General features: G+C 74.6%; 109 protein-coding genes and 5 pseudogenes (2 of these 114 only partly in view). 53 read left to right on the top strand and 61 right to left on the bottom strand.

Annotation, left to right across the window (positions count from 1 at the left end; all coding sequences use genetic code 11):
- The 7 genes from ACZ34W_RS20880 to ACZ34W_RS20850 form a co-directional block, all read right to left on the bottom strand.
- On the bottom strand, position 1 holds a 1-nt sliver of the coding sequence (locus ACZ34W_RS20880; RefSeq protein WP_465606077.1) for a hypothetical protein. 668 nt of this gene lie to the left of the window's left edge; only 1 of the gene's 669 nt is visible here; its start codon straddles the left edge of the window (only 1 of its three bases is visible, at position 1); its stop codon lies beyond the left edge, outside the window.
- 199 nt (positions 2-200) lie between these two features.
- Positions 201-962, bottom strand: a complete 762-nt coding sequence (locus ACZ34W_RS20875; RefSeq protein WP_465606075.1) for a dienelactone hydrolase family protein — start codon at positions 960-962, stop codon at positions 201-203.
- Between the two features lie 283 nt (positions 963-1,245).
- Positions 1,246-1,617, bottom strand: coding sequence for a VOC family protein (locus ACZ34W_RS20870; RefSeq protein ID WP_465606073.1), 372 nt, complete (start codon positions 1,615-1,617; stop codon positions 1,246-1,248).
- Positions 1,618-1,738: 121 nt separating this feature from the next.
- Positions 1,739-2,149 carry a VOC family protein gene (locus ACZ34W_RS20865; RefSeq protein ID WP_329485766.1) on the bottom strand — a complete coding sequence of 137 codons (411 nt, stop codon included), beginning with the start codon at positions 2,147-2,149 and terminating at the stop codon, positions 1,739-1,741.
- Positions 2,150-2,302: 153 nt separating this feature from the next.
- Positions 2,303-2,530 carry a DUF6296 family protein gene (locus tag ACZ34W_RS20860; protein WP_329485765.1) on the bottom strand — a complete coding sequence of 76 codons (228 nt, stop codon included), beginning with the start codon at positions 2,528-2,530 and terminating at the stop codon, positions 2,303-2,305.
- A complete protein-coding gene (locus ACZ34W_RS20855) occupies positions 2,527-2,661 on the bottom strand; it encodes a hypothetical protein (RefSeq protein WP_465606070.1) in 135 nt (44 codons plus the stop codon). Before ACZ34W_RS20855 ends, ACZ34W_RS20860 begins: the two co-directional genes overlap by 4 nt.
- Positions 2,658-3,194: an STAS domain-containing protein gene (locus ACZ34W_RS20850; RefSeq protein ID WP_465606068.1), complete on the bottom strand. Its 537-nt coding sequence runs from the start codon at positions 3,192-3,194 to the stop codon at positions 2,658-2,660. The genes ACZ34W_RS20855 and ACZ34W_RS20850 overlap by 4 nt, the downstream gene beginning before the upstream one ends.
- 135 nt (positions 3,195-3,329) lie before the next feature.
- Here ACZ34W_RS20850 and ACZ34W_RS20845 point away from each other — a divergent pair, with 135 nt between their 5' ends.
- The gene (locus tag ACZ34W_RS20845; protein ID WP_329485762.1) at positions 3,330-3,713 is read left to right on the top strand and encodes a helix-turn-helix domain-containing protein; all 384 of its coding nucleotides are present in this window, start codon (positions 3,330-3,332) and stop codon (positions 3,711-3,713) included.
- Between the two features lie 95 nt (positions 3,714-3,808).
- Here ACZ34W_RS20845 and ACZ34W_RS20840 read toward each other — a convergent pair whose 3' ends face one another.
- The 4 genes from ACZ34W_RS20840 to ACZ34W_RS20825 all read right to left on the bottom strand — a co-directional run bounded on the left by ACZ34W_RS20840 (position 3,809) and on the right by ACZ34W_RS20825 (position 6,434).
- Positions 3,809-4,381, bottom strand: a complete 573-nt coding sequence (locus ACZ34W_RS20840; protein ID WP_329485761.1) for a dihydrofolate reductase family protein — start codon at positions 4,379-4,381, stop codon at positions 3,809-3,811.
- Positions 4,369-4,941 (bottom strand): GNAT family N-acetyltransferase, encoded by a 573-nt coding sequence (locus ACZ34W_RS20835; protein ID WP_465606065.1) that lies wholly within the window; start codon positions 4,939-4,941, stop codon positions 4,369-4,371. Before ACZ34W_RS20835 ends, ACZ34W_RS20840 begins: the two co-directional genes overlap by 13 nt.
- 101 nt (positions 4,942-5,042) lie before the next feature.
- Positions 5,043-5,888 carry an NAD(P)H-binding protein gene (locus tag ACZ34W_RS20830; protein ID WP_465606063.1) on the bottom strand — a complete coding sequence of 282 codons (846 nt, stop codon included), beginning with the start codon at positions 5,886-5,888 and terminating at the stop codon, positions 5,043-5,045.
- A 90-nt stretch (positions 5,889-5,978) separates the two neighbouring features.
- Positions 5,979-6,434 (bottom strand): hypothetical protein, encoded by a 456-nt coding sequence (locus ACZ34W_RS20825; RefSeq protein ID WP_465606061.1) that lies wholly within the window; start codon positions 6,432-6,434, stop codon positions 5,979-5,981.
- A 423-nt stretch (positions 6,435-6,857) separates the two neighbouring features.
- Between ACZ34W_RS20825 and ACZ34W_RS20820 the strand changes: the two genes are divergently transcribed.
- From ACZ34W_RS20820 to ACZ34W_RS20810, 3 genes are all read left to right on the top strand, one after another.
- Positions 6,858-7,337 carry a hypothetical protein gene (locus tag ACZ34W_RS20820; RefSeq protein WP_329485756.1) on the top strand — a complete coding sequence of 160 codons (480 nt, stop codon included), beginning with the start codon at positions 6,858-6,860 and terminating at the stop codon, positions 7,335-7,337.
- A gap of 351 nt (positions 7,338-7,688) precedes the next feature.
- A complete protein-coding gene (locus tag ACZ34W_RS20815) occupies positions 7,689-8,282 on the top strand; it encodes a DUF4291 domain-containing protein (protein ID WP_465606059.1) in 594 nt (197 codons plus the stop codon).
- A 600-nt stretch (positions 8,283-8,882) separates the two neighbouring features.
- Positions 8,883-9,203, top strand: a complete 321-nt coding sequence (locus tag ACZ34W_RS20810; RefSeq protein WP_329485754.1) for a hypothetical protein — start codon at positions 8,883-8,885, stop codon at positions 9,201-9,203.
- 82 nt (positions 9,204-9,285) lie between these two features.
- Here the strand turns inward: ACZ34W_RS20810 and ACZ34W_RS20805 are convergent, their stop codons facing one another.
- On the bottom strand, positions 9,286-9,594 hold the full coding sequence (locus ACZ34W_RS20805; protein ID WP_329485753.1) for a hypothetical protein: 309 nt from the start codon (positions 9,592-9,594) through the stop codon (positions 9,286-9,288).
- Between the two features lie 13 nt (positions 9,595-9,607).
- Positions 9,608-11,302 (bottom strand): sodium:solute symporter family protein, encoded by a 1,695-nt coding sequence (locus tag ACZ34W_RS20800; RefSeq protein WP_465606056.1) that lies wholly within the window; start codon positions 11,300-11,302, stop codon positions 9,608-9,610.
- Positions 11,303-11,504: 202 nt separating this feature from the next.
- Between ACZ34W_RS20800 and ACZ34W_RS20795 the strand changes: the two genes are divergently transcribed.
- Positions 11,505-12,020 carry a DinB family protein gene (locus ACZ34W_RS20795; protein ID WP_329485751.1) on the top strand — a complete coding sequence of 172 codons (516 nt, stop codon included), beginning with the start codon at positions 11,505-11,507 and terminating at the stop codon, positions 12,018-12,020.
- 182 nt (positions 12,021-12,202) lie between these two features.
- Here ACZ34W_RS20795 and ACZ34W_RS20790 read toward each other — a convergent pair whose 3' ends face one another.
- Positions 12,203-13,651, bottom strand: coding sequence for a condensation domain-containing protein (locus ACZ34W_RS20790; protein WP_465606054.1), 1,449 nt, complete (start codon positions 13,649-13,651; stop codon positions 12,203-12,205).
- Positions 13,652-13,942: 291 nt separating this feature from the next.
- Here ACZ34W_RS20790 and ACZ34W_RS20785 point away from each other — a divergent pair, with 291 nt between their 5' ends.
- Both ACZ34W_RS20785 and ACZ34W_RS20780 read left to right on the top strand, forming a co-directional pair.
- Entirely contained in the window at positions 13,943-14,611 is a 669-nt protein-coding gene (locus ACZ34W_RS20785; RefSeq protein WP_465606052.1) for a class I SAM-dependent methyltransferase, read from the top strand.
- Positions 14,612-14,984: 373 nt separating this feature from the next.
- Entirely contained in the window at positions 14,985-15,977 is a 993-nt protein-coding gene (locus ACZ34W_RS20780) for an ArsR/SmtB family transcription factor (protein ID WP_465606049.1), read from the top strand.
- 47 nt (positions 15,978-16,024) lie between these two features.
- On the opposite strand, the gene ACZ34W_RS20775 is transcribed toward ACZ34W_RS20780, so the two are convergent.
- Positions 16,025-16,663 carry a DUF1345 domain-containing protein gene (locus ACZ34W_RS20775; protein ID WP_359807514.1) on the bottom strand — a complete coding sequence of 213 codons (639 nt, stop codon included), beginning with the start codon at positions 16,661-16,663 and terminating at the stop codon, positions 16,025-16,027.
- A gap of 188 nt (positions 16,664-16,851) precedes the next feature.
- On the opposite strand from ACZ34W_RS20775, the gene ACZ34W_RS20770 reads away from it, so the two are divergent.
- Together ACZ34W_RS20770 and ACZ34W_RS20765 are read left to right on the top strand one after the other, a co-directional pair.
- The gene (locus tag ACZ34W_RS20770) at positions 16,852-17,694 is read left to right on the top strand and encodes a hypothetical protein (RefSeq protein WP_465606047.1); all 843 of its coding nucleotides are present in this window, start codon (positions 16,852-16,854) and stop codon (positions 17,692-17,694) included.
- Positions 17,695-17,798: 104 nt separating this feature from the next.
- The gene (locus ACZ34W_RS20765) at positions 17,799-18,488 is read left to right on the top strand and encodes a GNAT family N-acetyltransferase (protein WP_465606045.1); all 690 of its coding nucleotides are present in this window, start codon (positions 17,799-17,801) and stop codon (positions 18,486-18,488) included.
- Between the two features lie 257 nt (positions 18,489-18,745).
- Here ACZ34W_RS20765 and ACZ34W_RS20760 read toward each other — a convergent pair whose 3' ends face one another.
- Entirely contained in the window at positions 18,746-19,045 is a 300-nt protein-coding gene (locus tag ACZ34W_RS20760) for a WhiB family transcriptional regulator (RefSeq protein WP_329485741.1), read from the bottom strand.
- Positions 19,046-19,438: 393 nt separating this feature from the next.
- Positions 19,439-20,248, bottom strand: coding sequence for an SDR family NAD(P)-dependent oxidoreductase (locus ACZ34W_RS20755; protein ID WP_329485740.1), 810 nt, complete (start codon positions 20,246-20,248; stop codon positions 19,439-19,441).
- A gap of 375 nt (positions 20,249-20,623) precedes the next feature.
- Between ACZ34W_RS20755 and ACZ34W_RS20750 the strand changes: the two genes are divergently transcribed.
- The 4 genes from ACZ34W_RS20750 (at position 20,624) to ACZ34W_RS20735 (ending at position 24,576) form a co-directional block, all read left to right on the top strand.
- Complete coding sequence (locus tag ACZ34W_RS20750; RefSeq protein ID WP_329485739.1) at positions 20,624-23,023, top strand: excinuclease ABC subunit UvrA; 2,400 nt, start codon at positions 20,624-20,626, stop codon at positions 23,021-23,023.
- A 151-nt stretch (positions 23,024-23,174) separates the two neighbouring features.
- Positions 23,175-23,549: a helix-turn-helix transcriptional regulator gene (locus ACZ34W_RS20745; protein WP_329491999.1), complete on the top strand. Its 375-nt coding sequence runs from the start codon at positions 23,175-23,177 to the stop codon at positions 23,547-23,549.
- A gap of 10 nt (positions 23,550-23,559) precedes the next feature.
- Positions 23,560-23,976: a VOC family protein gene (locus ACZ34W_RS20740; protein WP_329485738.1), complete on the top strand. Its 417-nt coding sequence runs from the start codon at positions 23,560-23,562 to the stop codon at positions 23,974-23,976.
- Between the two features lie 114 nt (positions 23,977-24,090).
- Entirely contained in the window at positions 24,091-24,576 is a 486-nt protein-coding gene (locus ACZ34W_RS20735) for a hypothetical protein (protein ID WP_465606041.1), read from the top strand.
- A gap of 73 nt (positions 24,577-24,649) precedes the next feature.
- On the opposite strand, the gene ACZ34W_RS20730 is transcribed toward ACZ34W_RS20735, so the two are convergent.
- The 7 genes from ACZ34W_RS20730 to ACZ34W_RS20700 form a co-directional block, all read right to left on the bottom strand.
- Positions 24,650-26,176, bottom strand: coding sequence for a cytochrome P450 (locus ACZ34W_RS20730; protein ID WP_465606039.1), 1,527 nt, complete (start codon positions 26,174-26,176; stop codon positions 24,650-24,652).
- Positions 26,177-26,301: 125 nt separating this feature from the next.
- Positions 26,302-26,910, bottom strand: a complete 609-nt coding sequence (locus ACZ34W_RS20725; protein WP_329485733.1) for a GTP-binding protein — start codon at positions 26,908-26,910, stop codon at positions 26,302-26,304.
- Positions 26,891-27,250, bottom strand: coding sequence for a DUF742 domain-containing protein (locus ACZ34W_RS20720; protein ID WP_329485732.1), 360 nt, complete (start codon positions 27,248-27,250; stop codon positions 26,891-26,893). Before ACZ34W_RS20720 ends, ACZ34W_RS20725 begins: the two co-directional genes overlap by 20 nt.
- Positions 27,247-27,654 (bottom strand): roadblock/LC7 domain-containing protein, encoded by a 408-nt coding sequence (locus ACZ34W_RS20715; protein WP_329485730.1) that lies wholly within the window; start codon positions 27,652-27,654, stop codon positions 27,247-27,249. Before ACZ34W_RS20715 ends, ACZ34W_RS20720 begins: the two co-directional genes overlap by 4 nt.
- A complete protein-coding gene (locus ACZ34W_RS20710) occupies positions 27,651-29,219 on the bottom strand; it encodes a sensor histidine kinase (RefSeq protein WP_329485728.1) in 1,569 nt (522 codons plus the stop codon). Before ACZ34W_RS20710 ends, ACZ34W_RS20715 begins: the two co-directional genes overlap by 4 nt.
- 663 nt (positions 29,220-29,882) lie before the next feature.
- Positions 29,883-31,208 carry a diacylglycerol/lipid kinase family protein gene (locus ACZ34W_RS20705; RefSeq protein WP_465606036.1) on the bottom strand — a complete coding sequence of 442 codons (1,326 nt, stop codon included), beginning with the start codon at positions 31,206-31,208 and terminating at the stop codon, positions 29,883-29,885.
- A 173-nt stretch (positions 31,209-31,381) separates the two neighbouring features.
- On the bottom strand, positions 31,382-31,708 hold the full coding sequence (locus tag ACZ34W_RS20700; protein ID WP_329485725.1) for a carboxymuconolactone decarboxylase family protein: 327 nt from the start codon (positions 31,706-31,708) through the stop codon (positions 31,382-31,384).
- 573 nt (positions 31,709-32,281) lie between these two features.
- Here ACZ34W_RS20700 and ACZ34W_RS20695 point away from each other — a divergent pair.
- The 3 genes from ACZ34W_RS20695 (at position 32,282) to ACZ34W_RS20685 (ending at position 35,700) form a co-directional block, all read left to right on the top strand.
- Complete coding sequence (locus ACZ34W_RS20695; protein ID WP_329485724.1) at positions 32,282-33,388, top strand: hypothetical protein; 1,107 nt, start codon at positions 32,282-32,284, stop codon at positions 33,386-33,388.
- 366 nt (positions 33,389-33,754) lie between these two features.
- On the top strand, positions 33,755-33,832 hold the full coding sequence (locus ACZ34W_RS20690) for a 50S ribosomal protein bL37 (protein ID WP_465606175.1): 78 nt from the start codon (positions 33,755-33,757) through the stop codon (positions 33,830-33,832).
- Positions 33,833-34,086: 254 nt separating this feature from the next.
- On the top strand, positions 34,087-35,700 hold the full coding sequence (locus tag ACZ34W_RS20685; protein WP_465606033.1) for an MFS transporter: 1,614 nt from the start codon (positions 34,087-34,089) through the stop codon (positions 35,698-35,700).
- 35 nt (positions 35,701-35,735) lie between these two features.
- On the opposite strand, the gene ACZ34W_RS20680 is transcribed toward ACZ34W_RS20685, so the two are convergent.
- The gene (locus ACZ34W_RS20680) at positions 35,736-36,329 is read right to left on the bottom strand and encodes a hypothetical protein (RefSeq protein ID WP_465606031.1); all 594 of its coding nucleotides are present in this window, start codon (positions 36,327-36,329) and stop codon (positions 35,736-35,738) included.
- Positions 36,330-36,348: 19 nt separating this feature from the next.
- The gene (locus ACZ34W_RS20675) at positions 36,349-37,338 is read right to left on the bottom strand and encodes an ArsR/SmtB family transcription factor (protein WP_465606029.1); all 990 of its coding nucleotides are present in this window, start codon (positions 37,336-37,338) and stop codon (positions 36,349-36,351) included.
- A 71-nt stretch (positions 37,339-37,409) separates the two neighbouring features.
- Between ACZ34W_RS20675 and ACZ34W_RS20670 the strand changes: the two genes are divergently transcribed.
- On the top strand, positions 37,410-38,282 hold the full coding sequence (locus ACZ34W_RS20670; protein ID WP_465606027.1) for an oxidoreductase: 873 nt from the start codon (positions 37,410-37,412) through the stop codon (positions 38,280-38,282).
- Positions 38,283-38,306: 24 nt separating this feature from the next.
- On the opposite strand, the gene ACZ34W_RS20665 is transcribed toward ACZ34W_RS20670, so the two are convergent.
- The gene (locus ACZ34W_RS20665; protein ID WP_329485719.1) at positions 38,307-38,561 is read right to left on the bottom strand and encodes a hypothetical protein; all 255 of its coding nucleotides are present in this window, start codon (positions 38,559-38,561) and stop codon (positions 38,307-38,309) included.
- A 157-nt stretch (positions 38,562-38,718) separates the two neighbouring features.
- Here ACZ34W_RS20665 and ACZ34W_RS20660 point away from each other — a divergent pair, with 157 nt between their 5' ends.
- The gene (locus ACZ34W_RS20660; protein ID WP_329485718.1) at positions 38,719-38,919 is read left to right on the top strand and encodes a hypothetical protein; all 201 of its coding nucleotides are present in this window, start codon (positions 38,719-38,721) and stop codon (positions 38,917-38,919) included.
- 107 nt (positions 38,920-39,026) lie between these two features.
- On the opposite strand, the gene ACZ34W_RS20655 is transcribed toward ACZ34W_RS20660, so the two are convergent.
- Positions 39,027-39,659 carry a hypothetical protein gene (locus ACZ34W_RS20655; RefSeq protein WP_465606024.1) on the bottom strand — a complete coding sequence of 211 codons (633 nt, stop codon included), beginning with the start codon at positions 39,657-39,659 and terminating at the stop codon, positions 39,027-39,029.
- A 101-nt stretch (positions 39,660-39,760) separates the two neighbouring features.
- Complete coding sequence (locus ACZ34W_RS20650) at positions 39,761-40,654, bottom strand: helix-turn-helix domain-containing protein (protein ID WP_465606022.1); 894 nt, start codon at positions 40,652-40,654, stop codon at positions 39,761-39,763.
- Positions 40,655-40,731: 77 nt separating this feature from the next.
- Here ACZ34W_RS20650 and ACZ34W_RS20645 point away from each other — a divergent pair, with 77 nt between their 5' ends.
- The 4 genes from ACZ34W_RS20645 to ACZ34W_RS20630 all read left to right on the top strand — a co-directional run bounded on the left by ACZ34W_RS20645 (position 40,732) and on the right by ACZ34W_RS20630 (position 43,369).
- Complete coding sequence (locus ACZ34W_RS20645) at positions 40,732-41,160, top strand: VOC family protein (RefSeq protein WP_359837849.1); 429 nt, start codon at positions 40,732-40,734, stop codon at positions 41,158-41,160.
- Positions 41,161-41,311: 151 nt separating this feature from the next.
- Entirely contained in the window at positions 41,312-41,794 is a 483-nt protein-coding gene (locus tag ACZ34W_RS20640; RefSeq protein ID WP_329485714.1) for a GreA/GreB family elongation factor, read from the top strand.
- 95 nt (positions 41,795-41,889) lie between these two features.
- Entirely contained in the window at positions 41,890-42,831 is a 942-nt protein-coding gene (locus tag ACZ34W_RS20635; RefSeq protein ID WP_465606018.1) for an NAD-dependent epimerase/dehydratase family protein, read from the top strand.
- Between the two features lie 187 nt (positions 42,832-43,018).
- Positions 43,019-43,369 (top strand): hypothetical protein, encoded by a 351-nt coding sequence (locus ACZ34W_RS20630; RefSeq protein WP_329485712.1) that lies wholly within the window; start codon positions 43,019-43,021, stop codon positions 43,367-43,369.
- Positions 43,370-43,388: 19 nt separating this feature from the next.
- Here ACZ34W_RS20630 and ACZ34W_RS20625 read toward each other — a convergent pair whose 3' ends face one another.
- Genes ACZ34W_RS20625 through ACZ34W_RS20615 form a run of 3 tightly spaced genes read right to left on the bottom strand, consistent with a single transcriptional unit; the run spans position 43,389 to position 46,785 of the window.
- Positions 43,389-44,387 carry a hypothetical protein gene (locus ACZ34W_RS20625; protein ID WP_465606016.1) on the bottom strand — a complete coding sequence of 333 codons (999 nt, stop codon included), beginning with the start codon at positions 44,385-44,387 and terminating at the stop codon, positions 43,389-43,391.
- On the bottom strand, positions 44,387-46,516 hold the full coding sequence (locus ACZ34W_RS20620) for a hypothetical protein (protein ID WP_465606014.1): 2,130 nt from the start codon (positions 46,514-46,516) through the stop codon (positions 44,387-44,389). The genes ACZ34W_RS20625 and ACZ34W_RS20620 overlap by 1 nt, the downstream gene beginning before the upstream one ends.
- 2 nt (positions 46,517-46,518) lie before the next feature.
- Positions 46,519-46,785: a hypothetical protein gene (locus ACZ34W_RS20615; protein WP_329485709.1), complete on the bottom strand. Its 267-nt coding sequence runs from the start codon at positions 46,783-46,785 to the stop codon at positions 46,519-46,521.
- A gap of 542 nt (positions 46,786-47,327) precedes the next feature.
- On the opposite strand from ACZ34W_RS20615, the pseudogene ACZ34W_RS20610 reads away from it, so the two are divergent.
- Positions 47,328-48,535, top strand: a pseudogene (locus ACZ34W_RS20610) (serine hydrolase domain-containing protein).
- 162 nt (positions 48,536-48,697) lie between these two features.
- Here ACZ34W_RS20610 and ACZ34W_RS20605 read toward each other — a convergent pair.
- Complete coding sequence (locus ACZ34W_RS20605) at positions 48,698-49,114, bottom strand: helix-turn-helix transcriptional regulator (protein WP_329485707.1); 417 nt, start codon at positions 49,112-49,114, stop codon at positions 48,698-48,700.
- A gap of 142 nt (positions 49,115-49,256) precedes the next feature.
- On the opposite strand from ACZ34W_RS20605, the gene ACZ34W_RS20600 reads away from it, so the two are divergent.
- From ACZ34W_RS20600 to ACZ34W_RS20585, 4 genes are all read left to right on the top strand, one after another.
- Positions 49,257-49,718, top strand: a complete 462-nt coding sequence (locus ACZ34W_RS20600; RefSeq protein ID WP_465606011.1) for an STAS domain-containing protein — start codon at positions 49,257-49,259, stop codon at positions 49,716-49,718.
- A 170-nt stretch (positions 49,719-49,888) separates the two neighbouring features.
- Positions 49,889-50,440, top strand: coding sequence for a (2Fe-2S)-binding protein (locus ACZ34W_RS20595; RefSeq protein ID WP_465606009.1), 552 nt, complete (start codon positions 49,889-49,891; stop codon positions 50,438-50,440).
- Positions 50,437-51,432 (top strand): FAD binding domain-containing protein, encoded by a 996-nt coding sequence (locus ACZ34W_RS20590; RefSeq protein ID WP_465606007.1) that lies wholly within the window; start codon positions 50,437-50,439, stop codon positions 51,430-51,432. Before ACZ34W_RS20595 ends, ACZ34W_RS20590 begins: the two co-directional genes overlap by 4 nt.
- The gene (locus tag ACZ34W_RS20585) at positions 51,429-53,513 is read left to right on the top strand and encodes a xanthine dehydrogenase family protein molybdopterin-binding subunit (protein ID WP_465606005.1); all 2,085 of its coding nucleotides are present in this window, start codon (positions 51,429-51,431) and stop codon (positions 53,511-53,513) included. The genes ACZ34W_RS20590 and ACZ34W_RS20585 overlap by 4 nt, the downstream gene beginning before the upstream one ends.
- A gap of 72 nt (positions 53,514-53,585) precedes the next feature.
- On the opposite strand, the gene ACZ34W_RS20580 is transcribed toward ACZ34W_RS20585, so the two are convergent.
- From ACZ34W_RS20580 to ACZ34W_RS20570, 3 genes are all read right to left on the bottom strand, one after another.
- Positions 53,586-55,088 (bottom strand): SulP family inorganic anion transporter, encoded by a 1,503-nt coding sequence (locus ACZ34W_RS20580; RefSeq protein WP_465606003.1) that lies wholly within the window; start codon positions 55,086-55,088, stop codon positions 53,586-53,588.
- A gap of 396 nt (positions 55,089-55,484) precedes the next feature.
- Positions 55,485-55,787, bottom strand: a complete 303-nt coding sequence (locus tag ACZ34W_RS20575; protein ID WP_352287878.1) for a hypothetical protein — start codon at positions 55,785-55,787, stop codon at positions 55,485-55,487.
- 33 nt (positions 55,788-55,820) lie between these two features.
- Complete coding sequence (locus tag ACZ34W_RS20570) at positions 55,821-58,064, bottom strand: FUSC family protein (RefSeq protein WP_465606001.1); 2,244 nt, start codon at positions 58,062-58,064, stop codon at positions 55,821-55,823.
- 404 nt (positions 58,065-58,468) lie between these two features.
- Between ACZ34W_RS20570 and ACZ34W_RS20565 the strand changes: the two genes are divergently transcribed.
- From ACZ34W_RS20565 to pip, 4 genes and pseudogenes are all read left to right on the top strand, one after another.
- A complete protein-coding gene (locus ACZ34W_RS20565; protein ID WP_465606173.1) occupies positions 58,469-62,707 on the top strand; it encodes a molybdopterin-dependent oxidoreductase in 4,239 nt (1,412 codons plus the stop codon).
- Between the two features lie 120 nt (positions 62,708-62,827).
- A pseudogene (locus ACZ34W_RS20560) lies at positions 62,828-62,982 on the top strand (FAD binding domain-containing protein); the annotation flags it as partial.
- A 544-nt stretch (positions 62,983-63,526) separates the two neighbouring features.
- Positions 63,527-65,410: a phosphatase PAP2 family protein gene (locus tag ACZ34W_RS20555; protein WP_465605999.1), complete on the top strand. Its 1,884-nt coding sequence runs from the start codon at positions 63,527-63,529 to the stop codon at positions 65,408-65,410.
- Between the two features lie 116 nt (positions 65,411-65,526).
- Positions 65,527-66,486, top strand: coding sequence for a prolyl aminopeptidase (pip, locus tag ACZ34W_RS20550; RefSeq protein WP_329485697.1), 960 nt, complete (start codon positions 65,527-65,529; stop codon positions 66,484-66,486).
- A 96-nt stretch (positions 66,487-66,582) separates the two neighbouring features.
- Here pip and ACZ34W_RS20545 read toward each other — a convergent pair whose 3' ends face one another.
- Complete coding sequence (locus tag ACZ34W_RS20545; RefSeq protein ID WP_465606171.1) at positions 66,583-67,230, bottom strand: NADPH-dependent F420 reductase; 648 nt, start codon at positions 67,228-67,230, stop codon at positions 66,583-66,585.
- A gap of 78 nt (positions 67,231-67,308) precedes the next feature.
- Between ACZ34W_RS20545 and ACZ34W_RS20540 the strand changes: the two genes are divergently transcribed.
- Positions 67,309-67,680 carry a winged helix-turn-helix transcriptional regulator gene (locus ACZ34W_RS20540; RefSeq protein ID WP_329485696.1) on the top strand — a complete coding sequence of 124 codons (372 nt, stop codon included), beginning with the start codon at positions 67,309-67,311 and terminating at the stop codon, positions 67,678-67,680.
- 23 nt (positions 67,681-67,703) lie between these two features.
- Here ACZ34W_RS20540 and ACZ34W_RS20535 read toward each other — a convergent pair whose 3' ends face one another.
- Positions 67,704-68,846: an FAD-dependent oxidoreductase gene (locus tag ACZ34W_RS20535; RefSeq protein WP_465605996.1), complete on the bottom strand. Its 1,143-nt coding sequence runs from the start codon at positions 68,844-68,846 to the stop codon at positions 67,704-67,706.
- Positions 68,847-69,305: 459 nt separating this feature from the next.
- On the opposite strand from ACZ34W_RS20535, the gene ACZ34W_RS20530 reads away from it, so the two are divergent.
- Complete coding sequence (locus ACZ34W_RS20530; protein WP_465605994.1) at positions 69,306-71,117, top strand: RICIN domain-containing protein; 1,812 nt, start codon at positions 69,306-69,308, stop codon at positions 71,115-71,117.
- Between the two features lie 55 nt (positions 71,118-71,172).
- Here ACZ34W_RS20530 and ACZ34W_RS20525 read toward each other — a convergent pair whose 3' ends face one another.
- The 3 genes from ACZ34W_RS20525 to ACZ34W_RS20515 are packed head-to-tail and all read right to left on the bottom strand — an operon-like array spanning position 71,173 to position 72,928.
- Positions 71,173-71,562, bottom strand: coding sequence for a roadblock/LC7 domain-containing protein (locus ACZ34W_RS20525; RefSeq protein WP_359807602.1), 390 nt, complete (start codon positions 71,560-71,562; stop codon positions 71,173-71,175).
- Positions 71,559-72,572 (bottom strand): hypothetical protein, encoded by a 1,014-nt coding sequence (locus ACZ34W_RS20520; RefSeq protein ID WP_465605992.1) that lies wholly within the window; start codon positions 72,570-72,572, stop codon positions 71,559-71,561. Before ACZ34W_RS20520 ends, ACZ34W_RS20525 begins: the two co-directional genes overlap by 4 nt.
- The gene (locus tag ACZ34W_RS20515) at positions 72,569-72,928 is read right to left on the bottom strand and encodes a hypothetical protein (RefSeq protein WP_465605990.1); all 360 of its coding nucleotides are present in this window, start codon (positions 72,926-72,928) and stop codon (positions 72,569-72,571) included. The genes ACZ34W_RS20520 and ACZ34W_RS20515 overlap by 4 nt, the downstream gene beginning before the upstream one ends.
- Positions 72,929-73,072: 144 nt before the next feature.
- On the opposite strand from ACZ34W_RS20515, the gene ACZ34W_RS20510 reads away from it, so the two are divergent.
- Positions 73,073-73,438, top strand: a complete 366-nt coding sequence (locus ACZ34W_RS20510; RefSeq protein ID WP_329485690.1) for a hypothetical protein — start codon at positions 73,073-73,075, stop codon at positions 73,436-73,438.
- A gap of 320 nt (positions 73,439-73,758) precedes the next feature.
- Here the strand turns inward: ACZ34W_RS20510 and ACZ34W_RS20505 are convergent, their stop codons facing one another.
- The gene (locus tag ACZ34W_RS20505; protein WP_465605988.1) at positions 73,759-74,340 is read right to left on the bottom strand and encodes a hypothetical protein; all 582 of its coding nucleotides are present in this window, start codon (positions 74,338-74,340) and stop codon (positions 73,759-73,761) included.
- Between the two features lie 63 nt (positions 74,341-74,403).
- Complete coding sequence (locus tag ACZ34W_RS20500; protein ID WP_465605986.1) at positions 74,404-75,174, bottom strand: TetR/AcrR family transcriptional regulator; 771 nt, start codon at positions 75,172-75,174, stop codon at positions 74,404-74,406.
- A 149-nt stretch (positions 75,175-75,323) separates the two neighbouring features.
- On the opposite strand from ACZ34W_RS20500, the gene ACZ34W_RS20495 reads away from it, so the two are divergent.
- Entirely contained in the window at positions 75,324-76,025 is a 702-nt protein-coding gene (locus tag ACZ34W_RS20495) for an NAD(P)-dependent oxidoreductase (protein WP_465605984.1), read from the top strand.
- A 78-nt stretch (positions 76,026-76,103) separates the two neighbouring features.
- On the opposite strand, the gene ACZ34W_RS20490 is transcribed toward ACZ34W_RS20495, so the two are convergent.
- Positions 76,104-76,694, bottom strand: coding sequence for a TetR/AcrR family transcriptional regulator (locus tag ACZ34W_RS20490; protein WP_465605982.1), 591 nt, complete (start codon positions 76,692-76,694; stop codon positions 76,104-76,106).
- A gap of 377 nt (positions 76,695-77,071) precedes the next feature.
- On the opposite strand from ACZ34W_RS20490, the gene ACZ34W_RS20485 reads away from it, so the two are divergent.
- Complete coding sequence (locus ACZ34W_RS20485) at positions 77,072-77,995, top strand: alpha/beta hydrolase family protein (RefSeq protein ID WP_465605980.1); 924 nt, start codon at positions 77,072-77,074, stop codon at positions 77,993-77,995.
- 21 nt (positions 77,996-78,016) lie between these two features.
- On the opposite strand, the gene ACZ34W_RS20480 is transcribed toward ACZ34W_RS20485, so the two are convergent.
- The 3 genes from ACZ34W_RS20480 to ACZ34W_RS20470 form a co-directional block, all read right to left on the bottom strand.
- Complete coding sequence (locus ACZ34W_RS20480) at positions 78,017-79,387, bottom strand: erythromycin esterase family protein (protein WP_465605978.1); 1,371 nt, start codon at positions 79,385-79,387, stop codon at positions 78,017-78,019.
- A 171-nt stretch (positions 79,388-79,558) separates the two neighbouring features.
- A complete protein-coding gene (locus ACZ34W_RS20475; protein WP_465605976.1) occupies positions 79,559-79,855 on the bottom strand; it encodes a hypothetical protein in 297 nt (98 codons plus the stop codon).
- 116 nt (positions 79,856-79,971) lie between these two features.
- Positions 79,972-80,532, bottom strand: a complete 561-nt coding sequence (locus ACZ34W_RS20470; RefSeq protein ID WP_359807616.1) for a DinB family protein — start codon at positions 80,530-80,532, stop codon at positions 79,972-79,974.
- Positions 80,533-81,042: 510 nt separating this feature from the next.
- Between ACZ34W_RS20470 and ACZ34W_RS20465 the strand changes: the two genes are divergently transcribed.
- The 3 genes from ACZ34W_RS20465 (at position 81,043) to ACZ34W_RS20455 (ending at position 84,407) form a co-directional block, all read left to right on the top strand.
- Complete coding sequence (locus ACZ34W_RS20465) at positions 81,043-82,389, top strand: threonine/serine exporter family protein (protein ID WP_465605974.1); 1,347 nt, start codon at positions 81,043-81,045, stop codon at positions 82,387-82,389.
- 179 nt (positions 82,390-82,568) lie between these two features.
- Positions 82,569-83,048: a flavin reductase family protein gene (locus ACZ34W_RS20460; protein ID WP_329485681.1), complete on the top strand. Its 480-nt coding sequence runs from the start codon at positions 82,569-82,571 to the stop codon at positions 83,046-83,048.
- 141 nt (positions 83,049-83,189) lie between these two features.
- Complete coding sequence (locus ACZ34W_RS20455; protein ID WP_352287928.1) at positions 83,190-84,407, top strand: PP2C family protein-serine/threonine phosphatase; 1,218 nt, start codon at positions 83,190-83,192, stop codon at positions 84,405-84,407.
- Between the two features lie 111 nt (positions 84,408-84,518).
- On the opposite strand, the gene ACZ34W_RS20450 is transcribed toward ACZ34W_RS20455, so the two are convergent.
- Positions 84,519-86,612, bottom strand: a complete 2,094-nt coding sequence (locus ACZ34W_RS20450) for an NPCBM/NEW2 domain-containing protein (protein WP_465605971.1) — start codon at positions 86,610-86,612, stop codon at positions 84,519-84,521.
- 164 nt (positions 86,613-86,776) lie between these two features.
- Positions 86,777-88,882, bottom strand: a complete 2,106-nt coding sequence (locus ACZ34W_RS20445) for an alpha-galactosidase (protein WP_465605969.1) — start codon at positions 88,880-88,882, stop codon at positions 86,777-86,779.
- A gap of 581 nt (positions 88,883-89,463) precedes the next feature.
- On the opposite strand from ACZ34W_RS20445, the gene ACZ34W_RS20440 reads away from it, so the two are divergent.
- A complete protein-coding gene (locus ACZ34W_RS20440) occupies positions 89,464-90,315 on the top strand; it encodes an SAM-dependent methyltransferase (RefSeq protein ID WP_329485677.1) in 852 nt (283 codons plus the stop codon).
- 79 nt (positions 90,316-90,394) lie between these two features.
- On the opposite strand, the gene ACZ34W_RS20435 is transcribed toward ACZ34W_RS20440, so the two are convergent.
- Positions 90,395-90,958 (bottom strand): DinB family protein, encoded by a 564-nt coding sequence (locus ACZ34W_RS20435; RefSeq protein WP_329485676.1) that lies wholly within the window; start codon positions 90,956-90,958, stop codon positions 90,395-90,397.
- A 241-nt stretch (positions 90,959-91,199) separates the two neighbouring features.
- Between ACZ34W_RS20435 and ACZ34W_RS20430 the strand changes: the two genes are divergently transcribed.
- Positions 91,200-92,363, top strand: a complete 1,164-nt coding sequence (locus ACZ34W_RS20430; RefSeq protein WP_465605966.1) for a trypsin-like serine peptidase — start codon at positions 91,200-91,202, stop codon at positions 92,361-92,363.
- A gap of 183 nt (positions 92,364-92,546) precedes the next feature.
- Positions 92,547-93,710, top strand: coding sequence for an FAD-dependent oxidoreductase (locus ACZ34W_RS20425; protein WP_465606169.1), 1,164 nt, complete (start codon positions 92,547-92,549; stop codon positions 93,708-93,710).
- A 20-nt stretch (positions 93,711-93,730) separates the two neighbouring features.
- Here the strand turns inward: ACZ34W_RS20425 and ACZ34W_RS20420 are convergent, their stop codons facing one another.
- The 3 genes from ACZ34W_RS20420 to ACZ34W_RS20410 all read right to left on the bottom strand — a co-directional run bounded on the left by ACZ34W_RS20420 (position 93,731) and on the right by ACZ34W_RS20410 (position 95,349).
- Positions 93,731-94,366, bottom strand: coding sequence for a TetR/AcrR family transcriptional regulator (locus ACZ34W_RS20420; RefSeq protein WP_465605964.1), 636 nt, complete (start codon positions 94,364-94,366; stop codon positions 93,731-93,733).
- 163 nt (positions 94,367-94,529) lie between these two features.
- Positions 94,530-94,733: a cold-shock protein gene (locus ACZ34W_RS20415; RefSeq protein ID WP_329485672.1), complete on the bottom strand. Its 204-nt coding sequence runs from the start codon at positions 94,731-94,733 to the stop codon at positions 94,530-94,532.
- 118 nt (positions 94,734-94,851) lie between these two features.
- Positions 94,852-95,349 carry a pyridoxamine 5'-phosphate oxidase family protein gene (locus ACZ34W_RS20410; RefSeq protein WP_465605962.1) on the bottom strand — a complete coding sequence of 166 codons (498 nt, stop codon included), beginning with the start codon at positions 95,347-95,349 and terminating at the stop codon, positions 94,852-94,854.
- Positions 95,350-95,495: 146 nt separating this feature from the next.
- Between ACZ34W_RS20410 and ACZ34W_RS20405 the strand changes: the two genes are divergently transcribed.
- From ACZ34W_RS20405 to ACZ34W_RS20395, 3 genes are all read left to right on the top strand, one after another.
- The gene (locus ACZ34W_RS20405) at positions 95,496-96,092 is read left to right on the top strand and encodes a TetR/AcrR family transcriptional regulator (protein WP_465605960.1); all 597 of its coding nucleotides are present in this window, start codon (positions 95,496-95,498) and stop codon (positions 96,090-96,092) included.
- The gene (locus ACZ34W_RS20400) at positions 96,089-96,949 is read left to right on the top strand and encodes an SDR family NAD(P)-dependent oxidoreductase (protein WP_359807639.1); all 861 of its coding nucleotides are present in this window, start codon (positions 96,089-96,091) and stop codon (positions 96,947-96,949) included. Before ACZ34W_RS20405 ends, ACZ34W_RS20400 begins: the two co-directional genes overlap by 4 nt.
- A gap of 61 nt (positions 96,950-97,010) precedes the next feature.
- Positions 97,011-98,054: a hypothetical protein gene (locus ACZ34W_RS20395; protein WP_465605958.1), complete on the top strand. Its 1,044-nt coding sequence runs from the start codon at positions 97,011-97,013 to the stop codon at positions 98,052-98,054.
- A gap of 54 nt (positions 98,055-98,108) precedes the next feature.
- Here ACZ34W_RS20395 and ACZ34W_RS20390 read toward each other — a convergent pair whose 3' ends face one another.
- Together ACZ34W_RS20390 and ACZ34W_RS20385 are read right to left on the bottom strand one after the other, a co-directional pair.
- A complete protein-coding gene (locus tag ACZ34W_RS20390) occupies positions 98,109-98,708 on the bottom strand; it encodes a DUF4230 domain-containing protein (protein WP_465606167.1) in 600 nt (199 codons plus the stop codon).
- A 446-nt stretch (positions 98,709-99,154) separates the two neighbouring features.
- The gene (locus tag ACZ34W_RS20385) at positions 99,155-99,922 is read right to left on the bottom strand and encodes an SDR family NAD(P)-dependent oxidoreductase (RefSeq protein ID WP_465605956.1); all 768 of its coding nucleotides are present in this window, start codon (positions 99,920-99,922) and stop codon (positions 99,155-99,157) included.
- Positions 99,923-100,146: 224 nt separating this feature from the next.
- Between ACZ34W_RS20385 and ACZ34W_RS20380 the strand changes: the two are divergent.
- A pseudogene (locus tag ACZ34W_RS20380) lies at positions 100,147-100,858 on the top strand (DsbA family oxidoreductase).
- A 75-nt stretch (positions 100,859-100,933) separates the two neighbouring features.
- Here ACZ34W_RS20380 and ACZ34W_RS20375 read toward each other — a convergent pair.
- A pseudogene (locus tag ACZ34W_RS20375) lies at positions 100,934-101,482 on the bottom strand (TIGR03086 family metal-binding protein); the annotation flags it as partial.
- A 146-nt stretch (positions 101,483-101,628) separates the two neighbouring features.
- Between ACZ34W_RS20375 and ACZ34W_RS20370 the strand changes: the two are divergent.
- Both ACZ34W_RS20370 and ACZ34W_RS20365 read left to right on the top strand, forming a co-directional pair.
- On the top strand, positions 101,629-101,790 hold the full coding sequence (locus ACZ34W_RS20370) for a hypothetical protein (protein ID WP_465605954.1): 162 nt from the start codon (positions 101,629-101,631) through the stop codon (positions 101,788-101,790).
- A gap of 71 nt (positions 101,791-101,861) precedes the next feature.
- Positions 101,862-102,404: an ATP-binding protein gene (locus tag ACZ34W_RS20365; RefSeq protein ID WP_329485662.1), complete on the top strand. Its 543-nt coding sequence runs from the start codon at positions 101,862-101,864 to the stop codon at positions 102,402-102,404.
- An 18-nt stretch (positions 102,405-102,422) separates the two neighbouring features.
- On the opposite strand, the gene ACZ34W_RS20360 is transcribed toward ACZ34W_RS20365, so the two are convergent.
- Together ACZ34W_RS20360 and ACZ34W_RS20355 are read right to left on the bottom strand one after the other, a co-directional pair.
- Positions 102,423-103,061 (bottom strand): endonuclease, encoded by a 639-nt coding sequence (locus ACZ34W_RS20360; protein ID WP_465605952.1) that lies wholly within the window; start codon positions 103,059-103,061, stop codon positions 102,423-102,425.
- 150 nt (positions 103,062-103,211) lie between these two features.
- Complete coding sequence (locus tag ACZ34W_RS20355; protein WP_465605950.1) at positions 103,212-104,315, bottom strand: carboxylate-amine ligase; 1,104 nt, start codon at positions 104,313-104,315, stop codon at positions 103,212-103,214.
- 249 nt (positions 104,316-104,564) lie between these two features.
- Here ACZ34W_RS20355 and ACZ34W_RS20350 point away from each other — a divergent pair, with 249 nt between their 5' ends.
- The gene (locus ACZ34W_RS20350) at positions 104,565-105,038 is read left to right on the top strand and encodes a hypothetical protein (RefSeq protein ID WP_465605948.1); all 474 of its coding nucleotides are present in this window, start codon (positions 104,565-104,567) and stop codon (positions 105,036-105,038) included.
- Positions 105,039-105,147: 109 nt separating this feature from the next.
- Here ACZ34W_RS20350 and ACZ34W_RS20345 read toward each other — a convergent pair whose 3' ends face one another.
- Positions 105,148-105,546, bottom strand: coding sequence for a hypothetical protein (locus ACZ34W_RS20345; RefSeq protein WP_465605946.1), 399 nt, complete (start codon positions 105,544-105,546; stop codon positions 105,148-105,150).
- Between the two features lie 335 nt (positions 105,547-105,881).
- Between ACZ34W_RS20345 and ACZ34W_RS20340 the strand changes: the two genes are divergently transcribed.
- On the top strand, positions 105,882-106,418 hold the full coding sequence (locus ACZ34W_RS20340) for a hypothetical protein (protein ID WP_465605944.1): 537 nt from the start codon (positions 105,882-105,884) through the stop codon (positions 106,416-106,418).
- Between the two features lie 46 nt (positions 106,419-106,464).
- Here ACZ34W_RS20340 and ACZ34W_RS20335 read toward each other — a convergent pair whose 3' ends face one another.
- Both ACZ34W_RS20335 and ACZ34W_RS20330 read right to left on the bottom strand, forming a co-directional pair.
- Positions 106,465-106,827 (bottom strand): DoxX family protein, encoded by a 363-nt coding sequence (locus ACZ34W_RS20335; protein WP_465605942.1) that lies wholly within the window; start codon positions 106,825-106,827, stop codon positions 106,465-106,467.
- Between the two features lie 72 nt (positions 106,828-106,899).
- Positions 106,900-107,394, bottom strand: a complete 495-nt coding sequence (locus ACZ34W_RS20330) for a cupin domain-containing protein (protein WP_465605940.1) — start codon at positions 107,392-107,394, stop codon at positions 106,900-106,902.
- Between the two features lie 80 nt (positions 107,395-107,474).
- Between ACZ34W_RS20330 and ACZ34W_RS20325 the strand changes: the two genes are divergently transcribed.
- The 3 genes and pseudogenes from ACZ34W_RS20325 to ACZ34W_RS20315 form a co-directional block, all read left to right on the top strand.
- Positions 107,475-108,326 carry a LysR family transcriptional regulator gene (locus ACZ34W_RS20325; RefSeq protein WP_465605938.1) on the top strand — a complete coding sequence of 284 codons (852 nt, stop codon included), beginning with the start codon at positions 107,475-107,477 and terminating at the stop codon, positions 108,324-108,326.
- A 139-nt stretch (positions 108,327-108,465) separates the two neighbouring features.
- Positions 108,466-109,356, top strand: a complete 891-nt coding sequence (locus ACZ34W_RS20320) for a S41 family peptidase (RefSeq protein WP_329485650.1) — start codon at positions 108,466-108,468, stop codon at positions 109,354-109,356.
- Positions 109,357-109,609: 253 nt separating this feature from the next.
- A pseudogene (locus tag ACZ34W_RS20315) lies at positions 109,610-109,647 on the top strand (MmyB family transcriptional regulator); its annotated part runs 187 nt beyond the window's last position; the annotation flags it as partial.

The raw sequence follows: 109,647 nt of genomic DNA, 5'->3' as shown, positions 1-109,647 counted from the left end.
TGATGCTGCTCCTCCTCAGATGGGTCGGGCCCAGCCTGGCACACGCCGCCGACAACGCGAGGAGCGGGCTCGCGCTCCTGCCGGAGGCGCCGCGCGGCGAGGTCATGGTGCGGGAGACGTCTGCGGCACCGGCCGGTTCCGGTCCGGCGGCCGCAGACGCCCCCGCCTGCCGGCGTCCGCGCGCGGAGGCCGGCAGGCGGTCACACACCCTTCAGGAACGCCCCCGCCCTGCGCCACGAGTCCTCGGCGGACTCCTTGTCGTACGGCGGGTGGCCCGGGAAGAAGAAGGCGTGCTGCGCCTCGGGGTAGACGACCACCTCGTGCGGGACGCCCGCCGAGGCGAGACCCGCGACGACCTCCTCGCGCTCGGCGGCGCCGATCACATGGTCCCGGCCGGCGAAGAACAGCAGCACGCGCGTGCCCACCCGGGCGATGGCCGGGGTGTCCTCGGCGAGCGGGGCCGGGCGGCTCAGCGCCGTGCCCGAGGTCGTCAGCCAGCCGGGGAAGTAGGCCACCACGGCGTCCAGTTCGAGGCGGGTCGCCGCGAAGTACGCGATGTGCCCGCCGAGGCTGAAGCCGATCATGGCGGTACGCGTCGAAGCCCCCGCGTACTGCCGGGCGTGCGCGACGGCGGCCCGCAGATCCGCCTCCACCTCGTCCCGGGCGAACCCGTCGAGCAGTGCGAAGGCCCGGGTACGGTTCTCGGGGCTCTGCGCCATGCCGGCGGCCGTCCCCTCCTCGCCCGCGCGGTGGTAGAGGTCGGGCGCGACAGCGACGAAGCCGAGCGCGGCGACGTCCCGCACCGTCTTCCGGACGTCCTCCGTCACCCCCCACAGCTCGGCCCCGACGAGCACGACGGGGTGGTCCCCCGGCTCGGCGGGCCGTGCGAGGTAGGCCCCCATCGGCGGCGCCCCCGCGGCCGCCTCGATCCGGATCTGCTCAGCAACGATCTCGTACGCCATCGTCCGTCCCTCGCTCCACGTCGCACCGCGCGTCCTGAACTCCATTCGGGCTCTGCCCTGTTGACGATCATGGGTGAGCTTGCCGGAGAGGCATGCTAGCCCAGTCGATCGCCTCGCGAACGCAGCGGTGCGGCTCGACCGCCGCCTCCCGGTCACCGCATCCCGGACCGGGCGGCCCCTCGGACGTCGGGGTCCGCTCCCGTCCCCCCGGTCAGTGGGTGGCCTGGACGGCGATGCCGACGAGCGGCCTCACCCTCACCTCGGCTCAGGGACCGACCTCGGCTCAGGGGCCGACGTATTCGTACACGCCCCCGTGCGGGTGCCGCAGTACCGCGCGGTGACCGTTGGGGGTGGGTTGCGGCGGCATCACCACGGTGGCACCGGCCGCGCGTCCCTCCTCGACGGCTGCCGCCAGATCCGGGACGGCCAGGGTGGCACTCACTCCGGCGAACGTCCGTACCGCGTCGTCCGGACCGCAGAACAGCAGGAAGGGTCCGACGCTCGCCAGCCGCACACCTGCGAAGGTGAAGCGGCTCGCGGTCCGGCCGGTCAGCCGTTCGTAGAAGGGGATGGCCGCTTCCAGGTCGTCGACGCGCTGTCGTGCGATCACTGAGTCGATCTTCGAGTTGATGTTTGAGTCGATCTGCATCGGCATGCTGGAACACCTCGTCAGGTCGGGGCCCGCGGTCAATGCCCTGGCCATGACCGCCGGCATCGGTTCGGGCCCGGTGGGGCCGGCGCCGGACCGCGCCGGCCCCACCGGGCCTTACGAAGGATCAGGCATCGCCCTTGCTCTGCCAGGTCGCCCGCTGGCGCAGCGAGATCCGGTTCCCGTCGGGATCCACGGCCTCGATCCGGATCCCGTACCCGTAGTCCTCCGGTTCGGGCTGGTCGAAGGTCACACCGCGCTCGCGGAGCACCTTGAAGTCCGCCCGCAGGTCGTCCGATTCGAGGAAGACCGGACCAGGCGTCGTGCCCGGCCGCAGCGCGGCCGGCTGCCCCGAGGCCGCGGCGTGCGGCCAGAGGATGATCTCCAACGGGCCGCCGGAGACACCTACGGTGAGGAAGCGCCCGTCAGGACCGGGGTAGTCGACGCGCTTCTCCAGGCCGAGCTGCTCCGTGTAGAACCTCAGCGCGCGGTCCTGGTCGGTGACATAGAGCGTTACGTACATGATGTTCGTCAGCACCGTGTGGTCCTTCCATCGGTCGGTCAGGCGGTCCGCCTCACTTCATCGACGGACCTCGCCGAGGGAACGTGACCGATGGACGGAGAAATCTTGACGGCCTGAGCGGGCCGGGCATCCGCGACGGCCCGGAGCGGGCCCCGCCGGTGGGGCGGATCAGGGCATCGGGACGGCTTCCAGGCAGGGGTGGGCAGTGCCGTAGCCGGTGGGCAGGACGAGGACTTCGGCGGTCGAGCCGTTGATCTGGAAGCGGAATCCGCCGGTGGTGTCCTCGTAGACGGGTTCGTGGGCCGGCCCGAGGCGGTCGGTGCGGTGCACGATGACGGTGCGTGTCGTGCCGTTCGGGCCGCGGACGGCGATGGCGTAGCGCGTGGCGTCCCTCACGGCGCACTGCCTCGCTGGTCGAAGCTGTCGTGCTGGTCGGCGAGGCCGGCGAGGCCGGGCCGTTCGGCGACGGCCGGGAGCCGGCGGACCGCGCCGCGGGCGCGGCCGGTGGCCGGGGCGGGGGTGGTCATGGCAGGTGCTTCCCCTCGAGGATGGAGCCGGGGGGCTCGGCCGGGGTGTCGTTGAGGAGGCCGGTGGTGCGGACGGGTTTGGTGTGGAGGCCGGTTTTGGCGTCGGCGGGGCGGGTGCCGCCGGGCGGTGTGGCCCCGTCGGGGTGGCCGTCGAGGGTGAACAGGGCGGTGGTCTCGGTGAGGGCCAGGAGCCGCTCCAGGCGGGGGCCCGGGTCGGTGATCGTGAGGCGGCGTTTGGCGCGCAGGGCGGTCAGTCGCAGGCGCAGGAGCATGTTGAGGCCGTAGCTGTCGCAGAACGTGACGGCGGAGGTGTCGAGGTCGAGGCCGGTGCCGCTCTGGTGGAGCAGTCGTTCCAGGGTCTCGCGCAGGCCGTCCGCGCTGTCCATGTCGATCTCCCCGGCCACCTGGACCAGGGTGCGGTGTGCTCCGGCGGTGACCGTGAGGTCCGGGCCGCCGGTCAGGCGCCGCGGTACGGACGGCGGCTGCACGGCGGAGCACCCTGCGGCGCCGGTAGCGGACGGATCTTCGGTCATGGCCGGGTCCTTGGGGAGGGAAGGGGCGGGCTGAGACCCTTCCAGCGTGGCCCGCAGCCACATTCACGTCAAGAGATACCCGAAATTCGATTCATGTGTAGCGAAATCTGAATCTTTCGTCTTACGGTAGAGGGCATGGCACTCGAGGAACCCACGGCGAGAACAAGCTGGACGTTCGTGACCAACCACGCCCGCGTGCTGGCCGCGATCGCCCGCGACCCCGGCATCCGGCTGCGGGACATCGCCGTGGAGGTCCAGCTGACCGAGCGCGCCGTCCAGGCGATCGTGACCGACCTCGACCAGGGCGGCTACCTCACCCGCGACCGCGCCGGGCGGCGCACCCACTACAGCATCGCCTCCGGCACCCTGCTCAGACACCCCGCCGAGGCCGGGCTCAGCATCAGCGCACTGCTCGACCTGCTCGCCCCCAACCGCAAGGACCGCGACCACGACGCCCCCACCGGCGACGGCGGTGCCCGCCGGGTGAACGGCACGTCGGCCAGCCGGCCCCACCCCTGACCGCGCCACGCTTCGTCCACGGGATCGGGTGGTCGCCACCCGGCCCGAACGGGGGCCGCGCGCCTCGGCCCGCGAGCCCCGGTACCTCCTGCTGCTCAACGCCTCGTCTCGTACCTGGTCATGACCACGCCGCCGGGGAACGTCCGCGTCTCCACCAGGTTCAGGTCCACCCAGCTGTCCAGCGCGGTGAAGAACGGTGTCCCGCCGCCCACCAGGACCGGATAGGTGGCGATCGCGTACTCGTCGATCAGCCCGGCGCGCATGGCCGCCCCGGCGAGCGTCGCGCCGCCGATGGTCATCGGGCCGCCGTCCTCGGCCTTGAGCCGGGTGATCTCGGCGATCGCGTCGCCGGTGACCAGGCGGGTGTTCCAGTCGACCTCCTCGGCCGTCATCGTCGAGGAGAACACCACCTTCGGTGTGTCCCGCCAGTTCCGCGCGAACGCGATCTCCCCCGGGGTGGCATCGGGCTGCTCGTCGCCGGTCGGCCAGTAGGAGCTCATCGTCTCCCACAGCTTGCGCCCGTACAGGGTCAGGCCACTCGCCCGCTCCTGGTCGAGCCACCACTGGAACAGCTCGTCGCTCGGCGGTCCGCTCCAGCCGATGTCGTCCCCGGCGGCGGTGACGTAGCCGTCCAGGGTCAGGTTCATGCCGTAGATCAGCTTCCGCATGGCCAGCCTTCCGTCGTGGGTGTCCGGCGTGGAGACCAGCGTGACGCGGGAAGCTCACCGGTGCGCGGTCCGACCCGCCGGTGTGGGCCGAGTCCGATCCAGCGTGGCCGGAGTCGCTCGGGCGGGCAGAGGCAGAACAGTTCGGGGTCCGCCTCGTCGAGGCCGTGGACCAGGCCGGCCGGGTGCCAGCCGAGCTGCTGCAACAGCAGCTGCATGGGATGGTTCGAGACGTTCGTCGAGGTGAACGGCTTCGGGGTGGAGCAGCGTGCTTCGACGGCCTGGAGAAGGCGGGCGCCGACGCCCCGTCGGCGTGCGCCCGGCGAGACCGTCACCATGGTCACGAAGCCCTGTTCGAAGAACGTGTACTCCAGAACGCCGTAGCCCAGGATGCCTGACGGATCTTCGGCCACGCTGACGGATCCCTGGTCCAACCACCGACGAATGCTCCGGGCCCGCGCTTCGTCGCCGGCGGCCGCGATCGCGTCGATGGCGACGAGGGCCGGCAAGTCCGTGGCGTCCGCGGCTCGCACCCGGATCCGGCAGGACATCTCGATGTTCACGCGGACCATCCAGGCAGTGCGACGAGGCCCCGGCGGCCGAGGATCGCCGGGACCTGGTGCTGGGTGAGGGGCGGCCGGTGTCCTGGACCCGGACGGCGAACCTAGCGGAACTCCTCCGCGTGCTCCTCCGCCCAGGTGCGGAACGTGCGCGCGGGAACTCCGGTGATCTCTTCCACGGTGGAGGTGATCACGTTCGATGCGGGCCGGGTCTCGGCGCTGGCCAACAGCGCCTCGACGAGTGCGGGTGGCCTGCCGTCAGCGAGCATCTGCCGTCGCGCGACCTCTACGGGGACTTCCTCGAACGCCACCGGGCGACCGATGGCCTCCCCGATCGCACGGACCTGCTCGGCCCTGCTCAGTACCTGCGGACCCGTCAGGACAAGCCTCGCGCCCACGTGCCCGTCACCGGTCAGGACAGGAACCGCCACAGCCGCGATGTCGCCCTCGTGGATCACCGCGGTAGCGGCGATACCGGGACCGCGAACGGTGCGCGTGGCGCGGACCTGCTCGCCCCACCCCCGCGCGTTGGACGCGATGGTGTTCGACCGCAGGAAAGTCCACTCCAGGCCGGATTCCTCGATCATGCGCTCCATGTCGGCGTGGAGCTGGTTGATCGGATCGGTCTGCCGCTCGGCCGCCTCGTCGACGCCCGACGACGAGAGATAGACGATGCGCCCGGTACGTCGTGCAAGCGCCTCCAGTACGGCGGGCGCGCCCTCGGTCGTCAGGAAGGGCCAGACCAGGAACACTGCGCTGGTCCCCTCCAGCGCCACATCGAGCGTGGCCGGCGCGGACAGGTCCCCGCTGACGACCTTCACTCCCTCCGGCAGCCCGGCCGTTTCGGGATCACGCGCCAGCGCCCGCACCCCGGCGCCCGCGGCCAGGAGCCGAGCAACGACGTGTCGGCCGACGTTGCCGGTCGCGCCCGTCACAAGAATCTCACTCATGATCAGCCCAGCCTCGGCCCTGCTCGGACTATTCCGTCTGCCGGGCCCCGGCGCTCGGGACTCTCCTCGCCGCTGTACGTCTTCCTCGCTTCAGCCGCAGTGCTTGGAGCTGTAGCCGGATGCCCCTTGACCTGCGAACTCGTTGTACATCAGCCCGCCGACGAAGTCGATGCAGGCCCCCTTGGCGTACGTGTAGACCGGGCCCGCGTAGCTGGAGTAGTTGCTCCCGGCGCCGTCCTGGATCCAGTCGCTCGTTCCGGAGCGTCGTATCGCGACCCGGATGTCGTGGTGACCGGTGACGGCCCCGTCCTTCCCGCGGGCGATCGCACAGTTGATCCCGTTTCCGCTGTTGTAGTAGATGTCGATGAAGCCGACCACCACGCTCGTTTGGGCGTTGTCCGTGATGTCCCAGCTCTGCTTGAAGTCGTACGCGCTCCCGCACTTGTTGACCCGGGGGTAGGCGTGGGCCGCGCCGCCGGAGAGGCCCACGAAGCCTCCGGCGAGGACCGTGGCCGCGAGGACCGTCGCGAGGTGCTTCTTGAGCATGGCGAGCTCCTTCGAGTGCGGTGGGTGTCCAGGGCCGGGACGGGACTGCCGGGGGACCGTCTCCGTGCCGGAAGCCCCGGGGTGTCCCGTCGCGGGCCTCGACACGTTGGCCGATGGCCTGGTGAAGCCCACAGTGCAGGAATGTCCGATTGTCCATCCACCGGGCTCGGCTGCGGCCCAGGTGACCAGCGGACAACCCGGGTTGGCCGCTGACACGGCACGGCTCGGCACAAGGTAGGCCGTCCACCCAGGGCATCGTCGTCCCCGGCCGCTGAAGTACCGCGCGCACCCCACCAGGACGGCCCCGGGGCCGTCCCGGATCCGGTCCCTCCCGTCGCGCGGAAGGCTCCCGTGTGGCCGGCCCCGGACGTTCGCAGCGAAAGCCACTGGTGCCGGCCCAGCGGTTTGGACAAGCTGGGGCGCATGGACTGGACGCCTCTGCTCTCCACACTGACCGGTGCCGTCATCGGCATCGCCGCCACGCTGATCGCCGACCGCAACCGGTGGCGGCGGGAGGAGGCCAGGCATGCGCTGGACGTGCGGCGCGAGGTCTACACGGAGTACGTCTCCGCGCTCAAGGCCGCGGGTGAGGAGATCCGGGCCGTCGCCCTGGGCGACCACATGTCAGATTCGGCCCGCGACGCGGCGGTGCGGGAGGCGGTGCGGCGCACCGGCATCTACACGGCGAGCGAACGCCTGTGGCTCGTGGGCCCGTCGCCGGTCGTGGAGGCCGGGAACGAGGCGTTCCACTGCCTGCGGGCGATCCGCGACGCCTACGCCCGGGGAGCGGCGGTCGGCTCGGCCGACGACGCGCCCCTGATAGCGCGGCGACGCGAGGCCATGGCGCGGATGCGTCGCCTCATGCGTGAGGACCTGGGCGTCGGCCCCCTTGGAATCGAGTGATATCGAGTGACATCGAGTGAGGTGGCAGAGCCCCGCGGGTCGACCCGGGCCGACCCGTACCGGCCTGCGAGTGCCACCGGTCAGTGGCGCCAGGCCCGGCGTTCTGCGGCGCGGGGGTCGGCTTCGTCGCCCGCGAGGTCTACCGCGCACTGACCAGCACTCCAACCTCACGAATCACCCAACCCGACCTTGCTCCTGCGGCTTGACGTCTATAGGAGCATCCGGAGGAGCGGGGGGACGGCACCGCCCGAGCCCGGCCCGAGAGGCCTGGTCGCGCTCAGCGCTCAACCAGCGCCGTTCGACGGGGTAATTCGATGGCGCCGAGCGCGTCTACCGTCGACTCTGGTCACCGTGTCAGAACCCAAGCACCAGATCCGCGCCAGCTACACGGACACGACAGTGACGGTCTACCAGGCGTACGCGCCGGAGATCGGCCTGCCCGCCGCACTGGACGGTCGCTTTCCCGCAGCCTGGCGGCGGGACCGGATGACGTGGATCAAGCCTTCGTTCCTCTGGATGATGTATCGCTGCGGATGGGCGGGCAAGGAGGGCCAGGAGACCGTGCTGGCGGTCGAGATCACCCGCGAGGGCTTCGAATGGGCCCTGGAGAACGCCTGCCTGGCCCACTACCAACCCGGACTGCATCCCGACCGCGGCGACTGGAAGCGCCGGCTGAAGCGAGCCCCGGCCCGGGTGCAGTGGGACCCCGAACGCGATCTGCACCTGCGGCCGCTCGCTCACCGGTCCCTGCAACTCGGCCTCACGGGCGAGGCCGCTGAGCGCTACGCGGAGGAGTGGATCGTTTCGATCCGCGACGTCACCGCGCTCGCGCAGGCGATCCACGCCCACGTGAGGGACGGAGCACTGGACGCCGCCCGGCAGTCGCTCCCCGCGGAACGCCCCTACCCGGCGGGCGACGTGCTCACGGCCCATCTGCGCGACTGAGCCGACCCGACCACCCGGGCCGCAGGCTGCTCGCCCCGGCACGGCGTCTACTGTCGGCGAGGTGTCCCGGCCTGCCGACCGGATCCCCCGATGGCAGTGGCGCCCCTCGGCCAGAGGGCGGATTCAAGCCGCCGACGCCGGGGGTCGGTCGGTCCGCTCGGACAGGTGGAGGGCTGAGCGCGGCGATGTTCCGACCCCCGCGTGGAGCCCGCACTGGGTGAGGCCGGTGAGCTCCCTGCGGAACTCGCTGAGCGTGGACCGGGTGGGCCGCACCAGGATCCGATGGCGGGCGAAGCGCTCCCCGGCGGGTTCCGAGCCGGTGAACGGACCACTGCGGCGAGCCGCCCCGCACGCGAACATTTCCGTCCGGTAGGTCTTGACGCCCTTCCGCAATCGGCGTTTCATGTTGTTCATAAGTGTTTGAACCTGTTGAAACATGATGGAGCACACCCCGCTCTCCTCCCGGTACCGAACACGGCACCGCCCCCACCCGCATCGCCCCCACAGCGCCGCCGGTCCGAAACGCCGCTCGGCGACGGAATCCGCCACCCGGAAGAAGACAGCACGGCTTCCGCAGGCGCGTCACACCCGGAGAGAGCCATGTTCGCATCCGTCTTCGCCCCGCCATCGGAGTCCGCCCCGGTGCCGGCGGCGTCCTGCACCGCCCGGGGCGCGGGTCAGGTCGCCGCCTGGAGCGGGCGCAGCAGCAGCCCCTGGTGCGTCACCGTCCCGGTGACCTTCCCCGACGGCCGGGCCGGCACCCAGACCTTCGTCGAGTGGGCCGACAGCAGCGGCCAGGCGCGGGAGGCGGCACTCCTCAGGGCCGACACCCCGGACGCCCTGCGGCGCCGTCGCAACGCCGTGATCCTCCCGGTCGGCCGGGTGACCGTGGAACCCTGGCAGCGCCCGGCCTGGTGGTGACACCGCCGCCCGGTGGTGGCACCGCCGCCGGAGGACGGGCGTCCGCCCCGGCCGGCCGCTCCACCCCGTACCCGCGGCGGCCCTACTGCTCCGGCCCCGTGGTGCCCGTCGTGGAGCCCGTCGGCTCCGCCGCTCCCGGCGGCAGCCGGACCGGCCGCAGCCTCGCCCAGCCGGCGAAGAGCGCCGCCCCGACCAGCATGCCGACGCCCACCCAGAGGTTCACGTTCGCGCCGCCCGCCCGGTCGAGGTCGGCCTGCGAGGTGGCGGTGGCGCCCAGCACGGTCAGCACCGTGCCGTAGACGCAGAAGAGCAGCGCGAGGATCAGGCGCAGGTCGAAGATCCCGGCCTTCACGGCCGCCGGCCCGGCCGCCCCCGTCGTCGGATCCGTCATGTCCTCGCTCCTCTCACCAGAAGATCACGTTGAGTACGGTGGCGAGCAGCAGGGCCCCGGCCCCGAGCAGCGCGGGGCTGCGGTACCAGCCCGCGTCCTCGGCGGTGTCGCCCTCCTTGATCCGGTCCCTGGGCGTCAGCGACCAGACCAGGCCGACCAGTTCGCTGTCGGGCTTGGGCCGGGTGGCCAGCGAGACCGCGACGCTGACCGCGATGTCCAGGACGAAGGCGGCGCTCGCCGCGACGAAGCTTGGCCCCTGACCCGCCAGGTGCAGCACGTCGTGGCGGACGAGCTGGTCCACCGTCACGGCGGCCGCCGTTCCGACGATCAGCCCGATCCCGCCCGCGAGCGGCGTCGTCCGCTTCCAGAACATCCCCAGGATGAACGTGGCGAACAGCGGGGCGTTGAAGAACGAGAACAGCGTCTGGAGGTAGTCCATGATGTTGTTGTAGCCACTGGCGATGAACGCGGTGCCGACCGCGATCGCGCAGCCGAGCACGGTGACCGTCCGGCCCACCCGCAGGTAGTACGCGTCCGACCGGCCCCTGACCACGTACGCCTGCCAGAGGTCGTAGGTGAACACCGTGTTGAACGAGCTCACGTTGGCCGCCATGCCCGCCATGAAGGCCGCCAGCAGCCCGGTGATCGCCACCCCCAGCATGCCGTTGGGCAGCAGGTCGCGGATGAGCAGTTCGATCGCGTTGTTGTACGTGACGCCCTCGGTCGACGTGCCGCCCGCCGCCTTGTACCGCGCCAGCTCCGGCGAGAGGACCGCGGCCAGCATCCCCGGGATCACGATGACCAGCGCGATCAGCGCCTTCGGGTACGCGCCGATCAGCGGCGTGCGCCGGGCCGCCGACATGTTCCTCGCCGCCAGCGCGCGCTGCACCTCCGCGAAGTTCGTCGTCCAGTAGCCGAACGACAGCACGAACCCGAGGCCGAACACGATGCCCAGCACGGACAGCGTGGCGTTGGCGATCCCGGTCAGGTTGCTGGCCGGCCAGGCGTTCAACTGCTCCGCCGCGTCGGCGTTCACCGCCCGGATCCGGTCGCTCAGCCCGTCCCAGCCGCCCACCCGGTGCAGCCCTACCAGGGTGATCGGCACCAGCATGGCGACGATCAGGAAGAACTGCATCACCTCGTTGTACACCGCGGCCGAGAGCCCGCCCAGGGTCGTGTACGCCAGCACGATCAGCGCCGCCACCAGGACGGAGGACCACAGCGGCCAGCCCAGCAGGGCGTTGACCACCGTGCTGAGCGCGTACAGGTTGACCCCGGCGATCAGCACCTGGGCGAGCGCGAAGCTGAGCGCGTTCACCAGGTGCGCGAAGCGGCCGAACCGCAACCGCAGGAACTCCGGGACGCTGCGCACCTTGGACCCGTAGTAGAACGGCATCATGACCAGGCCGAGGAAGACCATGGCCGGGATCGCGCCGATCCAGTAGTAGTGCACGGTCGGGATGCCGAACTGCGCGCCGTTGGCGGTCATCCCGAAGATCTCCACCGCCCCGAGGTTGGCCGAGATGAACGCCAGGCCGGTGATCCAGGCGGGCAGCGACCGGCCGGCCAGGAAGAAGTCCAGACTGGAGGAGACCGACCTGCGGGCGAGCGAGCCGATACCCAGCACCAGGGCGAAGTAGACGGCGAGCAGGACGTAGTCGACCGGCTCGGCATCCAGCCGGAGGCTTGCCTCGGCAAGGGAGTTCACTGCTGCCTCGATCCGTTACGGGAGCTTCTCCGCTTCCGGACTTCTAGCATCGGCGCGCCCGCCCGCCACCCCGCGTCACCCGCCCGTGGGCGAGTCGCTCGACCGACCGGCCGACACCGACCGGCCGGCGCCGGCCGTTCGACGCCGGCCGTCCGGAAAACCAGGTGCCAGGGCCCCGGGCAGGCCGGTAGCCTGCGCCGATATGACACCCGAACTGGAACGCCCCCCACTTCAGGCCGACGAACGTACCGCGCTCATCGGCTGGTTGGACCTGCAGCGGCAGATCCTTCGCTGGAAGTGCGAGGGGCTGACGGAGGAGGACGCTCGTCGCTCCGTCCTCCCGAGCTCACCGGCCATGACGATGGCCGGCCTCATCACCCATATGCGCTGGACCGAGCACACCTGGCTGGAGGTCCTGTTCCTCGGCGGCGACGAGAAGCAGAACCCGTCGTTCGCCGAGTCGGGCGAGGACGCCGACTGGCAGCCCGGCGACCGCTCCCTGGCCGAGCTGCTCGCGGAGTACGAGGCCCAGTGCGCCCGGAGCAACGAGATCGTCGCCGCGGCCTCCCTGGACGACGTCGGCCGTCACTCCGGCTTCCGCTCCGGTGGCGCCAACCTCCGCTGGATGCTGATCCACCTCGTCGAGGAGACCGGGCGCCACGCCGGCCACGCCGACATCGTCCGGGAGCTCCTCGACGGCACCAAGGGCTATTACTGACCCGGGCGATGCCCCGCGATGGACCAGCCGTCCAACCGTCCGATCCGGCCGATCTCGTCCACCGGAATCGGGTGAACGCGAGGACCGCCGGTCGGGGCCGGCCCCCAACGCGGCCGCCGCCTCGTCACTCAGGCCGCCCCCATCACTCAGGCCGCTCAGGCAACTCGGGCAACTCGGGCCACTCAGGCCGGCAGGGGAGCGAGGGCGTCCACCACTGCGTGCTTCCTCCCCGGCACGAGGTCGCCGCCGTCCTCGGCGACCCGTACGACGGTGTCGCGCAGCGCGTCCGCGTAGGCGCGCAGGGACTGGGCGGCGACGGTGGTGTCGGGGTGGCGGCAGGCGAGGTGCAGACCCTCGTGGAGTCGGGTGATCCAGACGCAGGCCTGGTCGCCGTGGGAGACCCGGACCGTCGCGCAGGCGTTCTGCTCGGTCCAGCGCTCGGCTCCGGGGACGGCCCTGGCGTCGACGAACGACATGAGCGAGTGCAGGTCGGGCGAGGTCGGACGGAAGTCCGAGCCGAGCAGGTGCAGGATCCGGGCCAGCGGGGTGCGGGCGAGCCGGCGGTTCGCGTGCAGCTCGGAGCGTGCCATCGCCAGCGCGCTCCGGAAGTCGGGGGCGTCGGCCGCGGGGATCTCGATGGGTACGACGCCGACGTACCAGCCCAGCGAGTCCTGCCACTGGGAGGCCGCCCTGGTGTGGAACGGCACCACCGTCCGGTACACGTCGTGCCCGCCGAGGTCCCGGGCGATCAGCGCGCTGGCGGCCAGGATGCCGGCCAGCGTGCCCCCGAAGGGGCGGCAGTACCGTTCGAACCCGGCGGCGTGCTCCTCGCCCACCAGCATCTCGGTCATCAGCCGTTGGGCGGGCATCGGCTCCTCCGGCTCCAGGCCGAGGTCGAGCGGGAACCTCGGCAGCCGGTCGTCGCAGCCGGCGATGAACTCCCGCCAGCGGGCGACCGCCGAGTGGATCTCGTCGACCTGCTCCGCGTGCGCGCATTCGAGTTCGCAGAAGTCGAGGTAGCTTCCTACCTCGACCGCTCGCGGTTCGCCGCCGCCCCGGCGGGTGTCGTAGAGCTCGTGGACCTCGGCGGGGATGCGGAACAGCGAGTACGCGTCCACGTTGCTGTGGTCGAAGGCGAGGTAGACGTCCGTGCCGTCCTCGCGCAGGACGGCCGCGTAGATGTAGTTCGGCCATTCGAGCGCGTTCGTCGCGGCGTCGAAACGGTTCTGCAGGTAGGTGACCAGCTCCTCCGCCCGGTCGAACACCCCTGCCTCGTGCCGGTGCAGGGCCACCGAACCGGCGCCGATCGTGAACCGGCGGACGCCCTCGGTGCGGCGGCGGAATCCGCTGCGCAGCGTCTCGTGGCGCAGGGTCCAGTCGAGCAGGGTGGCCTCCAGCACGGCCGGGTCCGCCGGGCCGGGCAGGCTGAACCGGGTGCCGATCCAGGTCGGCATGGTCAGGCCGTTGTCGCGTACGGTCCGCGCGGTGCGCAGGTGCGACTGCTGGAGGTGGGAGAGCGGGCGGAGGTCGTCCGCCAGGTCCGTGGCGGCGTCGATGGTGGACGGGTGGAGGGTCCATTCCATGACACGCCCCGGACGGGCCTCGCAGCGGGCCAGGTCGGTGATACGCACAGGTGCTCCCTCTCTCGACTCGCGGTGCGCCGGCGGTCCCGGCGCACCGCCGCCACCCGTCGGCCCGTCCTCGCCACGGGCGTTCCGGCGTCACGTCCCGTACGCGTCTCGGCCGACGGGGTGTTGGTGACGGACCAATCAAGCAACGATCAACAGGCCGTCAGGGCACGCCCTGATGCCCGCCGGACCGGGTCACCGCGGCCGAGCCGGCAGGCTCGGTTCCCCGGGCAAGCGGCGACCACGGCCACAAGACCCCGGCGGCAGACCGTCGCACAGGCCTATCGTTGGCTGATGCGCGCTCACCCCATCGACCGACCGTCCGATCTCGACGTGGTCCGCGAGTCCTATGACCGCGTGGCCGACAACTACGCCCACATGGTGACGACCACCGGGATCGGCGACATCCGGACCCACCCGTGGCTCAAGGCGTCGATCGACGCCTTCGCCGACACCGTGAGCGGCCTCGGGCCCGTGCTCGACGTCGGCTGCGGGCCCGGAACGGTGACCGCCTACCTCGCCGAGCGCGGCCTCGACGTGTCCGGCGTCGATCTCTCCCCCCGCATGATCGAGAACGCGCGCCGCCTTCACCCGCAGTGCCGGTTCGGCGTCAGCTCTGCCACCGACCTGGACCTCGCCGACGCCTCCCACGGCGGCCTGCTCGGCTGGTGGTCACTGTTCAACCTCCCGCGTGACGTCCTTCCCCAGGTCCTCGCCATGTTCGCGCGCGCCCTGGTGCCGGGCGGACACTTCATCACCGCGACCCATGTCGGCGACGAGGACGCGCTGCGCACCGAGGCCTACGGAGGCGTCCCCGTCCGCTGGACGACCCACAAGTGGCGGCCCGAGCAGCTCACGCACCTGATCGAGCAGGCCGGACTGCGCCCGGTCGCCGAACTCCGGCTCCCCGCGGACGAGCACGTCGGACCGGGCGTGGTCATCATGGCCAAGCGGCCGGGCTGAGGATCGGGCACCGGACCAGGGCGTACCTGCCACCGGTCGACGCGGTGCGGCCCGGAGGCGTGGCGGTACGGGCCGGGGCCGTGGTGACGGAAGGGGCGACCGCCGCCCGAGTCCCCGGCCCGACGCCCCCGCCCACCTGGTCGCATCCAGGTCCACCCTGCCCGGCCGGACCTGGTCAGACCATGGTCATGTCCCGCGCCCCGCTGCCCGGCCGGACGATGTAGATGCCCGACCCGGGCGGCGTCTCCCGCGAGTCCTCCCGCAGGCGGTCGACGCTGGGAGGGCAGCGAGGGGGTCGGTTCGAGGGCGAGTTCGTCGATGCCCCGGGCCCCGTCGATTAGGCTCGGGCGGAGGGCGAGGGAGGGTGGGGCGGATGCAGTCGGGGCTGAGTTTCTCCGCGGCGGACCTGGCGCAGACGCGCTTCGCGGTGTCGCCGATGTGGGAGGTCGTCACCAGCTTCCGGCTGCTGCGGCGGGCGGACGAGCAGCCGTTGTACCGGCGGTGGGCCGAGCAGGTCCGGCCGCGGCTGGTGCGGGCGGGGCTCGACCGGGGGTGGCTGGCGGAGCTCGTGCCCGTCGACGGCTACCTCGCGGACTTCCTCAATCCGACTCCGGCCGGTCCGTTCCCCACGCTCGCCACCGAGCTGGAGGCGATCCGGCGGACCGCGCCCGAGCGGGTGCGGGTCGAGCTCGGGATGCTGGCCGCCGAGCGCGACGACGGGGCGCCTGCCCGGTTCGGGATCCTGTCCGAGGCTCCGGAGGAGGCGTTGGCGAAGGTCGCCGCGGAGGTCGAGGCCTACTGGGAGCTCGCCCTCGCGCCCTACTGGGAGCGGATCCGGCGGTTGCTCGAAGCCGATGTGTTCCACCGGGCGCGGCAGGTGGCGGAGCACGGCTCGGCCCACGTGCTCAACGAGCTGCACGACTCCGTCCGGTGGGACGACGGCACCCTGCGGCTGGTCCGCCGGCACTGCGCGCTGACCCGTGACCAGGTCGGTTCCGGGCTGCTCCTGGTGCCCTCCGCGTTCGCCTGGCCGAAGGTGCTGACCCGGTCGGTGGCGCCGGAGCCGCCGCAGCTCGCCTATCCGGCGCGCGGGATCGGCAACCTCTGGGAGCCCCGGGCCACCACCTCCCCGGACGCGGTGGCCGCCGTGCTGGGCCGCTCCCGCACGATGCTGCTGACCGAGCTCGACACGCCCGCGTCGACCACCCGGCTCGCCCAGCGGTCCGGCCTGTCCGCGGCCGGCGTCTCCCAGCACCTGACGGCCCTGCGCAACGCCGGCCTGGTGACCGCGCACCGCAGCGGCCGCTCCGTCCTCTACGCCCGCACCGCGCTCGCGGACGCCCTGCTGGCCCCGGCCGGGCACTGACCCGGCGGCCGTCCGAAGGGGTCCGGAGCGCCGGGCCGGGCGGCGGTTCAGCGGCCGGTGGCGATGTCGGCGACGAGGTTGATGGTGGTGGCCAGGATGCTGGCGCCGAAGACGTAGGACAGCAGGCAGTGCCGCAGCACGACCGCCCGCAGCCCGGTACTGGAGACGCTGGTGTCGGAGACCTGGTACGTCATGCCGAGGTTGTAGCTGAAGTACAGGAAGTCGCTGTACCGGGGCGGGACCTCGGTGTTGAAGTCGATCCCGCCGCCGGGGCTCCCGTAGTAGATGTACGCGTAGCGGGTGGCGTACATCAGGTGGAGCGCCGCCCAGGCCGTGAACACGCCGCAGAGCGCCGTCGCGGCCGCGGCCCGGCTCAGGTCGGAGCGGCTGGCCAGGAACAGCAGCACGATGCCGACCAGTCCGCACAGCGCGGCGGTGACGACGGCGAACTCCTCCAGGGCGGGCCGGAACTCCTCGCGCCGGACGTTGCGGCGGGTGGCGGCGGCGTCCATCGGCCACAGGACGATCCACCCCGCCACGACGAAGGCCGTCTCCGCTCCGGCGATGCCGGCGAGGACGCCCAGCGGCACGCCCGTCAGGACGGCGACGACCGTTCCGAGGGCCGCTCCGAGGATGGCCGAGCCGGCGAGCCGCGGGACGGCGGAGAGGACCAGCGAGTGGTTCATGGGGGCCTCAGGCGCTGACGGCGGGGGTCGGCGTCAGCGTATCCGCGGCCGGGCCCGGGCGCAGCCGGGCGCGGGAGCCCGGAGAACGGGCCCCGACCGGCGAAGGGGGAGGGGCGGGACGGAGCCGGGGAGGTCGGGGCTATGGTTCCTTGGCGGTCCACGGACACCGGGGTACGAGGGAGAGTGCTGTGAAGTTGGTCGGTCGCACGATGACGGTGGCTACGGCCGGGGTGCTGCTGGGGGTCCTGACGGCCTGCGGCTCCAGCGGTTCGAAGGCCTCGGGCGCCGGCGCCGCGGCGGCCGGCCGGGGCACGGCGACGGCCGGTGCCGGTGCGAGCGCGGAGGCGAGCGCGGGTGCGGGCACCGCGTCGCCGCAGGCCTCCACCGGCGGCGCGGGCGCCTCGCCCGGTGCGGCCGCCGGCGGCGCCCCGGCGCCCGGCGCGGCGCCGTCCGGCGGTACGGCCGCGCCCGGTGGCGGCCCGGCGGCCGGCGCCGTCCCGATGCCCGTCTGGAGCGACGCCGCGACGCCGCTGCTCGACTACCGGGCCGTCCTGCAGCTGATGCCGGACCAGGCCGCGATGACCGGCTGGGAGCAGGAGAAGCGGCGGGTCGACCTCACCGACCACTCCGCGGACTGCCAGAACCCCGCGGCCTGCAACGGCAAGCCGCTCAGCGGCGAGGCGAGGTTCAGCTCCGGCGACGTGGTCGCGCGCTTCCTCGTCGACACCCTGCCGACCAAGGCGGCCGCCCAGGACAAGCTCAAGGCGGCGTACGCGGCGTACGGCGACGCCACCCGCTACCACGCCGTGGAACTGCCCGCCATCGGCACCGAGAGCCGGGCCTGGCAGGGCGAGCCCGGCGGCCGGGACGGCATCGCCGTCGTGATGCGGGCCGGCACCGTGGTCGCCACCGTGACCACCGAGGACGGCCCGGTGGACACCGCGACGGCGCAGCGCCTCGCCGTCCTGCTGGCCAAGCGCATCGAGCAGGCCCAGGCGGGCCAGGCCGCGGACGCGGTGCTCGGCCGCTGACCGCACCGGCGGGGCGGGTGCCCGAGGTCCGTCGCCCCGCCCCGGGCGGCCCCGGTGACGCGGATCACGGGAACCGGCCCGGGAGCCTCGAAGATCCACTCGGGGTGTCCACTCCTTCGCCGCCCGCCTCCGGGGACGGGGACCTGCTGCTCGTCGCCGAGCTGCCGGCCTTCGTCCCGCCGTTCGGGCGGGCGGCTCCCCCCGCTGCGGGGCCGGCCGGTGGCGGTGGGATGATCATGCGCATGAAGCACATCATCAGGGCGGTGGACGCCGAGGACTGGCCGAAGATCAAGCAGCTCCGGCTGGACGCGCTGCTCGATCCGGCGGCGCCCATCGCCTTCCACGACAGCTACGAGAAGGCGGCCGCCCAGCCGGACGAGTTCTGGCAGGAGCGCGCCGCCGGTGCGGCCGAGGGCGTCGCCGCGCGGCAGTTCGTCGCGGAGGCGGCCGACGGGCGCTGGCTCGGCACCGTCTCGGTGCTGGTCGAGCACGCCGGTACGGCGACCTTCTTCGGTGATGTCCCGGAGCAGGCGCAGACCCATGTCGTCGGCGTCTTCGTGCGGTCCGAGGCGCGCGGCAGCGGTGTCGCGCAGGGGCTCTTCGAGGCCGCCCTGGACTGGTCCTGGTCGCTCGCCGAGCCGCGCGTCGAGCGGGTGCGGCTCTTCGTCCACGAGGCCAACGGCCGGGCCGGGGCGATGTACCGGAAGACCGGCTTCGAGCCCACCGGCCACCACCTCCCCGCGCCGGGGGACGGGACCGCCCGCGAGATCGAGCTGGCCGTCCGGCGCGGCTGACCGCCACCACGGCGGCACGGTGTGCGCCGTGCCGTCCGCGACGGTGGCGCGGCGCGGGCGAGGAGCCCCGCCGCGCCACCGCCGCCCGCGTGTGCGGGGCTGCCGGTGCCCGGCCGGCCGCGGCATGGCCTCGGCCGGCCGGGCTCGGGGATCGGTCCCGGCTCCAGGGCTGCGGAGCCGTCCGGCGGTGCGACCGACCCCGGGAGGTCAGGAAGCCCCGGACGTCAGGCGTCCGGGAACGCAGGAAGCCCGGGACGTCAGGCGGCCGGGCGGACGACGGTCCGGTCGTGGACGAAGAGGGCGTGGCGCTCCTCCGCGCCCAGCCCGCCCCAGACGCCGAACGGCTCACGCGCGGCGAGGGCGTGGCGGCGGCACTCGATCCGCACCGGGCAGTCACCGCAGAGGGCCTTGGCCGCTTCCTCGGCCTCGCCGTGGCCCGCGTCGGCGGCGCCCACGCGCTGGAAGAGGCGCCTGCCGTCGGTGCTCCGGCACGCGGCGTGCTGCGGCCGGTTCCAACGGTGCTCCGGTGTGCCGGGCAGGTGGGAGATGTCGCTCACGCTACGGCTCCTTGTCGACGACGAACGGGCGCGGTGCGTGCCTCGTCTGACCCGGATCGGTCGTTTCATGCCTGCCGTCCCGGGCCGGGTTCGCCGCCGGGGCCCCGTCGCACCGCGAACCGGACCGGCCGGAGCGGCCCGGGCGGCCACCGCCGCCCGCACCGGACGGAGCAGGCCGGCGCCCGGCTGCGGCGCGGCGAGGTCGCCGAGCCCCGTCCGGATCGTGTCGTCCGGGTCCGGGGCCCCGGGAGGGCGAGCAGAGCGGGAGGGTGGCGTCCCGCAGCCGCAGCAGGGCGGGCAGCGGCCCCCGTGCCCGGACGGCGGGTTCGACAGGGCGTGCGGAGCGCCGACCAGCCGGGCGACCGGCTCGCGGTCGGACGAGCCCGGGCGGTGTCACGCGCCGTGCCGCGGCTCCAGCCGGAAGTCGAAGGCCGTGGTGCCCGGGTCGAGGGCGGTGACCCCGCCGTCCACGGTGAGGACCGCGCCGTTGACGTAGCTCGCCGCCGGGGACAGCAGCCAGCCGATCGCCGCGGCCACCTCCTCGGGCTCGCCCGGCCGGCCGGTCGGCGTCAGCCGGGTCGCCTCCCGGTACGCCGCGTCGGTGTCGGCCAGTCCCTCCTCGTCCGCGAAGCGGGCCATCCGGCGGTCGGCCATCTCCGTGCGCACCCAGCTGGGGCAGACGGTGTTGGCCCGCAGCCCGCGGTGGCCGTAGTCGACGGCGAGCGAGCGGCAGAGCTGCAGCAGCGCGGCCTTCGAGGTGGCGTAGGCCGCGTTCCCCACCCCGTTGCGCAGGGCGGAGACCGAGGAGACCGCCACCACGGATCCCCGCGACCGCAGCAGGTGGGGCAGGGCGGCCCGCAGTACGAGGAAGGGACCGGTGAGGTTGGTGCGCATCACCAGCTCCCAGTCGTCCAGGGTGACGTCGCCGACCGAACCGCCCCGGCCGACACCGGCGTTGAGCACCACCCCGTCCAGCCGGCCGAAGGCGGAGACGGTCTCCTCCACCAGGGCGTGCACGTCGTCCGGGTCGGTGGTGTCCGACACCCGGGCGAGCGCGCCGGTCTCCCGGGCCACCCGCTCCAGCGGCTCGGACCGCCGCCCGGAGACCACCACCCGGCAGCCCTCCGCCCGTAGCAGCCGGGCGGTGGCCGCCCCGATGCCGGTACCGCCGCCGGTCACGATGACAACGCGCTGATCGGACATGGGTGGGCGCCTCCGCCGGTATCGATGCTCCGTGAACCATCGGATCCTATGCTCACGCCGTGTCAGGTCCCTTCGTGCCGGAGGCCGTGACCCAGGACCGCGATCGAAGGCCGCGACCGGCGACCGGGGACCGCGACCGGAGACGACCGCGCGGCCGCCGGGCGGGCACCCGGACCGATCAGGATCCGAGAAGCCGCGACCGCCCGCTCGTGCCTAGCCTGGTTCCGCGACCCCGCGGGCGACACGGCCGGATCGGCGAGGTCCGCCGGCCCGGCCGGGGACACGAGAGTGTCGGTGGGACCTGGTTGGATCGAGCCGGTGCCGCCGAGACAGCCCGCGAGGGCGGCCCGCACGACGGATGGAGAGACGACAGCCATGGCCAAGAGGACGGACGCGCAGCCGACTGCGCCGCACGCTGCCGACAGCCACGACGTGATCCGCGTGCACGGCGCGCGGGTGAACAACCTCAAGGACGTCAGCGTCGAGATCCCGAAGCGCCGGCTGACGGTGCTCACCGGTGTCTCCGGCTCGGGCAAGAGCTCCCTGGTGTTCGGCACGATCGCGGCGGAGTCGCAGCGGCTGATCAACGAGACCTACAGCGCCTTCGTCCAGGGCTTCATGCCGACGCTGGCGCGGCCCGAGGTCGACGTCCTCGAAGGGCTGACCACCGCGATCATCGTCGACCAGCAGCGGATGGGCAGCGACCCCCGCTCCACGGTCGGCACCGCCACCGACGCCAACGCGATGCTGCGCATCCTCTTCAGCCGGCTGGGCGAGCCGCACATCGGCCCGCCGAGCGCCTACGCCTTCAACGTGCCCTCCGTCCGGGCCAGCGGGGCCATCACCGTCGAGCGCGGCGACAAGAAGACGGTGAAGGCGACCTTCCAGCGCACCGGCGGCATGTGCCCGCGCTGCGAGGGCCGGGGCAGCGTCTCCGACATCGACCTCACCCAGCTCTACGACGACTCCAAGTCGCTCGCCGAGGGCGCGTTCACCATCCCCGGGTGGAAGTCGGACAGCTTCTGGACGGTGCGGGTCTACGCCGAGTCCGGTTTCCTCGACCCGAACAAGCCGATCCGGAAGTTCACCAAGAAGGAGATGCAGGACTTCCTCTACCGGGAGCCGACCAAGGTGAAGGTCGAGGGGGTGAACCTCACCTACGAGGGCCTGATCCCCAAGATCCAGAAGTCCTTCCTGTCCAAGGACAAGGAATCGCTGCAGCCGCACATCCGGGCGTTCGTGGAGCGGGCGGTCACCTTCACCACCTGCCCCGAGTGCGAGGGCACCCGGCTCAGCGAGGGCGCCCGGTCGTCGAAGATCGGGCGGATCGGCATCGCCGAGGCCTGCGCGATGCAGATCAGCGACCTGGCCGTCTGGGTCGGCGGCCTCACGGAGCCGTCGGTGGCGCCCCTGCTCACCGCGCTGAAGCAGACCCTCGACTCGTTCGTGGAGATCGGTCTGGGTTACCTCGCGCTGGACCGGGCGTCCGGCACGCTGTCCGGCGGCGAGGCCCAGCGGGTCAAGATGATCCGTCACCTCGGCTCCTCGCTCACCGACACCACCTACGTCTTCGACGAGCCCACCGCGGGTCTGCACCCGCACGACATCCAGCGGATGAACGACCTGCTGCTGCGGCTGCGGGACAAGGGCAACACGGTGCTCGTGGTGGAGCACAAGCCGGAGACGATCGTGATCGCCGACCACATCGTCGACCTCGGCCCGGGCGCCGGCACGGCGGGCGGCACCGTCTGCTTCGAGGGCACCGTCGAGGGGCTGCGGGCCAGCGGCACCGTCACCGGCCGCCACTTCGACGACCGGGCCGCCGTCAAGGAGGAGGTGCGCAAGCCCACCGGCGTGCTGGAGGTCCGGGGCGCGACGGCCAACAACCTGCGGGACGTCGACGTCGACATCCCGCTCGGGGTGCTGGCCGTGGTCACCGGTGTCGCCGGCTCCGGCAAGAGCTCGCTCGTGCACGGCTCGCTGGTCAAGGGCCCGCTGGGCGCCGAGCAGGGCGTGGTCTCGGTCGACCAGAGCCCGATCCGCGGCTCGCGGCGCAGCAACCCCGCGACGTACACCGGGCTGCTCGACCCGATCCGCAAGGCGTTCGCCAAGGCCAACGGGGTGAAGCCGGCCCTGTTCAGCGCCAACTCCGAGGGAGCCTGCCCGACCTGCAACGGCGCCGGGGTCGTCTTCACCGACCTCGCGATGATGGCCGGCGTCGCCAGCACCTGCGAGGAGTGCGAGGGCAAGCGGTTCCAGGCGGCGGTGCTGGAGTACCGGCTCGGCGGCCGCGACATCAGCGAGGTGCTCGCGATGTCGGTGACGGAGGCGGAGGAGTTCTTCGGCGCCGGTGAGGCGCGCACCCCGGCGGCGCACGCCGTCCTCGGCCGGCTGGCCGACGTCGGGCTCGGCTACCTCAGCCTCGGCCAGCCGCTCACCACCCTCTCCGGCGGCGAGCGGCAGCGGCTCAAGCTGGCCACCCACATGGCGGACAAGGGCGGCGTCTACGTCCTCGACGAGCCGACCGCCGGTCTCCACCTCGCCGACGTCGAACAGCTGCTCGGCCTGCTCGACCGGCTCGTCGACGCCGGCAAGTCGGTCATCGTCGTCGAGCACCACCAGGCGGTCATGGCCCACGCCGACTGGATCATCGACCTCGGCCCCGGCGCCGGCCACAACGGCGGCCGGATCGTCTTCGAGGGCACCCCGGCCGAGCTGGTGGCCGCCCGCTCGACGCTGACCGGCGAGCACCTCGCCGCCTACGTCGGAGCCTGACCCCCACCGCCCGCCCGCGCGGACCCCGGCGTCCGCGCGGGCGGGCGGTGGGGTCCGCGCCCGCCCCCGGTCCGGGGCGCTGTGGGAGACTGGCCGGGTGAAGCGGCAAGAGCTCGACGACCTCGTCCGGCTGCGGCGGGCCCGGGACCGGATGGACCGCGACTACGCCGAGCCACTGGACGTCGCCGCCCTGGCCCGGGATGCCCTGATGTCCTCGGGCCACTTCTCCCGCAGCTTCCGCGCCGCCTTCGGCGAGACGCCCTACAGCTACCTGATGACCCGCCGCATCGAGCGGGCCAAGGCGCTGCTGCGCCGCGGCGACCTCACGGTGACCGAGGTGTGCTTCGCGGTCGGCTGTACGTCGCTCGGCTCGTTCAGCACCCGCTTCACCGAGCTGGTCGGCGAGAACCCGAGCAGCTACCGGGCCCGTGACCACGAGGACGGCGCCGCCGTCCCGGCCTGCATCGCCAAGATCCACACGCGGCCGGTCAGGAACGGAGAAGCGGGCGCCGCCCCCCGGTCGTAGCCTGGGCGGCATGGACATCAGGCTCTCGCAGTGCTTCATCGCCGTCGACGACCACGACAAGGCGATCGCCTTCTACCGCGACGTGCTCGGCCTGGAGGTGCGCAACGACGTCGGGTTCGAGGGGATGCGCTGGGTGACCGTCGGCGCGCCCTCACAGCCGGACGTGAACATCGTGCTCGAACCGCCGCTCGCCGACCCGAACGCCTCCTCGGCGGACCGGCAGGCCATGGCGGAGCTGATGGCCAAGGGGCTGCTGCGCGGTGTCATCTTCGCGACGGACGACTGCGACGCCGCCTTCGAGCGGGTCAGCGCGGCCGGCGGGGAGGTGTTGCAGGAGCCGATGGACCAGCCCTACGGCGTCCGCGACTGCGGGTTCCGCGATCCGGCCGGCAACCTGGTGCGGTTCACCCAGGCCCTCGCGAGGTGACTCCCGGCGAACGTGCCCGGTGGGCGCCGGCCCCGTCCCGGACGGGAGGTCACCGGCCGCACCCGGCCGGTCCGTTCGGCTCGGAGCGCCGCGTGCGGGCGGGCGGTGGGCCGGGTGTCCGATGAGGCCGGCACGGGCCCGCAGCGGGCACCGATGGTGTGGGCGCTGGCGATCCGGGAGACGGTCGACGGGCCGCCGCTCGCCGAGGTGATCGTGGAGGTCGGCGCCGCGCTGCACGGCGAACTCGTCGAGAACCTGGTGGACAGCGGGTTCACGCTGGCGGCGGGGGACCCGCCGGACACCACCGGGGTGCTGGAGGTGCGCGGCCCGCTGCTGGCCAGGCTGGTCCTGGTCGGCGGGCGGCAGGTGTGGGAGCCCGCCTCCCCGGTCGAGGTCTCGCCCGGCTGGGAGTCGGCGGCCGAGGGGCGCGGCCGGGCCGTCGTCCTCGTGGTGCCGCCGGGAACGTGGCCGCCCGGACTGATGTCCCTGGAGCCGCGGGAGCGCATGGAGGTCTTCACCCGGAGTCTGGAGGAGGCACGGGTGGCCGGGCGGGTGCTGCACGGCACGGCCGCCGTCGACCTGGACGAGGCCGAGGCCTGAGCCGGACCGGGGAGCGGGGCCCGGCTCAGAGCCGGAAGCCCGGAGCCGGGCCCCGCTCAGGGACCGGAGCGGCTCAGGGCCGGAACCACCGGGTCAGCGCGTCCCACCAGGAGCGCCGCGGCCGGGGCACGGTGACGGCGGCTGCGAGCGCGTCCTCGGCGACGGCCGGACCGGCCGGCTCGACCCCGACGGCCTGCGACGCGGTGGCCTGTGCCCCGACGGCCTGCGGCGTGGCGGGCGGCGGTGTGGAGGGAACGCTGCGCGGCGGCGGCAGCGTGCCGGTCGGGGCCCGCCGCTCGCCCTCGGGCGTCCTCGGGGTGAACTCGACGGGCAGGGCGGACAGGTGGCGCGAGATCCAGGCCGACGTCCAGCTCAGCTCCTCCTCCTCGACCGCGAGGCGGAGGTCCGGCAGGCGGGTGAGCAGGATGTCGATCCCCGTCTCGGCGATGGCCCGGCCGATGTCCTGGCCGGGGCACTCGTGCGGACCGGCGCCGAAGGCCAGGTGGGAGCGGTTCCCGTGGAGGGGCGTGGCCAGGTCGGGGCGGATGGCAGGGTCGGAGTTGCCGGCCGCGAGGCCGAGCAGGAGCATGTCGCCGGCCTTGATCTGCTGCCCGCCGAGTTCGGTGTCGCCGGTCGCCCAGCGGCCCGCGACCAGCGACATCGGCGCCGCGTCCCAGAGCACCTGGTCCAGGGCGTCGGCCAGGGTCATGTGGCCGCCGGACAGGTGGGTGCGGAACCGCTGGTCGGTGAGGACCATCTTGAGGGTGTCCGCGATCAGGTTGACGGTCGTCTCGTTCGCGGCGAGCAGGACGACCCGCAGGTGTTCGAGGACCTCGTCGTCGGTGAGCCCGGCCTCGTGCTGCATCAGCCGGGACACCAGGTCGGGGCCGGGGGAGACCCGCTTGCGCTCCATCATCCGGCGCAGCGTCGCGACGACGTAGTCGTTGCTCGCGATGGCCGTCTCGGTGCCCTTCATCAGGTCGCGGGCGGCGGAGACCAGGTGCGGGCCGTACTCCTCCGGCATGCCGACCAGTTGGGTCATCACGAGCATCGGCAGGTGCTCGGCGAACTGGGTGACCAGCTCGGCCCGGCCGGTGGGGCCGAACTCCTGGACGAGCTGGTCGGTGAAGCGGGTGACGTGGCGCCGCACCCCGCGCCGGTCGAAGCTGTTCAGCCCGTCGGTGACGGCGCCGCGCAGGCGCTTGTGCTCCTCGCCGTCGGCGAACACGCAGAGCGGCTGCCAGGCGATCACCGGCATCAGCGGCGAGTCCGGGGAGACCAGCCCGTCCTGGAAGGCCGACCAGCGGCGGGAGTCCCGGGAGAACCGGGAGGGCGTGCGCATCGCGATGAGGTTCGCGGAGTGGCCGACGATCAGCCAGGCCGGGAGGTCGCCGTGCAGCAGGACCGGTGCCACCTCGCCGTGTTCGGCGCGCAGCTTCTCGTACAGGCCCGCCGGGTCGGCCTCGGCCTCGGGCCCGTAGAGCCGCCGGAGGCCGCCGGCGCCCAGGCCGCCGGTACCGGAACCGCCGGTGGCGAGGCCGTGCGCGGGGCAGCCGGGCGGCGGGGTGGGCAGGGCGTCCTCAGGGAACGGGGAGGTCACGGTGGCTCCGGGGTCGGGGCGGGGCGGCCACTCGGAGGCGGCCGTCGCGGGCGGGGGGAGTGTGAAGGGCGGCGGGGGCACGGCCCGGGCTCCGGCCGGGGAGCGCGGTGGCCGGGCCGTGCCCCCTAGGGCGCCGGGCGGTCGTACAGGTAGCGCATCAGGGCGAGGAGCACGTCACGGCTGGACTCGCGGGTGCGGGCGTCGCAGTCCACGATCGGCACCTCGGGCGGCAGGTCGAGCGCCGCCCGCAGCTCCTCGACGGGGTAACTCGGCGACTCGGGGAAGGTGTTGGCCGCGACGACGAACGGCACGCCACGGTCCTCCAGCCGTCCGATGACCTCGAAGCTGACTTCGAGCCGACGGGTGTCGACGAGCACGACCGCGCCGAGCGCACCCTCGAACAGGCCGTTCCAGAGGAACCAGAACCGCTCCTGCCCGGGGGTGCCGAACACGTACAGCACCAGTTCCTCGTTGATGCTGATCCGGCCGAAGTCCATCGCGACCGTGGTCGAGGTCTTGCGCTCGATCCCGGCCGTGTCGTCGACGTCGGCTCCGGCCTGCGTCATCGTCTCCTCGGTCGTCAGCGGGCGGATCTCGCTCACGGAGCCGACCAGGGTCGTCTTGCCGACCCCGAAGCCCCCCACGATCACCACCTTGACCGCCGTGGTGGCCGAGGCCGGCAGGAGGTCGGCGCGCTGCGGGCCCAGGGCCGTCTCAGAGTCTCTGAAGTCCATGTATCACCGCCTCCAGCAGGGCGCGTTCGGGAAGGATGGCCTGGGGGACCCGCATCCGGGCCTCGATCAGCTCCTCGGCGAGGAGGTCCGCCAGGAGGACGGTGACCGCGCTCATCGGCAGTCGCAGATAGGCGGAGATCTCGGCCACCGACAGGGGCGAGCCGCAGATCCGCAGGATCGCCGCGTGCTCCGGCTGCATCGAGGGAGTCGGCTGTGCCCGGGAGACGATCAGGGTGACCAGGTCGAACGTGGTCTGCTCGGCCGGTCCGCCGCGGCCGCGCGTGATCACGTAGAGGCGTTCGGCTTCTCCGTCGTCCCAGTCCTGGTCGGTCGCACTCACGCGACCTGCCCGCCGTTGCGCGCCGGTGTGGTGAGGTGCTCGCCGATCCGGGCGACCAGGTCGCGCATCCGCTGGCCCATCAGCCCGGCGTCGACGCCCTCGTCGGCGAGCACGGCGAGGTAGGCGCGGGCGCCGGCCGCCATCAGGTAGAAGAAGCCGCCGCCCATCTCGATCACGACCAGCCGCATCCGGCCGTCGCTGTGCGGGAACTCGTGCCCGACCGCGGCGGCGAGGCTCTGCAGGCCGGCGCAGGCGGCGGCGAGCCGGTCGGCGGTGTCGTTGTCGGTGCCGTGCTGGGCCATCCGCAGACCGTCGGCGGAGAGGACGACGACGTGCCGGGTGTACGGGACGCTCTCCGCCAGATCCTTGAGCATCCAGTCCATGTTGCTCCGCTGCTGAATCACTGCTCGCTCTTCCCTGACGACTCTTCGCTGGTGGGGCCGGCCGTGTCGGTGGACGGCGTGTGGCCGTTCACCCCCTCGGTGAACGCGGCCAGCCACATACCGGGCTGGGCCGGCGCCTGGGCCGGGGCCGGCGCGGGCTCCGGGGCCCGGGGGGCCGGGGCGATCCGGGGGGATTCGGCCGCGCCCCGTCGGTAGGGCGCGGCGTGGCGGCGGCGCTGGGGCAGGCCGTTCGCGGTCCGCTCGGTCACCACCGGCACGTCGTCGCCGACAGGGAACGGCTGCGAGGCGGTGGCGACGGTCCGCGAACCCCAGGGCCGCGAGACGGACACCGGACGCGTCCGCTCCGAGGGCCGGGGCGCGGTGTCCGGCGCCGGCAGGGGGTTCGCGGCGGCACCGATGCCGTGGGCCCGGCCGGTGGCGGGGGCGGTGGTGATCAGCTCCTGCGGCACGATCAGCACCGCGCGCACCCCGCCGTAGGCGGAGGGCCGCAGCGAGATCTGGAACCCGTAGGCCTGCGCGAGCCGTCCGACCACGGCCAGGCCGAGCCGGGGGGTCTCCCCGAGGTCGTTGAGGTCGATGCCGGCCTGCGCCTCCAGGAGCATCCGCTCGGCGCGGGCCCGGCCCTCCTCGCTCAGGCTGAGGCCGCCGTCCTCGATCTCGATCGCTATGCCGGTCTGCACCTCGACGGCGGTCAGGTGCACGCTGGTCTGCGGCGGGGAGTAGCGGGTGGCGTTGTCGAGCAGCTCGGCGACCGCGTGGATGAGCGGCTCGACGGCCGGTCCGACCACGGCGACCTGGGAGACCGGGTGCAGTTCCACCCGGCGGTAGTCGAGGATGCGCGACATGCCACCGCGCAGCACGCTGTACAGCGGGACCGCCCTGCGCCACTGGCGACCGGGGCGGGCGCCGCCGAGGACGGCGATGCTGTCGGCGAGGCGGCCGATCAGGGCGTTGCCGTGGTCCAGGCGCAGCAGGTCCTCGAAGACCGCCGGGTCGTTGCCGTGCCGGTCCTCCATCTGGCGCAGCTCCTGGGCCTGCCGGTGCACGATCGCCTGAACGCGGCGGGCGATGTTGACGAAGGCCCGCTGGGTGGCCTCGCGCATGCCCTCCTCGGTGTCGACGATCTCCAGGATGCTGCGCAGCACCGCCAGCCGGGCGGCGTGGAACTGCGGGCCGGTGCCGGTGTCCTGGGGCTCGTACGACCGCACGATCTCGTCGGTCGAGGTGCCGCGCCGGAGCCGGGCGATGGCCTCGGGCATGGTCGTCTGGGCGAGCCGGAGGGTCTCGGCCTCCTGCCGGGCCAGCCGGCGGCGCAGCTCGTTCTCCTGGAGGGCGAACCGTTCGCGCAGGGCGGCGAGGGCGCGGCCCCGGCGGGCCGTCTCGGCCGCCACCACCGCCACCGCCGCGGTGCCCACCGCTCCGGACCAGAGGACCCCCGCGCGGGCGCCGGTGGAGACCACCAGCGCGGCGACGACAGCGGCGCCCGCCGTCACGACCGTGGGCACCAGCCACACGAGAACGGGAGCCGGGCGTCGGCCTCCGGGTGACGATCCAGCACGAAGCATCAGCATCCTCAAGCGCTCGAAGGAGTGGGGAGAGTGGGCGGGGGCCGGCTCCGGCGGCGCCGGACCGTGGGCGGACCGGCGCCCGCACCCGGCCGGGCGGCCCCGGCGCGAAGGGTGCGCGCCGGGACCCGGCCCGGGGTCGGGACAACCGGAACTCCGGGACATTTCTGACGAAAGATCAGTAACAGTGTTTTATAGCCGATTCGGTGTGGCTCTGTCGCACGTTCCGCGGAACCCGGACGCCGGCCGGATCGGGCCGGCCGGCTGAGCACAGGCACCACACTTGCCCTGTCCCGGGCCCGCCGTACCGTGGCCCGGGCGGGGTTCGCTCATGTGAGGGGTATCCCCGGGAAATCCCCCCGCAGCGTGGCGAGTTCGTGCTAGGCCGAGGTCTGCGAGGGGCCTTCGACGGGCCGTGCGGAGGGACTTCGGCAGGTGATGCGCGGTGGACGCCGGCCCCGGTGGACCGTCAAGGCCGTTCCCCCGAAGCGTCGTTGCCCGGACGGTCCGGGCGGACCGGCGTACGCCGCCGGTGATCGGAGGCGCGCCGGTCCGGTGGTCCCGGCGCGACCGGAACCCGCGCAGGGCGGTCGAAGTCCGCGACCGGCGCGCGGGCGCTCCGACGCGCCCCACCGTCGCGCGCCCCCGTCTCCAGGCGCCCCGTCACCCCGACGGGGGCCGGCGGCCCAGGGCGAGGGCCGCGACCTCGCGCCAGTCCATGGCCGGCCGGGCCGGCGGGGCCCCCGGGCGGTCGCGCGGCACCAGCACCCGCAGCGCACCGGGCCGGACGGCGCAGGTGACCGGGGTCGGGAGCCGCAGCGCCTCCCCGTCCACGGCGACCGAGATCCGCCCGGCATCGGCGTCGACCACCACCCGGGGCGCGGTCAGGACGCGCAGGCCCGCCGCCCGGCTGCCCCGCAGCGCCACGGCGGCGGCCTGCGACGCGTTGCCCACCCGGATCCCCACCACCCCCAGCGTCGCCCGGTCCAGCCGCGGCCGGCGGTTGCCCACCACGGTCGGTTCGGGAGCCGTGTACGGGTTGTTGCTGACCAGCAGCGCCTGCTGTCCCGTCAGCCGGGTGCCGTCCGCCAGCACCGCCTCCAGGGCGTGCCCGGAGTGGCCGAGGAGGAGGTCGGGGAGGGCGCCGAGGGCCGAGCCGGCCTTGGCGTCGCGGTACTGCGGGGTCTGCACGATCTCGGCGTAGGCGCCGAACGAGGCCGTGTTGACGAAGGCCCGGCCGCCCACGGTGCCCAGGTCGACCCGCAGCTCCACCCCGTCGGTCAGCGCGTCCAGGCAGCGGGCCGGGTCGTCGCGGTCCAGGCCGAGGTCCATGGCGAAGTGGTTGCGCGTCCCCGCCGAGATCACCAGGAACGGCAGGTCGTGCTCGGCGGCGACCTCGGCCACCGTGGCCTGGGTGCCGTCGCCGCCGGCCACGCCGAGCAGGTCCGCGCCCTCCGCGACGGCCCGGCGGGCGAGTTCGGCGACGTCCACGTGGGTCGCGGTGTCCAGCAGGACGACCCGGGCGCCCAGGGCCTCGGCCCGCTCCACCAGGGCGAACCGGTCGACCTTGCCGCCGCCGGACCTCGGGTTCATGATCAGCACGGGGTGCCGGGGGAGCGCGCGGGCCACCGCCCGCATGCCGTGGAAGGGCCGGGCCGCGCGCAACGCCGACCGCGCGAACGCCGCGGCGACCGCCCACAGGGCGAGCGCGGCCAGCGCCACCGGCCAGAGCCCGGCCCGGGCATAGCCCACCACGACGGCCGCGGGCGCCGCGACCACGAGCAGGGCGCCCGCCAGCCGGACGACCCCGTGGTGGGAGACCACCCACCACGTCCCGGCCGCCGTGAGCGCCAGCCCGGCCAGCCCGACGGCGAGCACCAGGATGCCGCCGGCGCCGACCGTGCCCACCAGCACGGCCACCGCGCCCAGCACACAGGCCAGGGCCGCCCGGGCGGACCAGCGGGCACTCAGGAGGGAACGGGACGCCATGCTGCGCGTCTCCTCGGTCTTCGCCCGGCACCGGGCACGACGCTCCCGGCGCGCCCGGGCGCGGGGCGTCCGGTCACCGGGTGCCCGGACGGTGTCGACCGGCCACCCGGTTCGGGTGGTCGCGGCTGGGCGCCGGCCTCGCGGCACGCCGCCCGCCGGTGGAGGGAAGGGTGTCAGCCGCCCGCCGCGATGTCGGTCTCGGCCACCGCGATGGCCATGCCGAGGGCCTCCGCGATGTGCCCGGCCGCCGACATCACGCGGGCGGTGCCCACGATCGGCGCGATGGCGACCAGCACGTCCTGGAGCTGTGCGGCCGTCAGCTCGGCTCCGTCGGCGGCGCCGATGTGGGCCAGGTAGGACATCGGTGGTGCGTCCATCGCGACGAGCGCCGCGATCCGGGTGAGGAGGAAGGTGTCCATCGGCAGGCCGCACCGCTCGACCGAGTCGAGCGTCATGGCGGCCAGGGTGTCGAGCACGGGGGTTTCGGATGCGCTGGTCATACCGGGCCATCTCCTTCGCCGGGAGGGGCCGGCACGTCGTCTCCGGGAGCAGCGGACCGCTCGCCCTGCCGTGCCCCCGTACACCGACCATAGGCCGGATGGGTGGCGGTCGCACTCCGCGGCGGGCCTCCGGGGTCGGGCGCGCCGGCCCGCCGTACGGGCCCGCCCGCCCCCACACCGGGCCGCGTTCCGGTCACCGCCGCGGCGCGGGCGGTGTGGTACGGCCGGGGCGGCCGACCGGCCGTGAGGTTCCGGGTGCCGGTGGCCACCGGCCGGTGGGGGCGGAGCGTCCGGCGGGCGCCGCCGGGGCGGGTGGGGCGGTCCGGCGAACGGCCGACAACCGCCGTCCGGGACATGCCAGAGGCCTGGGCCTGCGGCCGGTGCGCTCCTACGATGTGAGGCGCCGTCGGCCTGACCCCGACAGCGTCGGCCGACGTCGGACACCACCGGGCTCTCCGGGCACCGGTGCGTCCCGTCGGCCACGGCCCGCCCCGGGGACCGGGAGCGGGCTCGTAGCGCAGGCTGCACCGACGCAGGCCGCACACCCCTCCTCACCACCCAGGGAGTACGCCCATGCATGCCCGCACTGTCGCACCGTCGTTCAGACCCGTCCGCGCCGTCCTGCTCGTTCTGACCACGCTGGCCGCCGTGGTGGCGGTCGCCCTGCCGACGGCCGGCCCCGCCCGGGCCGCCGTGCCGGACCGCTGGGGCTTCGCGTTCCTCGACAACCCGACCCCGCCCGCCGGGTACGTTCCCGACCCCACCCGGCAGTGGGGCAGCTGGCCCTCCCCGGCGAGCAACCCCGTCAAGGTCGACCAGCTCGCGGTCGGCTCCTACCTCGTGCACTTCCCGTTCATCGCCGGCCCGGGCGGCATCGCCCACGCCACCGCCGTCGGCCGTACCGGCAACTGGTGCCAGATCAAGGGCTGGTCCACGGCGGGCACCGGGCAGGACGTCGCGGTGAACTGCTACCGGCCGGGCGGCGCCCCCGACAACACGCTGTTCACCGTGCTCTACACCACCAGCAGCGGGACCCCGTCGCCGGCCGGCGGCTCCTACGGCTACACCTTCTCGGACATCTCGGGGGCGGTGCTCGCGCAGTACAACTCCGCCGGCGCGGTCAACACGGTGAGTCACGGCTCGACCGGGATCTGGAAGGCCTGGCTTCCCGGTCTGGGCCTGTCCACCGCTGCCGGGAACATCGAGGTCACCGCGGTCGACGCGGTCCAGGGCGCGCGCTGCAAGGTGGCCGACTGGGCGCCGGCGGCGTCCGGTCAGACCGTGGTGGTCAGCTGCTTCAACGCGGCGGGCGCGCCGTACGACACCCGGTGGACGCTGAGCTACTCCCTCAAGCGCGCCCTGCACGGGCCGGCGTTCCCGCCGAAGTCGTTCGGCTACCTCTGGTTCAACGGCGGGGTCCCCGCGGCGACGAACTTCAACTCCAGCGGCGCGACCAACACGCTGGCCGGTTCGGTCCCGTTCACCATCACTCTGCCCGGGGTGGCCGTCCCCTCGGACACCGCGCACGCCACGGCGTACGGCCCCGGCCCGGGCTGGTGCGGGCTGGCCCTGCCGTGGGCCCGCAGCGCCGGCACGGTGAAGCTCTACACGATCTGCTTCAACGCCGCCGGATCGCCGGTGTCGGCGCCGTTCCTCACCGCCTACACCTCGGCGTTCTGACCGCCTGGGGCCGGCCCCGGTCGTCGGGGCCGGCCCCCGGCAGTCCCGGACCACTCCCCGCCCGCGCGGTTCCGCCCGTTCGCCCGGGCCGGGCGCGGCCGTATCCGCGATGCCACGGCGCGCTCCGGAGGGCGTGAGCAAGATATCTGATGAGCAGTCAAAAGCACTGAACAGTGGAGGTTCGACTCGGTCCGTCGGCCGCTCCGGTGTGCGGGCCGACGCGCGGAGGCCGCGCCGGGCCCGGGCGGCCGGCGCGGCCTCCACGCTCACCGATCCCCCTCCCGTACGCGCTCCGGAGGCCCGTCGCGGCCCGATGTGCCACGGTGGAATCCGGGGTCAGCGCACCCCGTCGGGAGAGGAGTGGCCATGTCGTCGAAGCGACGTCGCAAGAAGAAGGCACGAGCCAAGCGCGGGGCCAATCACGGCCGTCGGCCCCAGTGCTGAGCACTTCCTGAGCGGCCACCGGTGGCCCGGCGAGGGGCCGCCGGTGGTCTCGCGCCGTCTCCGCCACCGAGCCGCGGGTACGCGGCCACCGCGGGGAACGCCATGCGGGACCGGTCGCAGGGGGGTGTCGACCGTGGGATCGCGGGCTCGGGCCCTCCGGGCGCCGAGCCCGGAGGGCCCGAAGAGCTCACCGGAGGACCCACCGGAGGACCCGGAGGCCCCCGAGGCCCCGGAGGAACGGAAGGACGCGACGGATGGGTACACCGCGGCCCGACCGCACCCCGAAGGAGTCCGCGCCGGTCGCGGCGAGCCAGTCGCTGACGCTCGCGGCCATGCTCTTCGCGGTCTCGATGACCTTCATCGACCAGACGATCGTCTCGATCGCCGCGCCCGACATCATTCGCGAACTGGGCCTGTCGGCCGTCGGGATGCAGTGGGTGGTCAACGCCTACCTGCTCTCCCTCGCGGCCTTCTTCGCCCTCGGCGGCCGGCTGGCGGACGTCCTCGGCCACAAACGGATGATGCTGATCGGGACGCTCACCTTCGTGATCGCCTCGGCGCTCTGCGGCGCGGTGCCCTCCGGCGGTGCCGCCGAGACCTGGCTGATCTGCTTCCGGGCGGTGCAGGGCCTCGGCGCGGCGCTGATGTTCCCGGCGGCGCTGGCCGTGGTGGTGGAGGTGTTCCCGGTCGAGCGGCGCGGCCGGGCGCTGGCGCTGTTCTTCGGGGTCGCGGGCGGTCTGACCGCGATCGGCCCGATCCTCGGCGGCTGGCTGACCAGCTGGACCTGGCGGGCGATCTTCTGGGTCAACGTGCCGGTCGCGGTCGTCGCGGTGGTCCTGACCGTACTCGCCGGCATCCGCAACCACCCCCGCCGCGAGCCGGTCGACTGGCCGGGCGCCGCGCTGGTGGCCGTCGGGATGGGTCTGAGCGTGCTCGGCCTCCAGCAGGCGGCGGCCTGGGGCTGGGGCAGCTGGGCGACCTGGCTGTGCATCGTCGGCGGGCTGGTCGTCCTGGTGGTGTTCGTCGCGCTGGAGCTGCGCACCGAGCACCCGCTGATCAAGATGCGGGTCTTCGCCGACCGGGCCTTCGCGGCGGACAACGCCGTGCTCTTCTTCGCGATGATCGCCTTCGTCCCGGTGTTCTTCTTCGCCTCCGTCTACGCGCAGGTGGCGCTGGACCAGACGCCCAACGAGGCGGGTCTCCACCTGCTGGTCTTCTTCGCCGGGTTCGCCCCCGGCTCGCAGATCGGCGGGCGGATGCTGGACCGGCGCGGCGCACGCCCGCCGATGCTGCTGGGCACGGCGGTGTCCGCGGTCGGCTTCGCGCTCTGGGCCTCGAGGATCACCGACCTGTCGCTCGGCGCGCAGTGGCCGTACATCGTCCTGGCGGGCGCGGGGATCGGGCTGCTGCTGACCCCCGCCTCGACGGACGCCGTCAACCGCTCGATCAACGCCTCGTACGGCGAGGTCACCGGGATCACCCAGACGGTGCGCAACTACTCCGCGAGCCTGGGCCTGGCGGTGCTGGGCACCGTCCTGCTGCACAGCACCACCAGGAACGTGCGGAGCACGCTGGTCGCCAACGGCGTCCCGGTGGACGCCGCGCCCGGCGTCGCCGACACCGTCACCAAGGGCATCACCGGCCACGGCTCGGGCTCGCAGGCGCCGAACGGCGTCGGCGCCACGCTGCTGGACGCGATCCGGCAGGACTTCGCCGAGGCGAACGGGCCCGTGCTCTACGGCATGGCGGCCGCGCTCGCGGTCGCCTTCGTCTGCGCGCTGCTGCACCCCGGCACCCGGGTCACCGCGGACCCCGCGCCGGTCGTGGACACCGCCGCCGTCTCCGAGGGCGGCACCGGCGCGGCCTGACACCGCGCGGGCGCGGTGTCGGGCCGGGTGCCCGGCTACGGGTTGAGCGGTGACCAGAGCCAGGTGCCGTCCACCCGCACGTACAGCCGCTTCGACGCGGTGTCCACGGCGAGCGTCCCGTCGGCCGGCGGCCGGGTGAAGCTCGCGTCGCCGACCGGGCCGGCGACCGGGCGCAGCGGCGGGTTCGGCGCGTGCTTCGTCGGGAGGGTGCCGCCGGACTGGCTGACGCCGGCACCGGCCTGGGTGGTGCTCCCGTAGGTGTTCTCGACCCGGAACTCGCCCGAACTGGAGCTCTCGTAGGACACGTGGTGGCCGGTCGGCCTGGTGCCGTAGAGGCCGACCACGTCACGCAGGACGGCGACCGTGCCGGGGCCGGAGAAGAGGTCGACCCCGGAACTGACGGTGGCGACCGGGCCGTTGGCGATCAGGACGTTCTCCAGGGCGCTGGCGATGCCGGCCCAGGCGATGACGTTCTGCGGGGTGGCGTAGCCGGGCGCGAAGTTCCCCGCGTAGGCGTAGATGTCCCGGGCGTAGACGTGCTTGCAGGAGGCGTCGACCCTCAGGTGCGGGCCGCCCTGCAGCTGGGAGGTCTCGAACTTGCAGTCCCAGGACGGGTGACGACCGGTCAAGCCCCCTCGGCCGGCGCCCTCAGGGCCGGGGTGCCGCCAGCACGGCTTCGGCGACGGAGGTACGGGCGTAGAGCACCGAGCGGCCGGCCCGGTGGGCGCTGACCAGGCCGGCGTCGCGCAGCGCGGTGAGGTACTGCGACACCCCGGCCGGGGAGAGCCCGGTGCGGCGGGCTAGTTCGGTGGTGGACGCCGGAGAGTCCAGTTCGGTCAGCAGCCTGGTCCGGGAGCGGCCGAGGACGGCGGCCAGGGCGTTCGCCGCCGGGGCCGGCCGGGACTCCCACAGGGCGCCGATGCCGCGGGCCGGATAGGCGAGTTGGGGCGGCTCCGGCGGCATCAGCCGGGTGAGCAGGTGCGGCCCGGTGAACGCCGAGGGAATCAGCAGCAGCCCGTCGCCGGCGCCCTGCCGGGACAGCGTCCGCCGCCGGCGGGCGATCCGCAGCGCGTTGTCGTCCCAACTCGCCGAGGGGTGGAGTTCGTTGAGGAGTCGCCCGGTGCCGTGCTCGGCGACCTGGCGGGCCCGGTGGAAGACATCGGCGTCGAGCACCGCCCGGATCCGCGCCCAGTAGGGGGCCAGGGCGAGCTCCCAGTACGTCTCGATCTCCTCCGCCAGCCGCTCCAGCTGGGCCGGCGGGGAGGCCTGGAGGGCCCGCAGCCGGGGGCCGGGGGAGCCTTGTTCGCCCCGCAGGCGTTCGAGGTCCTGGTGCACCCGGGACGGGGGCGTGGAGCGGATCCCGGCCAGCTCCTGCGCCAGGGTGGGCGCGGGCCCGGCGGGCGCCGGGTTGAGGAAGTCGGCGACGTAGCCGGCGCGCGGCACCAGCTCGGCGAGCAGCCCCCGGTCCAGGCCCGCGGCGGTGACCCGCGGCCGGACCTGCTGGATCCACGGCTGGTGCACGGGGTGCGCGGCGCCGGAGGCCAGCAGCCGGTAGCTGGTGCCCACCTCCCACATCGGCGAGACGGCGAACCGCACCAGGGCCAGGTCGGCGGCCGAGAACGCCAGTTCCGCGTGCACGCGGCCTCCTCAGGATTCGGACATCCCTTAATCGTTGGCGGCCCAGTGTACGGCCCGGAGATCATCCGGCCATGACCTCAGAGACGACCGCCCCGGCCGCGGCGGGCAGTTGGAAGATCGGTGGGCTGGCCCTCACCCGGCTCGGCTACGGCGCGATGCAGCTGGCGGGCCCGAAGGTGTGGGGGCCGCCCCGGGACCGGGACGCCGCCCTCGCCGTCCTGCGCGCCGCCGTCGAGGCCGGGATCACGCACCTCGACACCAGCGACTACTACGGCCCGCACGTGGTCAACGACCTGATCCGGGAGGCCCTCCACCCGTACCCGGAGCACCTGTGCATCGCCACCAAGGTCGGCGCCCGCCGCACCCCGGACCGGGCCTGGCCCGCCGCCCTGTCCCGCGACGAGCTGGTCCGGGCCGTCCACGACAACCTCCGGCGGCTGGACGTACCGGCGCTGCACCTGGTCAATCTGCGGATGACCGACACCCGGGCCGCCGCCGACCTCGCCGGGCCGTTCGCCGTCCTCGCCGAACTGCGCGAGCAGGGCCTGATCCGCCACCTCGGGGTCAGCAACGTCGGCGCCGAGCAGGTCCGGGCGGCTCGCGACATCGCCCCGGTGGCCTGTGTGCAGAACCACTACAACGTCGCCCTGCGCGGGGACGACGACCTGGTCGACCGGTGCGCCGAGCAGGGCATCGCCTACGTGCCCTACTACCCGCTGGGCGGCTTCCGCCCGCTCCAGGTCGACGCCCTGGAGGACGTCGCCCGTGACCTGGGCGTCACGGCCCGGCAGGTGGCGCTGGCCTGGTTGCTGCGGCGCTCCCCGAACATCCTGCTCATCCCCGGGACCTCCTCGGTGGCGCACCTGCGCGAGAACATCGCGGCGGCCTCGGTCGAGCTGCCCGACCGGGCGCTGCGCGTCCTGGATGCCGTCGGCACCCGCTGAGCGGCCCCCGGTCGCCGGGCGGGCTCACCGGCCGGGCGCGATGTCCGCCAGGGCGGCGAGCAGGCGGCTGTGGACGGCGGCGGCGACCTCGCGGGTGACCGGATCCGGGTCGTCCAGGCGGTCGGCGATCAGTTCGGCGGCGGCCGCGACCACCGGCACCGGCAGCGAGGTCTCGCGCAGGTGCAGGAGCTGGGCGGCGGCCCGTTCACTGGCCGTGGTGGCCCGTGACTGCGGGATCAGTGAGGTGAGGCCACGGGGTTGCTGGTGTGCGCTGCTCATCCCGTCATTGTCCGGGTTCCGGCGCGCTCCCGGTGCCACCCCCGCGCGGGCCGAGCGCGCGGCCGGTTCCACCATCTGGCCCCGCGTACCCCGTACGGCTGTCCGTTTTCGCCCTCCAGGCGCCAGGATGGAGGCAGTGAACGAACTAGGAGGCGGTATGAACGACCGACCCGATTCGATTCAGTGGCCCGGCGAGGTCACGCCGGACGCCCTGCTGCACACCGGCGCCGGCGGTGAGGTCACCCCCGAGGACCTGGTGCTGGCCTCCGGGCGCGACATCACCCCGGAGACCCTCGCGTGGGCGGAGCGGAAGCTGGCGGCGGAGGGCCCCGCCGCCCTGGACAAGCTGCTTCCCTGAGCGCCTCCGCTCCGCGGACCCGCTGCCGGGGCCGTTCGAGACCGGTGCCACCGCGGCGCCGGTCTCGAACGGCCGCTTCGGTGTGACCGGGGGTGTGCGGAGCGCCGTCAGAGGCGGTGGACGGCGCACGGAGAGTACTCGAACGGCGTCCTGAAGCCGGGCACCTGCCGGAGCTCCGTCGTCCACCGGTTGTCGATCACGCCGCGCCGCAGCAGGAAGAGCCGGTTGGCGCGGCGCTTCAGCAGGCCGCGGTAGCGGTCCACCGCGTCCGTGCCGTTGACGGCGAGCTCGCGGACGAACTCCTCCAGGTAGCAGGTGGCGCAGCCGGGGCCCGGCCGGTGCCGGTGGCGCGGCACTCCGGCCGCCTCCAGGCCCCGGACCACGACCGTGCCGTCCGGGTCCACGCCGACCAGGAAGGCCTCCGGTCCGGTCTCCGTCCCGCAGATCTCCAGCAGCCTCTCCCGGAAGCGTGCCGGGTCGACCCGGACCAGCGGTTTCTCGAACAGCAGCCTCAGCAGCGAGATCAGGTGCGACAGCAGGGTGGCGCCCGCGGTGGTCCAGCAGACGGCCGGCAGCCACCACGGACCGGCCGTCCGGCCGAGCGTGATGCCGACGGCCGACCAGCAGTACGCGGCGAGCGAGTCCGCGACCACGGCGTCGCCGCGGAACCACACGCGCAGGACGGACCACATCGCGAGGAGCGGAACGGCCACCGTGCAGGCGGTGTGCAAGAGGCCCATGGCGCTGTTCCCTCCACCGGAAATCCCTTGGGGGGTGTTCCACCCGCGGCGGCGGCCGAACCCGCGTGCCCGGGCCGGGTTCGTCGGACACCATGCTCTGCCTACAAATGGGTTGACGCCGCGTCAGCCCGATCGGCGCACGCCGCGAGCCGGGCGAGCAGGGCGGCTCCGGTGGCGTCGGCCGGGTGCTGGGTGAGCAGCAGCACCCCGGTGTCGGCCGCCGGCCGCAGCAGCGAGAAGGTCAGCCGCAGCACCCGGTCCGGGCGCCCGGTGTCCGTCACCTCGACCGTGCTCGGCCGGAAGTCCGCGACGGCGCGGCACTGCCACCAGTGCGCGGCGTCCGGCCGCAGCGCGTGCAGCCGGCGGACGATCTCCGCGGACCGGGGGTCGTCGGGGACGTGGGCGGTGGCGGCCCGGAACTGCTCGTAGAGGCCGCGCAGCAGCGCCTGTCCGCCGGGGCCGCTCCCGTGGGCGGGGCCGGCCGTGATCCGGTGGCGTCCGGGTGGGCCCGCGGCGAGGTGCAGCAGCAGATTGCGCTCCTCGGCCGGGGCCTCCTCCAGGGGCCTCCACAGGCGCCGGTGGGCCGCGTTGGCGGCGAGGACGTCGAAGCGCTCGTCCAGTACCAGCGCCGGGGTGGCGTGCCAGCTGTCGACGAGCGCCAGCGTGTCCGGGCCGGGGACGGCCGCCGCCCACTGCCCGGCGCGCGGGGGAGGGGGTAGGAACCCGGCCAGCGCCAGGGCGTGCCGGTGGGCGACCGGATCCATTCGCAGCGCCCGGCAGACGGCGTCGACCACCTGTCGCGAGGTGCTCACCCGGCCCTGTTCCAGCCAGGTGTACCAGGCCACGCTGACCCCGGCGAGGGTGGCGACCTCCTCGCGGCGCAGCCCGGGGGAGCGGCGCCGGCCGCCGGCGCCGAGGCCGACGTCCTGCGGGGCGATCGAGGCCCGGGCCGCGCGCAGATGGGCACCGAGCTCTCGGCGTAGCGACTCGTCCATGGGCTGATCCTATGAGTGCGACTCACCCCATGAACGGTGGGCTGCCACCACCGCCCGGGACGGGCGAGGCTGACGGTATGACAGCTGAGCAGCGGACGCCCCGGGTGTGGCGCCGGCAGAACGACTCCTCCCACCTCGCCGAGCCCCGTGTCCTGATCCGGGTCTTCCTCGAACCGGACGGCCTGGACGGCGCCGTCGCCTTCTACGAGCGGCTGCAGGCGGTGACGGCCGACTCCGGCTTCGACTTCGGCGCCCTGCGGCTGGCGACCGTCGGCGCGTTCCTGCTGATCGCGGGCGAGGAGGGCGAGTTGGCGCCGTACCGGGACACCAGCGGCACGCTGCTGGTGGACGACGTCCGCCCCTACTACGAGCGGCTGCTCGCCGAGGGGGCGGAGATCGTCGTCCCGCTCCGGGACGTTCCCACCGGTGCCGGGTTCAACGTCCGCCACCCCGACGGCACGGTGGTCGAGTACGTCCACCACCGCCCCACCACGGCCGGCGACTGACCGGCCCCGGGGGTGACCGGCCGGACACGGGGCCGGTCGGTCGCCCTACCGGGAGCGCAGCCGGGGCGACCGGCCCGAAGGGTCCTTGCTATGCTCGGAAATACCCGCTTCAGGGCGATTTGTTCTGTCCCGCCACACCACGGGAGCAGGAATGACCGGTGTCCCCGAGCCCATCAGCCCCGAGGCCCGTGAGGCCCTCGAACAGGAGCTCGCGCAGCTGCGGATCGAACGCGACGCCGTCGCGGCGACCCTGAAAGGCACCGGCACCGATACCGCCGGCGATCTGGCCGACCAGGCCGACGAGTTGCAGCGCGTCACCGAGACGGCCCGGCTGGACGCCCGGATCGCCGGGATCACCGCGCGACTGAGCGAGGCGGCCACGGCCCCCGCCGCTCCGCCCGGCGTCATCGGGGTGGGCAGCACCGTGACCCTCCGGTTCGCCGACGGCGGCGAGGAGACGTTCCAGATCGGCGAGCTCGCCAACGAGTTCGAGCAGACCCTGGTGACCTACGACAGCCCGCTCGGCCATGCGCTGCTCGGCCGCCGCACCGGGGAAGCCGTCTCCTACGACACGCCTGCGGGCCCGGCCACCGCCGAGGTGCTGGCGATCGACGCGCCGCCCGGCCCGGCCTGAGCCGGTCCCCCAGGAGCGCCGGGCGGCCAACTCCGGGCGCCGGAGCGCGGACCGACGGCCGAAAGGACACCGTGCGGTCGCGCTAGGGTGCGTGGGTGAGCCTTCATGTCGTCATGGGATTCGGGCCCGCCGGGGCCGCCACCGCCAGGCTGCTGGCCGAGCAGGGGCATACCGTACGGGTGGTCACCAGGTCGGGCCGCAGCCCGGAACCGGGGATCGAGCACGTCGCGGCGGACGCGGCCGACAGCGCCCGGCTGACCGAGCTGTCGAAGGGCGCGGCCGCGATCCACAGTTGCGCCGCGCCGCCGTACCACCACTGGGTGCGGGACTGGCCGCCGCTGGCCTCCTCGGCCTGCGCGGCGGCCGAGGCGAGCGGCGCCGTGCTGGTCATGCTCGGGAACCTCTACGGCTACGGCCCGGTGGCGGGCCCGCTGACCGAGCGGCTGCAGCTCGCGGCCACCGGGCCCAAGGGCCGGGTGCGCGCCGCGCTGTGGGAGCAGGCGCGCCGACTGCACGAGCAGGGCCGGATCCGGGCGGTCGAGGTGCGGGCCTCGGACTTCTTCGGGCCCGGCGTGACCGACGGCGGGCACCTGGCCGGGCGGGTCGTGCCGCGCGTGCTGCGCGGCAAGCCGGTCTCCACGCTGGGGGATCCGGACGCCCCGCACAGCTGGAGCTACCTGCCCGACGTGGCCCGGGCGCTGGTCGAAGTCGCGGGCGAGGAACGCGCCTGGGGGCGGGCCTGGCACGTCCCGACGGCGCCCGCGCGGTCCGCCCGGGAGATGGTCGACCGCCTCGCCGCCGGGGCGGGAACGGGGCCGGTCGCGGTGCGCAGGCTGGCGCCGGCCGTGCTGGGGGTGGCGGCACTCTTCTCCCCGCTGGTCCGGGAGCTGAAGGAGACCCGCTACCAGTTCGACCGCCCGTTCGTCGTCGACGCGAGCGCCTACGAGGCCGAGTTCGCGGTGCGGGCCACCCCCGTCGACGAGCAGGTCGCGGCGACGCTGCGGTGGTGGCGGGACCGGGTCGCCACCTCGGGCTGAGCCGCCACGGGTCGGGCGCTGCCCGGGGCGGGCCGGACCCCTCCCACGGCCCAACGCCGCCGGCCGCGTGCGCGGCCCGCCGTCCCCCGTACCGCCAGGGGAACGGACACCCGGTCCCGGTGGGCCGGACCGCGCCGCCGGGCGTCCTCGGCGGGCGACCGGGCGCCGTCGGACGTAGGTTGCGGTCATGACCAGTGACGAAACGACGATCCCGGCCGTGGGGGTGCGGGGGCTGGACGAGGTGTTCGAGGCGATCGAGGAAGCCAACCGATCGCCGCAACCGTGGACCGGTTTCGAACACGGAGTACTCGGCGCCTACCGCTGGGCCGCCGGCGCCCAGCCCGGCGCCCCGGTGACCGCGGCGGCCCCGCTCGGCGCCGCCGGAGGGCCGTGCCGGGCACAGCTCCTGGCCGAATGCCAGGCCGCGGCCGTCCGGGTGAGCGAGCCGCTGCGGGACGACGCCGACTACGCCCTCGGCGCCTACCAGGCGCTCGCCTGGCTCTGCGGCCACGAGGAACAGCGCCCCCGGCCGGCCTAGGCGGTCGGGGCGGCGCCGGTCAGGCCTCCTGCTTGAGCTGTCCGGCCGCGGCGCCCCGTTCGCGGTCGGTGGACGCGCGGGCCCGGTCCCGGAGCGCGGGCAGACCGATCCCGGCCCCGTCCTGGTGGGTGGCGTCGGCCCAGAGGCCCAGGAGACCGTTGGCCTGGTCGTCGAGGCGGGCGAACCGCTCCCGCGCGGTGGGCGCGGGCTCCGCGAGCCGACCCAGCCAGGTCCGGGCGAGGTACTCGGCAGGGGCGTCGCCGAACGCGGGTGGCGCCCCGGCGGGGGCCAGGCCCTGGAGCACCCCCTCCTGCCAGGCGGTCCGGGCGGCGCCGGAGCGCCCGCGCAGGACGTCGTCGGCGATCCCGTCGAAGACCCCGGCGGGTGCGGCGGCGCGTGCCAGCGGGTCCTCGATCGCGGCCGGCGACGGGTCGGCCGGGACGGCGGCCAGGCCCGCCGCGCCCTGCCGCAGGTCCGCCCCGCGCAGGCCGGCGTAGGCCGCCGGGCTCTCGGCGAGGCCGCGCAGGACCTCGATCAACTGGTCCTCGCGGACGGCGAAGTGCACCCCCCGGTCGTCCTGCCAGGCGTCGTCGTCCGGGCCGTCGTGCGCCATCGCGGTGTTGCTGACGCCGGTGAGCACCGTGTGCGTGTCGGCCGCGTAGTCGGCGAGGGCCTCGGCGAGCGGGCCGCGCACGTCCGGGTGCACCCGGTGGCCGGCGGAGTCGGCGACCGCCAGCACGACCGTGCGCATCGCGTGGGCCTGCCCGAGGGTGTGGGCGCCGGGCCGCGTCCCGACGGTGGCGCGGCGGAGCCCGGCGGCGAGTTCGCCGCACGGCAGGTCGGACCGCCAGGTGTCACCGAGGACGGTCCGGACGCGGGCGTCCGTGCGCAGGCCCGCGCAGTCCCGGTCGGGGTCGTCGCGCCCGAGCGTCCACCAGAGCCCGGTGCCGACCGCGGCCGCCGCCACCAGGGCGGTGGCGGCGGCCGCGGTGCGGCGGGCCCCGGGCGTTGCTGCCATCAGGCGTTGCCCCGGCCGAGGTAGCGGCCGGCGACGTCGTTGCTGCGGTTGCGGCTGTTGAGCATGTCGTCCTGGAGGGAGTTGACGGTCGGGCCGTCCGGGTCCATGCCGCGGTCCCTGGCCCAGATGCCGACCATGTCGGACATCTGGCGGTTGGCACCGAGGTAGGTGTCCGACACCTTCGCGTTGGCCTCGCTGTTGTTGCGGTCCTTCTCCTCCAGGCTGACCTCGTACGTCCAGGTGTCGACCAGGCGCTGGGCGGCGTCGCCGAGCGGTGCGATCGGGGTGATCGGGGCGCCGATGGTGTGGTAGAGGACCTTGGCCTTCCAGTCCGCCTGGGCGTTCTTGTCGTCGCGCATGTCCAGGTCCGCGTCGGCGCGGATCGCGTCGAAGACCCCGAGCGCCGCCGCGCCCTTGCCCATCGGGTCCTTCATCTGGGCCTCGGTGGGGTTGGGGCCGATGGCGGCGAGCTCCTGGTCGATCCGGCCCGTCTCGGCGCGGTGCAGGGTACCGTAGGCGGCCGGATCGTCGGAGAGGCCGCGCATGAACCGGACCAGGCTGTCCTGTCCGACGGCCATCCGGGTGGTGTCGCCGTCCTTCCACACCGAGTCGTGGCCGGTGTGGCCGTTGTAGACGTCGTTGCGGCCGTTGAGCAGCTCGTGGGTGTCGCCGACGTAGTCGGCGAGGGCGTTGGCGAGCGGCCGGCGCAGGGTGTCCTTGATCTTGTCGCCGCCGTGGCCCTCGTCCATGGTGACGATGGTGTCGTGCATGACGCGGGCCTGGGCCTCGGTGTGCTTGCCGTCGTGCGCGGTACCGGCCCGCTCGCCGGTGGCGGCGGCCTCGACGGCGGCGGCCAGGCCGCTCTGGGAGAGCGGGTCGGGCATCTTCATCTCGCCGGTGTAGCCGGTGAGGTAGCCCTGCGGCCAGTCCCGGTCCTTCAGCAGGTAGTGCAGCCGCTGGTTGGAGCCGTCCGCGCCCGGGTCCAGGAAGGAGGTCGCGGCCTCGGGCTGACGGCCCATGACGCCGAGCAGCTCGTCCAGCGGGTCGGCGCCGAGCGAGGTGCCGTCGTGCGACGCCCGGTAGCTCCACAGGCCCGGCTGCTTCTTCTCGGCGGCGATGATGTCGTCGCCTAGGTCGGTGAGGAAGGGCGTGGAGTACTTCGCGTCGCCCTTGCCCATCAGGGTGCCGAGGATCTGGTACCCGTAGACCGGCTCGGTGTTGGAGCCGAAGTTCCTGGTGCCGTTCTCCCGCAGGCCGGCCCGCCACTTCTGGTAGAACTCGGTGCTCGGGTCCTGGGTGGCGGAGGCGATGGCCCGGGTGAGGTCGGTCTGCAGACCGGGGTAGCTGCCCTTCTTCCCGTCGTCCTTGCCCGGGTCGTTGAGCTTCTCCGCGAGCTTCAGGGTGCCGTCGGGGCCGAGCGTGTCCAGCAGTGTCCGGGAGAACTCGGGGCTGTCCGCGTTGGCCTTCATCAGGTTCGCCAGCTGGGCCCGCTCGTCGCCGTTCAGACTGTCGATCCGGGTGGCGAGGTCGGCGGCGCGCTGCGCGTCCGCCTGGTCGCCGCCGCCCAGCGCCGAGCCGTTGAAGGAGTTGTCGAAGCTGCCGGCCTTCGAGGCGCTGCGCAGGGCGCGGGCGGCGCGCTGGTCGGCGTCGGTGGCCCGCTGGAGGCCGGCCTCGATGGCCTGCGTCCACTTTCCCGCGGCCTCCTGGTAGGCCCGCTGGGTGTCGGCGTCGTGGTGGAGGTCGTTGAGCGTGCCCGGGTCGAGCGTGCTGGGATCGAGCACGGCGACGCCGGTGCCGGTCACCTTGAAGCCGGCCTTGACCGCGCCGTCCGCGGCGTCGCGGACCTGCTTCTGCGCGGCCTCGAAGTCCGTCCGCGCGTCGTCGAGCAGTGAGGCCATCGCCTTCGCCTCGACCTGGGCGGCCACGATCTGCCCCTTGGTCGCCATCAGTTGGAAGTCGGCCAGACCGGCCGTGCCGCCCGTCCACAGGCCGTCGCGGGTCACCGAGAGCACGTCGCGGTCGAAGCTGCCCTCCATGGTGTGGAACCGGTCGGCCATCGCCCGCCACTGCGTCGCGGCGGTGGACAGCGTGCCGGGGTTCGCGTGGAGGACGTCCTCGTATCCGAGCATGGTCACTTCACCTTGAGCAGGTCGGCGATGGACTGGTTGGTGGTGTGGTAGTTGAGCGTCGTCTGCTCCATCGCGGAGCTGTTCCGGTGCAGCCGCGCGGTCAACTGCTCGACCTGCTCGTGCCATTCGGCCAGCGCCGCGCGCAGCGCACCGGCGGTGTCCCAGCCCTGGTGCGCGGCGGCCGCCGCGTTGGTCGACTCGTCCGCCAGCGCGCCGATGGTGGGGCAGTCGAGGGCCATGCCGTTCAAGGCCGACTGCGAACCCTTCATCGCCTGACCGTTCACGCTGAACTGACCACTACCCGCCGGTGTGCTCATGCCGACCGCCCCCGTTCGACTCGTCGCCTCACGCGCCCGGTGGGGGGACGGCGAGCGGTTCCGCGGCTCCCGGCGGCCTGGCCGCCGGGTGCACTGAGCGTCACCGGGCTTGCGGTCGACCCCACTTGGCGCTTCGTCGGCGCGATCGTACTCCCCTCGGCGAGTCCGCTCCCGGAGCGGAGGGGGCGGACCGGGGGCGCCGGGGCGGGACCGGGGCGCGGCCGGTGGCCCGCCCGGTCGGCGGACGGTCGTCGCGGCAGGTCAGGGGGGGTGGTGTCCGGCCCTGAGGCGCTCGCGTAAGGATTTCGTCAGGATTTCCGGCGGCGGCGTGCGGCGCCGCCGGCCCGGCCCGGTGAGCTGAGGGGGCCGAGCGTGGCGGTGGTCCGTACGGATGGACTCGCCGGGGGGTGGGCGGCGGGCGCGCGGGGCGGGGCCACGGGGGTGGTGACCTTGGCCTCGCAGCGTCCGCCCACTTCCGGAGGAGACCCCCACCCATGCGCCGTGTGCCCGCACGCAGACTGGCCACCGCCCTGCTCGCCCTCTCCACCCTCGCGCCCGTCACCCTCTCGGTGTCCCCGGTCCAGGCCGCCCCGGCGGCGGTCGTCACCGCCGCCGACCGGTCCGCCGACGGCCGGCCGCCGCACGGGCTGGACCCCGCGCTCGCGGCCCGCCTCGACGAGGCGATCGAGTGCACGCGCCTGGAGGCGGGCTCCCCGGGGTGATCGTCGGGCTCTGGCTGCCCGGCCGGGGCACCTACGTCCGCTCGTCCGGGGTCGCCGACACCGTGACCGGCGCGCCGATGCGGACCGACTTCAACATGCGGATCGGCAGCGAGACCAAGACCTTCACCGCCACCGCCGTCCTGGAACTGGTCGACGACGGCCTGGTCGGGCTGGACACCCCGATCGCCGCCTACCTGGACGGCGTCCCGGACGGCGAGCACATCACCGTCCGGCAGATGCTGGAGATGCGCAGCGGCCTGTTCTCCTACACGGCCGACCCGGCCTTCCAGCAGGCGCTGCTCAGCGACCCGACCCGGTCGTTCACCCCGCAGGAGGTGCTGGCCTACGCCTTCACCCACCAGAACGTCTTCGCCCCGGGCGCGGCGTTCCAGTACTCCAACACCAACTACGTCCTGCTCGGCCTGCTGGTGGAGAAGCTCGGCGGGATGCCGCTCAAGGACTTCGTCCACCAGCGGGTCACCGGGCCGGCCCACCTGGACCACACCTTCCTGCCGACCGGCGCGGAGTTCCCGCAGCCGCACGCGCACGGCTACACGAACCAGACGCTGAGCGGCGACGTCGCCGACACCACGGACTGGAACCCGAGCTGGGGCTGGGCGGCCGGTGCGATGATCTCCGACCTGCACGACCTGCGCCGCTGGGCCAAGGTGGTCGCCACCGGCACCCTGCTGTCCCCGGCCACCCAGGCGCAGCGGGAGAAGTTCATCACCGTCCCCGGCTTCGACGGCGCCGGGTACGGCCTGGGGCTCTTCCGGACGCACGGCTGGGTCGGGCACAACGGCTCGCTGCCGGGCTACGAGAGCGTGACGATGTACCTGCCGGAGCAGGAGGCCACCATGGTGCTCCTGATCAACACCGACATCCTGCACGACGGCTTCGAGCCGAGCACCCTGCTGGCCAGGGCGATCACCTCGATCATCACCCCGGACCACGTCTACGAGCTGCCGGCCGAGGGCTGACGGTCCCCGCCGCGCCGCGGGCCGGCCGGGCCTCCGGGCCCGCCGGCTCCGGCCGGCCTCCAGGTCGAGGAAAGGGCGATCGACGCGCTCAGGGCCACCTGGGTGGGCGGCCTTGAGCGGATGCTCGCGCACATCCCGGCGGACTGACCGACCCCCACCCGGTCAAGACACCTGGCGGCCGGCGTGCCGGTCGGACCGCTGCGGGGCGTGTCGGCGCCCGGCGCCGTCCTGCTCCCCGGCCCCGGGGGGTTCCGCCGCCCCCTGCCCCGGGGCGCCGTCGTGGTGGGCCCGGGCCAGCAGGTCGAGGAGTTCGGCCACGCTCAGCCCGGACTCCGCCGGGTGCCGGAGCCAGGTGCCGGCGGCGATCCGGTAGAGGTTGCGGCGCCCGGTCCGGGACCGGGTGAGATAGCCGGCCTGCTCCAGGTCGGTCACGATGGCCTGGACGGCGCGCTCGGTCAGCTGGACCTCCAGCGCGACATCGCGCAGCCGAACCCCGGGGTCGCGGGCGATCGCGGCGAGCACCCGGGCGTGGTTGGTCACGAACGTCCAGCCCGTTCGCGCTGATCCTTCCACGGCCATACTCCCATCCTAGGAGTGCCGATTCCCTTCTTGCCACAGGCGAATCGGCGTTCGGGCATCGGTTGACGAGCGAAGCGATGGGTCCCACCCTTGAAGGGCCCACCCTTGAAGGGTCCGCCTGCGTCGCCCGGAGGAGGAGGCCATGGTCGAAGACCCGTACCGAAGGAGCACCGACGCCGCGCCGGCCTCGCCGGCGGCGGTGGTGAACGGCGGCCGCCCGCTCGGACAGCGGCTCGCGCACGGCCTGTGGGTGCACTGGGAGACCGCGCGGAACGGGGACCGGGTCCTGGTGCGGGTGACCGGGGAGATCGACCTCGATGCCGCCGGGCCGCTCGACGAGGCGCTCGAACGGGCCCTGGACGCCAGCGGCAGCGGCCTGGACGTCGACCTGTCCGGCGTCTCCTTCTGCAACAGCACCGGCCTCAACACCCTGCTGCGCCTGCGGGTGACCGCCCACCACGGGGGGCGCGACGTGGTCATCACCGCGGCCAGCGAGGTGGTGCGGCGGCTCCTCGTGCTGACCGACACCCTCGGCCTGTTCGTGTCCGCACCGGCCCCCGACGGCGGAGCCGGCCGCCCGGAGGGCGACCTCGCACCGCCGTGACCACCGGCGGACCCGGTGACCACCGGCGGACCCGGTGACCACCGGCGGACCCGGTGACCACCGGCGGACCCGGTAACCACCGGCGCGCCCGCCGGGGCGGTGTACGGCGAAGCGGTTGTCGGGCGGGTCGGGGGGTGTCCGGCGGGGCCCCGCGTGGAATGCGTGGGCCCATGGATGCCACCGACACCCTCGCGACGAGCAGCGGGATCGCCCTGACCGTCAACGATCGGCCGCACACCCTCACGGTCGACCACCGCGCCACCCTCCTCGACGTGCTGCGCGACCGGCTCGGTCTGACCGGTGCGAAACAGGGCTGCGACCACGGCCAGTGCGGTGCCTGCACCGTGCTGCTGGACGGACGGCGGGTCAACAGCTGCCTGCTGCCGGCCGTCGCCCAGGACGGCCGCGCGGTCACCACCGTCGAGGGCCTGGCCGGCCCGGACGGCCCGCACCCGCTCCAGCGGGCGTTCCTCGAACAGGACGCCTTCCAGTGCGGCTTCTGCACGCCGGGCCAGCTCTGCTCGGCGGCCGGCGTCCTCGCGGAGACCGCCGGTGACCCCGCTCCGACCGACGAGGCGACGCTACGCGAACTGCTGAGCGGCAACGTCTGCCGCTGCGGCGCCTACCCGGCCATCGTCCGGGCCGTCCGGCAGGCCCAGGCCGAGGGCCGGGGCGCGTCGGCCACCGGGGCCGGGGCGGGGAACGAGGAGGGTCCGGCATGAAGCCCCACGGCTACACCCGGCCCACCGAGGTGGCCGCCGCCGTCGCCCTCCTGGCCGGGCGTCCGGACGCGAAGGCCCTGGCCGGCGGCACCAATCTGGTCGACCTGATGAAGCTCGGCGTCGAACGGCCCGGGCTGCTCGTCGACATCGCCCGCCTACCGCTCGACCGCGTCGAGGAGACACCGCAGGGCGGCCTGCTGATCGGCGCCAACGTGCGCAACAGCGACCTCGCCGACCACCCGCTGGTCCGCGAGCGCCACCCGGTGGTGTCCCGGGCCGTCCTGGCCGGGGCCAGCGGCCAGCTCCGCAACGCCGCCACCACCGGCGGCAACCTGCTCCAGCGCACCCGCTGCCTCTACTTCCAGGACGTCTCCAAGCCGTGCAACAAGCGGCTGCCCGGCTCCGGCTGCCCGGCCCGCACCGGCGTCCACCGCGACCTCGGCGTCCTCGGCACCTCCGAGCACTGCGTGGCGACCCATCCTTCCGACCTCGCGGTGGCGCTCGTCGCCGTCGACGCCGTCCTGCACCTGACCGGCCCCGCCGGGGACCGGACCATGCCGCTGACCGCCTTCCACCGCCTGCCGGGCTCGACCCCGGACCGCGAGACCGAACTCGGGCCCGCCGAACTCGTCACCGCCGTCGAGCTGCCGCCGCCCCCGGCCGGGGCGCGCTCGGTGTACCGCAAGGTCCGCGAACGGGCCTCCTTCGCCTTCGCGACGTGCTCGCTCGCCGCCCTCCTGACCCTGCGCGACGGCCGGGTCGAGACCGTACGGCTCGCCTTCGGCGCCCTCGCCCCCCGGCCGTGGCGGGCCCTCACCGCGGAGGCCGCGCTGCTCGGCGAGCCGTTCACGGCGGCCGCCGTCGGAGCCGCCATGGACGCCGAACTGGCCGCCGCCCGCCCGCTGCCCGACAACGGGTTCAAGGTGGCGCTGGCCCGTCGGCTCGCCGTCCGCGAACTCGGCCTGCTCGCCACCGGTCAGGAGCAGCGATGACCAGCGACCTCGCCCGACCGGAGGGCCTGGACAAGGTCACCGGAGCCGCCCGCTACGCCGGCGACCACCACCCCGACGGGCTGCTCCACGCCTGGCCGGTCCCCACCACCGTCGCCCGCGGCGACATCACCGCCGTCGACACCGCCGCCGCCCTGGCGATCCCCGGGGTCCTCGCGGTGCTCAGCCACCGCGACGCACCCGTGCTCACCCTGCCCGCGGACGGCGACCCGACGCTGGCCGTGCTGCAGTCCCCCCGGGTCGCGCACCGCGGCGAGGTGGCCGCCCTGGTCGTCGCCGAAACCCCGCAGGACGCCCGGGCGGGGGCCGAGGCCGTCCGGATCGGCTACGCCGCCGAACCGCACGACGTCGTGCTCACCGACGACCACCCCGGCCTCTACACGCCCGAGAAGGCCAACGGCGGCCACCCCGCCGTCCGCACCCACGGCGACTTCGACCACGCCTACCAGCAGGCGGACGTCCGGATCGACCGCACCTACCGCATCGGCCCGCTGCACAACCACCCGATGGAGCCGCACACCGCCACCGCCCGGTGGGCCGACGGCCGGCTCACCGTGCACGACTCCAGCCAGGGGGGCAACAACGTCCAGGAGACCCTGGCCGCACTGTTCGGGGTGGCGCCGCAGGACGTCCTGGTGATCAGCGAGCATGTCGGCGGCGGCTTCGGCAGCAAGGGCACCACCAGGCCGCACGTCGTCCTGGCGGCGATGGCCGCCCGGCACGTCGGCCGTCCCGTCCGGCTCGCCCTGCCCCGGGTTCAGCTGCCCGCCCTCACCGGCCACCGCTCGCCCACGGTGCACCGGCTGCGCCTGGGAGCCGACGACGGCGGCCGGCTCGCCGCCCTGGCGCACGAGGTGGTCACCCGTTCCTCGACGGTGCGCGAGTTCGTCGAGCAGGCCGCCGTGCCGGCCCGCGTGATGTACGTGGCGCCGCACAGCAGGACGTCGCACCGGGTGGTCCGCCAGGACGTGCCCACCCCCTCCTGGATGCGGGCCCCGGGCGAGACGCCGGGCATGTTCGCCCTGGAATGCGCGATGGACGAGCTCGCCGAGGCCTGCGGGCTGGACCCGGTCGACCTGCGCCTGCGCAACGAACCGGCCGTGGAGCCGGACTCCGGCCGCCCGTTCAGCAGCCGCCACCTGGTGGAGTGCCTGCGGGAGGGTGCGCGCCGGTTCGACTGGGCGGGCGAGCGCGCCCGGGGGCCCCGTCGCGAGGGGGCCTGGCTGCTCGGCTGCGGCGTCGCCGCCTCGACGTACCCCGTGCTGGTGTCGCCCTCCACCGCCGAGGCCGTCGCCCTCCCGGACGGCACCTTCCTGGTGCGCACCAACGCCACCGACATCGGCACCGGCGCCCGGGCGGCCCTCACCGGGATCGCGGCCGAGGCGCTCGGTGTGCCGGCGGACCGGGTCGGCGTCGCGATCGGCCGGACCGACCTGCCCCGGGCTCCGCTCGCCGGAGGGTCGTCGGGCACCGCGTCCTGGGGCTGGGCGGTCCACGAGGCGTGCACCGGGCTGCGCCGCACGCTGGCCGAACGGGGCACCGCGCCGCTGCCCGCCGAGGGGCTGCGCCACCTGGCGGACACCACGGGGGCGGTCAAGGCCGGTCGCGAGTACGCCCGGCACGCCTTCGGCGCCCAGTTCGTCCGGGTCGCGGTCGACGCCGACACCGGAGAGGTGCGGCTGCGCCGGCTGCTCGGGGTCTTCGCGGCCGGGCGGATCCTGAACGAGCGGACCGCCCGGTCGCAGCTGGTGGGCGGGATGATCATGGGTGTCTCGATGGCGCTCCTCGAACACAGCACGATGGACCGGGAGTTCGGAGACCACGCCGAACGGGACCTGGCCGCGTACCACGTGGCCGCGAACGCCGACATCCCGTCCGTGGAGGCCCACTGGATCGACGAGGAGGACGCGCACCTGAACCCCATGGGCTCCAAGGGGATCGGCGAGATCGGCATCGTCGGCACCGCCGCGGCCGTCGCCAACGCCGTCCACCACGCCACCGGGGTCCGGGTGCGGGACCTCCCGGTGCGCCCGGAGCTCCTGCTGGACGCGCTGCCGGGCTGATCGGCGCCGGCACAGCACCGCGCCCTCCCTCCGACGGACCGGAGGGCGGGCGCGGTGGTACCGGTGGCGGCCTCAGTGGCCGGCGAGTTCGCCGCTCAGGCTGCGGTGGATCTCGGCGCTGGGCCGGTTGAGGCCGGTGATCTCGACGGACTTGCCGCGCTGCGCGTACCTGGCCTCGACCGCGTCGAGGGCGGCCACCGAGGAGGCGTCCCAGATGTGCGCCCGGCTCAGATCGATGACCACCCGGTCCGGATCACCCGCGTAGTCGAAGCGGGCGACGAGGTCGTTGCTGGAGGCGAAGAAGAGCTCCCCGGTGACCGAGTAGATCACCTGGCCGCCGTCCGGGTCGGTGAGGGCGGTGAGGTCGGCGCGGTGGGCGACGCGCTTCGCGAAGATCACCATGGCGGTGATCGAGCCGGCGACGACGCCGACGGCGAGGTTGGAGGTGGCGACGACCAGGGCGACGGTGATCACCATGACGGCGATCTCGCCGGCCGGCATCCGCCGCAGGGTCTTCGGCGCGACGGAGTGCCAGTCGAAGGTCGCGAAGCAGACCATCACCATCACGGCGACCAGCGCGGCCATCGGGATGCGGGAGACGACCGGGCCGAAGACGATGCACAGCACCATCAGGAAGGCACCGGCCAGGAAGGTGGAGAGCCTGGTCCGGGCGCCGGACACCTTCACGTTGATCATGGTCTGCCCGATCATCGCGCAGCCGCCCATGCCCCCGAAGAAGCCGGTGACGATGTTGGCGACGCCCTGGCCGACCGACTCCCGGGTCTTGTCGGAGCGGGTGTCGGTGATGTCGTCGACGAGCCTGGCGGTCATCAGCGACTCCATCAGCCCCACCAGCGCCATCGCGAGGGCGTACGGAGCGACGACCGTCAGGGTGTGCGGGGTGAACGGCACGTCCGGCAGCCCGGGCACCGGCAGCGAGGACGGCAGGCCGCCCTTGTCGCCGACGGTCGGTACCGCGAGGCCGGCCGCCACGGTGACCACGGTGAGGACGGTGATCGAGACCAGCGGCGCGGGGACGACGCTGGTGGCCTTCGGGAAGAACACCATCAGCGCCAGGCCGGCCGCGATCAGCGGATAGACCGGCCACGGCACGTCCGTCATCTCGGGGACCTGGGCCATGAAGACCAGGATCGCCAGCGCGTTGACGAAGCCGACCATCACCGAGCGGGGCACGTACCGGATCAGCTTCGCCACCCCGAGCGCGCCCAGCACGATCTGGAAGACGCCGGCCAGGATCACCGCCGCGACCAGGTAGCCGAAGCCGTGTTCGCGGTTCAGCGGCCCGATCACCAGCGCGACGGCGCCGGTCGCGGCCGAGATCATCGCGCGGCGCCCGCCGACGATCGCGATCGTCACCGCCATGGTGAAGGACGCGAACAGGCCGATCTTGGGGGGTACGCCGGCGATGACCGAGAACGAGATCGCCTCGGGGACGAGCGCGAGCGCGACCACCAGGCCGGCCAGTACCTCGGTGCGCCAGACCTTCGGGTCGGTCAGCCAGTCGGGGCGGGCGGCGCGCAGGCGTGCGGCAGCGGTGGGCGGGGGAATCTGCAAGACGGCGTGGACCTGTCGTGCTCGGGCGCGACCGGCGGGTGCGCGGGGGACGGACGGGGTGCGGAAGGCCGCGGCCGCGTCCCACGCGTCGCCCGGGGGCGGGTGCTCCGGTGGCCCGGGGCTCCGACGCGTGAGTGCGGTGGCCCCGTGGGGGCGGCCGGGCGGTTCAGGCGTGGAAGCTCACGGCGGGCAGGCGGTGGCGCCGGGTACCCGGGGCTCGCACACGCTGCTTCTCCTGCCGGCGGATCCTCGCGGGGGCGTCATCGGCCCCGGTACGACGGTCGGCCCGCGCGCCTCGCGCAGGCCGTGGGACGGCGAACGGCCGCCCCGTGCCGGTGACTCTACCCGAACGCGGCCGCCCGCCCGGTGGCCGTGCGGTGCTCTCGGCGGCGCCGCTCAGGCCGGGCGCCGGATCTCCTGCCGGGTGGCGCCGAAGCCGGTCTCGTGGTCCCAGACGTGGGTGCAGGTGGGGCACTGGAGGTGGAGCACGCTGCCGGTGTTGGAGAGCAGGTAGCGCCAGTGCTCGCGGCAGTTGCGCCGCTCCGCGCAGCCGGCACACCCGCGGGCGTCGTCGCAGCCCGGACAGGCCGCCCAGGCCCGCCGCCCGACATCGGCCTGCGGGTCGATCGGCAGCGGTCCCGGACGCAGGCGTCGCAGCAGGGCGGCCGGGTGGGTGGTGTCGGGGCGGTTGCGGAACATGGACGTTCAACTTAGGTAAGGCTTGCCTACCTGTCAAGCGTGGCGCTCTGCCGGGGCCGGCGTGCCGCCCGGGGCGGCCCGGGCGGAGCCGTGGACCCGGCCGAGGTCGTCCAGCAGCCCGGTGAGCCAGAGCGTGACGTCCACGGTGTGCAGTGAGACCGGGTCCTCGGGCGTTCGGGTGGCCGTGACGCGGTCCTCGTGCAGGGCCGCGAGGGCCTCGGCCAGCGCCCGGTCCGCCGCGGCGAACCCGGCCGGGTCGAGCAGCGCCGCGCCCTCGCGGCGGAATGCCGCGGCGACCTGCTCGGCGCGGCCGACCAGGGCCGCCCCGCCGTGCGGGCCGGAGGCCGCGGTGCCCGGCGGGATCCGGGCGAGCAGCGGCTCGGCCCCGCGCACCGTGTGCTGCCCGGTCAGCACGGCGGCCTGCCAGTTCGGGCCCTCCCCGGCCGACTGGTGGCGCTCGCTGCGGTACTGGGCGTACAGCGCCTCGGTGAGCAGCGTGCTGTGCCGGGCCCGCTGCAGCGCGCCCCGGGCCGGGCCCGACCCGGTGACCACGGCGACGGTCTCGGACAGCGCGGCGGCGCTGCGGTCCAGCAGCTCGGCGGTACGCCGCCGCAGGTCGTGACCGCCGCCGCGCGGCCAGGCGCAGAGCCCGGCGAGGATGCCGATCGTGGCACCGGTCGCCACGTCGACCAGCCGGGCCTCGGCCAGGCGCCACCCGGCCGGGGCGAGCTGGGTGAAGACCATGGCGACCACGACGGTGAACGTCCCCTGCGCCCAGGCCAGCCCGAGCCCCGGGCTGAAGGCGAACGCGAACAGCATCGCGGGCGGCAGCGCGGCGGCGTAGAAGACGGGGTGCTCGCCGACCGCGATCAGCAGCAGCGCCGTCACGACGGCGCCGCCGGCGGTGCCGGCCAGGGCGGGGCGCAGCGTGATCCGGGTGTCGGCCGCGCTGGTGCGCATCAGGGTGAGGGTCGCCAGCAGGACCCAGAACCCGTGGGTGAGATCGAGGGCGCCGACCACCAGACGGGCCGCGCCGAGGGCGCCGGCGGTGCGCAGGGCGTTGCGGAAGTACACCGAGCGAGGGGTCAGGTTGCCGCGGATCCGGCGCCACCAGAGCATCGGCGTCGGCTCGTAGGCGTACCAGAACGGGCCGGGGCGCTGGTCGGGCGGGGTGCTGTCGGGCGGCGGCGGTGCCCGGCGGCTGGTGCGGGTGGCGAGGGTGAGGAAGCGGGCGCCCTCGGCGGCGCTCAGGGCGAGGGTGCCGAGCGCCAGCCGGGCGACGGTGGGGCCGGTGGGGCCGTCCGACGCGTCGGTACCGCCGGCCGGTGAGGTGCGGTCGGCGTCGAAGGCGGCGATCCGCGTCTCGACCGGCGCGGCGGACGGGACCGGACCGTCCGGCCGAACCCCCGCCGCGGCCGCGCGCAGCGCACCGGCGGTGGTCGCCACCAGGGCGGCCGCCTCGGGGTAGGGCCCGCCGGTGGCGCCCAACCGGCGGATCCGCAGCAGCTCGGCTCCGATGAACTGCAGCGTGGTCGCGCAGTGGGTGAGCGCGCGGTCGGCGGCCCCCGGGCCGGCGGGCCGTTCCATCAGCGGGATCCGGGAGAACCGCAGGTCGTCGAGGAGGGCCCGGGCGCGGTCCGCCGCGGTGGCATCGTCCGGCACGGCGCCGGTGGCGGTCGGCGGCGGCCCGCCGCAGTGCGCGGCGGCACGGTCGGCCAGCCCGGCCAGCGCCAGGGCGGCGCTCCGCACGCGGTCGCGGTAGTCCCTCGGCGGCGGCTCCGGCCACAGCAGCCGCTCCGCGGCGGCGAGCAGCAGCAGGCCCGCGGTCACGCCGGCCAGCCGCTGCGGCAGGGTGTCCGGGGCGTAGGGCGGGAAGCACGGCAGGATGTAGAAGAGCTGGAGCCCGGTGGTGAGCCCGACCAGCCGCGGTCCGCCCACCGAGGCGAAGGACACCGCGAAGCCCACGCCCACCATGCCCAGCGCCGCCGTCCAGGCGTGCACGGCCAGCGCGGTGCCCAGGCAGACCAGCGCCCAGGCGAAGGGCAGGGTCAGCAGCAGCGTCCGACCCCGGGCGCGCGCGCCGCCCTCCACCCGGGCCAGTACGCCGACCGCGATCGCCCCGAACAGGGCGTAGGTGGCCGTCACCGGCTGGTCGAAGCCGTAGCGGAAGACGTAGAAGCCCGTGCACGCGGCGGTGGTGACCCGGACCGCGCGGTGCGCCACCGGGGGATCGGGGCGGGGCAGGAGCGGGGACGCCGCCCGGTGGGGCAACCGCATCGCACCTCGCTCCGCCGGTGGGTCGGGACCGGGCCGCCCTCCCCCGGGGCACCTCGTGCGGGAGCGGGCCCGACGGCAGGTCCACCGGCCGCCCGGCGGCGCCGCTACCCCTCCACCCTAGGGCGACCGGCCCGGGCACGCAGGGCCGGGAACGCAGGGGCGCCGCGCCGCCTCGCGGGCCCCCGTCGCGGACCGCACCCCGGATCGTGCCGGGCGTGGCGTGATCGACGGCTTGGGGAGGCATGGCAGCGCGCCGTGGTGCTCACGTCCACCGGGAGGCGCCCGTGCGGTCCGGTTAACCTCGCGAAACAGGCGCTGTGACGAGGCGGTAATGCGCTCTTCCTAGGGTCACGATCGTGGGACCTTCCCACCGCGTGATCCCTGGGGAGGGAGTCTCGGTGACGATGCCGGCTTCGAAGGCGGACAGCGTACGGACGGTCTGCTCGTACTGCGGCGTCGGCTGCGGCGTCGTGCTCGACATCGGCCGGGACGCCGCCACCGGCAGGCGCACCGTCGCCAAGGTGTCGGGGGACAGGAGCCACCCGACGAACGCCGGGCGGCTCTGCACCAAGGGCGCGACCGGTGCCGAGATGATGGCCGCCTCCGGGCGGGCCGCCACCGCGCTGATCCGCGCCGGGCGCGGCGCCGAACCCGTCCCGGTGGACGTCGACGAGGCGATCACGGCGGTGGCCGGGCGGCTGCGCGCGATCCTGGACGAGCACGGCCCCGACGCGCTCGCCCTCTACGTCTCCGGGCAGATGTCCCTGGAGGCGCAGTACCTGGCGAACAAGCTCGCCAAGGGGTTCGTGCGGACCAGCCGGATCGAGTCCAACTCCCGCCTGTGCATGGCCTCCGCGGGCTCCGGCTACAAGCTCTCGCTGGGCGCGGACGGGCCGCCCGGCTCCTACCGGGACTTCGACCACGCGGACGCGTTCCTCGTCATCGGCGCCAACATGGCCGACTGCCACCCGATCCTGTTCCTGCGGATGATGGACCGGGTCAAGGCGGCCGGGGCGAAGCTGATCGTCGTCGACCCGCGGCGCACCGCCACCGCCGCGAAGGCCGACCTCTTCCTGCAGATCAGGCCGGGCACCGACCTCGCCCTGCTGAACGGACTGCTGCACCTGCTGGTCGAGAACGGGCACACCGACGAGGCGTTCGTCGCGGAGTTCACCGAGGGCTGGGAGGAGATGCCCGACTTCCTGGCGGACTACCCGCCCGCGAAGGTCGCCGAGATCACCGGGATACCCGAGGCGGACATCCGGCAGGCCGCGCGGTGGATCGGCGAGGCGGGGGAGTGGATGAGCTGCTGGACGATGGGCCTCAACCAGTCCACCCACGGCACCTGGAACACCAACGCCCTGATCAACCTGCACCTCGCCACCGGCGCGATCTGCCGCCCGGGCTCCGGTCCGTTCTCGCTCACCGGCCAGCCCAACGCGATGGGCGGCCGCGAGATGGGGTACATGGGCCCAGGCCTGCCCGGCCAGCGCTCCGTCCTGGTGGCCCAGGAGCGGGCCTTCGTCGAGGAGCTCTGGGGTGTCGAGGCCGGCACGCTGCGGACCGAGGCCGGGCGCGGCACGGTGGAGATGTTCGAGCGGATGGCCGCCGGCGAGATCAAGGCCTGCTGGATCATCTGCACCAACCCGGTCGCCTCGGTCGCCAACCGCAAGACCGTCATCGCCGCCCTGGAGGCCGCCGAACTGGTCATCACCCAGGACGTGTTCACGGAGACCGAGACCAACGCCTACGCCGACGTGCTGCTGCCCGCCACGCTCTGGGCCGAGTCCGACGGCGTCATGATCAACTCGGAGCGGAACCTCACCCTGGTCGAGGGCGTGGTCGACCCGCCCGGGCAGGCCCTGCCCGACTGGCAGCTGATCGCCCGGGTCGCCTGCGAGCTGGGCTACGCCGACGCCTTCGGCTACACGAGCGCCGAGGAGGTCTTCGAGGAGCTCAAGCGGGCCTGGAACCCGGCGACCGGCTGGGACCTGCGCGGCGTCAGCTACCCGCGGCTGCGCGGAACGCCCGTCCAGTGGCCGGCGCCCGCCGCGGACGGCCCCGACCGCAACCCGATCCGGTACCTCAACGACGGCGTCAGCCAGACCCTGCTGGAGCGCGCCGACGGGAGCAGACCCCGGCTCGCGTTCCCCACCCCCACCGGCCGCGCCCGGTTCTTCGGCCGCCCGCACCTGCCCGCCGCCGAACTCCCGGACGACGACTACCCGTTCGTCCTCAGCACCGGCCGCCTCCAGCACCAGTGGCACACCCTCACCAAGACCGGCAAGGTGGCCAAGCTCAACAAGCTCGACCCCGGCCCGTTCGTCGAGCTCCACCCCGACGACGCCGCCGCGATCGGCGCCGGGCAGGGCGACCACGTCGAGGTCGCCTCCCGCCGCGGCCGCGCCGTGCTGCCCGCCGTCGTCACCGACCGGGTCCGCCCCGGGAACTGCTTCGCGCCGTTCCACTGGAACGACCTCTTCGGCGAGTACCTCGGCATCAACGCCGTCACCAACGACGCCGTCGACCCGGTCTCCTTCCAGCCCGAGTTCAAGGCCTGCGCCGTGGCGCTGCGCGTGGTGCCCGCCCCGACTCCCGAGGAGACCGCGCCCGTGCCGGTGACCGCCGACCCGAGTGCGGGGACGGGGCAGCCGCCCCTCGCCGTGCGGCCCGTGCCGGCGGTGCCCGGGGGCGCGTCCGAAGCCGTCTCCGCCCTGACCGCGCTCTTCGGCCTCGCCGACCTCGCCCCGCCGGTGCTCGCCGAACCGGAGCGCCGCTACCTGTCCGGATACCTCTCCGGGTACGTCGCGGCCGCCGCCACGGCGCCGTCCGGGGCCGTTCCGGTGCTCCCGGCGGGAGCACCGTTCGCCCCGGCGACGGCGCTCTGGGTGGACGGGGTGCTGGCGGGCATGTTCTCCCGGGGCGCCCCCGGCGCGCCCGGGCCGGCTGTCCCGGCCGCGCCGGGGGCGGCCGGCGCCGAGCCCGCCGCGCCGGCCCGGGAACTGCTCGTCCTGTGGGCCTCGCAGACCGGCAACGCCGAGGAGTTCGCCGCCGCCGCCGCGGCCCGCCTGGCCGGGGCGGGCCGCGCCCCGACCCTGCTCGCGATGGCCGACACCACCCCCCGGCGGCTCACCGCCGGTACCGACGTGCTCGTCGTCACCAGCACCTTCGGCGACGGGGAGGCGCCCGACAACGGCGCCGACTTCTGGCAGGGCCTCACCGCCCCGGACGCCCCGCGCCTGGAGGGCGTGCGCTACGCCGTCCTGGCGTTCGGCGACTCCAGCTACGACGACTTCTGCGGTCACGGCCGCCGGCTGGACGAGCGCTTCGCCGAGCTGGGCGCGACCCGCCTGCATGCGCGCACCGACTGCGAGGCCGACGACGACGGGCCCGCCGGGCAGTGGCTCGACCAGGTGACCGGCACGCTCGTGGCGCCGGTGGAGCGGGCGCCGGCGCCCGCTGTTCCCGCCGTGCCCGTGCCCGTGTCCGCCGCGCCCACCACCCCGGCCGCCACACCGGGCGGCTTCACCCGAGCGGCCCCCTTCCCGACCCTGCTGGTCGGCAACCGTCTGCTCAGCCTGCCCGGATCGCAGAAGGAGGTGCGGCAGTTCGCCTTCGACACCCGCGGCGGCGAACTCGCCTACGAGGCCGGCGACGCCCTCGGCGTGTGGCCGGCCAACGGCGCCGGACTGGTCGCCGAATGGCTCGCCCTGACGGGCCTGGACCCCGAGGAGCACGTCCGGCTGGCCGACGGCGACGACCTCCCGCTGGGGGAGGCCCTGCGGACCCGCCTCGACATCGCCCGCCTCACCCCGGACCTGCTCGGGTTCGTCGCCGACCGCACCGGCGACCGCGTCCTGAAGCGGCTGCTGCGCCCCGACAACAAGGGCGAGCTGGCCAAGTGGAGCTGGGGCCGGCAGGCCGCCGACGTGGTCGGCGCCTTCCCCCTGCGCGCCTCCGCAGCCGAGTGGGTCGGAGTGCTCAAGCGGCTCCAGCCCCGCCTGTACTCGATCTCCTCCAGCCCCCTGGCCCACCCCGGCGAGGTCCGGCTCACGGTGTCCGTCGTCCGCTACACCAACGACCTCGGCCGCGACCGCGGCGGCGTCTGCTCCACCTACCTCGCCGACTGCGCCGACGACGGCCCGGTGCCGGTGTTCGTGCAGCGCTCCCCGCACTTCCGCCCGCCCACCGGCCCGACCACTCCGATGATCATGGTGGGCCCCGGGACCGGGGTCGCGCCGTTCATCGGATTCCTGGAGGACCGGCAGGCCCGCGGCCACACCGGCCCCAACTGGCTCTTCTTCGGCGAGCAGCGCGAAGCCACCGACTTCTACTACCGGGAGGACCTGGCGGCCTTCCGCGCGGCCGGCCACCTGGACCGCCTGGACGTGGCCTTCTCGCGCGACCAGCGCAACAAGGTCTACGTCCAGGACCGGATGCGCGAGCACGGCCCGCGCCTGTGGCGCTGGCTCCAGGACGGCGCGCACTTCTACGTGTGCGGCGACGCGGGCCGGATGGCCAAGGACGTCGACCTGGCGCTGCGCGAGATCGTCGCCGCCCAGGGCGGCCTGGACGAGGAGGCCGCCGCCGCGTACGTCCGGCAGCTGGCGAGCGACAAGCGCTACGTCCGGGACGTCTACTGAGCGGTGGCCGACGCCGCCCGGGGCGGGGCCGGTATGCCCGGGGCAGCGACGGCCCGGTCGGGCTGCCCGGCTTGCTCTAGCGACGCCACGATGAGTTGAGCGGACGCCCGCCGTCGCGGGGTGTGGCAGCCGGGGGCACCTTCCTCGGCGGCGGCACCTAGCCGTTCTCCGAGCCGCAGCCGCACATCCGGCGGCTGATCGACCTGAGCCGGGTCGGCCGGGAGCCGCTACGGGTGACCGCCGGGGGAGACCTGGAGATCGCGGCCACCTGGACGAAGGACAACTCGACGATCCGCCCAGGTCGTTGAAGGGCAACCTGGGCCGCTGCACCGGCTACCGGGCGATCGAGGACTCGGTGCGCGGCGTCAAGCACGGGGAGGAGCCCTGCGCCTTCCGCCGCTACCGGCTGCCCGGCTACGCCGACGTACCGCGCACCGCCGTGCACCTCGCGGAGACCTCCGACTCGATCGACCCGCTCGGTGCCCAGTCGATGAGCGAGAGCCCCTTCGACCCCGTGCCGCCGGCCTTCCCCAACGCGCTGCGCGACGCCACCGCATCCGCTTCACCGAGGCACCGTTCCTGTGGGAGAAGGTGGGGCACGCCCTCGCCGAGCACCGGGCCGGGAGCCGCCGTCCGCCGCACGGGTGACCAGTGGGGGGGGGTAGGCCGTCGCCCGCCGTCGGGGCCGCCGCCGCCCGGGCCGTCCCCCACGCGGCGCCGTCCGGCGTGCGGGGCGGCCGCCGACCCCCGAGAGTCGGCAGGAAGGCGACCCGACCGGCGGACCGGCCCGGGGCGCGGCGGCACGGCGGGAGGAGCGGGATGGGCGCGAGCAGGCCGGCGCCCGGAGCGCCCACCCGGCACCCCCCGGCCGCCCTCCTCACCACCACCTGCCTGGTGCTCGCCCTCGCCGCGGCCGCGGTCGTCACCTGGACGTCCCTCGGCGACGAGGCCGACGACCGGCCCCTCCTCCCGCTGCTGCTCGGCAGCTGGCCCGCCACCGCGACCCGGGTCGGCCTGGTGCTCACCGCCGTCGCCGCAGTGGCCGTGATCGGCACCCTGGTCGCCCGCCACCCGCCCCCGGACCTGCCCGCCCCGGCCGCCGTCGCCCCGGTCGCGGCCGCCACCCTGCTGATCAGCGCCGAACAGCGGGGCCACCCCGTGGACGCCGTGGTCGGCCTCGCCGGCACCGCCCTGGTGCTGCTCGACGTGCTGCCGCGCGGCCCGAACCGCCGGGCCGGGTTCGCGCTCGGCCTGGCGATCGCGTTCCACCCCGTCCTGGCCCTCTTCGCCGTCGCCCTCCCGCGCCGGCGCGCCGTCCCCGCGTCCGCCGCCCTGACCGCCCTCGCGGTGGCCGCCCTGGTGCAGGGCACCGTCCTGATCGCCGACCCGGACCGCGCCGCCCGCTTCTGGCGCCGCTTCGACGCCCCGGCCGTCACCGGCGACCCGTCCGACCAGACCGCCCTCGGCGTGCTGCTCCGGCTCGGCCTGCACGGCCCGGCGCTGCTGGTCGGCTGGCTGGCGGTCACCGTCACCGCCGTGCTGCTCGCCGTCCGCCGCTCCGGCGGCTACGCGCGGGACGGCCAGCCGCTGCTGGCGGTCGGCGTGCTCGGCTGCGCCACCCTGGTCGCCGCACCGGTGGCCGGGCCGGGCCACCTCGGGTGGCTGCTGCTCGCCGCCACCGGTCGGCTCGGCCGCCGGCCCGAGTCCCGCGCGCTGTGGCCGGTGGTCGCGGTCACCGTCGCGCTGCTGCCCAGCACGCTGCTCGACCCGGAGATCGAACCGGTCAGCGGCCTGCTGCTGCGCAAGGCCCCCACCCTGGTCGCCCTCGCCGCGGCCGCCGCCCTGCCGTTCCTGGCCCGCGACGACCTGCTCTGGCACCTGCGCCGCGCCCCCGGCCCGCCCCTGCGGCGGCGTCCCGCGCTGCCCTGGATCCCCCTGCTGCCGGCTCCGCTACGGCCGGTCTCCCGCCCGAACCCGGTGCTGGAGCTGCTCTTCGTCCAGGTCGGCTACGGCGTCTACTCCTACATCCGCAACGTCGCGCCCGAGCGCGTCGCCACCGCCACCGGCCACGCCCGCAGCGTCTTCCGGCTGGAACAGCTGCTGCACGTGGACATCGAGCCGGTCGTCAACGCCTGGGCCCTGCGGACCGGTGACTGGCTGCTGGACGCGGCCCAGGGGTACTACAAGGTGCTGCACTTCGTGGTGCCGCTCGGCGTGCTGGTCTGGCTCTACGTCTGGCACCCGGACCGCTACCGCACGGCCCGGACCGTCCTGTTCGCCGCGACCGGCCTGGCGCTGGTCGGCTTCTGGGGCTACCCGCTCGCCCCGCCCCGGCTCGTCCCGGGGCTCAACCTGCGGGAGGACCCGTCCGGCATCCCCGGCGAGGCCCCGCTCGGCGTGCTCACCTCGCTCTCCAACCAGTACGCGGCGATGCCGTCGCTGCACATCGCCTGGTCCTGCTGGTGTGCCCTGGTCGTCATCACCACCGTCGGCCACCGCCGGCTGGCACCCCTGGCGGCGGTCTACCCGCTGCTCACCTTCCTCGTGGTGGTGGCCACCGCCAACCACTGGGTGCTGGACGCCGTCGGCGGCGTCGCCGTCCTGCTCGCCGGCGCCCTCACCCAGTACGCCCTCACCGCCCGACTCCTCACCGACCCCGCCCCGGCGCCCCCGACCGCCGTCCTGACCCGGGAGGGCGCGTAGCGGGACGGGGCCCCCGGCGGCTCCGCCGAACGTCCTGCCGACGTGCGGCGGAGCCGCCCAACCGGTCTCTGTCACGGCCTGGTTCGAGCACGACCGCTCCCGTAGGATCGGCGGCCATGGTCGACCTCTACGCTCCCACCCACCCGTACAGCCACGGCTTCCTCGACACCGGGGACGGCAACCGGATCTACTACGAGGAGCTCGGCAACCCCGAAGGCAAGCCCGCCCTCTCCGTCCACGGCGGCCCGGGGGCGGGTGCCCCGCGCCGGCCGACGCGGGCCTGGGACCCGGAGCGCTACCGGCTCATCCGCTTCGACCAGCGCAACTGCGGCCGCAGCACCCCGCACGCGAGCGACCCGGCGGCGGACATGCGCCTGAACACCACCCGGCACCTCATCGACGACATCGAGCGACTGCGCGAACACCTCGGTGTCGAACGGTGGTTGCTGAGCGGCGCGTCCTGGGGATCCACGCTCGCGCTGGCCTACGCGCAGCGACACCCGGAGCGGGTCACCGGGATCGTCATCCAGGCGGTGACGATGACCCGCCCCGCCGAGACCGACTGGCTCTACCGGGGCGCCGGGCGGTTCCAGCCCGAGGCCTGGGACCGGTTCCGCGACGGCGTCCCGGAGGGCGAGCGGGACGGCGACCTGCTCGCGGCCTACGCCCGGCTGATGGAGAACCCCGACCGGGCCGTCCGCGCGAAGGCCGCCGCCGACTGGCTCGCCTGGGAGGACGCCGTCGTCTCGAACGAGCCCAACGGCATCCCGGGGATGTACAGCGACCGCGAGGTCGACGAGCAGATCGCCTTCGTACGGATCTGCGCCCACTACTTCAGCAACGGTGCCTGGCTGGAGGAGGACCAACTGCTGCGCGACGCCCACCGGCTGGCCGGGATCCCGGGGGTGCTGGTGCACGGCCGGCACGACATGGGGAGCCCGGTGGAGACGGCGTGGGCGCTGGCGAAGGTGTGGCCGGACGCGCGGCTCCACATCTTCGAGGACTCCGGGCACGTCGGGAGCGAGGCGATGGCCGAGGCCTCTCGGGCGGCCATCGAGGAGTTCAAGGACCGGTGACCCGCGCGGGGTCCGAGCACCCGGCCGCCAGGTGGTCGCCGAGGGCCGGCACGTCCCCCGGCGACCACGTGGGGGCCGGTCCGGCCCGCGCGCGGATCAGGAGGGCCCGCCCCCCGCGTACGCCAGCGGTGGGGCGATCGCCTGGGCGTCCGCGCCCTCGCCGACCCACAGACCGATCAGGAACGCTGCCGTCGCCTCCAGCAGGCCCGCCCGGTCGAGGCCGCCCCCGTCGACCGGTGCGCAGCCGAGGTGGCGCACGAGGCCCCGTACGGTCTCCAGGGCCGACGCGTCGTCACCGCAGAGCGGCACCGCGAGCGGGCGTCCGTCGAAGACCGGCGGCGTCCTGCGCCACACGCTCTCGTGGCAGAGGTTGAACGCCTTGACCACGGAGGCGCCGGGCGCCGCGGCCGCGATGCGCTCGGCGGCCGAGGGGCCGCCCCGGGTTTCGAGGACGAAGCCCGGGGCCACCGGGTTGGTGCAGTCGATCAGTGCCCTGCCCCGCAGAGCGCCGGCCAGACCGGACACCACGCCGACCGCCGCCGCGTACGGCACGGCCAGCAGCACCGCGTCCCGGCCGTGCTCGGCCGCCTCCCGCGCGGTCCCCGCCCGCGCGCCGATCCGGTCGGCGAGGGCGCCGGCGCGGTCCGCGTCCCGCCCGCCCACCAGCACCTCGTGGCCGACCCGCGCCCACTGCTCACCCAGCGCCCGCGCCATCGTTCCGGTGCCGACGATCCCGATCCTCATCATGCTCAACCCCTCTGTCGTGACCCGTCCTTCAGAATCGGGACGACACTACGAAACCGCTGGGGCACCATCTGGTAAGTGACCACCGACCACGGCTTCCTCGCCGACTGCCGAGCCCGGCTCGCCTTCGATCTGCTCGCCAACACCTGGAACGCCGTCGTGGTGTGGGCGCTGCGCGACGGTCCCGCACGGCCCGGCGAACTGCGCGAGCGGATCGGCGGCATCAGCCCCAAGGTCCTCACGGAGACGCTGCGCCGGCTCCAGTTCAACGGTCTGGTGGAGCGCCGCGCGTACGCCGGGTCGCCGCCGCACGTGGAGTACACCCTCACCGGGCTGGGGCGGACGCTGCTGGAGCCGGTCGAGGCGTTCGGCGCCTGGGCCTTCGAGCACGGCGAGGACGTGATGGCGGCCCGGGAGCGGGCGGAGGCGGCCGAGGACGGCCACGGCTGAGTCGGCCGCTCCGGTGCGGGCGGTCAGCGCCCCCGGCCGGCCCCGAGGGCGAAGCGGCGCGCGGCCGGGCGGCCCTCGACCAGGTCCGCGGCGAGGGCGCCGAGCACCGACGCGAACTTGAACCCGTGCCCGGAGAAGCCGGCCAGGACCGTCACCGGGCCCCGCCGGTCGACCACGAAGTCGTGGTCCGGGGTGGTGGTGTACAGGCAGGTGGTGGCGGTCGGCGCGGTGTGGTCGACGCCCGGCAGCCAGCGCCGCGCGTACTCCCGCACCCGCTCCACCGCGCGCGGGTCGGGGTCGCCCGCGCGGTGGTCCGGGTCGACGACCGGGCCGACGCCGTGGAAGCCGACCTTGACGCCGTCGACGCTCCCGAGGCCGTACACGCCGACGTCCGAGACCAGTTGCGCCCCGCCGTGGTGGATGAAGCTCGGCCAGTCCAGCGGTGCGGCGGCCGGGAAGTGCACCGGCCGCTCCTCGGTCACCCGCATCGGCGGCAGCCCGGGCACGAGCCCCGACAGCAGGCCCGGCGCCCACCCGCCGACCGCCACCACGACCTGCTCGGCGAGGATCACCTCCTCCTCGGTGGTCACCAGCTCGACGCCTGCGCCGCCGTTGCCCCCGCTGCGGCTCCCGTCGCCGTTCCCGCCGCCGCGTACGGCGATCCGGGCGATCCGGACGCCGTGCCGGACCTCGGCCCCGTGCGCCGCGGCCGCCCGCTGGAACGCCGCCACCGCGTGGTCGGCGTGCAGCCGCCCGGCCTCGGGGTGGAACAGCGCGGAGGTGTCGGCCCGCAATCCCGGCCACCGCTCGGCCACCCGCGCCGGGTCGAGCAGCTCGGCGGGCCGCCCGGCGGCGGCCAGCGCGGCGTGCAGGGCCGAGGTCGCGGCGGCCGGGCCGTGGTCCACCGCCCCGGTCAGCTCCAGGAGGGCGGTGCCCGTCTCCTCCTCCAGCCGCCGCCACAGCGGCAGCGCCCGCACGGCGAGGGCGACGTACTCGGGCTCCGGGTAGGCCAGCCGGAAGATCCGTGAACTGCCGTGCGAGCTGCCGCGGTCGTGCCCCGGGGCGAACCGCTCCAGGAGCGTCACCCGCCGGCCCCGCGCCGCCAGGTGCCAGGCCGCCGACGACCCCATGACCCCGCCACCGACGACTACGACCTGACCGGTCATGCCCACTCCGTACGTTGTCGCCACGGTCCGCCTCCCGGCCGCGCCGCGCCCGGCCGTTGACAGCGGAGACTACCGGAGGGCCGACGGCCCGGGTGGAGGGGGCGATGGTGCCGGTCGCCATCGCGGGAGAGCCGCGGCGGAGCGGTGGGCCCGCACCTGGCGGGCGCTCAGGGGGTGCCCGCCCTGGCCGAGTTCCGTATTCGCACCCGGCCCGGTGGTGTCCTGACGGAACCGGGAAGTTGTCCGAAGAACCGGTGGAGGTCCCACGGCGCGCCATGTTGGATTGTCCGGCTACGAGGAATCGGCCGAGGGCCGACCGAGCGGCGGACAGCCCGGATCGTCCGCGTACACGGGAGGGGGCAAGAGGTGGGTAGTGCTGGACGCCCGCAGGGGCGCCTGAAGGGGGAGACCGAACAGGCGGACGCCCTGGCACGGTTCGTGCGGGAGGTGACCTCGGGGGTGACCCTCCGCAGGCTCGCCCAGCGCTACCCCGCCGGTCGGACGAGCTGGAGCGCGTACCGCTCCGCGGAGAAGGACATCCCGTGGCACCTGCTCCAACGGCTGGTCCACGACCAGGTGGAGGACCCGCGGACCCGGGCGGCGCTGCTGGCGCGGGCCGCCCAGCTGCACGAGCAGGCGACCCGGGCGGCCGAGGGGCTCCAGCCGCCCGCGGCCCGGCGGTCGGCCGCGCAGCAGGCGCTGGACCGGGCCCGGGACGCGCAGCGGCAGGCCGAGGAGGGCATGGCGGAGGCGGAGGACCTGATCCGTGTGCTGGTCGCGATCGTGGCCGAGCTGCGGAGTGAGCTGGCCGGTGGTGCAGATGGTGTCGAGGGTGTCGGTGGTACCGGCGGTACCGACGCCCCGGAAGGTGGCACGACCGACCCGGTGGCAGCGCCGCTCCGACAGGTCCGGCAGGTCCGGCTGCGGGAGGCGACCTGGTGTCTGGCCGAGGTACGGCGCATCAGGGAGAGCGCCCGTGAGGCGCGGCACACGGCCGGCCGGGAGCAGGAGGCCGTCGGGCTCCTGGTCGACCAGGAGCGGTCACGGGTCGGGGCGGAGCCGGTGAGCGACGGGGTGGACGCGCACCTACCGGTGCTGCGGCGGCTGGAGGCCGACCTCGTGGGGGTGCGGGAGGCGCTGGCCGGCCAGTACCGGGAGGTGACCGGGATGGCTCTCGTCCCGGCCGGGCCCCGGATCGTCCGGGGGGAGCTGGTCCGGGTCGTGGACCACGGCCGGGGCGGCCCGACCGGCCCGACCCGCGAGGTCGCGATCGGTGCGACCGTCCTCGGCCCGCCGCGCGGCGGGCCCACGGGTGCGCGATGGCGCCGTACGGCCGGGGCGGGGGCGGTCGTAGGGGCGGCGGGGGCGGTGCTGGCCGGGATCCTGGTGCTGGCCGGGCTGTTGGTGGGCGTCCGCCTGGGCGCGGCGGCGCACGGACCCTTCGACGCCGTCCCGCAGGCGGCCGGAGCCTGGGGCAGGCCGGGCTCCGGCGCCCCCTCACCGGCGGCCGGGAGCCCCTCGGCACCGGCTCCGGGTACGGGGCCGGTCTCGTCGACCCCCTCCGCTCCTGCCACCCCGAGCAGTGCGCCCGACCGGTCCGGCGGGACGCCGACCGCACCGCCGGTGCCGCCGCCGTCCGCTCCGGTGGCGTCCGAACCGGCCGGGACGGCCGCTCGGAGTACGGGAGCCGGCCCGCCGCCGGATCCCGCCGTTCCCGCCGTCCCCTCGGGCGAGGCCACGCCCGCCGGTACGCCCCCGGCGCCCGCCAGCTCCACACCGACGGCGGAGGTCCCGGCACCGGGCCGGCTCGGCGGCGCCCCGGTGGTTCCGCCGACGGGATCGGTGGAGATCAGGAACGGGAACAGCCAGCAGTGCATCGCCACGCCCGGAGGCACCCGGGAGGACGGCCGGGAGGTCCAGCAGTACCCCTGCGGGGACTTCCCCGACCACTTCTGGGAGGCGCAGAAGGCCTACACGGACCCGGACGGCGACACCTACTACCGGATCGTCAGCTACAACAGTGCCCTCTGTCTGTCCGTCCGGGACTCCAGTACCCGGGCCACCGCCGAGGTGGTGCAGTCGGAGTGCCGGAGCAGCCCCGGGCAGTCCTGGAAGATCGAGAAGTGGCCGCGCGGCATGCGGTTCGTCAACGACAACAGCCACCAGTGCCTCGCCGTCACCTACCGCAGTACCGCTCCGCAGGCGCCGCTGATGCAGTACCCGTGCGGCGACTACCCCGACCACTACTGGGACTACGGCCCGCGCCGGTAGCCCCGGTCCGGGCCCCGTCGGCGACCCGGCCCGCGCCGGTGGCCCCGGTCCGGGCCTAGCGCGTCGGAACCAGTCCGAGGAGCTCGCCCAGCCGCTGGATCGTGGCGGGAGCCTCGCGGTGCAGACCGGCGACGTCCATGCCCTCGTCGCCCAGGATCATCAGCAGCGCCTGCTCACCGATCGCCAGCACCACGACGTAGCCGCCGTTGCAGCGGGTGACCACGTCGCGCAGGCCGCCCAGGCCGACCTCGGCGGCGGTGCGCCGGCCGAGGCCGAGCATGGCGGCGGACAGGGCGGAGGCCGACTCGGGATGGACGGCGGCCGTGTCGGCGGCCACGAGCAGGCCGTCGGCGGTCGAGACGACGCTCTCGGAGATGCCCACGACCCGGTCACGGAGGGACTTCAACTCGTCGACGAGTGCTGCGGATGACGTCTGGCTGCTCATGGTGCGCTCTTCTCGGTCTCTTCGGTCTTCTCGGTCCGCTCGGCGCGGTGAACGTTCGATGGCTGGCCGGAGACGGCAGCCGGGCCCTCGGGCCGGGTGGGCAGGCGGGGGAGCCCGCCGGCTGCGGTCGGTCCGTCCGGGACCTCCGGGCCGCGCCGCGCGGGGACCCGGCGGGGCAGCGGCCCGGTCGTGGCCGGCGGCGGGCCGGTGTGCGGCGCGCGCGGCGCCACGCTCGGCACCGCGGCGGGCGGGACCACCGGCTCGCGGTGGAGCAGCTGCCGGGCGTCCATCCGGGCGAGGTCGAGCAGCACGGCGAACAGTCCGCGCCCGAGTGCGAACCCGATGTCGCGCGCGGTGCGCCGGCCGGTGGCGGCGACCAGGATCTCCCGGTAGCGGTCCGGGATCCGCGGTGCCGTCGACCCGGCCGGGGTGGCCGGGCGGATCCGGCTGCGGGCGAGCTGTCCGGGCGGCCCCCAGAGGCGGGTCAACAGGGCCACCCGCCGGCCGGTTTCCTCGAACAGCCGCTGCGGCTCGATGCCGGGGCGCAGCGCGATCCTGGCGGGGGCGGCCGCTTCGGCCACCTCCCAACTGCCGGGCGGGCTCAGGACCAGGGCGAAGGCGCCGTCGAAGGCGGCGGCCGCGCAGACCATTTCGAGTTCGGCGGCGCCGATCGACCCCCGGGCCACCAGTGCCGCGCCGAGGTCGCCGCCCTGGAGGCCGGTGAGGCCTTGGGCGTTGGCGGCGGCGGCCGTCTCGGCGGCGGACCAGTCCGCCTCGCCGACGCGCCGCGACTTCAGCAGCAGGGTCTCGACGGTCGGGGCCCCGGGCGTCTCGATCGCGGTGACCAGCCCCCGCTCCAGGTGGATGGTGCCGCCCGGCGCGCTGGAGACGGTGACCGAGCCGGTGAACTCGCCCTGGCGCAGCGTCAGCAGGAGGGCGGGCACGTTGCGTGCGGCGGGAGACACGAGTGGGGACGCGGGCGCGGCCGGGTCGTGGAGACGGCCCGTCATGCCAGCAGGCCCTTTGCCCGGTCGGCGCTCTGGCGGATCGCCAGGGCGAGGTTGGTCTGCCCGCGGTCCAGCACGGTGGCCAGCAGCAGCGGGTCGCCCTGCCGGGGGACCACCTGGACGACGTGGTGGTGGCGGGTGCTGGTGACCACCAGGCTCTCCAACTCGCCCTCCGCCCCGGCTTCGCACAGCCGTTCGCCGATCAGGTTGGCCAGCTCGGCGAGTTCGGCTCCGGTCCCGAGCAGTCGGTGCTCCCCGGCGGACCGATAGGTGAGGCCCGTGACGGCGTCCACGAGCGCGGCGCCGACCACTCCGGGGGAGTCGAGCACATCGGAGAGGGAAGCTTCGAGCGCGTGCACCAGTACCCCTTCGCTTTCTGAACCGCTGGCAGCGTACTTTATTTCACCATTTCCGTGCGGTGGCCACACCCGATGACCTTCTTGCTACTTTGATTCCTGCACACGGGGGTTCCGCCCGGATGGCACGCAAAGGACGAACAGGTCATGAACATTGACAGCGCACTCACGGACGCGATGGGCATCGAGGGCGCCATCGGCGTGGCCCTGGTCGACTACGAGAGCGGTATGTCGCTCGGGCATCTCGGGGGGAACCAGCAGCTCGATCTGGAGGTCGCGGCCGCCAGCAACACCGAGGTCGTCCGGGCGAAGCTGAGGGCCATGGCGGCGCTGTCGATCGACGATGTCATCGAGGACATCCTGATCACCCTCGGCGGCCAGTACCACCTGATCAGGCCCCTTGCGGGCGCGCGTGGTTCGCTCTTCCTCTACCTGGCCCTGGACCGCTCGCGGGCCAACCTGGCACTCGCCCGGCACAGCCTCAAGCGCATCGAGGCCGGGCTGGACGTCTGAGCCCGCCCACCGGAACCGGCCACCCCGGCCGGGCGAAATGCGGCGGACCGCGCTCCGCCCGGCAATTGCCGGGCGGAGCGAAAGCGATGCGTGATGAACCGATTACCGCCGGCCGCCCGTAGAAGAGGGTCCGGTATCCATTCGGGGAAATGCGTGACATTCCGATGACTGGGCGTCATATCCACTCCCGGCGGAACGCACAGTAATTCGACGGTGACGCAGCACCAGCGAAATGCCACCCGCCGGAGTTCGCCCGCGGCGGCGGCCGGCGGCATCCCCGGGGGAGCGGAGCAGCAGTACCCAGACCGGGCCGAGTGCTTTCATCCGGCAGTGAAGCGATGCCACCATGGCCGGGGCGGGCGGGGTGCTTCGGTCGTGATCGGCTCGAAGTCGGTCTCGATCGGGGCGTTCCATTCGACGAGGGCGGCCGGGAACCAGGTGACGGGTCTGGTGTCGCCGAGGCCGTTGGCCCAGGTGGCGACGCGCTCGGCCGCTTCCCGGCCGGAGAGCAGTCCGCGGTCGTCGGTGTCGACGGCGAGGGCGCGCACGGCCGGGACGGTCCAGTGGTCGTCGCCGTCCATCGCGAAGCCGCCGTGACCGAGGGCGCAGCCGTCCAGCGGGTCCCGCGTCTGTGTCGCGCCGACCGGTTGGCGGTAGACGAACTCCCGGCCGGAGAAAGGGCCGTGGTCGTCGTCGTGGGCGAGGTGGAAGGGTGCGTCGCGGCGGCCCAGTTGCAGGCTGTCGGTGTCGGCGCCGTAGAACGGGCCCGGGACGTTGCGCGAGTTGCGCTCGTCCCAGTGGCCGCCGAACCGGTCCAGGTGCGGCTGGCCGGTGAGCAGCCGCCGGGCGGTGGGCAGCGGGTCCCAGTAGGTGCCGAGCCCGTCGTGGTTCCCGTCGTCCACCGGGTGGAGTCCTGTCCTCTGGTGCGGATCGGTGGGGCGGAGCGGTGCCGCGACCCGTGATGGTCACCCCCGCGGGGGGATGCCCAGGGAGCGGACGAGCTGGGTCAGTTCCTCGCGGAAGAGCTTCCCGGGGCCGAGGGTCTGGGTCCGCAGGTGGCCGTAGATCTCCAGTGACACCAGGCCGTGCAGGTGGCTCCAGGTCCGCAGGGCGAGTGCCACGGCGGCGGGGGGCAGGTCGGGGAAGGCCGGGCGGACCTTGTCGAGCAGGCCGGGGTCGAAGTCGGACCACGCGAACTCGCTGTCGGAGTAACGGGGTTCGGCGTACGGCCAGGCCTCGGCCGCGAGTGCGGTGATGCCGGTGCAGACCCGGTGGGCGGCGTCCGGGGCGGCGCCGCCCTCGGGGGGCCGGTAGCCGGGGACGGGGTCGCCGTAGACGAGGCGGAAGCCCTCGGGATTGGCCAGGGCCCAGTCCCGGAAGGCGTCGGCCCAGGCCCGGATCCGGGCCGCCGGGTCCCCGGTGGGGGCGGCCGCCCAAGCGGCCTCCACGGCGTCGGCCAGTGAGCCGTAGACGTTGTCGATCAGCGTGGTGACCAGGTCGTCGCGGGTGGCGAAGTACCCGTAGATGGCGTTGGCCGTCATGCCCATCTCGCGGGCGATGGCCCGCAGCGTGATCGCGTCGGGGCCGCCCGCTGCCATCAGCTCCAGCGCGACCTTCTTGATCTCGGCGGTGGTCTCGGCCCGCAGCCGCTCGCGGCGCCCCGTTGTCCGGCCCGCGCCCGCGGTCGTCGTGTCAGGGGTTCCGGTGCCGGTCTCTCCCGCGTCTGTGCTTGCCACGGCGTCACTCTACCGCGGGGCTCTACGGCGTCCCCGTGCTGGTTGCCGTATCAAAACTGCACGCCATATAGTTTTGCTACGCCGTGAACAGGCGGCGCTCGCTAGCGCGGCAGCATGAGCCGGGCCGCAGAATGAGACAGGGGAGGGCCATGCGCATCGGAGTGATCGGAGCCACGGGCACCATCGGCAGCCGCGTCGTCACCGAAGCCCTCGGCCGGGGGCACCACGTCACCGCCTTCAGCCGGGACGCCACCCGGATCGAGGAGGCCCGGGCGAACGTCATCTGGAAGAGCGTCGACGTCCTCGACGCGGCCGGCGTCGCCGCCGTCCTGCCCGGCCTGGACGTGCTGATCAGCGGGTTCCAGCCCGGGAACGGCGCCCGCGACATCGCGGACACCGTGCGCCGCTCGATCGCCGACCCGACGGTCTACGCCACCGCCGCGCGGGCCCTGGTGAAGGCCCTGGAGAGTCACCCCCGGACCAGGCTGATCGTCATCGGCGGAGCGGGCAGCCTGGAGATCGAGCCGGGGCTGGTGCTGGCCGACTCCGACGAGCGCCTGCACGGGATCCTCGCCGCACTCGGACTCCCGGAGGAGTACGCCGCCGCCGTGCGCGGAGGCCGGGACGCCCTGAACGTCCTGCGGCAGTCCAATCGGCTCTGGACGTACTTCAGCCCCGCGCAGGACATCGCCCCCGGCGAGCGCACCGGCCGGTTCCGGATCGGTGGCGACCAGCCGGTTGTCGACGCGGACGGGCGCAGCCGGATCTCGGCGGAGGACGCCGCCGTCGCCCTGGTCGACGAGGCGGAGCTGCCGCGCTTCGTGCAGCGCCGCTTCACCGTCGGCTACTGACCGGCACCGACGACCGCGTCTCCCGGCACTGGCCCGGAGACACGGCCGTCGGGCGTGGTGAGCAGGGGCGGGCGACCCTCAGGGCCGGCGGCGCAGGCCGGCGACGAGGAGCGCGGCCAGCGGGCGCGCGTCGTAGCGGGGGTCGCTGTCGGCGCCGATGCAGAGGTTGCCGATGCCGCGCATGAGTTGGTACGCGGTGAGGTCGGAGTCGGTCTCGCCGGCGGCGGCCGCGGCGTCGAGGAGCAGGGTGCACACCGGCAGGAGGCGGTCGAGGAAGTAGGCGTGCAGGGTCTCGAAGCCGGCGCTGTCGGTCTGCATCGCGGCGGCCAGGCCGTGCTTGGTGACCAGGAAGTCGACGAAGAGGTCGGCCCACCGGGCGAGCGCCACGTGCGGTGACGGGCTGCTCGCCAGCAGGGCCGGGCCGGCCTCGGCGCACGCCTCGACCTGGTGGCGGTAGACCGCGATGACGAGGTCCGCCCGGGTGGGGAAGTGGCGGTAGATGGTACCGATCCCGACGCCGGCGGCGGCCGCGATGTCGCGCACCGGCGCCTCGACCCCCGAGGTGACGAAGGCCGCGGCGGCCGCGTCCAGCAGGGCCTGCTGGTTGCGCCGGGCGTCCTTTCGCTTGGACCCGGCTGCGCTCTCCGCGCCCTGGCCGCTGTCGTTCACCACGGCACTCCTCCCATGACCGACCCGGGCCGTGACGGACCTGGTCGACGACTGACGATCGACGACTGACGATCGATGGCTCTCGATCGGTGGCGGACGGTCGGTGACCGACGATCGATGACCGCCGAGCGGTGACCGACGATCGATGACCGACGCTTGTAAAGCGGAACGTCGTTCCGTATCGTTTGCGGAGCGACGTTCCGTTTCGGCCATGATGGCAGAACACGGGGCCACCGGCCATGCCGTCCCCCGGCTGTCCCGTCTCCGCCGGACGGCGGAGCGCCCACGATCGCCCATTCCCCGCCCCGCGGCGGTGCCACCCGCCGCCGGGCCCACCGAAGCCACCTGCGCAGCGAACCCGAACGGAAGGCCCCTCCATGTCAGTCCCCCACAGCACCGACGCACCCGCCACGGTGCTCTCCGCCAAGCCGGTCGTCCTGCCCGCCCCGGGCCGCGGCGAGGACCTCCAGGTCCGGGTGTCCGCCCCGGCGACCGGCCGCGGCCTGCCGGTGGTCCTCTTCTCGCACGGCTTCGGCTGGTCGATGGACGGCTACGCCCCGCTCGCGGACTACTGGGCCGCCCACGGCTTCGTCGTCCTGCAGCCCACCCACCTGGACTCCCGCACCCTCGGCATCCCGGCCGACGACCCGCGCACCCCGCGGATCTGGCGCCTGCGCATCGAGGACCTCACGCGCGTGCTGGACGGGCTCGACGTCCTGGAAGCCGCCGTGCCGGGCCTCGGCGGGCGCGTCGACCACGGCCGGGTCGCCGTGGCCGGCCACTCCTGGGGCGCCCAGACGGCGAGCGCGCTGCTCGGCGCACGCGTCCTGGACGCCGACGGCGTTCCCGGCGAGTCCATGGCCGATCCCCGGGTGAAGGCGGGCGTCCTGCTGGCGGCAGCCGGTCTGGGCGACGACCTGACCCCGTTCGCCGCCGAGCACCTGCCCTTCCTGAAGCCGTCCTTCGACGCCATGACCACACCGGCCCTCGTGGTCGCCGGGGACCGCGACCAGTCCCACCTGTCCACCCGCGGCCCGGACTGGTTCACCGACCCCTACACCTACAGCCCGGGCCGCAAGAGCCTGCTCACCCTGTTCGGCGCGGAGCACTCGCTCGGTGGAATCGTCGGGTACGAGGTCGCCGAGACGACCGACGAGAGCCCCGCGCGGGTCGCCCTGATCCGGCGGCTCACCACGGCCTTCCTCCGCAGCACCCTCCAGGCCGAGGACGCCGACTGGCAGGCGGCGCTCACCGCCCTCGGGGCGGACCCCGAGCCGCTGGGCGGCGTCCGGAGCAAGTAGCCGGGCCGGTCGGCCCCGGCACTACGGCGTCCGGTCGGCCTCCCGGATGTCGTGGAGGTGGACCAGGACGTCGAAGGACGTGCCGAGCGCGACGTTCCCAGGCGGGTACGGGTACTGCGTGCCGTAGGTGCGGACGGGCCGGGTGCCGCTCAGCCAGGCCCTGGCGGCGGCCGGGGCGGTGCGGACGTCCAGGTAGAAGTCCCGGTGGCGGACCTGGTCGAGGGTGTACTCGCTCATGTCCGAGGTGGGTGGCCCCTCGGTGAACTTCTTCCAGGGGCCGCCCAGGGCGGCGTCCTTGGAGAGGAGCGATCCCTGGTAGAAGGTGAAGCCGATCGGCAGGTAGTCGCGGCCCATCGTGTCGTTCAGGTAGGCGCCCTGCGTCCTGGGGTACAGCGCCGGGTCGCCGGCGAGGCGGCCGACGTGGTCGTTGTGGGCGGAGAGCAGCACCTTCCCGCCGGTGCGCCGCTGCCACCAGGTGACGTTCTGCGCCATCACCTCGTCCCGGAAGCGTTCGAACTCGGGCAGTGTCGTGGCGTCCCCGGGGTCGAGGGAGAGGAAGGTGGCGGTCTGGGCGACGGAGCGGGCGTTCTGCTCGGCCCAGGCGGCGGCCTCCGGGTCGCTGCCCCGCAGACCGCCGACCAGGTCGAGGGCCTGCCGGGCCTGCGCGGCGAGTCGCCGGCGCTCGGCGAGCGGCCGACCCAGGTAGGCGAAGGCGTCGTCGATCGGGCGCAGCCCGGTGTAGAGCGCGTCGAGCCGGGCGAGGGCCTGCGGGTCGGTCTGCCGCACGTAGTCGGTGATCCGGGCGAAGAACGCGTCGTCGAGCGAGGGCGCGCCGATGTCGTCGCCCATGAAGTGGACGGTGCGGTCCGGGTGGTGGCGGTTGTAGTCGCGCATCCACTCGATGAGGCTGACGAACTCCTCGCGGTCCCAGGGGGAGTCGGCCAGGGCCGCCTTGGCGACGCTGCGGGCGTCGCCGCCGCGGCCGGTCTGCAGGTAGTCGTCGATCCGGAGTCCGGCGGACCAACTGAGTTCCAGGGCGAAGGTGGTGAAGCCCTTCTCCTCGACGAGGTGGCGGAAGACCCGCTCCTTCATGGCGAAGAACTCGTGGGAGCCGTGGGTGGCCTCGCCGAGCCCGACCACCTTCGCGTCGCCGATCATCGCACCCAGGGCGCGCAGGTCGGCCGTGCCGCGGCCCGGTTCGGTCGAGCGCAGCGGGTGGGCCGCCCGGTCCAGCGCGCGGACCACACCGCTCGTCCCGGCCGCTTCGACGGGCGGTGCCGCCGATGCCGCCGGCGCCGCCTGGGCCGCGACCGGAGCGAGGACCGCTCCGATCGCGACGGCCGCTGCTGCCAGCAGCCCCCGCCGACCGATGTGCTGGTGATGCCGTGCCATGTCTTCGACCCCTCAACTCGCTTACTGTGTCGTGGGATCGATCATCGCCTGCGATTCCATGGCGGCGCGCTGCGGATGGCCTCCGATTGATGCGGGGGTTTACCCCCGTGGGACGAGCGACAAAGGGGCAGCCGAGGCTGCCCGGACGGCCCGGCCGCACCCCCGCCGGGTTCACCGGGGCAGGGTGATCGGGAGGCCCTCCTCGATGTGGCGCAGCAGCCGGCCGCCGTGGACCTTCGGGGCGTCGAAGCCGCGGTACTCGTCCGGGTCGTCGTCCGCCTCCGTGCGGAGGACCTCGGGGACCAGGACGGTGGCCGGGTCGATGTCCTGGGCGTAGCCGTCGAGGTAGGGGGGCGCGATCGCCGGGCCGTGCAGCGCCCCACCGACGAGGTCCGGGGCGAACTCGGCGGACAGCACCGTCACGTCCGCGCACAGGTCGCCGTGGATCATCACCGGCTTGTCCGTCATGTTCCCGGTGAGGGCGCCGACCCGGACGCTCCCGCGGCCAGGAGTCTGGCGTCGCCCCCCGGGTAGACGGCCGCGCGCACCGGCGGGGCTCGGCCGGGCTCCGGTGGGAGGGGGCGCTACTGGCCCACCCGGCCGTCGACGCACTCGCGCAGCAGGTCGGCGTGCCCGCAGTGCCGGGCGTACTCCTCGATCCGGTGCACCAGCAGCTCCCGGACGGCGATCCCGTCCTTCTCCAGGCGCGCGCCGAGGTCGGTGTGTCCGGCCAGCGCGGCGTCGGTCGCCGCCTGCTCACGCGCCAGGTCGGCGTACGCGGCGTCGACGGCGGACCGTTCGCCGACCACGTCGTCGAAGTCCGCGTCACGCCTGCCGTACAGCTTGGGCAGCGGCTCGGCGTCGTCCAGCCAGTTCCGCCAGTCCCGTTCGACCTCGGCGAGGTGGCGGACCAGGCCGAGCAGCGACATCGTCGACGGCGGGACCGACCGGCGGGCGAGCTGCTCCGGCTCCAGGCCCTCGCACTTCATCAGCAGGGTCGCACGGTAGTCCGTCAGGTAGCCCATCAGCGTCGCGAGTTCGCCGTCCGGAGCGGGTCCGTCGCCGTTGCGCGGGTCGTTGTCCGGGTCGACCCACATGTCGGGGTAGACGGTCGCCTGGGTCCATCGCACGGGTTGGTCGTTCATACCGCCGATGATCGCCAATGGGGGAGTGGGCCCGCCAGCGGATTTCTCGACGGCGGGCCGGCCGCGCTCCGCAGGCGGCGGGGCCACCCGGTCGGCCGAGCGTACGGAACCGGCCGGACGCCGGGCAGCGGCCCGCGCGCCGCCCTGGGCGTTCCCCCGCAGGTCACTTCGGGTAGCACGATCATGACCATCCGTAGTGGAACGTGATGGTCCCGCACCGCCGCCGAGCGGCCACCCCGCCGCAGGTGACCGCCCCGGTGCGCGGCTCGACGATGAGGAGCGGCGGTGTCGGAGCAAGGTCACCCGGGCCGGCGGCCCGACGCCGGCGACCCCGGGCCGGAGCCGGGCGCGACCCCCGCCCCGCACCCCGCGGCGCCGGGCGGCCCCGGGCCCGAGGACGCCCGCGGCGGGCTTGTCGCTCCCCGGCCGCCCGCCGGCGGGGAAAGCGTCCCGGGGCGCGCCGGTCGCGGGGACACGCCCTGGCCGGACCGGATGCGGCCACTGGTGCGCATGCCGATGGCCGAACGCCCGCTCGCGGCCGGCGGAGAACCGCGGCAGCGGCCCGGCCCGGCGGAGGCGTCGGGCGTCCTGGACCTCGCCCTGCGGGTGGGCGAGGCGCTGCTCGCCAGCGGCGAGTCCGCGGAGGACGTGGAGGGCGCGATGCTGGGCGTCGCCCACGCCTACCGCGTCTACCCCTGCGAGCCGCAGGTGACCTACACCCTGGTGGCGATCTCCTACCAGCCGACGCCGGACGTCGCGCCGCTGACGGCCGAACGCGCGGTCCGCCGTCCGGCCAGCGACTACACCCGGCTCGCCGCCGTCTTTCGCCTGGTCACCGCCATCACGGCGGGCGAGGTGGCGGCCGAGGAGGCCCGGCACCGGCTGACCGTCCTGCTCGGCCGCCGGCCCCCGTACCCGGGTTGGCTCCTCGTCCTCGCCTCCGGGCTGCTGGCCGGCTCCGCGACCCTGCTGGTCGGCGGCCGGGCCGACGGCCGGGCCTGGCTGGTCTTCGGGACCGCCTTCGTCGCCGCCCTGACCGGTGACCGGCTGGCCGCCCTGGTCGCCCGCCACGACCTGCCCGAGTTCTACGGCTTCGTGGCCGCCGCGACACCGGCCGCGACGATCGGCAGCCTGCTCTCGCTGAACGGGCTCCACCTGCGCGGCTCCGTGGTCATCACCGGCGGGCTGTTCGCCCTGCTGCCGGGCCGCCCGCTGGTGGCCGCGGCCCAGGACGGCCTGACCGGCTTCTACCTCACCGCGGCCGCCCGGCTGCTCGAAGTGCTGTACCTGATGGCCGGCATCGTGATCGGCGTCATGACGGTGCTGTACCTGGGCGTCAGCAACGACGCCGACCTGACCCCCGACGGGGCGCCGGGCAGCACGGTGAACCCGCCGCTCCAACTCGCGGCCGCGATGCTGCTGGCACTGACCTTCGCCGTCCTGCTGCGCACCGACCGGGCCACCCTGGCCCCGGTCGTCCTCAACAGCGCCGTCGGCTGGACCACCTACGCCGTCCTGGCCGGTGCCCGCGTCGAGCCGATCGTGGCCACCGGGCTCGCCGCCGGGCTGGTCGGCCTGTTCGGCCAGCTGATGGCCCGCTACCGGGCGATGTCCGCGCTGCCGCACGTCACGGCGGCGCTCGGGCCGCTGATGCCCGGCTCGGTGCTGTACTTCGGCATGCTCGCGTTCGTCCAGGGCCGGCCCGAGGCCGGGTGCAGCTGGGTCGGCCGGGCGTGCGCCACCGCGATGGCCCTGGCCATCGGCGTCAACCTCGGGGGAGAGGTGGCCCGCCTCTTCCTCCCGGCCTCGCGGCCGGCGTTCACCTCCCGGCGCCCCACCGGCCGCCACCGCCGCTGAGGGGCGCCGTCCTCCCGGCGGGCGCCGCCGGACCGACCGACGTAGGTTTCGGCCGGGGGCGCGCGTGCGAGGGCCCGACGAACGGCCGCCCGGGAATGGCGGCCGCGGGAGCGGGCAGCGAAGGACCGGACGCACCCCACCGCCGCCACCGCGGCCTCCGCACGGAAGGAGCGACACCCATGCCCGACTTCGACGCCTTCGCCGCCCTGCTGGACTACCCGGTGTACGTCGTCACCGCGGCCGCCGGCCGGGAGCGCGCCGGGTGCCTGGTCGGCTTCGCCGGTCAGTGCTCGATCCGGCCGGTGCGCTTCGCGGTGTGGATCTCCAAGGCGAACCACACCCACGCCGTCGCGTCGCGCGCGGAGTTCCTGGTGGTCCACCTGCTGCCCCGGCACCGCCACGACCTCGCCGAGCTGTTCGGCGGGCGCACCGGCGACGACACCGACAAGTTCGCGGACGTCCGCTGGACGCCGGGACCGGGCGGGGCGCCCGTCCTGGCGGACGCGGCGGCCCACTTCGCCGGCCGCGTCCACGCCCGGACCGACGGCGGCGACCACACCGGCTTCCTCCTCGACCCCGTCGACACCCGGACCACCGCGGACCGAGCGCCGCTCACCTTCCGCGACGTCACCGACATCGACGCGGGGCACCCCGCCTGACCGTCCCCGGCTCGCCCCCGGCGTGCCGGGGACGGTCCCGGTCCACCGTCCGGCCGACCGCGCGGCCCACGTGCGGGTGACTCCGGCCCGTTCCCTCCGCGTCGGCTGGACGGCGCGGTCCGGCCCGGCTCGGCTGGAGCGATGACCGACGAGACCCTGCCGCTCAACCTGGGTGAGCAGCTGATGGAACAGTTCCTCACCACGCGACGCACGCTCGACCCGGCCGACGTCCCGGTGCTGGCCCAGCAGTACGCCCAGACCCTCGGCATCGGCGTGAGCACCGTGTACCTGGCCGACATCCAGCAGAACCACCTGTTCGCCCTCGGCGGCGGTGCCGCCCTCCCGATCGAGGGCACGCTGGCCGGCTGGACGTACCGCACCGGGGGGCTGCGGGTGGCGGAGAGCGACGACGGCAAGCTGCTCGCCTGGTTCCCGCTGGTCGACGGCGCCGAGCGGCTCGGCGTCCTGGGCGTGCGGACCGCCGCGCTCGACAACGCCGCGGTGCGCCGCTGCCGGCTCCTCGCCGCGATGCTGGCGATGGTGATCACCTCTAAGCGCGACACCAGCGACAGCTACGCCCGGGGGACGCGGGTGGAGACGATGAGCCTGCCGGCCGAGATGCTGCGGGCCTTCCTCCCCCTGCGGACCGTCTGCAACGGCCAGGTCATCTCGACCGCGGTCCTGGAGCCCGCCTACGACCTCGGCGGTGACGCCTTCGACCACTCGCTGGCCGCCGGCGTCCTGCACGCCGCCGTGCTGGACGCGATGGGGCACGACCTCGCCTCCGGTCTGACCGCCGCGGTCGCCCTCGCGGCCTGCCGCAACGCCCGTCGCAACGGCGCCGACCTCCCGGACCTCGTCGACACCATCGACGACGCCCTGCAGCGCTGGTTCCCGGACCGCTTCGCCACCGGCATCTTCGCCCGGCTCGACCTCGCCACCGGCACCCTGCACTGGTCCAACTGCGGCCACCCGCCCCCGCTGCTGATCCGGGGCCACGAGGTCGTCGCGGACGCCCTGACCCGTACCGCCGAGCCACCGCTGGGGCTGTCGGGTCTGTCGGGCGGTCCGCGCGCCGTGCACACCTTCTCGCTCCGGCCGGGCGACCGGATCCTCCTCTACACCGACGGCGTCATCGAGGCCAAGGGCACCAACCACGAGATGTTCGGGCTGGAGCGCTTCGCCGACTTCGTCATCCGCGCGACCGCGGCCGGCGAGGCGGCCCCCGAGGCGCTGCGCCGTCTCATCCACGCCCTCCTGGAGAACCAGGACAGCACCCTGACCGACGACGCCACCATCATGATGATCGAGTGGCAGCCGTCCGACCTGCCGGCCTCCGACCCCGACCGGCTCCCGTGACGCCCGCCCCGGCGCTCCCGGCACGGGGTCGGCCGGTGCTCCCGGCGGGGGAACGGCCCGGGCGCGGCGCCGGACCAGGTCCGGCGCCGCGCCTTCGAGCCGTGCGGGTGGTCAGCAGCTGAGGACGGGGCCCGCCCAGTCGGCGTGGTCGCTGATGGTGCCGTCGCCGCCGTCGGTGACCACGAGCCGCAGTTCCTCGGCGCCGGTCAGGTCGGCGGTGAGGTGCCTGGGGGCCGACGTCACGGTCATCAGGCCGCTGTCGGCGACCTTGACGGCGTCCTTGTAGATCTCGAACGAGACGCTCGCGCGGCCGCTCGCCTCGGCGTCCACCCCCACGTCGGTGCTGAGCGAGGTGCAGGAGCCGCCGAGGAAGTAGACCACCTGGCTGAGCGCGTTGACGCCCAGGCCCTTGGCGTACGTGGTGCCCGCGATGGTGATGGTCCGTCCGTCCCGGGCCTGGTTCTCGCCGTTGCTCATGTCCTTCTCGACCGGGCCCCAGCTGTTGCCGGCGGACGTCCAGGCGAGGTCGGAGAGCTGGTGGGCACCGGCGGCCGGGCCGCTGCCGCAGGCGAGCCGCGGGCCCGCCCAGTCGGCGTGGTCGTAGCTGGTGCCGTCGCCGGCGTCGGTGACCACCAGACGGACGGTGGTGGCGCCGGTGAGGTCGGCGGTGAGGTGTCTGGCGGGGTCCTTGCCGGTCATCGGCCCGCTGTCGGCGGCCAGGGCGGCGTCCCTGAAGATCTGGAACCTGACCGAGCCGTTGCCGTAGGTCTCGTCGTCGATCCCGACGTCGGTGACCAGGTTCCGGCAGGCACCCCCGAGGTGGACGCCGACCTCGCTGGGCGCGTGCACCCCCAGGCCCTTGGCGTACGCGGTGCCGCGGATGGTGAGGGTGTGGCCGTCAGCGGGCTGGATGTCGCCGTTGCTGCGGTCCCGCTCGACCGGTCCCCACTGGTTGGTGGCGGTGCCGAACGGGAGGTCGCTCAGCTGGGTGACCCCGGTGGGCGGGGGGACGGGCGAGCCCGGGGTGACCCGGAACATCGCGGTTCCGTGCCCCGGCACGACGGCGCTGACGGTCCCGTCGCCGGTGCTGGACTTCTTCGACCAGAGGTCCTTGACCTTGTAGGAGTTCGCCCCGGCGATGCCGAGGGTCCGTGCGGTCACGGTGATGGTGGCGTCGTAGGAGCCCTCGTTGGTCAGGGTGACCGCCCGGCCGCCGTCCGCCAGGGGCTTGGACATCACCACCAGACCGTTCTCGCTGGAGACCACCGAGCCCTGCCGGCCGAGCGGGTCCTGGTCGACCGCGATCACATCGGTGTTGGTCAGTATGGCCAGGGTCTCCGGGGCGGCGGTGCGCAGATCGGTGCCGATCATCAGGGGCGCGGCCATCTCGGCCCAGAGGCTGAAGTGGGTGCGGTACTCCGTCGCGGTCATGCCGCCGTTGCCGACCTCCAGCATGTCGGGGTCGTTGAAGGCCCCGGGCTTGGCGTAGTCGGCCAGGCCCTGGTTGGCCTGGGCGATGGCGATCATGCTGTCCCAGGTGTCGTCGATGTCGCCGGTGGTGCGCCAGGAGTTGCCGACCGGCGGGGCCCACTCCCACGGGCCGGTGCTGCCCCACTCGCAGATGCTGTAGAGGATCGGGCGGCCGGTCGCCTTCAGCGCGTCCCCCATCGCCCGGTAGCGGGTCCGGGCGTCGACGCCCTGGTTGTGGCAGTTGTCGTACTTGAGGTAGTCCACTCCCCAGGAGGCCCAGAGCCGGGCGTCCTGCTGCTCGTGGCCGAGCCCGCCGGGGAAGCCGTTGACGTCGCAGGTGTGGTCGCCCGCGCTGGAGTAGAGGCCGAACTTGAGCCCCTTGGCGTGGACGTAGTCGGCGAGCGCCTTGATGCCGTGCGGGAAGCGGACCGGGTCGGGGACGAGGTCGCCCGCGCCGTCGCGCTGCGGCTGCGCCCAGCAGTCGTCGAGGTTGACGTACTGGTAGCCGGCCGCCTTCAGGCCCTTGCTGACGAAGAGGTCGGCGATGCCCTTGATCATGGCTTCGTCGAACTGGGCGCCGCAGTGCGTGGAGTTCCAGTTGTTGAAGCCCATCTGCGGCGTCAGATTGAGGCCGTTGTCCAGGGCCAGCGCCGGTGGTGCGGTGGCGAGTTCGAGGCCGACGGCGAGGGCGCCGCCACCGGTGAACAGGGCCAGGGCGGTCAGCGCCGAGGCCATGCGGCGCGGCAGTTCCGTGCGACGCGACCGTGCGGCGCGGCGCGGTGGTGCGGTGCCGGGGGAGCGCAAAGGTCCTCCAGAGAAGGGGTGTCGGGTGGGACGGGGCCCCGGCTCCGGCGCTGCGCCGGAGCCGGGAGACGGGGGAGTTTCCGGCGGACGGCGCGTCAGGAGAGCAGGCTCCAGGACTGCCCGACCAACGATCCGTCGGGCGGGCCGGTCACGACCGGGGAGGTCGCCGCGGTCTGCGGCGCGGAGAGGACGAGACCGGTGGCGACGTTGGTGATGGTCAGCGCGCCGGTCGCGGTGCTCTGGAGGACGCGCCACTTCTGGGCCGGGTCGGCCGGGTCCCAGGCGTTCCGGACCCGGGCGGGCTGACCGGCGACGGCGGCGCCGGTCAGCGTGCCGTGGCGCTGCGTGTCGGTGTAGCAGTTGTCGGTGATGCGCACCGTGCCGTCCGGGTTCGGCGCGAAGTTCCACTGCTCGGAGGTGTGCCAGCTCCACCAGGTGTTGATGTCGGTGGGGGAGCCGTCGGGGGCGCTGCAGGTGCCCTGGACCTCCAGGGCCTGGCCGCCGGTGCCGCCGGCGCTGATGCCGTGGTAGCGGCCGTCGCCGATGACCGCGGCCGGCCCGGTGCCCGGCAGCGGCTTGAGGCGGTACAGGACGACGCCGTGCGGCTCGACCTGGGCGCCGAGCGCGCCGGTCACGTTGCCGGTGGCGCCGGTCCAGAGGTCCTTGGCCGAGTAGCCGGGGCCGGTCAGGCCGAGTTCGGCGAGCGTGGTGGAGACGTTCCGGTAGCCCGCCGGGTCCTGGTTGACGAGCAGGACGGCGGTGTCGCCGTCGGCGAGCTGCCGCTTGAGGACGATCGGGGCGGTGCTGCCGGCGGGCGGGGTGCCGACCAGGGTGGCGGGCCTGGTCAGCCGGTCCTGGTCGATCGCGATGACATCGGCGTTCTTGTAGACGGCGAGTTGCTCGGCGGTGATGCCGGTGGACCAGGTGAGGCCGTCCCGGGTGTGCCGGGAGTCCGCGGCGGTGCGCAGGTCCGCGCCGGAGATGAGCGGGGACGCCAGCATGGCGAGGATCGACATCTCGCTGCGCGACTCGGTCACGGACATCGGCTTGTGGCAGGGGCAGGTGTCGGTGACGCCGTACACGCCGTACGGGTTCTGCCAGCCGGCGAACATCATGTCCAGGTCGTTCCAGCTGCCCGGCCGCACGTTGCCCGGGTACTTCAGGGCGGTCTGCAGCTGGCCGTTGTAGAGCACGCCCTCCAGGTCCGGACCGCGGTCGCCGCCGATCCGGCAGAGGTTGGCCACCTGTCCGCACCAGACCCCGGTCGGGGCGTAGCCGGGGGCCTCGAACGCGGGGGTGCCCGCCGCGACCACCACCGGGTCGGTGCGGGCCGGGTCATCGCCGGCGAGCAGGTAGGGGACCCCGCTGTGCACCGGCTGCGCGGAGACGCTGAGGGTCACCCGCGGGCGGCCCTGGGCCCGGGAGGCGGCGTCGAGCGCCTGCTGGAAGTCGCGCACCCGGGCGTAGATGGACCGGGTCAGCTCCCTCCCCTCCCCCTGGGTCCAGTAGTTGTGGCCGTCGGGCCCGATGATCTGCGGTCCGTAGGGGCAGTCGTCGTACTTGACGAAGTCCACGCCCCAGGCGACGAAGTCGGCGGCGTCGGTGGACTCGTGCCCCAGGCTGCCGGGCCGGCCCTGGCAGGTCGTGTAGGTGTCCGTGGCGTAGAGGCCGAACTTCATGCCCTTGCTGTGGGCGTACCAGGACAGGTACTGGATCCCGTTCAGGGTCTGCCCGTTGACGGTGTGCGCGGGGTAGCGGGCCGGATCGGGGACGAGGTGGCCGGTGGTCAGGTCGAATCCGGTGCCGTCCGTCCCGCTGGTGGGGTTGCGGTTGGCGTCGTAGAGCTGCATCGCCCCGTACGCGGTCTTCACCAGGTCGGTGGTCTGGCCGTCGCGGTGGCCGAGCGACCAGCCGTCGTCGATGGTGACGGTGTCGTAGCCGGCCTGGACCAGCCCGTTGGCGGCCATGAAGTCGATGGTCTGGAGGACCTCCTCCTGGGTCACTCCGGTGCCCAGGGTGTTCCAGGAGTTCCAGCCCATCGGCGGGGTGAGGGCGAGTCCGTTGTCCAGGGCCGCCGCGGGGGCGGCCGTCCCGAGGACGACGGTGCCGAGCCCGGTCGCCGCGAGGGACAGTGCGACGAGGGCACGGGGCAGCGCACGGCTCAGTGCTCGGGGCACGGCTCGGCGCAGGGGTATCCGCATGGGCGCTCCAGGGTGCGCGAAGGGGGGTGGGGGATCGGCAGCCCGCTGCCGTTCGTTTCTGTTCGAAAGTCTCAACAGAAAGCAACGCAGCAAAGAGAAGCACACGTGCTGGCCGTCCTCAAGTGCCTTGCACAGACTCGTCCGTGACGGTCACTCGGCGCGGCGCGGCGCGGGAGAACCCCTTGCGCGCCGCGTTGAGTCACAGGTTGATCTCGGCGTGACGGAGCTCTTGACGAGAGGATGCCAAGTCATGTGACATTTCACATGACGTTGAAATCCGTTTGGTTCTGATTACTTGTCAGGCGTCCGCTCGGCCCCGGCGTGCCCGGCGCCACCCTCGATTCCCGCCTGCGCCGATACCGGGTTTCCCGGCCGGGACGAAGGAGCGTGCCATGAGTCGACACACCGTCGACAGGCTCTCGGTCTCCAAGCCGAACGGCCCTGGCGCGGGCGCGCGTCAGGGCCGTGAGCACCGTGCGGGCGACCGGGGCCGCCGGGCCGGTCGCGCGGCCGGGGCGGGGTGGTGGATTCCCGGTGTGCTTAGGATGAGATGACTTGCTGTCAGGACGAGTGGGGATGTCATGCGGGACGATGCGATGACCGGCTGGTCGGGGCCGGTGGCGGCGGGGGAGTGGCAGCCGCCGGCGGAGCTGAACACCGGCACCCCGCACCCGGCCCGGATGTACGACTACTACCTCGGCGGGAAGGACAACTTCCCGGCCGACCGGGAGGCCGCCGAGAAGGTCATCGCGGCCATGCCCGACGCCCGGCTCGGGGCCCGGATCAACCGTGAGTTCCTCGGGCGCGCGGTGGAGTTCGCCGTCGGCCGGGGTGTCCGCCAGTTCCTGGACATCGGTACCGGGATCCCGGCCGTGGGCAGTACCGCGGAGGTCGCCCACCGGGTGGCTCCGGACGCCCGGGTGGTGTACGTCGACAACGACCCGATCGTGCTCACGCACGCCCGCGCCCTGCTGGCCTACCACCCGGCCGGTCACACCAGCGTCCTGCACGCGGACCTGCGGGACCCGGAGGCGATACTGGGGGATCCGGGCCTGAAGGAGGCGCTCGACCTCTCCCGGCCGGTGGCGCTGATGCTGGTGGCGGTGCTGCACTTCGTCCGCGACGAGGAGGGCGCCGCCGAGACGGTGGCGCGGCTGCGGGACGCGCTGGCGCCGGGCAGCATGCTGATCCTCTCGCACGGCACCCAGGACTTCATGACCGCCCGGGCGGCCGCCGAGACCACCGAGGTCTACAGCCGCGCGAGCTCGCCGCTGGTCCTGCGGGCCCAGGAGGAGGTCCGGGAGTTCTTCGGCGACTTCGAGCTGGTCGACCCCGGCCTGGTCCAACTGCCGCTCTGGCGGCCGCAGGCGGAGCTCCCGCCGCGCTGGCAGGAGGCGGCCCCCGCCTACGCCGGAGTCGCGGTCAAGCGCTGACCGGTCCCCGGGGCCGCACGGTGTCCCCCGCGTCGAGACGCGGGGGACACCGGCGTTTCCGGGTCCGCCGGGGCGCCCGTCAGCCCATGCTCTTGGAGCCGTCCAGGGCCTCGCGGAGGATGTCCGCGTGACCGGCGTGCTGCGCGGTCTCGGCGATCAGGTGCAGCAGGACGCGGCGCGCCGACCAGCGTGCGGAGGCCTCGAACCAGGGAGCCTTCGGCAGCGGCTGCGAGGCGTCCAGGTCGGGCAGGACGGCGACCAGCTCGTCCGTGCGGCGGGCCGCCTCGGCGTAGTCCTCCAGCACACCGGCCAGCGTCTCGCCGGGCAGCAGCCGGAAGTCGTTGTTCCGCCGCTCCCAGTCGGCCTCGGTCATGGTGGTGAAGTCGCCCATCGCCGAGGGCCCTTCCAGGATGAAGGCCGTCCAAGCGCGCTCGACGCTCGCGACGTGCTTGATCAGACCGCCCAGGCAGAGCTCGCTGACGGTGGTCCGGCGCCCTGCCTGCTCGTCGGTGAGGTCACGGGTGGTGAAGCGGAGGAAGTGCCGCTGCTTGCCCAGCGCCTCCAGCAGCTCCGCCCGCTCCCCGCCGGCTGCGGCCGCCGCGGGCTGCTCGGGCGTGGTCGCGGTGGTGGTGGTGTCGGTCATGGTGTCCGCCTTCGTCGTTCGTTCTCCGTTGCCGAGAACCAAGGTAGGAGCCATCTGGGTCAGGTCCTGTCCTAGTGCCGCACCGGAGAGGGGCCGGTTCCGCGGAGCGGCGCACGGGGCGCGCGTGGCGGCCCGCGCCGATACGGGGACGTAACGCCTTTACCGGAACCTGACGGTATCGATGAAGGGATGAGACCCCTTCCTGACGGAGGTCTGACGATCCGTCCGTAGCGTGCCGGACATGTCGATAACCCATGGTCGAACCAGTCGCCCCGACGGCCGGACCCACAGCCGGTCGCGCACCCGAGCCGTGCCGGCCGTTGACCGCGCCGTGCCCCGCGCCGTCCACCGCACCCTCCCCCGGGCGTTTCCCCGCACGTTCGTCGCCGCGGGAGCCCTCCTGCTGAGTACCGTCGCGGCCGCCGTGCTGCTGCCGAACACGGCCCTGGCCGCGGCGCCCGCCGGTCAGGAGTCCGTCACCGCGCACGCCGGCGCCACCACCGATCAGGAGCGCGGCCGGATCGACACCTACTGGACGCCGGAGCGGATGAAGCTGGCCGGTGCCATGGTTCCCGAGATCACCCCCGTGCCCGAGGACGACGACACGGCCGACGACCCCCGGCCGCTGCCCGCGGACACGCCGGACCCCGGGGGCGTCTGGACGCACGGCGGCGCGGTGAACAGGAGCGTCGGCCGGCTCTTCTTCACCTTCAGCGACGGCTACGACGGCAGCTGTACGGCAACGGTCGTCAACGGCGCCAACCGCAGCACCGTCATCACGGCGGCGCACTGCCTGCGGGGCGTCGGCGCCCCGGCCGCCGAGGACACCTGGCACCACAACCTCTACTTCGTGCCCGGCTACCGCAACGGGACGAAGCCGCTCGGCGGCTTCGTCATCAGGAGCGCGGCCACCTCCTCCCGTTGGGACGCCGACCCGGGCGGCACGACCTCGGCCGATCTCGCGGTGGCCGGCTACGACACGGGCGTGCTGGTCGCGCACCGTTCCGCCGACGGCCGACGGATCGCGGACGTCACGGGAAGTCAGCGGATCGCGTTCACCCGGCCGGTCGACGGCGAGTTCGTCCACACCTTCGGCTACCCGAAGGACCGGCTCAACGACCCCGGCGCCAAGTACGCCGGATCCCGCATGATCCACTGCGCCGGACCGGCCCGGCCCGGCACCGCGGCCCCCCTGCTGTGGGGCGAGCCCTGCGACATGGGCCACGGCGCGAGCGGCGGCCCGCACTTCGCGACGTTCGACACCAGGACCGGCACCGGTACGGTCGTCGGCGTCACCACCACCTCCGAGGACCTGGCCGGCGGCCCGGCCGCCACGCTGTACGCCACCCGCCTCGGGGACAGCGCCCACCGCCTCCACACCTGGGCGCAGACCCGCCCGGCCTGACCACCGCGCGGCGCACGGGCCGGGAGGTCCGTGCGCCGCCCGCACCCGGGGCCCGGTGGCTACTGCCCCCGCCCGCCCCGGCGACTGGCAGGATGGTCCCGTGGCCGCTCCGCTCCCCCCGCGAGTCCGGGTCGGCCGCCGGAGCGGCGGGAAAGCACGGGAGGGGAAGCTCGGTTGACGACCATGCGGATCATCGGTGGCGGCATCGCCGGAACGGCCGCCGCGCTGGCGCTGCACAAGGCGGGGTTCCACGTCACCGTCCACGAGGCGCACCCCGACACGGGCGAGGACATCGGGGCCTTCCTGACCCTCGCCTCCAACGGGATGCGCGCCCTCGCCGAGATCGACGCGGCCGAGGCCGTCGCGGCCCTCGGCTTCCCGATCACCACCATGACCGTGCTCGACGCGAGCGGCGCCGAACTGGCCGCCGTCCCGCTGGGCGAGCCCGGCCACCGGCTGACCCGCTACCGCTGCCTGCGCCGCGCCGAGCTGGCCGCGGCGCTGCGGGCCGAGGCGCGACGGCGCGGCATCGAGGTCCGGCACGGGGCCCGGCTCACCTCCGTCACCGAGACCGACGCCGACATCACCGCGCACTTCGCCGACGGCACCAGTGCCACCGGCGACCTCCTGGTGGGCGCGGACGGCACGCACTCCGCCGTCCGGGCCTGGCTGGACCCGGCCGCGCCCGCGGCCGAGTACGCGGGCCAGCGCGTCTTCTACGGGTACAGCACCGCCGCCGCGCCGTCCTCCGGGCCGGAGCGGATCACCATGGTCCGGGGCAGCGGCGCCGCGTTCGGGTACCTGGTCTCACCCGGCGGCGAGACCTGCTGGTTCGCCCGGGTGCCCGGGCCCGCCGCGTCCCCGGTGGAGGTCGCCGGCACCACTCCCGCGCAGTGGCGGGAGTGGCTGGCGCCGCTGCTGGGCGCGGACCGGACCCCGGCCGCGGGGATCGTCGCCAGGACGGGCGACCGGCTGATGGTCACCAACGCGCTCCACGTCGCACCGGGGGCGCGCTGGCGGACCCGGCGAGCCGTCCTGATCGGGGACGCCGCGCACGCCGCCTCGCCGGCCACCGGCCAGGGCGCCTCGATGGCCCTGGAGGACGCCGTCGTCCTGGCCAAGGCGCTGCGCGACACCCCCGGAGCCGCGGCGGCCCTGGCCCGCTTCGAGCGCCACCGCAGGCCCAGGGCCGAGCAGAACACGGCCACCAGCGCCCGTCTGACGGCCGGCCCGCCCTCGGCCGCCCCGCAGGCTCGTCCGGACGGCGCCCGGCCGCGGGTGGACGAGGACCTGCTGCGCCTGCTCGCCTGGGACGTCCCGCTGCCGGAGCCGTCCGGCGCCGTCTGAGGGCCCGTCACCTAGGGCGGTCAGGGCCGTTCGGCGGGCGGGAGCAGCGTGGCGATACCGGCGCAGATCAGCTCCAGGCTGCGGGCGAACTGCCCGTCCTGGTCGTGGGCGGCCGGGGCGACGGTGCGGGGAAAGCGCCGGTGCAGGGCGGCGACGGCCTCCGGGTCGGGCGGTACGACCGGCGGTTCGCTCTGCTCCTGGAGGACGTAGCCGGTCACGTGGCTGAGCACGGTGTCGGCGGCGGTGCCGCACTGCTCCGCCGGGACGCCCGCCGCCGCGAGGGTGTCGAGCAGCCGTTCCATCACGGACAGCGCGCCGGGGCTGAGCGTCTTCGGGCTGTCGGCGAACATGATCGCCCCGCCGGGGTGCTGCCGGATGCTCCGGCGCAGGGCGACGGTCTGCGCCGTCACCCGGGCCTGCCAGCCGCTGGAGGCGTCCAGTGCGGCGAGTGCCTCGGTGCCCGCGTCGTACGCCTGGCGGGCCACCCGGTCGGCCATCAGCTGCAGTAGCGCGGCCTTGTTGGGCACGTGGTAGTAGAGGCTTCCGGCGTGCGCGTCGAGCCGCTCCGCCACCCGCCGCATGGAGAGGCCGTGGTAGCCGGACTCGGCGAACACGGCCATTCCGGCGTCGATGATCCGGTCTGCGGTCAGCTTCACCCCCGGCAGTCTAACGATCACCGCAGGGTTTCGAACGCCGTTTGAAACCGGCTCGGCAGCCTTTCCGCCACGAGCGGGCCGGGAGGCGGGGTCGGGAGCGGGCCGGGGGCGGGCTGATGCCGGCATCCCTGGGCGGGGTGCCGGCACGGTGGTTCAGCTCCGGTCAGACCTTGACGACGTTCTCCGCCTGGGGGCCCTTGGGTCCCTGGGTGACGTCGTACTCGACCACGTCGTTCTCGTAGAGCTCCTTGAAGCCGGTGGTCTGGATGGCGGAGAAGTGCACGAAGACGTCCGGGCCGCCGTCGTCCTGGGCGATGAAGCCGAAGCCCTTCTCCGCGTTGAACCATTTGACCTTGCCAGTTGCCATGCCGATCTCCTTCACACGTGCTGGGCGCGGCCACGATACCGCCACTGAGCAGTGTCGATCGCGGAAGGTGTCCGGTCTGTCACCCCGAGTGGTGCGAGCGGGTGATCCGGCGGCGGGGTCAGCTCCGGTCGCGCTCGTCCCGCCGGCGGATCAGCTCCTCCACCGCGCTCGGCAGGGTCGTCTCGAAGTCGATCAGCTTCGCCCAGGTCGGGGTGACGACGATCCGCACCATGCCGTCGTAGAGCGAGCGGACCTCGGCCTCCCACGCGTCCCGCTGCTCGGGCGTCATCTCGTAGGCGCCGTTCCCGCGCAGGTACTCGTCCGGGATGCCCTCGACGACGTCGAGCTCGGCCCGGCCGCGGACGAGCAGGATCTTCGGCGGGTGCGCCTCGGTGTCCATGGTCAGCGCGACCGCCGGGTTCCGGCGCAGGGACGCCAGCTTCGGGGCGTTCTTGACCGTGCACATCACGATCTCCGAGCCGTTCCAGACGAACCCGATCGGTACCACCCGGGGCGTGCCGTCCTTGGCGACATAGGCCAGCCGGGTCAGCGCCTGGGCCAGGAGCTCCTGGCTGAGCGGCCGGTTCAGGACCTCGTTGATCTCGGTCGGCTGCACGGTCGATCCCACCTTCCAGCGGTAGTCCAGCAGGGCCGTTCCAGCTTAGGAAGGTTCCGGGGCCGGGGTCTCGTCGGGCGGGGAAGGGGCCGAGCGGGCGGGGGAGGGGATTGACAGGGCCCAGGAGAGGAATGAATATTCATTCCGTGGCATCCAGGAAGCCCGACCTCGACCGCCTGCTGATCGACACCGCCCTCGCGCTCTTCGCCGAACGCACCTACGAGGGCACCCAGATGCCCGCCGTCGCCCAGCGCGCCGGCGTGGGCGTGGGCAGCATCTACCGCTACTTCCCCAGCAAGGAGGCGCTCGGCAACGCGGCCTTCCAGCACGCCAAGCGCGCCCTGCTCGACCACCTCGCCGGCGCGCTCGCCGAAGGGGGACCGGCCGCTGACATCCGGGCGGAGTTCGGCCGCTTCTGGCGCGGCTTCACCCGCTACGCCGGCGCGTACCCGGACGCCTTCGTCTTCCTCGAACACCAGCAGCACGACACCTTCCTCGACCCCGAGAGCCGCGCCCTCGCCGAGGAGATCGACCGCGTCGCCGCCGACTTCATCGAACGCGGCCAGCGGGCCGGCGAGATCCGCGAAGGCGACGCCGCCCAGCTCGTCGCCCTCGCGCTCGGGGCCTTCACCGGCCTCGTCAAGCTCCGCCGCCCGGGCGGCCTGCACACCCTCCCCGCCGAGGACCTCGACCGCGCCGAAGCCGCCGTCTGGGACCTCCTGCACCGAAAGGTCTCGCCATGACCGACGCCGCACGGACCGTGCTGATCACCGGCTGCTCCTCCGGCCTCGGCCGGGAGACCGCGCTCGCCCTCCACCGGCTCGGCCACCGGGTCCACGCCACCGCCCGGCGCCCCGAGACCCTCGCCGACCTCGCCGGCCTCGGCATCACCACGCTGGCGCTCGACGTCACCGACGAGGCCTCGATGGCCGCCGCGGTCGCCGCCGTCGAGGCCGCGCACGGCCAGGTCGACCTACTGGTCAACAACGCCGCGTACGGCCTCCACCTGCCGGTCGAGACCGCCGGCCGGGAGGAGATCCGCGCCCAGTTCGACACCAACGTCTTCGGGCTGGTGCGGATGGCCCAGCTGGTCCTGCCCGGCATGCGCCGCGCCGGGCGCGGACGCATCGTCAACATCTCCTCCATGGCCGGCCGCTTCTCCCCGCCCGGCGGCGCCTTCTACCACGCCAGCAAGCACGCGGTGGAGGCGATCAGCGACTCGCTGCGCCTGGAGGTCGCCCCCTTCGGCGTCGAGGTGGTGGTCGTCCAGCCCGGCCCGACCATCACCGGGTTCGCCGCGACGGCGGTGGCCACCATGCACGGCGAGGCCGACCCGGCCGACCCGTACGCGGGGTTCCGCAGCCGCCTCGCGGAGATGTACGGCGGCCGCACCTTCACCCGCCGCAACGGCGCCGTGCCAGCCGAGGCCGCCACCCGGGTCGTGGTCCGGGCCGCCACCGCCGCGCGCCCCCGCGCCCGCTACGCCGTCGGCGCCCTGGCCCGCTCCACCATGCTCGCCAAGCGGCTGCTCCCCGACGCGGCCTTCGACGCCCTGATGCGCCGGAGCTTCCCGCTGCCCGAGCCGGTCCGAGCGGCCTGACCCGTCCGAGGAGGCCGGGCGGCGGGCCGGCCCGCCGCCCCGCCGGGGCAGAATCTCCCCCGTGCTCGAAGAACACTTCACTCCCGTGGACGAACCGCTCGCCGACCTGGCCCGCCGGCTCCTCGCGGCGCGGACCGGCGGCTGGACCGAGGACGGCGCCCGGGCCCTCGTCGACGGCCTCGGCCTGCGCCGGGCCGGGCCCGCCGACGGGGCGTCACCCGACGGACCGCGGCTGCGCCCGGTCGGGCCGTCCGAGCGCCGCTACGCCGAGGGGCGGGCCCATCTCGAACTGGCCGTGCCGGCCGGGCGGGGCGGCCCCGACGCCGCCGGCCACGTGCTGGCCTTCGGCCGGGCGCGGACCGAACTGACCGACGAACTCGGCGAGGCGTCGGTGATCGGCTCGTACGGCTCGCTGGGGCCCTACTACGGCCCGACCCCGGCCTGGGGCGCGCCGTTCCTGCGGTGGCGCGGTCCGCACGACACGCTCGAACTGCGGGCGGGCCGCCGGGGGCCGGAGCTCGTCCTGCGGCCCACCGCTCCGCTGGAGGACTGGTACCTCGGCCTCGGCCACGGTGAGGAGAACGCCATCGGCGGCTTCCTCGGCACCCGCCGGGCCCCGTCCACCGCCGGAATGAGCCTGCCCGGCCGCTGGTCGGCGCGGAGTTGGGAGACGGTGACCGGAGCGCTCGCCGCGTTCCTCACCACGCTGCCGGCCGAGTTCGCCGCGCTCGGCATCGCCAAGGTCATGCGGCTCTACGGCCGGACGGGCGGCGGGGCGCCGCGCCTGTTCGACATCGACGCGGACAGCCGGCTGATGCTGGCGTCCTTCGCCGACCACGACGCCGACCCGGCCGCGGCGGGCTGGGGCACCGTCGCCGAGCACCCCGGCACACGGGAGACCTGGGCGGACGACCACGAACCCAGGTGGCGCCTCGACGCGGGAGGCCCGGGGGAGCCGGACGGCCGGGCCCTGGCCGGGGCCCTCGTGGCGACCGCGCGCGCGGCGGGCGTCGCCACCCCCGGTGACCTGCTGCTGGGCAGCGAGGCGGAGGACATCGGCCCCTACCGGGTGACCTTCCACGGCCTCGGCCTGGCCACCGTCTGACCGGCCGGCCGGGGGTTTTCGGCGGTACCCCGAAAGCCCCCGGCCGGCCCGCCGTCAGCGGACGACGGTGACGGTCACGGTGGTGAAGCCGAGCGAGGTCAGCAGGTTCTGCAGCATCGCCCGGGTGTTCTTCTCCGCCGTCGCGGTGAGCGCGGTCTGCTCGGCGGCCGCCTTGATCTTGTCGGTCGCCAGGATCTCCAGCTTCTGCTGGTCGCCGGGGTTGCCGGAGAAGAAGTCCCCGAGCCGGTCGAAGAGCCCGCGCTGCTGGGAGAACACGTAGGAGCGCTTCACGTCCAGCGCCGGGTCGGCGAGGCGGGCGTGCGGCAGCGTGACGGTGGCCGAGCGCCGGTCGTCGGAGACCGCCACCGCGCCGTTCGCCAGCTCGCCCAGGTCCACGTACGCGTCGACGGTGCCCGCGGCCACGTACAGGGTGCGTTTGCCGAGGATCTGGGACGGGAGGAACTTCGCGTCCTGGTCCAGGTCGACGATGACCTGGAAGTTGCCGCCTGCCGCGGTGTAACGGCTCATGTCCTGGATGGACTTGAGGACGGCGGGCTGGCTCCGGTCGATCTGGCGCTCGGCGAAGGGATTGGGCAGTCCGGGCAGCAGGTCCAGCTTGGCGGCGGCCAGGAAGACCGCGAGGATCACCGCCAGGGTGACCGGCAGACCGACGTACCAGGGGACCCTGCGGGGCCGCGACCGGGCGTCCGGGGTGCGGCGGGGCGCCGCCGCCTTCCGCTCGGTCCCTTCCGTCCCTTCCGTGCGCTGCTCGTCGGATTCGTCGCTCCGTTCCGTGTGCCGTCTCTCGGGTTCGTGCCGTCGACCGTTCGTCGGCCACCGCATCGCTGGACCTCCTCGACGGGCCCGCGCCGGGTCGGCCCGGGCATCGAGGCCCTTCTGCCCGCTCGGGCGCGGGGCAACGGTTCCGTCGTGTGCGGATCTGTTCCCGGGCGCTCCGGCGGCCGCGCCGGGGGCGGGCGTGGTCGGTGGCCTGCTGACGGCGGCCCTGCCGACCCGGGCCCGCGCCCGGCATGCCGACCTCCCGCGCCTGCGGGAGGTCTCGGCGCGGGACGCGGCCGGGCCGGCGCCGGCGGGTCCGGTCAGGTCCGCAGGTGGGAGGCTCCGTTGAGGTCGAGGACGGTGCCGGAGGACCACTCGGCGGCGGGGGAGGCGAGCCAGAGCACCGCGGCCGCGACCTCGGCGGCGGTGGCGACCCGGCCGAACGGGCTCTGCGCGCGGATCGCCTCCCCCTCCGGGCCGTTCAGCCGCGGGGCCACCCGCTCCGTCTCGAAGAAGCCCGGGGCGACGGAGGCGACGGCGATGCCGTGCGGGGCGAGGGAGACGGCGAGCGACTGCCCCAGGGCGTGCACGGCGGCCTTCGTCGCCCCGTACGCCGGGTGGTCCGGCTCGCCCCGGAAGGCGCCCCGGGAGCCGATGTTGACGATGCGTCCGCCGCCGCCCCGCTCGATCATCGCGTGGGCGGCCCGGTGGCTCAGGTAGGCCGTGCCGAGCAGGTTGACCGAGACGTGCCGCTGCCAGTTGTCGACCCACTCGTCGTACGGCGTCTCGGGCAGCGGGTGGCGCAGATTGACGGCCGCGTTGTTCACCAGCACGTCGATGCCGCCCAGCGCCCGCACCGCCGCGTCGGCGACCCGGGCGGCCTCCCCCGGGTCGGCGAGGTCACCGTGGACGAGTGCGTGGCCCGAGCCGTCGAGCGAGGCGAGCGTCTCGGCGGCGTCGTCCGCGCGGGTGCCGTAGTGCACGGCCACCCGGTCGCCGTTGGCGGCGAATGCCTGGGCCACCGCGCGGCCCAGGCCCCGGGAGGCCCCGCTGACCAGCACGCGACGGCCGGTGGAGGGCAGGTTCATGGCGGGATGCTCCCGGGGTCGGGCCGTCGGGCACGGCCGGCTGTCCAGCACCCTACGGCGGGCCCCACCGGGGCGGCCGACCGGGCCGCCGGCACGGTCGCGGGCCTACGGGCCTGCGGGCGCCGGGGTGAACATTTCACTGCGGGAAATATTTACCTGATCACGCATGTTGGAGGTCGGGCGGTGCGGGAAGGACCCGCCCGGCTGAGGACAGGAGCAGCGCCGTGCGCGTCGAGATCTGGAGCGACATCAACTGCCCGTGGTGCTACATCGGCAAGGCACGGTTCGAGAAGGCCCTCGAACGGTTCCCCCACCGGCAGGACGTGGAGATCGTCCACCGCTCCTTCGAACTCGACTCCCGGTCGCCCGCCGAGGCGCGCCCGGTGGTCCCGCTGATCGCCGCCAAGTACGGCCTCGGGCTGGACCAGGCCGAGGCGGCCGAGCAGCGCATCGCCGCCAGTGCCCGCGAGGAGGGGCTGGACTACCGCACCGAGGGGCGCGACGCGGCGAACTCCTTCGACATGCACCGCATGCTGCACTTCGCCGAGGAGCACGGTCGCCAGGCCCGACTGCTGGACCTGCTGTACCGGGCCAACTTCGCCGACGAGCGCTCCGCGTTCGCCCCGGGCCGCCTGGTGGAGCTGGCCGTCGAGGCCGGGCTGGACGCCGGGGAGGCGGCCCGCGTGCTGGGCCGACCCCGACGCGTACGCGGAGGCCGTGCGCGAGGACGAGGCGACGGCGACGGCGATGGGCGCCACCGGAGTGCCGTTCTTCGTCTTCGACCGCCGGCTGGGTGTGTCCGGCGCCCAGCCGCCGGCGACCTTCACCGCCGCGCTGGAGCAGGCCTGGGAGAGCCGGGTCGTCCTCCTGCCGGCGGCCGGTGCCGAGGCGGGAGAGGTGTGCGGACCGGAGGGCTGCGCGGTCCCGCAGGGCTGAGCTGCGCGGAGTGGGACGTCGGCCGGTCCGGCGCCCTGCTCCGCACCGCCGGCCCCCGAAGGGCGGCGCCCCCGGTCAGAGTCGCTGGGCCGACCAGGACGCGTCCCGCCCGGTGAGGGCGATCAGCTGGTCCTGGACGTCGGCGCCCGCTGCCGGGCTGCGGGCGGGGGCGAACTGGCCGGTGCCGGCGAGATCGTGGCAGCTCCGGAACTCGGCGAGTGCGTACCGGGCCGCAGCCTCGGGTATCCGGCCGTCCCGGCCCAGCGCCCGGGCGAGGTCCCAGCCGTGCACGACGGTCTCGGCGGTCAGCTCGCGGGCGTAGCCGCCGACATCGCGCAGCCCGTACGGTACGTGCGCCAACTGGTCCGGCGCGCCCGGTCGGTCGAGGGCGCGGACGGCGCTGCCGAGGGCCATCGTCCAGACCCCGACCGGGTTGCGGCCCAGGACGTCGCCCTCGAACCGGTGGCCGATCTGCGCCGGGGTGTAGCCGGCGACGGCCTGGCAGACCCACAGGTGCTGGGCCGTGAGGTGGTTGAGCAGGGTGCGCACGTCCCAGTCGTGGCAGGGGGTGGGCGCCGTCCACCGGTCCTCGGGCACCGCCCGGACCAGCCGGGTGACTTCCGCCCCGGCGGCGGCGTAGCGCTCGCGGACCTCGGTGTGGAACCCGAGTGTGTGGGGACATCACATGGCCGGGCCTCCGTTCCTGCCCTGGTGACTCCCAGTGAACCGCTACCGGGCGTGAGAAGCCAGATCTACGCGGGCTGATTCCGGTGACGGTGCCGGACGGTGACCGGGGGGTCGCCGAGCGGACCCGGGGGTGCGGTCCGCCGGGCGGGTCGGCAGCTGTGCCGTCGGGCGCGGTCGGGGGCTTCGGCACGCTGAAGGAGAAGGACGTCATCAAGGTCAACGCGAAGATCGCCCGGGCGGGCTGACCTCCGCCGTCCGTTCCGGGCAACCGGCGCGGGGCCCGTGTAGCGGCCACGGAGCGGGGCAGGCGCGGGTCATGGACGACACCGCGGCCGTACCGACCGGGCCGACCGCCGGCGCCGGTCCCCCCGGCTGCCCGCTCGACGCAGAGGCCGAAGAGGCGATGAGGACGATCGACCACACCACCGAACCCCGTGCGCAGCAGACCAGGCGGCTGTTCCTGGCGGAGCGAGCCGGCGCCGTACCGCGCTCCCGCGACTTCTGCCGCCGCGCACTGACCGACTGGCAGTGGCTGCCGGCGGCCGACGACGAGCAGCTGGCCGCGGCCGAGGACGTCGTGCTGATGGTCTCCGAACTGGTCACCAACGCGTGCGTGCACGCCCCCGGAGGCCCGTACGAGCTGCGTCTCGCCTGGGACGGCAGCCGGCTGCGGATCGAGGTCGGCGACGCCGGCCGGGAGCCGCCACGGCTGCGCCCGCCCGCCGACCGGGGCGCGCCCGGCGGGCACGGGCTGCGGGTGGTCGACCGGCTCGCCCGTGCCTGGGGCTACCGGCCGGAGCGTGACGGGAAGACGGTGTGGGCCGAGGTGCCGGCCCCGCCCGGCCCCCGGCGGCCCTGACGTGGGTCCGGGTGCCGCTCAGCCGGCCCGCAGCCGCTCCACCGTCCCCGGCGCGCGGCCGGCACGCACCAGGCCGTCCGCGAGCCGGACGAGGTCGCGCGGCGCGACGAGGCCGGCCAGTGCCCCGGGGCTGCGGGGGAGGCCCAGGGTGGCGGCGCTCCGCCGGGCCCGCGTGTCGAAGAAGGGCCGGAGTTCCGGCCAGACGCCCTGGGTCTCGCGGCAGAAGATGTCGGCGGCGGTCGGGCCGATCCTGGGCACCTCCCGCAGCAGCCCCCGCAGCCGTTCGACGTCTCCGCCGGCCTCCCGGCGCAGCGCCCGCAGATCCCCGTGCCAGCGGTCGAGGACGAGCTGCGCGCCGTCGCCGAGAGCCGTGGCCGTGCTCTCGTCGTACCTGCGGTAGTGGGCGCGGCCCAGCGCGTCCACGCGGTCCTGCCACGTGGCACGCACCATCGCCCGGGGCGTCCGCAGCCCGGCCGCGAACAGCTCGCGGGCGGCGGCGACCGCCGTCTCGGTCCGGATCGGGGCCGCGCACAGGACGCAGAGCACCAGCACCTGGTACAGCGGCGCCGGGGTGTCGGCCAGGCGGATGCCGGCCTGGTGGGCATAGGTCTCGCCGTAGTCGTGGAGCACCCGGCGTGCCGTCCGCTTCGCGTCCATCGGAGTCACCTCCGCTCGGCGGCGCCCTGCGCGGAGGAGGGGCCCGGCGCCGGACGGGCGGTTCCTCCCACCGGCTCGGCTACCCGGCCCGGCGCGGGTGACACGCCGGGCCGGTGGCACTGATCGGTGCTCAGGCCCCGGTGGTCTCGCTCAGGCCCCCGTGGTCTCGTCGGCGATCGTCGCGACGAACTCCGCCCTGCCGTGTCGGCGCAGCGTGCGCCGCTGCCGCACGGCCCCGTTGCCCTCGCGGAGCAGCCGTTCCAGCACCGGCGTGACGTGGCGCCCGTCGTCGGTGGCGGTCAGCACCGGGTCCAGGTAGTCCAGCAGCGCGGCCACCGCGCGCGCGGCGGGCGCGAGGTGCCCGGAGAGCGGGTCGAGGACCGTCCCGGTGCAGCCGTGCCGGGCGCTGTGCCAGACGGCTGCCGCGAGTACTTCGGGGGTGACGGCGGGCGCGGGCGGCCGCGCCCGGTCGTCGTCGAGCAGCCGGGTGGCGAGGGCGCGGAGCAGGCCCGCGAGCATCACCGCCTCGTCCGGGCGGAGCTGGACGTCCATGGCGCGGACCTCGACGGTGGGGTACCGCTCGGAGAGCCTGATGTGCCAGTAGAGCTGTCCGCTGTCACGGATGAGCCCCTCCCCGACGAGGTGCGAGGTGCGGCGGTCGTAGTCGTGGGTGTCCCGGAAGGACGGGGGCGGTCCGCTGACCGGCCAGCGTCCGAAGACGACGGTGCGCCAGGACGCGAATCCGGTGTCGGCGCCGTGCCACAGGGGCGAGTTGGCGGAGAGCGCGATCAGCAGGGGCAGCCACGGCCGCAGCCGGTTCAACAGGGTGACGCCGGTCGCCCGGTCGGGTATGCCGAGGTGGACGTGCATCCCGGCGATCAGCTGTTCGTCGGTGAGGCGCCGGGCCTGGGCGTGCATGGCCCGGTAGCGGGCCGTCGGGGTCACCGGGACGGGGAGGCGGTCGGTGTCGGCGAACGGCGCCGCCGCGCAGGCGGTGAGGAGGCAGCCCTCCTGGTGCGCGGCCTGGCCGAGGGCGTGGCGCATCCGCAGCAGGTGGCCCCCGGCCTCGTCGAGGGCGTGGCAGACCGGGGTGGCGATCTCCAGCTGGGCCTGGAGCAGTTCGTGCTGGACCTCGCCGTCGGCGAGCGCCGGGTGGAGCCCGGCGGCCCGGCGCACCTGGGCCGCGCGGGCCAGGGGCAGACCGGTCTCCGGGTCGAGCAGCAGGTATTCCTCTTCCACACCCAGGGTCAGCATGCCTGGCGGCTACCCGCCGTCACCCGGATCACTCCGGGGCAGCGGCGGCCTCCACCGCCATGCGCCCGGCCCACCCCCCGTTGACGGGCCCGGAGGGCGGGGCGCCCTGCGGGTTCGACCCGGTCGGCGGGGGTACGTACGAGTCGAGGCTTACGGGGGCGGGCGTCCGCGACGGTCGTGGGCGCGGCGGGCCCGCTCGCCGTGGGGGCCGGGCCGGTGCGTCCGGCGCCGTCCGAAAGGGGCAGCAGCATGGGCGACGCGGCACCGGGCGGCGGGCAGGACCGGGACACGGCCGGGTACGCAGGGTCGGCGGACTGTCGCAGGGCCTTCGCGGAGGTCGCCCCGGAGGCCGCGGCCGCCCTTGTCACCCGGGCGCTCACCGGGCCGGACCCGGCGACGGCGAGCGACGCCGTCCGCGAGTACCTCGGCCGCCGGGCCGCCGAACTGCTCACGGACCCGGGCTACCCGGCCTGGTGCCTGGAGATGACCGGCCCGGTGGCGGCGGACGCCTCCGCCGCCCGACGGCTGCGGGAGTGGACGCTGCTGCGGGCCGTGACGCTGGACGAACCGTGGGAGGCGGACGCCCTGCTCGCCGCCTCCGACTGGCTCCAGCTGCGCACCGCCGAGGAGTCCTCGGCGGTGATCGCCCTGGCCGTCCTCGCCGAGGGCGGCCGGACCAGGCGCATCCGCAACACCGCGCGGTCCCGGCTGACCGGCGCCTAGACCGACCGGGGCCGGCGGTCTCTCCGTCTCCCGCCGTCACGGCACTACCGCTTCAGGGCCCTGTACCGCTTGAGGAGAGCGGTGAGCCGCTCCGGGTCGGCCGCGCCGTTCAGCTCGGCGGTGAGGTCGTCCGGGCAGAGTTCGTACGGGGCGCCCCGCCATCGGCGCCCCCGGTTGTCCCGGACGGCGGGTCAGGGGCGGCGGCTTCGCCCGGGGCTCCGCCGGCCTCCCGGTAGCAGTGGCCGGAGCAGAAACTGTCCCGCCGCCGGACGCCGGGGTGCTCGTACGCGCGCCCGCAGCGCACGCAGGTCCGCGTACCGGGGCCGGCCGGCTCGGCCGCCAGCCCCAGGGCCTCAAGCAGCAGCCGGCAGTCCGCCTCGTCCAGGGCGTGCGCGGCCACCAGGGCACGGGCCCGGGTCGCGACGGAGGCCGGGGCGATCTCGGCGAGCGGCTCGATGGTCTCGCCCAGGGTCATCAGGTCTCGTTCGGCGTGTTGCACGATCGCCACCCCCGTCGGACTGCGCGGTCGGGAACCTTCCATCCTACTGCGCCCGGTGCCGGTCCGGACGGGCGGCGCAGAGGCCGTAGCGCGCCGTCCCGACGTCTCCGCGCTGCCCCGCCCGCCGGACGCGGCGGTACGACGCCGTCCCGACCGCCCCGGCCTCCGGAGGGGCGCCACGAGGGTGCCCACCGGCCGATGTGCGAGACAGAGCCGGATCACGTGGCCGAGGATCGAGGTGATCGATCCGAGCGGTTCGAGAACGACGGCCAGGTGCAGGACCTGGCCGGGCCGTCGGCGCGGCCGGGCGGAACCGGGCGCGCCACCGAGAAGGGACATCCGTCATGGGCCTGCACGTCAATGCGAACGAGGTGGTGGCAGTGCTGCTGTCGGACGGCTGGCACGGGGTGAAGCCGGGCACCTTCGCGGTCGGTCCGTTCGCCTTCGGCAGCTCGATGGAGGGCGGGTCCATCGACATCGCGGGGCAGCCCGGCTTCCGGTTCACCACCCAGGACGGGCCCGTCATCACCGGGCCGCTGTCCTCGGTGCTCGCCGTCCAGTCGGAGAGCACCCAGGTGCCGGGGCGTACACCGCTGCACGAACTCGCCGACCGCCTGGACGGCTCGATCGTGGTGGTGGACGGCACCGACGCCGTCCGGTTCTCCTACGCGGGGGAGGACTTCGAGGTCTGGCTGGGCGCGACGAAGTACGGGCCGCGCTGGTTGTTCGCCGCGGCGGGCAACCGGGACGGCGCGGTCGACTACGGCTTCGGCGAGAAGGACCCCGTGGACCAGGTGGCGCGGGCGGCGATGAGCGACCTCAAGGCCGGCATGCGCCCGGGCCGGACGGCCGCTCCCGGCAGCCCGTCGGCCACGCCGTAGCGGCCGCGGGTCCGCCGGGTCGGACGGCCCGGGCGCGTGCCGGCACTCACCGCCAGGTCGTCGCCAGGCAGGCGGTCACCGCCGCGACGGCCAGGAGCGTGAGGTTGAGCGCGACCCGGCGGTCGCCGAGGCGCAGGTGCACGGCGGTGGCGGCGGTCTGCAGGAGCACGAACCCGACGGCCGAGGCCAGGCCCAGCCACGGCGCGACCCCGGTCAGCGGGGGCAGGACCAGCCCGACCGCGCCGAGCACCTCGACCGCCCCGATGGCCCGGACGGCCGCCATCGGCGTGCTGTCCACCCACGCCATCATCGGGCGGAGCCGCTCCCGGCCCCGGAGCAGCTTCAGCCCGCCCCCGTAGAGGTAGAAGAGGGCGAGCAGGCCGGCGGCGGCCCAGTAGGCGGTGTTCACGGTTCCCCTCCAGAAGTGTGTGCGTCGCGGGGGCGGGCGCCCGCGGGGTCACGGCCGGCGCCCGCCCGGCGGTCAGGTGAGGTCGGTCGCGGGCTCGGTGGCGTAGCGGCTCATCACCCCGAGGTGGGCCCGCGGGGTCAGCGCCCCGCCGCCGGCGATCATGTCCTGGAGGTCGCGGAAGTACTGCACGTAGAGGTCCGGCGTGAACGTGCTGAGCATGACGGCCGGTTGGTCGGTCGGATTGGCGAAGGTGTGCGGGGCGCCGGGCGGGACCATCACCAGGGTGCCCGGCGTCGCGTCGTGCTCCCGCTCCCCGACGGTGAACCGCACCGTGCCGGAGACGACGTAGAAGCCCTCGTCGTGCTGGGAGTGACGGTGCTGCGGCGGTCCGGGGGTGTGCGGTGCGAGCACGGACTCGGCGATCCCGAGCCGGTGCCCGGTGGTGCTGCCGTCCTCCAGGATGCGCAGTCGGGTACTGCCCAGGAGGATCGTCTCGCCCTCGCCCGGGCCGACCACCGACACCACGGGCTCCGCCGGCCGTTCGCCGGTCCTCGGTTCGTTCGTCATGCCCCGATTCCACCGCCGGGGCGCGGCGGCCGTCCAAGACCCGTTCCGGGCCGCCGATACCGCGCCGGTATCGTTGCACCATGGAGCTACGCACGCTGCGCTACTTCGTCGCCGTCGCCGAGGAACTCCATTTCGGCCGGGCCGCCGCCCGACTGCACATGAGCCAGCCGCCGCTGAGCCGGGCGATCAAGCAGCTGGAGACCGACCTCGGCGCCGTGCTGCTGTACCGCTCCGCCGCGGGCGTCTCGCTCGCCCCGGCCGGCGCCGTGCTCCTGGACGAGGCGCGGACGCTGCTCGACCGGGCCGAGCAGATCCGGCTGCGGGTGGCCGCGGCGTCGGGCGCCGCGACCATCACCGTCGGCATCCTCGCCGACAGCTTCGACCGGGGAGCGCGGCGGCTGGCCGCCGCCTACGGCCGGCGGCACCCGGAGGTCGAGATCCGGATCCGCGAGACCGACCTGACCGATCCGACCTGCGGACTGCGCGCCGGACTGGTCGACGTCGCGCTGACCCGCGGCCCCTTCGACGGCGCCGGCCTGACGGTGCACGAGCTGCGCGCGGACCGGGTGGGCGCGGTGCTGCGCGCCGACGATCCGCTGGCGCGGCGCGACCGCCTGGAGCTGGCCGACCTGGCCGGCCGGCGCTGGTTCCAGTTCCCGGACGGCACCGACCCCCTCTGGCGCTCGTACTGGAACGGCGGCGAGCCGCGGGAGGGCCCCGTGGTGCGCGCCGTCCAGGAGTGCCTGCAGGCCGTGCTCTGGAACGGCACCGTCGGCATGGCGCCGCTCGGCCACCGGCCGCCCGGGGAGCTGGCCGTGGTCCCGCTGGCCGACATGGCGCCGAGCCGGGTGGTGGCGGCCTGGCGGGAGGGCGACGCGAACCCGCTGATCCGCTCGTTCGTCCAGCTCGCCACGGCGGCCTACCGCGACTGACCTGCCGGGCCCGGCGGCGGACCGGGGCGGGAGGCGCGGGGCGAGGCCCTCCGACGGGCGGTCGGGCGGACCCGGCCGGTGTCCCGCACCGGCGAAAAACCGTTGATCATGTCCCGGCCAGGCTCTAGCATCGCCCGCGATGCCTAACAACGAACAGATCATCGAGCAGGCCCTGGGGCGGATCGCCACCGGGTACGTCTTCGCCGAGAAGACCGAGTCCATCGACGCCGCGATCCGGCGTCGGCTCCAGGCCGGTGCGTACGACGGCCTGGACGGGCCGGCGCTGTGCGAGGCGGTGACCGCCGACCTCCAGGAGGTCTGCCCGGACAAGCACCTGCGGCTGCTCTGGGTGGACGAGCCCCAGTCGCTGGAGCCTGCGGACGAGGACGCCGGGCGGGCCGCGTTCCTCGCGATGCTCCGGGCCGCGAACCAGGGCGTGCGCCGGGTCGAGCAGTTGGACGACGGCGTCGCGTACGTCGACGTCCGCCTCATACCGGACGCCGAGGGCGGCGCGGCCGTGGTCGGCGCCGCGCTGCAACTGGCCGCCGGCAGCCGCGCCCTCGTCCTGGACCTCCGCGCGTGCCGCGGCGGCGCGCCCGAGGGGGCCGCCATGTGGTGCAGCTACTTCTTCCCCGACGACCAGGTCCACCTCAACGACATCTACGACCGCGCCTCCGGGGCGACGCGGCAGTTCTGGACGTCCGCCCACCTGCCCGCGCCCCGCTACCTCGACCGCCCGGTGTACGTGCTCACCAGCGCCGTCACCTTCTCCGGGGGCGAGGACGTCGCCTACACCCTCCAGGCGCACGGCCGGGCCACCCTGATCGGCGAGACCACGCGGGGCGGCGCCCACCCCACGGCCCGGTACCCGGTCACCGAGCACATCATGGTGACCGTGCCGACCGCCCGGACCATCAGCCCGGTGACCGGCACCAACTGGGAGGGTGTCGGGGTCGTCCCCGACGTCGCCGTACCCGCCGACCGGGCGCTCGACGCGGCGCTGGACGCCTTCCGGGCGTCGGCCCGCTAAGCGCCCGCCGCCCGGCCTGCTCCTCCGACCGGTGGCGGGGGCGGGGCCCCCGGGGGCCCGCCCCCCCCCCCCCGGGGGCGGCCCCCCCGGGGGCCGCCGCCGGGGGGGGCCGAAGGTGGTGCACCGCCCCCGGGGGGGGGGCCGCGCCCGGGGGGGGGCGCCCCGGCGGGGGGGGGGCCCCCCCCCCCCCCGCCCCCCCGCCCCCCCCCCCCCCGGGGGGGGGGGCGGGGCCCCCGGGGGCCCCGCCCCCGCCACCTGGTGGGCCGCCCACCACGTCGCCCTCCGCGGCGT

Source organism: Kitasatospora sp. NPDC022856, assembly GCF_055561235.1.
Note: the sequence above shows the minus strand (reverse complement) of the source record. Positions and strands in the feature narration are given on the sequence as shown.

Bases quoted from the DNA above. Each gene is read 5' to 3' on its own strand.
- ACZ34W_RS20570 (WP_465606001.1), bottom strand. From the start codon at position 58,064: ATGCGGTTGCCCCACCGGGCGGCGTCCCCGCTCCTGCCCCGCCCCGAT.
- ACZ34W_RS20325 (WP_465605938.1), top strand. From the start codon at position 107,475: ATGGAGCTACGCACGCTGCGCTACTTCGTCGCCGTCGCCGAGGAACTC.
- ACZ34W_RS20750 (WP_329485739.1), top strand. From the start codon at position 20,624: ATGGCCAAGAGGACGGACGCGCAGCCGACTGCGCCGCACGCTGCCGAC.
- ACZ34W_RS20870 (WP_465606073.1), bottom strand. From the start codon at position 1,617: ATGCCGATGCAGATCGACTCAAACATCAACTCGAAGATCGACTCAGTG.
- ACZ34W_RS20645 (WP_359837849.1), top strand. From the start codon at position 40,732: ATGACAGCTGAGCAGCGGACGCCCCGGGTGTGGCGCCGGCAGAACGAC.
- ACZ34W_RS20360 (WP_465605952.1), bottom strand. From the start codon at position 103,061: ATGGACGCGAAGCGGACGGCACGCCGGGTGCTCCACGACTACGGCGAG.
- ACZ34W_RS20525 (WP_359807602.1), bottom strand. From the start codon at position 71,562: ATGAGCAGCCAGACGTCATCCGCAGCACTCGTCGACGAGTTGAAGTCC.
- ACZ34W_RS20785 (WP_465606052.1), top strand. From the start codon at position 13,943: ATGCGCGCTCACCCCATCGACCGACCGTCCGATCTCGACGTGGTCCGC.
- ACZ34W_RS20655 (WP_465606024.1), bottom strand. From the start codon at position 39,659: ATGGGCCTCTTGCACACCGCCTGCACGGTGGCCGTTCCGCTCCTCGCG.
- ACZ34W_RS20710 (WP_329485728.1), bottom strand. From the start codon at position 29,219: ATGCTTCGTGCTGGATCGTCACCCGGAGGCCGACGCCCGGCTCCCGTT.
- ACZ34W_RS20485 (WP_465605980.1), top strand. From the start codon at position 77,072: ATGTCAGTCCCCCACAGCACCGACGCACCCGCCACGGTGCTCTCCGCC.
- ACZ34W_RS20545 (WP_465606171.1), bottom strand. From the start codon at position 67,230: ATGAGGATCGGGATCGTCGGCACCGGAACGATGGCGCGGGCGCTGGGT.
- ACZ34W_RS20745 (WP_329491999.1), top strand. From the start codon at position 23,175: ATGGACCGCGACTACGCCGAGCCACTGGACGTCGCCGCCCTGGCCCGG.
- ACZ34W_RS20620 (WP_465606014.1), bottom strand. From the start codon at position 46,516: ATGCTCGGATACGAGGACGTCCTCCACGCGAACCCCGGCACGCTGTCC.
- ACZ34W_RS20585 (WP_465606005.1), top strand. From the start codon at position 51,429: ATGACCAGCGACCTCGCCCGACCGGAGGGCCTGGACAAGGTCACCGGA.
- ACZ34W_RS20330 (WP_465605940.1), bottom strand. From the start codon at position 107,394: ATGACGAACGAACCGAGGACCGGCGAACGGCCGGCGGAGCCCGTGGTG.
- ACZ34W_RS20695 (WP_329485724.1), top strand. From the start codon at position 32,282: ATGCATGCCCGCACTGTCGCACCGTCGTTCAGACCCGTCCGCGCCGTC.
- ACZ34W_RS20795 (WP_329485751.1), top strand. From the start codon at position 11,505: ATGACACCCGAACTGGAACGCCCCCCACTTCAGGCCGACGAACGTACC.
- ACZ34W_RS20455 (WP_352287928.1), top strand. From the start codon at position 83,190: ATGACCGACGAGACCCTGCCGCTCAACCTGGGTGAGCAGCTGATGGAA.
- pip (WP_329485697.1), top strand. From the start codon at position 65,527: ATGGTCGACCTCTACGCTCCCACCCACCCGTACAGCCACGGCTTCCTC.
- ACZ34W_RS20740 (WP_329485738.1), top strand. From the start codon at position 23,560: ATGGACATCAGGCTCTCGCAGTGCTTCATCGCCGTCGACGACCACGAC.
- ACZ34W_RS20685 (WP_465606033.1), top strand. From the start codon at position 34,087: ATGGGTACACCGCGGCCCGACCGCACCCCGAAGGAGTCCGCGCCGGTC.
- ACZ34W_RS20700 (WP_329485725.1), bottom strand. From the start codon at position 31,708: ATGACCAGCGCATCCGAAACCCCCGTGCTCGACACCCTGGCCGCCATG.
- ACZ34W_RS20555 (WP_465605999.1), top strand. From the start codon at position 63,527: ATGGGCGCGAGCAGGCCGGCGCCCGGAGCGCCCACCCGGCACCCCCCG.
- ACZ34W_RS20615 (WP_329485709.1), bottom strand. From the start codon at position 46,785: ATGAAGGGTTCGCAGTCGGCCTTGAACGGCATGGCCCTCGACTGCCCC.
- ACZ34W_RS20775 (WP_359807514.1), bottom strand. From the start codon at position 16,663: ATGAACCACTCGCTGGTCCTCTCCGCCGTCCCGCGGCTCGCCGGCTCG.
- ACZ34W_RS20875 (WP_465606075.1), bottom strand. From the start codon at position 962: ATGGCGTACGAGATCGTTGCTGAGCAGATCCGGATCGAGGCGGCCGCG.
- ACZ34W_RS20805 (WP_329485753.1), bottom strand. From the start codon at position 9,594: ATGACGGATCCGACGACGGGGGCGGCCGGGCCGGCGGCCGTGAAGGCC.
- ACZ34W_RS20650 (WP_465606022.1), bottom strand. From the start codon at position 40,654: ATGGACGAGTCGCTACGCCGAGAGCTCGGTGCCCATCTGCGCGCGGCC.
- ACZ34W_RS20855 (WP_465606070.1), bottom strand. From the start codon at position 2,661: ATGACCACCCCCGCCCCGGCCACCGGCCGCGCCCGCGGCGCGGTCCGC.
- ACZ34W_RS20820 (WP_329485756.1), top strand. From the start codon at position 6,858: ATGGACTGGACGCCTCTGCTCTCCACACTGACCGGTGCCGTCATCGGC.
- ACZ34W_RS20725 (WP_329485733.1), bottom strand. From the start codon at position 26,910: ATGGACTTCAGAGACTCTGAGACGGCCCTGGGCCCGCAGCGCGCCGAC.
- ACZ34W_RS20600 (WP_465606011.1), top strand. From the start codon at position 49,257: ATGGTCGAAGACCCGTACCGAAGGAGCACCGACGCCGCGCCGGCCTCG.
- ACZ34W_RS20755 (WP_329485740.1), bottom strand. From the start codon at position 20,248: ATGTCCGATCAGCGCGTTGTCATCGTGACCGGCGGCGGTACCGGCATC.
- ACZ34W_RS20465 (WP_465605974.1), top strand. From the start codon at position 81,043: ATGCCGATGGCCGAACGCCCGCTCGCGGCCGGCGGAGAACCGCGGCAG.
- ACZ34W_RS20840 (WP_329485761.1), bottom strand. From the start codon at position 4,381: ATGCGGAAGCTGATCTACGGCATGAACCTGACCCTGGACGGCTACGTC.
- ACZ34W_RS20435 (WP_329485676.1), bottom strand. From the start codon at position 90,958: ATGACCGACACCACCACCACCGCGACCACGCCCGAGCAGCCCGCGGCG.
- ACZ34W_RS20575 (WP_352287878.1), bottom strand. From the start codon at position 55,787: ATGTTCCGCAACCGCCCCGACACCACCCACCCGGCCGCCCTGCTGCGA.
- ACZ34W_RS20400 (WP_359807639.1), top strand. From the start codon at position 96,089: ATGACCGACGCCGCACGGACCGTGCTGATCACCGGCTGCTCCTCCGGC.
- ACZ34W_RS20565 (WP_465606173.1), top strand. From the start codon at position 58,469: ATGCCGGCTTCGAAGGCGGACAGCGTACGGACGGTCTGCTCGTACTGC.
- ACZ34W_RS20350 (WP_465605948.1), top strand. From the start codon at position 104,565: ATGGGCGACGCGGCACCGGGCGGCGGGCAGGACCGGGACACGGCCGGG.
- ACZ34W_RS20595 (WP_465606009.1), top strand. From the start codon at position 49,889: ATGGATGCCACCGACACCCTCGCGACGAGCAGCGGGATCGCCCTGACC.
- ACZ34W_RS20605 (WP_329485707.1), bottom strand. From the start codon at position 49,114: ATGGCCGTGGAAGGATCAGCGCGAACGGGCTGGACGTTCGTGACCAAC.
- ACZ34W_RS20690 (WP_465606175.1), top strand. From the start codon at position 33,755: ATGTCGTCGAAGCGACGTCGCAAGAAGAAGGCACGAGCCAAGCGCGGG.
- ACZ34W_RS20705 (WP_465606036.1), bottom strand. From the start codon at position 31,208: ATGGCGTCCCGTTCCCTCCTGAGTGCCCGCTGGTCCGCCCGGGCGGCC.
- ACZ34W_RS20640 (WP_329485714.1), top strand. From the start codon at position 41,312: ATGACCGGTGTCCCCGAGCCCATCAGCCCCGAGGCCCGTGAGGCCCTC.
- ACZ34W_RS20590 (WP_465606007.1), top strand. From the start codon at position 50,437: ATGAAGCCCCACGGCTACACCCGGCCCACCGAGGTGGCCGCCGCCGTC.
- ACZ34W_RS20825 (WP_465606061.1), bottom strand. From the start codon at position 6,434: ATGCTCAAGAAGCACCTCGCGACGGTCCTCGCGGCCACGGTCCTCGCC.
- ACZ34W_RS20385 (WP_465605956.1), bottom strand. From the start codon at position 99,922: ATGAACCTGCCCTCCACCGGCCGTCGCGTGCTGGTCAGCGGGGCCTCC.
- ACZ34W_RS20355 (WP_465605950.1), bottom strand. From the start codon at position 104,315: ATGCTGACCCTGGGTGTGGAAGAGGAATACCTGCTGCTCGACCCGGAG.
- ACZ34W_RS20850 (WP_465606068.1), bottom strand. From the start codon at position 3,194: ATGACCGAAGATCCGTCCGCTACCGGCGCCGCAGGGTGCTCCGCCGTG.
- ACZ34W_RS20475 (WP_465605976.1), bottom strand. From the start codon at position 79,855: ATGACGGACAAGCCGGTGATGATCCACGGCGACCTGTGCGCGGACGTG.
- ACZ34W_RS20495 (WP_465605984.1), top strand. From the start codon at position 75,324: ATGCGCATCGGAGTGATCGGAGCCACGGGCACCATCGGCAGCCGCGTC.
- ACZ34W_RS20845 (WP_329485762.1), top strand. From the start codon at position 3,330: ATGGCACTCGAGGAACCCACGGCGAGAACAAGCTGGACGTTCGTGACC.
- ACZ34W_RS20320 (WP_329485650.1), top strand. From the start codon at position 108,466: ATGCCTAACAACGAACAGATCATCGAGCAGGCCCTGGGGCGGATCGCC.
- ACZ34W_RS20425 (WP_465606169.1), top strand. From the start codon at position 92,547: ATGCGGATCATCGGTGGCGGCATCGCCGGAACGGCCGCCGCGCTGGCG.
- ACZ34W_RS20340 (WP_465605944.1), top strand. From the start codon at position 105,882: ATGGGCCTGCACGTCAATGCGAACGAGGTGGTGGCAGTGCTGCTGTCG.
- ACZ34W_RS20625 (WP_465606016.1), bottom strand. From the start codon at position 44,387: ATGGCAGCAACGCCCGGGGCCCGCCGCACCGCGGCCGCCGCCACCGCC.
- ACZ34W_RS20670 (WP_465606027.1), top strand. From the start codon at position 37,410: ATGACCTCAGAGACGACCGCCCCGGCCGCGGCGGGCAGTTGGAAGATC.
- ACZ34W_RS20630 (WP_329485712.1), top strand. From the start codon at position 43,019: ATGACCAGTGACGAAACGACGATCCCGGCCGTGGGGGTGCGGGGGCTG.
- ACZ34W_RS20810 (WP_329485754.1), top strand. From the start codon at position 8,883: ATGTTCGCATCCGTCTTCGCCCCGCCATCGGAGTCCGCCCCGGTGCCG.
- ACZ34W_RS20480 (WP_465605978.1), bottom strand. From the start codon at position 79,387: ATGGCACGGCATCACCAGCACATCGGTCGGCGGGGGCTGCTGGCAGCA.
- ACZ34W_RS20440 (WP_329485677.1), top strand. From the start codon at position 89,464: ATGCGGGACGATGCGATGACCGGCTGGTCGGGGCCGGTGGCGGCGGGG.
- ACZ34W_RS20780 (WP_465606049.1), top strand. From the start codon at position 14,985: ATGCAGTCGGGGCTGAGTTTCTCCGCGGCGGACCTGGCGCAGACGCGC.
- ACZ34W_RS20535 (WP_465605996.1), bottom strand. From the start codon at position 68,846: ATGACCGGTCAGGTCGTAGTCGTCGGTGGCGGGGTCATGGGGTCGTCG.
- ACZ34W_RS20830 (WP_465606063.1), bottom strand. From the start codon at position 5,888: ATGAGTGAGATTCTTGTGACGGGCGCGACCGGCAACGTCGGCCGACAC.
- ACZ34W_RS20365 (WP_329485662.1), top strand. From the start codon at position 101,862: ATGGACGACACCGCGGCCGTACCGACCGGGCCGACCGCCGGCGCCGGT.
- ACZ34W_RS20520 (WP_465605992.1), bottom strand. From the start codon at position 72,572: ATGACGGGCCGTCTCCACGACCCGGCCGCGCCCGCGTCCCCACTCGTG.
- ACZ34W_RS20445 (WP_465605969.1), bottom strand. From the start codon at position 88,882: ATGCGGATACCCCTGCGCCGAGCCGTGCCCCGAGCACTGAGCCGTGCG.
- ACZ34W_RS20660 (WP_329485718.1), top strand. From the start codon at position 38,719: ATGAACGACCGACCCGATTCGATTCAGTGGCCCGGCGAGGTCACGCCG.
- ACZ34W_RS20665 (WP_329485719.1), bottom strand. From the start codon at position 38,561: ATGAGCAGCGCACACCAGCAACCCCGTGGCCTCACCTCACTGATCCCG.
- ACZ34W_RS20510 (WP_329485690.1), top strand. From the start codon at position 73,073: ATGAACATTGACAGCGCACTCACGGACGCGATGGGCATCGAGGGCGCC.
- ACZ34W_RS20430 (WP_465605966.1), top strand. From the start codon at position 91,200: ATGTCGATAACCCATGGTCGAACCAGTCGCCCCGACGGCCGGACCCAC.
- ACZ34W_RS20450 (WP_465605971.1), bottom strand. From the start codon at position 86,612: ATGGCCTCGGCGCTGACCGCCCTGGCCCTGTTCACCGGTGGCGGCGCC.
- ACZ34W_RS20470 (WP_359807616.1), bottom strand. From the start codon at position 80,532: ATGAACGACCAACCCGTGCGATGGACCCAGGCGACCGTCTACCCCGAC.
- ACZ34W_RS20415 (WP_329485672.1), bottom strand. From the start codon at position 94,733: ATGGCAACTGGCAAGGTCAAATGGTTCAACGCGGAGAAGGGCTTCGGC.
- ACZ34W_RS20460 (WP_329485681.1), top strand. From the start codon at position 82,569: ATGCCCGACTTCGACGCCTTCGCCGCCCTGCTGGACTACCCGGTGTAC.